This is a genomic window from Mesorhizobium sp. M2E.F.Ca.ET.209.01.1.1 (genome assembly GCF_004010375.2).
Taxonomy (GTDB): Bacteria; Pseudomonadota; Alphaproteobacteria; order Rhizobiales; family Rhizobiaceae; genus Mesorhizobium.
Genome location: NZ_SADP02000007.1, coordinates 158,708 through 266,914, shown reverse-complemented (window position 1 = coordinate 266,914; position 108,207 = coordinate 158,708). Strand labels below are relative to the sequence as shown.

General features: G+C 63.3%; 113 protein-coding genes and 2 tRNA genes (1 of these 115 running past the window's edge). 79 read left to right on the top strand and 36 right to left on the bottom strand.

All coding sequences use genetic code 11. The annotated features are described in order from the left end of the window. Positions 1-11 precede the first annotated feature (11 nt). The 3 genes from EN852_RS16055 (at position 12) to EN852_RS16045 (ending at position 4,372) form a co-directional block, all read left to right on the top strand. Complete coding sequence (locus EN852_RS16055) at positions 12-2,513, top strand: DUF5801 repeats-in-toxin domain-containing protein (protein WP_281407791.1); 2,502 nt, start codon at positions 12-14, stop codon at positions 2,511-2,513. A 75-nt stretch (positions 2,514-2,588) separates the two neighbouring features. After that, entirely contained in the window at positions 2,589-2,957 is a 369-nt protein-coding gene (locus tag EN852_RS16050) for a hypothetical protein (RefSeq protein WP_127875897.1), read from the top strand. 41 nt (positions 2,958-2,998) lie between these two features. Beyond that, the gene (locus EN852_RS16045; RefSeq protein WP_127876091.1) at positions 2,999-4,372 is read left to right on the top strand and encodes an ABC transporter substrate-binding protein; all 1,374 of its coding nucleotides are present in this window, start codon (positions 2,999-3,001) and stop codon (positions 4,370-4,372) included. Between the two features lie 228 nt (positions 4,373-4,600). On the opposite strand, the gene EN852_RS16040 is transcribed toward EN852_RS16045, so the two are convergent. Genes EN852_RS16040 through EN852_RS16010 form a run of 7 tightly spaced genes read right to left on the bottom strand, consistent with a single transcriptional unit; the run spans position 4,601 to position 11,122 of the window. Further along, positions 4,601-5,566, bottom strand: a complete 966-nt coding sequence (locus tag EN852_RS16040) for a phosphatase PAP2 family protein (RefSeq protein WP_189545993.1) — start codon at positions 5,564-5,566, stop codon at positions 4,601-4,603. A 37-nt stretch (positions 5,567-5,603) separates the two neighbouring features. Then, positions 5,604-6,599 (bottom strand): phosphatase PAP2 family protein, encoded by a 996-nt coding sequence (locus tag EN852_RS16035; protein ID WP_189545991.1) that lies wholly within the window; start codon positions 6,597-6,599, stop codon positions 5,604-5,606. A gap of 53 nt (positions 6,600-6,652) precedes the next feature. After that, positions 6,653-7,198 carry a prepilin peptidase gene (locus EN852_RS16030; RefSeq protein WP_348643442.1) on the bottom strand — a complete coding sequence of 182 codons (546 nt, stop codon included), beginning with the start codon at positions 7,196-7,198 and terminating at the stop codon, positions 6,653-6,655. Then, positions 7,195-7,746, bottom strand: coding sequence for a tetratricopeptide repeat protein (locus EN852_RS16025; protein ID WP_189545989.1), 552 nt, complete (start codon positions 7,744-7,746; stop codon positions 7,195-7,197). The genes EN852_RS16030 and EN852_RS16025 overlap by 4 nt, the downstream gene beginning before the upstream one ends. Before the next feature lie 54 nt (positions 7,747-7,800). Then, positions 7,801-8,757 (bottom strand): type II secretion system F family protein, encoded by a 957-nt coding sequence (locus tag EN852_RS16020; RefSeq protein WP_189545987.1) that lies wholly within the window; start codon positions 8,755-8,757, stop codon positions 7,801-7,803. Between the two features lie 8 nt (positions 8,758-8,765). Next, positions 8,766-9,737, bottom strand: a complete 972-nt coding sequence (locus EN852_RS16015; RefSeq protein ID WP_127875900.1) for a type II secretion system F family protein — start codon at positions 9,735-9,737, stop codon at positions 8,766-8,768. Beyond that, positions 9,737-11,122, bottom strand: a complete 1,386-nt coding sequence (locus EN852_RS16010; RefSeq protein WP_127875901.1) for a CpaF family protein — start codon at positions 11,120-11,122, stop codon at positions 9,737-9,739. Before EN852_RS16010 ends, EN852_RS16015 begins: the two co-directional genes overlap by 1 nt. A gap of 496 nt (positions 11,123-11,618) precedes the next feature. Here EN852_RS16010 and EN852_RS16005 point away from each other — a divergent pair, with 496 nt between their 5' ends. From EN852_RS16005 to EN852_RS15960, 10 genes are all read left to right on the top strand, one after another. Beyond that, the gene (locus EN852_RS16005; RefSeq protein WP_127875902.1) at positions 11,619-11,825 is read left to right on the top strand and encodes a Flp family type IVb pilin; all 207 of its coding nucleotides are present in this window, start codon (positions 11,619-11,621) and stop codon (positions 11,823-11,825) included. A 111-nt stretch (positions 11,826-11,936) separates the two neighbouring features. Beyond that, positions 11,937-12,953, top strand: a complete 1,017-nt coding sequence (gene cpaB, locus EN852_RS16000; protein ID WP_127875903.1) for a Flp pilus assembly protein CpaB — start codon at positions 11,937-11,939, stop codon at positions 12,951-12,953. Positions 12,954-13,005: 52 nt separating this feature from the next. Beyond that, a complete protein-coding gene (locus EN852_RS15995) occupies positions 13,006-14,451 on the top strand; it encodes a type II and III secretion system protein family protein (protein ID WP_127875904.1) in 1,446 nt (481 codons plus the stop codon). After that, complete coding sequence (locus EN852_RS15990; protein WP_127875905.1) at positions 14,438-14,740, top strand: hypothetical protein; 303 nt, start codon at positions 14,438-14,440, stop codon at positions 14,738-14,740. Before EN852_RS15995 ends, EN852_RS15990 begins: the two co-directional genes overlap by 14 nt. 59 nt (positions 14,741-14,799) lie before the next feature. Continuing rightward, positions 14,800-16,269: a pilus assembly protein TadG-related protein gene (locus EN852_RS15985; protein ID WP_189545985.1), complete on the top strand. Its 1,470-nt coding sequence runs from the start codon at positions 14,800-14,802 to the stop codon at positions 16,267-16,269. A 4-nt stretch (positions 16,270-16,273) separates the two neighbouring features. Then, on the top strand, positions 16,274-16,771 hold the full coding sequence (locus tag EN852_RS15980) for a TadE/TadG family type IV pilus assembly protein (RefSeq protein ID WP_127875907.1): 498 nt from the start codon (positions 16,274-16,276) through the stop codon (positions 16,769-16,771). Continuing rightward, positions 16,765-17,400 carry a TadE/TadG family type IV pilus assembly protein gene (locus EN852_RS15975; protein WP_127875908.1) on the top strand — a complete coding sequence of 212 codons (636 nt, stop codon included), beginning with the start codon at positions 16,765-16,767 and terminating at the stop codon, positions 17,398-17,400. The genes EN852_RS15980 and EN852_RS15975 overlap by 7 nt, the downstream gene beginning before the upstream one ends. After that, positions 17,397-18,560 (top strand): AAA family ATPase, encoded by a 1,164-nt coding sequence (locus EN852_RS15970; protein ID WP_127875909.1) that lies wholly within the window; start codon positions 17,397-17,399, stop codon positions 18,558-18,560. The genes EN852_RS15975 and EN852_RS15970 overlap by 4 nt, the downstream gene beginning before the upstream one ends. A 13-nt stretch (positions 18,561-18,573) precedes the next feature. Then, entirely contained in the window at positions 18,574-19,122 is a 549-nt protein-coding gene (locus tag EN852_RS15965; RefSeq protein WP_246694304.1) for a L,D-transpeptidase, read from the top strand. Continuing rightward, positions 19,119-19,679, top strand: coding sequence for a hypothetical protein (locus tag EN852_RS15960; RefSeq protein ID WP_127875911.1), 561 nt, complete (start codon positions 19,119-19,121; stop codon positions 19,677-19,679). Before EN852_RS15965 ends, EN852_RS15960 begins: the two co-directional genes overlap by 4 nt. A gap of 140 nt (positions 19,680-19,819) precedes the next feature. Here EN852_RS15960 and EN852_RS15955 read toward each other — a convergent pair whose 3' ends face one another. Further along, complete coding sequence (locus tag EN852_RS15955) at positions 19,820-20,356, bottom strand: hypothetical protein (protein ID WP_127875912.1); 537 nt, start codon at positions 20,354-20,356, stop codon at positions 19,820-19,822. Between the two features lie 205 nt (positions 20,357-20,561). Here EN852_RS15955 and EN852_RS15950 point away from each other — a divergent pair, with 205 nt between their 5' ends. Both EN852_RS15950 and EN852_RS15945 read left to right on the top strand, forming a co-directional pair. Continuing rightward, positions 20,562-21,272, top strand: coding sequence for a thermonuclease family protein (locus EN852_RS15950; RefSeq protein WP_246694303.1), 711 nt, complete (start codon positions 20,562-20,564; stop codon positions 21,270-21,272). Between the two features lie 270 nt (positions 21,273-21,542). Further along, positions 21,543-22,289 carry a GGDEF domain-containing protein gene (locus EN852_RS15945; RefSeq protein ID WP_246694302.1) on the top strand — a complete coding sequence of 249 codons (747 nt, stop codon included), beginning with the start codon at positions 21,543-21,545 and terminating at the stop codon, positions 22,287-22,289. Between the two features lie 124 nt (positions 22,290-22,413). On the opposite strand, the gene EN852_RS15940 is transcribed toward EN852_RS15945, so the two are convergent. Together EN852_RS15940 and EN852_RS15935 are read right to left on the bottom strand one after the other, a co-directional pair. After that, positions 22,414-23,655, bottom strand: a complete 1,242-nt coding sequence (locus EN852_RS15940) for an MFS transporter (protein ID WP_246694301.1) — start codon at positions 23,653-23,655, stop codon at positions 22,414-22,416. A gap of 10 nt (positions 23,656-23,665) precedes the next feature. Next, positions 23,666-24,328, bottom strand: a complete 663-nt coding sequence (locus EN852_RS15935) for a peroxiredoxin-like family protein (RefSeq protein ID WP_127867403.1) — start codon at positions 24,326-24,328, stop codon at positions 23,666-23,668. Positions 24,329-24,433: 105 nt separating this feature from the next. Between EN852_RS15935 and EN852_RS15930 the strand changes: the two genes are divergently transcribed. Both EN852_RS15930 and EN852_RS15925 read left to right on the top strand, forming a co-directional pair. Continuing rightward, a complete protein-coding gene (locus EN852_RS15930; protein WP_127875914.1) occupies positions 24,434-25,327 on the top strand; it encodes a LysR family transcriptional regulator in 894 nt (297 codons plus the stop codon). A 131-nt stretch (positions 25,328-25,458) separates the two neighbouring features. Continuing rightward, entirely contained in the window at positions 25,459-26,364 is a 906-nt protein-coding gene (locus tag EN852_RS15925) for a LysR family transcriptional regulator (protein WP_127875915.1), read from the top strand. Here EN852_RS15925 and EN852_RS15920 read toward each other — a convergent pair. From EN852_RS15920 to EN852_RS15900, 5 genes are all read right to left on the bottom strand, one after another. Then, positions 26,348-27,052, bottom strand: a complete 705-nt coding sequence (locus EN852_RS15920; protein ID WP_127875916.1) for a peroxiredoxin-like family protein — start codon at positions 27,050-27,052, stop codon at positions 26,348-26,350. The two genes, EN852_RS15925 and EN852_RS15920, sit on opposite strands and share 17 nt — an antisense overlap. Positions 27,053-27,193: 141 nt before the next feature. Further along, positions 27,194-28,540: an NAD(P)/FAD-dependent oxidoreductase gene (locus EN852_RS15915; protein ID WP_127875917.1), complete on the bottom strand. Its 1,347-nt coding sequence runs from the start codon at positions 28,538-28,540 to the stop codon at positions 27,194-27,196. Positions 28,541-28,559: 19 nt separating this feature from the next. After that, positions 28,560-29,954 carry an NAD(P)/FAD-dependent oxidoreductase gene (locus tag EN852_RS15910; protein ID WP_246694300.1) on the bottom strand — a complete coding sequence of 465 codons (1,395 nt, stop codon included), beginning with the start codon at positions 29,952-29,954 and terminating at the stop codon, positions 28,560-28,562. Positions 29,955-29,987: 33 nt separating this feature from the next. Further along, a complete protein-coding gene (locus EN852_RS15905; RefSeq protein WP_127875918.1) occupies positions 29,988-31,139 on the bottom strand; it encodes a patatin-like phospholipase family protein in 1,152 nt (383 codons plus the stop codon). A 22-nt stretch (positions 31,140-31,161) separates the two neighbouring features. Beyond that, entirely contained in the window at positions 31,162-31,944 is a 783-nt protein-coding gene (locus EN852_RS15900; RefSeq protein ID WP_127875919.1) for a 3-hydroxybutyrate dehydrogenase, read from the bottom strand. Between the two features lie 252 nt (positions 31,945-32,196). Here EN852_RS15900 and EN852_RS15895 point away from each other — a divergent pair, with 252 nt between their 5' ends. Continuing rightward, positions 32,197-33,108, top strand: a complete 912-nt coding sequence (locus tag EN852_RS15895) for a LysR family transcriptional regulator (protein ID WP_127875920.1) — start codon at positions 32,197-32,199, stop codon at positions 33,106-33,108. A gap of 59 nt (positions 33,109-33,167) precedes the next feature. Here the strand turns inward: EN852_RS15895 and EN852_RS15890 are convergent, their stop codons facing one another. The 4 genes from EN852_RS15890 to EN852_RS15875 form a co-directional block, all read right to left on the bottom strand. After that, positions 33,168-33,593, bottom strand: coding sequence for a DUF302 domain-containing protein (locus EN852_RS15890; RefSeq protein ID WP_246694310.1), 426 nt, complete (start codon positions 33,591-33,593; stop codon positions 33,168-33,170). A gap of 108 nt (positions 33,594-33,701) precedes the next feature. Then, the gene (locus tag EN852_RS15885) at positions 33,702-34,904 is read right to left on the bottom strand and encodes an MFS transporter (protein ID WP_127875922.1); all 1,203 of its coding nucleotides are present in this window, start codon (positions 34,902-34,904) and stop codon (positions 33,702-33,704) included. An 89-nt stretch (positions 34,905-34,993) separates the two neighbouring features. After that, entirely contained in the window at positions 34,994-35,494 is a 501-nt protein-coding gene (locus tag EN852_RS15880; RefSeq protein ID WP_127875923.1) for a cupin, read from the bottom strand. 188 nt (positions 35,495-35,682) lie between these two features. Then, positions 35,683-36,597 carry a LysR family transcriptional regulator gene (locus EN852_RS15875; protein ID WP_127875924.1) on the bottom strand — a complete coding sequence of 305 codons (915 nt, stop codon included), beginning with the start codon at positions 36,595-36,597 and terminating at the stop codon, positions 35,683-35,685. Positions 36,598-36,900: 303 nt separating this feature from the next. On the opposite strand from EN852_RS15875, the gene EN852_RS15870 reads away from it, so the two are divergent. The 6 genes from EN852_RS15870 (at position 36,901) to EN852_RS15845 (ending at position 41,332) form a co-directional block, all read left to right on the top strand. Then, positions 36,901-37,758, top strand: a complete 858-nt coding sequence (locus EN852_RS15870) for a hypothetical protein (RefSeq protein ID WP_127875925.1) — start codon at positions 36,901-36,903, stop codon at positions 37,756-37,758. A gap of 231 nt (positions 37,759-37,989) precedes the next feature. Next, positions 37,990-38,259 carry a DUF2282 domain-containing protein gene (locus EN852_RS15865; protein ID WP_127867415.1) on the top strand — a complete coding sequence of 90 codons (270 nt, stop codon included), beginning with the start codon at positions 37,990-37,992 and terminating at the stop codon, positions 38,257-38,259. A 43-nt stretch (positions 38,260-38,302) separates the two neighbouring features. After that, positions 38,303-39,337 (top strand): DUF692 domain-containing protein, encoded by a 1,035-nt coding sequence (locus EN852_RS15860; RefSeq protein ID WP_127875926.1) that lies wholly within the window; start codon positions 38,303-38,305, stop codon positions 39,335-39,337. Further along, entirely contained in the window at positions 39,324-40,109 is a 786-nt protein-coding gene (locus EN852_RS15855) for a DNA-binding domain-containing protein (RefSeq protein WP_127875927.1), read from the top strand. Before EN852_RS15860 ends, EN852_RS15855 begins: the two co-directional genes overlap by 14 nt. An 11-nt stretch (positions 40,110-40,120) precedes the next feature. Next, positions 40,121-40,597 carry a DoxX family protein gene (locus EN852_RS15850; RefSeq protein WP_127875928.1) on the top strand — a complete coding sequence of 159 codons (477 nt, stop codon included), beginning with the start codon at positions 40,121-40,123 and terminating at the stop codon, positions 40,595-40,597. 27 nt (positions 40,598-40,624) lie between these two features. Next, a complete protein-coding gene (locus EN852_RS15845; protein ID WP_127875929.1) occupies positions 40,625-41,332 on the top strand; it encodes an NAD(P)H-dependent oxidoreductase in 708 nt (235 codons plus the stop codon). Positions 41,333-41,389: 57 nt separating this feature from the next. Here the strand turns inward: EN852_RS15845 and EN852_RS15840 are convergent. After that, positions 41,390-41,464: transfer RNA gene (locus tag EN852_RS15840), tRNA-Thr, on the bottom strand. A gap of 225 nt (positions 41,465-41,689) precedes the next feature. Between EN852_RS15840 and EN852_RS15835 the strand changes: the two genes are divergently transcribed. From EN852_RS15835 to EN852_RS15745, 19 genes are all read left to right on the top strand, one after another. Further along, complete coding sequence (locus EN852_RS15835) at positions 41,690-41,890, top strand: hypothetical protein (RefSeq protein WP_127875930.1); 201 nt, start codon at positions 41,690-41,692, stop codon at positions 41,888-41,890. A 140-nt stretch (positions 41,891-42,030) separates the two neighbouring features. Continuing rightward, positions 42,031-43,323, top strand: coding sequence for a UDP-N-acetylglucosamine 1-carboxyvinyltransferase (gene murA, locus EN852_RS15830; RefSeq protein ID WP_127875931.1), 1,293 nt, complete (start codon positions 42,031-42,033; stop codon positions 43,321-43,323). Positions 43,324-43,519: 196 nt separating this feature from the next. Next, entirely contained in the window at positions 43,520-43,954 is a 435-nt protein-coding gene (locus EN852_RS15825) for a DUF2948 family protein (protein WP_127867422.1), read from the top strand. A gap of 2 nt (positions 43,955-43,956) precedes the next feature. Continuing rightward, positions 43,957-45,249, top strand: coding sequence for a histidinol dehydrogenase (gene hisD, locus EN852_RS15820; protein ID WP_127875932.1), 1,293 nt, complete (start codon positions 43,957-43,959; stop codon positions 45,247-45,249). Between the two features lie 2 nt (positions 45,250-45,251). Beyond that, positions 45,252-45,737: a UPF0262 family protein gene (locus tag EN852_RS15815; protein ID WP_127875933.1), complete on the top strand. Its 486-nt coding sequence runs from the start codon at positions 45,252-45,254 to the stop codon at positions 45,735-45,737. 103 nt (positions 45,738-45,840) lie between these two features. Then, on the top strand, positions 45,841-46,290 hold the full coding sequence (locus EN852_RS15810) for a low molecular weight phosphatase family protein (RefSeq protein ID WP_281407790.1): 450 nt from the start codon (positions 45,841-45,843) through the stop codon (positions 46,288-46,290). 87 nt (positions 46,291-46,377) lie between these two features. After that, positions 46,378-46,596, top strand: coding sequence for a translation initiation factor IF-1 (infA, locus tag EN852_RS15805; RefSeq protein ID WP_006200926.1), 219 nt, complete (start codon positions 46,378-46,380; stop codon positions 46,594-46,596). A 19-nt stretch (positions 46,597-46,615) separates the two neighbouring features. Then, complete coding sequence (locus EN852_RS15800) at positions 46,616-47,242, top strand: Maf-like protein (RefSeq protein ID WP_112131327.1); 627 nt, start codon at positions 46,616-46,618, stop codon at positions 47,240-47,242. Next, a complete protein-coding gene (gene yacG, locus EN852_RS15795) occupies positions 47,239-47,460 on the top strand; it encodes a DNA gyrase inhibitor YacG (protein ID WP_127875934.1) in 222 nt (73 codons plus the stop codon). Before EN852_RS15800 ends, yacG begins: the two co-directional genes overlap by 4 nt. Positions 47,461-47,691: 231 nt before the next feature. Next, a tRNA-Phe gene (locus tag EN852_RS15790) sits at positions 47,692-47,767 on the top strand. Between the two features lie 416 nt (positions 47,768-48,183). After that, positions 48,184-48,453, top strand: coding sequence for an acylphosphatase (locus EN852_RS15785; protein ID WP_127875935.1), 270 nt, complete (start codon positions 48,184-48,186; stop codon positions 48,451-48,453). Positions 48,454-48,612: 159 nt separating this feature from the next. After that, positions 48,613-49,263, top strand: coding sequence for a Rieske 2Fe-2S domain-containing protein (locus EN852_RS15780; RefSeq protein WP_127875936.1), 651 nt, complete (start codon positions 48,613-48,615; stop codon positions 49,261-49,263). Beyond that, positions 49,260-50,105: an aromatic ring-hydroxylating dioxygenase subunit alpha gene (locus tag EN852_RS15775; protein ID WP_127867430.1), complete on the top strand. Its 846-nt coding sequence runs from the start codon at positions 49,260-49,262 to the stop codon at positions 50,103-50,105. The genes EN852_RS15780 and EN852_RS15775 overlap by 4 nt, the downstream gene beginning before the upstream one ends. Beyond that, on the top strand, positions 50,102-50,761 hold the full coding sequence (locus EN852_RS15770; protein WP_127875937.1) for a glutathione S-transferase family protein: 660 nt from the start codon (positions 50,102-50,104) through the stop codon (positions 50,759-50,761). The genes EN852_RS15775 and EN852_RS15770 overlap by 4 nt, the downstream gene beginning before the upstream one ends. Before the next feature lies 1 nt (position 50,762). Beyond that, positions 50,763-52,142, top strand: a complete 1,380-nt coding sequence (locus EN852_RS15765) for an amidohydrolase (protein ID WP_127875938.1) — start codon at positions 50,763-50,765, stop codon at positions 52,140-52,142. Between the two features lie 33 nt (positions 52,143-52,175). Then, entirely contained in the window at positions 52,176-53,270 is a 1,095-nt protein-coding gene (locus EN852_RS15760; RefSeq protein WP_189546011.1) for a BMP family ABC transporter substrate-binding protein, read from the top strand. 2 nt (positions 53,271-53,272) lie between these two features. Beyond that, the gene (locus EN852_RS15755) at positions 53,273-54,796 is read left to right on the top strand and encodes an ABC transporter ATP-binding protein (RefSeq protein ID WP_127875940.1); all 1,524 of its coding nucleotides are present in this window, start codon (positions 53,273-53,275) and stop codon (positions 54,794-54,796) included. Further along, positions 54,793-55,893 carry an ABC transporter permease gene (locus tag EN852_RS15750; protein WP_127875941.1) on the top strand — a complete coding sequence of 367 codons (1,101 nt, stop codon included), beginning with the start codon at positions 54,793-54,795 and terminating at the stop codon, positions 55,891-55,893. Before EN852_RS15755 ends, EN852_RS15750 begins: the two co-directional genes overlap by 4 nt. Continuing rightward, a complete protein-coding gene (locus tag EN852_RS15745; protein WP_127875942.1) occupies positions 55,890-56,801 on the top strand; it encodes an ABC transporter permease in 912 nt (303 codons plus the stop codon). Before EN852_RS15750 ends, EN852_RS15745 begins: the two co-directional genes overlap by 4 nt. Positions 56,802-56,894: 93 nt before the next feature. Here EN852_RS15745 and EN852_RS15740 read toward each other — a convergent pair whose 3' ends face one another. Beyond that, positions 56,895-57,731: a universal stress protein gene (locus tag EN852_RS15740; protein WP_127875943.1), complete on the bottom strand. Its 837-nt coding sequence runs from the start codon at positions 57,729-57,731 to the stop codon at positions 56,895-56,897. Positions 57,732-57,896: 165 nt separating this feature from the next. On the opposite strand from EN852_RS15740, the gene EN852_RS15735 reads away from it, so the two are divergent. After that, positions 57,897-58,295 (top strand): c-type cytochrome, encoded by a 399-nt coding sequence (locus EN852_RS15735; protein WP_127875944.1) that lies wholly within the window; start codon positions 57,897-57,899, stop codon positions 58,293-58,295. 64 nt (positions 58,296-58,359) lie between these two features. Beyond that, positions 58,360-59,919 carry a bifunctional aminoglycoside phosphotransferase/ATP-binding protein gene (locus EN852_RS15730; protein ID WP_127875945.1) on the top strand — a complete coding sequence of 520 codons (1,560 nt, stop codon included), beginning with the start codon at positions 58,360-58,362 and terminating at the stop codon, positions 59,917-59,919. 13 nt (positions 59,920-59,932) lie between these two features. On the opposite strand, the gene EN852_RS15725 is transcribed toward EN852_RS15730, so the two are convergent. Further along, positions 59,933-62,614, bottom strand: coding sequence for a bifunctional acetate--CoA ligase family protein/GNAT family N-acetyltransferase (locus EN852_RS15725; RefSeq protein WP_127875946.1), 2,682 nt, complete (start codon positions 62,612-62,614; stop codon positions 59,933-59,935). A gap of 141 nt (positions 62,615-62,755) precedes the next feature. Here EN852_RS15725 and EN852_RS15720 point away from each other — a divergent pair, with 141 nt between their 5' ends. The 4 genes from EN852_RS15720 to EN852_RS15705 all read left to right on the top strand — a co-directional run bounded on the left by EN852_RS15720 (position 62,756) and on the right by EN852_RS15705 (position 65,940). Then, a complete protein-coding gene (locus EN852_RS15720; RefSeq protein ID WP_127875947.1) occupies positions 62,756-63,142 on the top strand; it encodes a DUF302 domain-containing protein in 387 nt (128 codons plus the stop codon). A gap of 8 nt (positions 63,143-63,150) precedes the next feature. Further along, positions 63,151-65,022, top strand: coding sequence for a heavy metal translocating P-type ATPase (locus EN852_RS15715; protein WP_127875948.1), 1,872 nt, complete (start codon positions 63,151-63,153; stop codon positions 65,020-65,022). Then, positions 65,019-65,468, top strand: a complete 450-nt coding sequence (gene trxC / locus EN852_RS15710) for a thioredoxin TrxC (RefSeq protein ID WP_127875949.1) — start codon at positions 65,019-65,021, stop codon at positions 65,466-65,468. The genes EN852_RS15715 and trxC overlap by 4 nt, the downstream gene beginning before the upstream one ends. 85 nt (positions 65,469-65,553) lie before the next feature. After that, a complete protein-coding gene (locus tag EN852_RS15705; protein WP_127875950.1) occupies positions 65,554-65,940 on the top strand; it encodes a hypothetical protein in 387 nt (128 codons plus the stop codon). Between the two features lie 149 nt (positions 65,941-66,089). Here the strand turns inward: EN852_RS15705 and EN852_RS15700 are convergent, their stop codons facing one another. After that, positions 66,090-67,073, bottom strand: a complete 984-nt coding sequence (locus EN852_RS15700) for a zinc-dependent alcohol dehydrogenase family protein (protein ID WP_127875951.1) — start codon at positions 67,071-67,073, stop codon at positions 66,090-66,092. Between the two features lie 471 nt (positions 67,074-67,544). Between EN852_RS15700 and EN852_RS15695 the strand changes: the two genes are divergently transcribed. Then, entirely contained in the window at positions 67,545-68,189 is a 645-nt protein-coding gene (locus EN852_RS15695) for a helix-turn-helix domain-containing protein (RefSeq protein WP_127875952.1), read from the top strand. Between the two features lie 45 nt (positions 68,190-68,234). Continuing rightward, positions 68,235-68,750, top strand: a complete 516-nt coding sequence (locus EN852_RS15690; protein WP_127875953.1) for a GNAT family N-acetyltransferase — start codon at positions 68,235-68,237, stop codon at positions 68,748-68,750. Positions 68,751-68,914: 164 nt separating this feature from the next. Here EN852_RS15690 and EN852_RS15685 read toward each other — a convergent pair whose 3' ends face one another. After that, positions 68,915-70,093 carry an acetate/propionate family kinase gene (locus EN852_RS15685; protein ID WP_127875954.1) on the bottom strand — a complete coding sequence of 393 codons (1,179 nt, stop codon included), beginning with the start codon at positions 70,091-70,093 and terminating at the stop codon, positions 68,915-68,917. Positions 70,094-70,155: 62 nt separating this feature from the next. Continuing rightward, positions 70,156-72,537 carry a phosphoketolase family protein gene (locus EN852_RS15680; protein WP_127875955.1) on the bottom strand — a complete coding sequence of 794 codons (2,382 nt, stop codon included), beginning with the start codon at positions 72,535-72,537 and terminating at the stop codon, positions 70,156-70,158. Positions 72,538-73,003: 466 nt separating this feature from the next. Between EN852_RS15680 and EN852_RS15675 the strand changes: the two genes are divergently transcribed. After that, positions 73,004-73,450 carry a pseudoazurin gene (locus EN852_RS15675; protein ID WP_127875956.1) on the top strand — a complete coding sequence of 149 codons (447 nt, stop codon included), beginning with the start codon at positions 73,004-73,006 and terminating at the stop codon, positions 73,448-73,450. Positions 73,451-73,667: 217 nt separating this feature from the next. Further along, positions 73,668-74,099: an ion channel gene (locus tag EN852_RS15670; RefSeq protein ID WP_127867450.1), complete on the top strand. Its 432-nt coding sequence runs from the start codon at positions 73,668-73,670 to the stop codon at positions 74,097-74,099. Positions 74,100-74,118: 19 nt separating this feature from the next. Here EN852_RS15670 and hemN read toward each other — a convergent pair whose 3' ends face one another. Continuing rightward, entirely contained in the window at positions 74,119-75,498 is a 1,380-nt protein-coding gene (gene hemN, locus EN852_RS15665; protein ID WP_127875957.1) for an oxygen-independent coproporphyrinogen III oxidase, read from the bottom strand. Between the two features lie 107 nt (positions 75,499-75,605). Between hemN and EN852_RS15660 the strand changes: the two genes are divergently transcribed. The 10 genes from EN852_RS15660 (at position 75,606) to EN852_RS15615 (ending at position 85,404) form a co-directional block, all read left to right on the top strand. Continuing rightward, complete coding sequence (locus tag EN852_RS15660) at positions 75,606-76,319, top strand: Crp/Fnr family transcriptional regulator (RefSeq protein WP_127876099.1); 714 nt, start codon at positions 75,606-75,608, stop codon at positions 76,317-76,319. 249 nt (positions 76,320-76,568) lie between these two features. Then, on the top strand, positions 76,569-78,179 hold the full coding sequence (ccoN, locus tag EN852_RS15655; RefSeq protein WP_127875958.1) for a cytochrome-c oxidase, cbb3-type subunit I: 1,611 nt from the start codon (positions 76,569-76,571) through the stop codon (positions 78,177-78,179). 10 nt (positions 78,180-78,189) lie between these two features. Next, positions 78,190-78,921, top strand: coding sequence for a cytochrome-c oxidase, cbb3-type subunit II (ccoO, locus tag EN852_RS15650; RefSeq protein ID WP_126079230.1), 732 nt, complete (start codon positions 78,190-78,192; stop codon positions 78,919-78,921). A gap of 12 nt (positions 78,922-78,933) precedes the next feature. Beyond that, on the top strand, positions 78,934-79,083 hold the full coding sequence (locus EN852_RS15645) for a CcoQ/FixQ family Cbb3-type cytochrome c oxidase assembly chaperone (RefSeq protein ID WP_042647191.1): 150 nt from the start codon (positions 78,934-78,936) through the stop codon (positions 79,081-79,083). A 2-nt stretch (positions 79,084-79,085) separates the two neighbouring features. Then, on the top strand, positions 79,086-79,949 hold the full coding sequence (ccoP, locus tag EN852_RS15640; RefSeq protein WP_127875959.1) for a cytochrome-c oxidase, cbb3-type subunit III: 864 nt from the start codon (positions 79,086-79,088) through the stop codon (positions 79,947-79,949). A 171-nt stretch (positions 79,950-80,120) separates the two neighbouring features. Continuing rightward, positions 80,121-81,680, top strand: coding sequence for a cytochrome c oxidase accessory protein CcoG (ccoG, locus tag EN852_RS15635; RefSeq protein WP_127875960.1), 1,560 nt, complete (start codon positions 80,121-80,123; stop codon positions 81,678-81,680). Beyond that, positions 81,677-82,192 carry a FixH family protein gene (locus tag EN852_RS15630; RefSeq protein WP_127875961.1) on the top strand — a complete coding sequence of 172 codons (516 nt, stop codon included), beginning with the start codon at positions 81,677-81,679 and terminating at the stop codon, positions 82,190-82,192. The genes ccoG and EN852_RS15630 overlap by 4 nt, the downstream gene beginning before the upstream one ends. Further along, positions 82,189-84,474, top strand: a complete 2,286-nt coding sequence (locus tag EN852_RS15625; RefSeq protein WP_127875962.1) for a cation-translocating P-type ATPase — start codon at positions 82,189-82,191, stop codon at positions 84,472-84,474. The genes EN852_RS15630 and EN852_RS15625 overlap by 4 nt, the downstream gene beginning before the upstream one ends. Next, complete coding sequence (ccoS, locus tag EN852_RS15620; protein ID WP_127875963.1) at positions 84,471-84,641, top strand: cbb3-type cytochrome oxidase assembly protein CcoS; 171 nt, start codon at positions 84,471-84,473, stop codon at positions 84,639-84,641. Before EN852_RS15625 ends, ccoS begins: the two co-directional genes overlap by 4 nt. A gap of 64 nt (positions 84,642-84,705) precedes the next feature. Further along, positions 84,706-85,404 carry a CBS domain-containing protein gene (locus EN852_RS15615; RefSeq protein WP_127875964.1) on the top strand — a complete coding sequence of 233 codons (699 nt, stop codon included), beginning with the start codon at positions 84,706-84,708 and terminating at the stop codon, positions 85,402-85,404. A 27-nt stretch (positions 85,405-85,431) separates the two neighbouring features. Here EN852_RS15615 and EN852_RS15610 read toward each other — a convergent pair whose 3' ends face one another. The 3 genes from EN852_RS15610 to EN852_RS15600 all read right to left on the bottom strand — a co-directional run bounded on the left by EN852_RS15610 (position 85,432) and on the right by EN852_RS15600 (position 87,187). Further along, positions 85,432-85,977, bottom strand: a complete 546-nt coding sequence (locus tag EN852_RS15610) for a hypothetical protein (RefSeq protein WP_127875965.1) — start codon at positions 85,975-85,977, stop codon at positions 85,432-85,434. 167 nt (positions 85,978-86,144) lie between these two features. Then, entirely contained in the window at positions 86,145-86,405 is a 261-nt protein-coding gene (locus EN852_RS15605; RefSeq protein WP_127875966.1) for a DUF6455 family protein, read from the bottom strand. An 86-nt stretch (positions 86,406-86,491) separates the two neighbouring features. Continuing rightward, complete coding sequence (locus EN852_RS15600; protein WP_127875967.1) at positions 86,492-87,187, bottom strand: VIT family protein; 696 nt, start codon at positions 87,185-87,187, stop codon at positions 86,492-86,494. 255 nt (positions 87,188-87,442) lie between these two features. Here EN852_RS15600 and EN852_RS15595 point away from each other — a divergent pair, with 255 nt between their 5' ends. From EN852_RS15595 to EN852_RS15585, 3 genes are read left to right on the top strand one after another with little or no spacing between them, the layout of a single operon-like run. After that, positions 87,443-88,231, top strand: coding sequence for an FMN-binding protein (locus tag EN852_RS15595; RefSeq protein WP_127875968.1), 789 nt, complete (start codon positions 87,443-87,445; stop codon positions 88,229-88,231). 4 nt (positions 88,232-88,235) lie between these two features. After that, positions 88,236-88,976, top strand: coding sequence for an FAD:protein FMN transferase (locus tag EN852_RS15590; protein WP_127875969.1), 741 nt, complete (start codon positions 88,236-88,238; stop codon positions 88,974-88,976). Beyond that, positions 88,973-90,484 carry an RnfABCDGE type electron transport complex subunit D gene (locus tag EN852_RS15585; RefSeq protein ID WP_127875970.1) on the top strand — a complete coding sequence of 504 codons (1,512 nt, stop codon included), beginning with the start codon at positions 88,973-88,975 and terminating at the stop codon, positions 90,482-90,484. The genes EN852_RS15590 and EN852_RS15585 overlap by 4 nt, the downstream gene beginning before the upstream one ends. A 4-nt stretch (positions 90,485-90,488) precedes the next feature. Here the strand turns inward: EN852_RS15585 and EN852_RS15580 are convergent, their stop codons facing one another. From EN852_RS15580 to EN852_RS15570, 3 genes are read right to left on the bottom strand one after another with little or no spacing between them, the layout of a single operon-like run. Further along, positions 90,489-91,829 carry a HAMP domain-containing sensor histidine kinase gene (locus EN852_RS15580; protein ID WP_127875971.1) on the bottom strand — a complete coding sequence of 447 codons (1,341 nt, stop codon included), beginning with the start codon at positions 91,827-91,829 and terminating at the stop codon, positions 90,489-90,491. Continuing rightward, complete coding sequence (locus EN852_RS15575; protein WP_042647167.1) at positions 91,829-92,494, bottom strand: response regulator transcription factor; 666 nt, start codon at positions 92,492-92,494, stop codon at positions 91,829-91,831. Before EN852_RS15575 ends, EN852_RS15580 begins: the two co-directional genes overlap by 1 nt. Beyond that, positions 92,491-92,817, bottom strand: coding sequence for a PepSY domain-containing protein (locus EN852_RS15570; protein WP_127875972.1), 327 nt, complete (start codon positions 92,815-92,817; stop codon positions 92,491-92,493). The genes EN852_RS15575 and EN852_RS15570 overlap by 4 nt, the downstream gene beginning before the upstream one ends. Before the next feature lie 127 nt (positions 92,818-92,944). Here EN852_RS15570 and EN852_RS15565 point away from each other — a divergent pair, with 127 nt between their 5' ends. Together EN852_RS15565 and EN852_RS15560 are read left to right on the top strand one after the other, a co-directional pair. Next, entirely contained in the window at positions 92,945-93,211 is a 267-nt protein-coding gene (locus EN852_RS15565) for a hypothetical protein (protein WP_127875973.1), read from the top strand. Between the two features lie 50 nt (positions 93,212-93,261). Continuing rightward, entirely contained in the window at positions 93,262-93,729 is a 468-nt protein-coding gene (locus tag EN852_RS15560) for a DUF2231 domain-containing protein (protein WP_127875974.1), read from the top strand. Positions 93,730-93,837: 108 nt separating this feature from the next. On the opposite strand, the gene mgtA is transcribed toward EN852_RS15560, so the two are convergent. Together mgtA and EN852_RS15550 are read right to left on the bottom strand one after the other, a co-directional pair. Next, a complete protein-coding gene (mgtA, locus tag EN852_RS15555) occupies positions 93,838-96,516 on the bottom strand; it encodes a magnesium-translocating P-type ATPase (protein ID WP_127875975.1) in 2,679 nt (892 codons plus the stop codon). A 10-nt stretch (positions 96,517-96,526) separates the two neighbouring features. Continuing rightward, a complete protein-coding gene (locus EN852_RS15550) occupies positions 96,527-97,336 on the bottom strand; it encodes a universal stress protein (RefSeq protein ID WP_127875976.1) in 810 nt (269 codons plus the stop codon). Between the two features lie 256 nt (positions 97,337-97,592). Between EN852_RS15550 and EN852_RS15545 the strand changes: the two genes are divergently transcribed. Beyond that, a complete protein-coding gene (locus EN852_RS15545) occupies positions 97,593-99,080 on the top strand; it encodes a PAS domain-containing sensor histidine kinase (protein ID WP_127876100.1) in 1,488 nt (495 codons plus the stop codon). Continuing rightward, on the top strand, positions 99,070-99,681 hold the full coding sequence (fixJ, locus tag EN852_RS15540; RefSeq protein ID WP_127875977.1) for a response regulator FixJ: 612 nt from the start codon (positions 99,070-99,072) through the stop codon (positions 99,679-99,681). Before EN852_RS15545 ends, fixJ begins: the two co-directional genes overlap by 11 nt. A 38-nt stretch (positions 99,682-99,719) precedes the next feature. Here the strand turns inward: fixJ and EN852_RS43330 are convergent, their stop codons facing one another. Then, the gene (locus EN852_RS43330) at positions 99,720-100,331 is read right to left on the bottom strand and encodes a hypothetical protein (protein WP_348643440.1); all 612 of its coding nucleotides are present in this window, start codon (positions 100,329-100,331) and stop codon (positions 99,720-99,722) included. Between EN852_RS43330 and EN852_RS15530 the strand changes: the two genes are divergently transcribed. After that, the gene (locus tag EN852_RS15530) at positions 100,330-100,866 is read left to right on the top strand and encodes an Hsp20/alpha crystallin family protein (RefSeq protein ID WP_127875978.1); all 537 of its coding nucleotides are present in this window, start codon (positions 100,330-100,332) and stop codon (positions 100,864-100,866) included. The genes EN852_RS43330 and EN852_RS15530 overlap by 2 nt on opposite strands. Before the next feature lie 60 nt (positions 100,867-100,926). Here the strand turns inward: EN852_RS15530 and EN852_RS40860 are convergent, their stop codons facing one another. After that, positions 100,927-101,103, bottom strand: a complete 177-nt coding sequence (locus EN852_RS40860) for a hypothetical protein (RefSeq protein WP_189545983.1) — start codon at positions 101,101-101,103, stop codon at positions 100,927-100,929. A gap of 223 nt (positions 101,104-101,326) precedes the next feature. Here EN852_RS40860 and hemA point away from each other — a divergent pair, with 223 nt between their 5' ends. From hemA to arcC, 8 genes are all read left to right on the top strand, one after another. Continuing rightward, complete coding sequence (gene hemA, locus EN852_RS15525; protein ID WP_135879547.1) at positions 101,327-102,604, top strand: 5-aminolevulinate synthase; 1,278 nt, start codon at positions 101,327-101,329, stop codon at positions 102,602-102,604. Positions 102,605-102,669: 65 nt separating this feature from the next. After that, complete coding sequence (locus EN852_RS15520; protein ID WP_127875980.1) at positions 102,670-102,933, top strand: hypothetical protein; 264 nt, start codon at positions 102,670-102,672, stop codon at positions 102,931-102,933. Positions 102,934-102,935: 2 nt separating this feature from the next. Next, complete coding sequence (locus EN852_RS15515; RefSeq protein WP_127875981.1) at positions 102,936-103,637, top strand: phosphoribosyltransferase; 702 nt, start codon at positions 102,936-102,938, stop codon at positions 103,635-103,637. 11 nt (positions 103,638-103,648) lie between these two features. Next, a complete protein-coding gene (locus tag EN852_RS15510; protein WP_127868584.1) occupies positions 103,649-104,092 on the top strand; it encodes a pyridoxamine 5'-phosphate oxidase family protein in 444 nt (147 codons plus the stop codon). A 185-nt stretch (positions 104,093-104,277) separates the two neighbouring features. After that, entirely contained in the window at positions 104,278-105,747 is a 1,470-nt protein-coding gene (gene arcD / locus EN852_RS15505; RefSeq protein WP_127875982.1) for an arginine-ornithine antiporter, read from the top strand. An 11-nt stretch (positions 105,748-105,758) separates the two neighbouring features. Further along, complete coding sequence (locus tag EN852_RS15500; RefSeq protein ID WP_127875983.1) at positions 105,759-106,973, top strand: arginine deiminase; 1,215 nt, start codon at positions 105,759-105,761, stop codon at positions 106,971-106,973. Between the two features lie 11 nt (positions 106,974-106,984). Continuing rightward, positions 106,985-107,986, top strand: coding sequence for an ornithine carbamoyltransferase (gene argF / locus EN852_RS15495; RefSeq protein WP_127875984.1), 1,002 nt, complete (start codon positions 106,985-106,987; stop codon positions 107,984-107,986). Between the two features lies 1 nt (position 107,987). Beyond that, on the top strand, positions 107,988-108,207 hold the 5' portion of the coding sequence (gene arcC, locus EN852_RS15490; RefSeq protein WP_127875985.1) for a carbamate kinase. It continues 707 nt past the right edge of the window; the window shows 220 of its 927 coding nt (coding positions 1-220); its start codon is at positions 107,988-107,990; its stop codon lies beyond the right edge, outside the window.

The following is a 108,207-nucleotide window of genomic DNA, read 5'->3' as shown; positions in this document are numbered from 1 at the left end:
CGCCCTCGATCGTGGCGAGCGGAACGAGCGTGTCACTGACGGTCGACGAGACGACCTTGGCCACCAATGCGACGGCGAGCTTCGCCGGAGCCTTCACGCCGAACTTCGGCGCCGATGGTCCGCTGGACGCCGACCACAATGGCGTGGCGGATGCCGGTGCGGTGACCTATGCGCTGGGCTTCAACGCCGGCTCGACCGGATTGGTCGATACGGCGACCGGCCAGGCGGTGGTGCTGAGCCTGGAGGGCGGCCAGGTGGTCGGCCGGGCCGGCGCGGGCGGCGCGATCGTGTTCACGGTCTCCACCGATGCCTCGGGCAACGTCACGCTCGACCAGCAGCGCGCCGTGGTGCACTCCGATCCCAACAACCCCAATGACAATGCAACGCTATCGGCCGCCAACCTGGTGACGCTGACGGCGACGGTGACCGACGGCGACGGCGATCATGCCTCGCAGACGATCAACATCGGCACCTCGCTCAACTTCCACGACGACGCGCCCTCGATCGTGGCGAGCGGAACGAGCGTGTCACTGACGGTCGACGAGACGACCTTGGCCACCAATGCGACGGCGAGCTTCGCCGGAGCCTTCACGCCGAACTTCGGCGCCGATGGTCCGCTGGACGCCGACCACAATGGCGTGGCGGATGCCGGTGCGGTGACCTATGCGCTGGGCTTCAACGCCGGCTCGACCGGATTGGTCGATACGGCGACCGGCCAGGCGGTGGTGCTGAGCCTGGAGGGCGGCCAGGTGGTCGGCCGGGCCGGCGCGGGCGGCGCGATCGTGTTCACGGTCTCCACCGATGCCTCGGGCAACGTCACGCTCGACCAGCAGCGCGCCGTGGTGCATTCCGATCCCAACAACCCCAATGACAATGCAACGCTATCGGCCGCCAACCTGGTGACGCTGACGGCGACGGTGACCGACGGCGACGGCGATCATGCCTCGCAGACGATCAACATCGGCACCTCGCTCAACTTCCACGACGACGGCCCGACTCTCGGCTCCTTCACCTCGGGCACGATCCCGAATGAGGTCGGAGCCGTCAGCGGTCTGTTCTCAATTTCGGCAGGAGCCGACGGCCTCGATCACTTCAACATAACTGGTCCCGTGATCGCCGGCATCACTTACACGGCGTCACACACGGCGGACGGTACAACCGTCCTCCACGCGATGTCGGGTGCAACCGAGGTCTTCGACCTTACGGTTAGGCCGGATGGCACGTATGAGTTCGACCTCATCACGCCCCAAGCGGTAACGAGCGTCACACAAACCTTGACGGGGTTGAGCGCGGGTGGTCCGACTCCGTTCCTCGAGACACCTGACGGCCTGGTGGAATTTACCGGTAGCGGAAGCGGCGTCAATTCTTCCACACAAGGCTTCGGCGTGAGCGACCAGTTCGTCGAAAGCGGTGAAAATTTCACAATGGAGTTTCACACCTCCGGAACACCCGGAAATGACGCTCCCACGCTCAATCCCCGTTATGTCAGCGCTCTGGATTTCACTGCCAGCAGCAACAGCTCCGGATCGGTGCATTGGACGGCGACGAATACGGGGACGGGACAGACGGAAAATGGCACGGCAACGCTCACGAATGGCCACCTCATCATCGACCCATCAATCGACTTCAACGTGATTTCGATCACTGGCGATCCGAGCTCAAAGCTGCGTCTTGAAAGCGTTGGCATCTCCCAGACGATCCTGCCGAGCGACTCGAACTACCATTTCCAGGTGAGCGCAGTCGACAAGGATGGCGACGTGAGCGCTATCCAAGGGTTGGACATCCATCAGGTGGCTGCGGGTTCGGGCGGCAACTACACCCTCAACGGCTTCGCTGGGGCCGTCAACGATGTCATCGCCGGCAGCACGCATGTCGATACGATCGCGGGCGGCGCCGGAACCGACATTGCCGACTACACCGGAAGCACGTCGGCGGTATCCATCCATCTGGCCGACGACGGCCATGCGTCCGGAGCGCCGGTGACGTTCGGCAACCCTGAAATCGGCACGATAGGCGGCGGCGACGCAACCGGAGACAGCCTAACCGGCATAGAAGGGCTTATCGGCGGCGTCGGCAACGACTTCCTGTTCGGCAATGCGGGAGACAACTATCTCGCAGGCGGCGCGGGCAACGACACGATCAATGGCGGGGGCGGCAATGACATCCTCGTCGGCGGCCTGGGACAGGATACGCTGACGGGTGGCGCGGGTGCCGATACGTTCAAGCTCGACCATATCGACATCAAGGATCTGATTACCGACTACAATGGCGCCCAGGGTGACGTGATCGACCTGACATCGCTGTTCAAGACCGGGTCGGAGAACATTGGCGACTACGTGAACTATGACCAGGCGACAGGCACGTTGAGCGTCGACGTGGACGGCGCGGCGGGCGGAGCCAGTTTTGTCCCAGTCGCTCAGTTGACCAATCCGGTACTGCCGGCGGCCAACACGATTACCCTACTTTACGACGACGGTGCGCATACGCATACGACAACGGCAAACGTGGTTTAAACGGCGTGGCGCAATGCCACGCTTCCATGCTATGCATTAGCGAACCGCGAATTCGCAATTCTGAGAGGGGCTTACATGAAACATTCCGCAAGATTGCTGGCTTCGGCCGCGGCGCTGCTGCTGGCCGGGTCGACGGGCTTTGCCGCCGATATCATCGGCGAGTCGGCGGTGAATTATTGCCGCACCGTGGGCACCTCGGACCTGGTGCTGACCGACAACATGGTCGAGCTCAAGGATCATGTCGTGAAGCTGATGGACGAGTCGGTCGCCGTCGCCAACAGTCCGGAATGGATCAACTCGTCGCGTCCCGCCTTCGTCTGGGCTTCGGAAGCCAAGGTCGCCTGCGGCATGGCCTATGGCTACCTCAAGACGAACTACAAGGACGAAGACACGCTCAACAAATGCGAATGCTTCCACGACCGTATGGTCGAGTACATGCACTGAGCTGACGGGCGAGCGAACACCGGCTGGCTGCGATGATGGCCATGAAAGCCCGGGCGGAGGCGGATGCCTCCGCGGCGCCGGCTGCCCGCGTGGCGCCGCAAGCTGATTTCCGACACGAGCGCTGGCGAGCCCTGGCGCTCGCCTTTGTGGTCGCCGCGGCCGCCTCCGGCTGCCAGTCGAAAAGCGGCGCGTCGGATGTGCTCGACCCATCGGCGATCGCGGCACCCGCCGGCCAGGCGGGCAGCGCGGCGACGCAGCAGGCAAGCAGCGCGACCCAGGGCAGCCAGACCCAGACCCTCGCGGCCCAAGTCCCAGCGGCTCAAGGCGCCGGAACCGCGAGCAGCGCGACGTCGAGCGGCCCGACCTCGGCCACCGCCGCCAAGGCCAATCTGACGCTCGGCACGGGGCCGACCAAGGTGACCATGCTGCTGCCGCTTTCGGCGCCCGGAAGCACGGGCGAGAACGGCCGAAAGATGTATGACGGCGCGCGGCTCGCAATGGCCGATCTCGGCGACAAGCTTCTGACGCTGACGATCCAGGACACGCGCGGCGACAGCGGCTACGCCAAGGACCTCGCGGTGAAGGCGATCACCTCGGGCACGGCCAAGGTCGTGGTCGGCCCGTCGGAGCTTGCGGCCGCGCAGCACCTTGCCAAGCTCTCCGGCTCCAAGCGGCCGCCGGTGCTGGCCCTGGCCGACAATTTCGCCGGTGGGCCCGGCGTCTATTCCGTGCGGCTGAGCGAAGCCGACAGCGCGGCGGCGGGCGCGGCGGCAATCGCCGGCAAGGGCGCCAGGAAATTCGTGCTGATGGTGCCGGCGGGCGCAGATTCAAGCGCCGTCGAATCCCGGGTCGCCAACGCGCTCAGCATCTACGGCGCCACGCTTGCGGTGACGCTGCCCTATTCGCCGACGGACGGCGGCGCCAAGGTGGTGTCCGACATGAGCTCGCTGGTCGAGGCGCCGGATGCCGTCGTCGTCGCCTGCGGCGACGGCAGCCCGGCCGCGGTGCTTGCGGCGCTGAAGGCCAAGGGCATTCCTGGCAAGACAGTGACGCTGATCGGCACCGACCGCTGGCTCGAGCGCCCGATGGATCCGCTCTATGAGGGCGCCTATATCGCGACGCTCGACCAGAGCGAGACCGGGCCGATCGCCGACCGCTTCAAGGCGACCTACAACTACCAGCCGGACGTCAACGTGGCCTATGCCTACGACATGGTGGCGCTGAGCGCGGGCATAGCGAGCTCGGCCGGCCCCGACGGCTTCAACAAGCAGGTGCTGGAGAACGCGACCGGCTTCCGCGGCTCGACCGGCCTGTTCCGCTTCCGCAGCGACGGCTCGAGTCAAAGGTCGATGCCGTTCTTCAAGGTGGAGAAGGGCCAGCTGAAGCTGGTGGAGAAGCAGACGGCGGGGTTTTAGGATCGGGCTCTGGGGGGTCTCGTTTTGGGTTCTGTTAGAAAGCTTCTCGTTCTAGCTGCATTTGCCGCGGCCGTGGGAGGTGCGGTGGCCGTCGTCCAACGCTTGGTGTTTGTCTCGCCAGAGCCGGCCGTGTCGAGCAAACCGCCACAGAAGAAGCCGGTGCCGCAACGACGGTGGCGCCTGACCTAATTGGATGGCGGAGCCTTCCAGTTTCCCACTAATTCGAGATCACGCTGACTTCAGTTCTCTCAAAGTGCCGGCTTCCCTGCCAACCCAACGGATCAGGCTGATCGAGACGACGGCTATGATGGCTCCGACAACGACGTCCATGAAATGGTGACCACCTTCTGGAACGGTGGCGGCAATCATTGCAACATTGACCAGCACTGCCGGCCAGAAAAGGAATGTGCGTCGAAGGGCAAAGACAACCAGAATGCCGAGAGACGTGTGAAATGACGGGAAGGAAACCAGCCCGATCACCTTGCGCATGGTGAATTCGTAAGGGGCCAGCGAGCGAAGCTGGTGAAGGGTGTCCAAGTGCGCAAATCCGCCGATCGCCGTGAAATGGCTATATGACGACGCCTGCAGCTGATAATAGGAATAGGCTCCGGCAGTCGGGACCAGCATCGATATCGTGGTGGTCATGAATAGGTCCATGACCAACGTGGCGGCAAATTCGAAGAACCTTGCCCGGCCGCTCGTCGAGGCATGGAATATCAGCACCAGCGGCACCTGGTAGAGGACAGAGGCATAGGTGGCCACAAGAACCGAGGCCAGCAGCGGCGATGAATTTGCCGCCTCGACCACGGCCGGCCAGTTGAAGCCAATCGACCGATCCATTGCAGCCATGGCTCCGTCCATCAGCGGATGCTGCGTAGCGGCGGCGAGAAACATGTACAGAGCGTTGGCAGGCGAAAAGACGAAGAACAGCATCAAGAAGATGCCGACGCTCTCCAACCCCTCCGACACCCTGGCCGATGCATCTCCAAGCGCACCGGTCGCGCGGCGCATGCCCAGGTAGAGCAGCTTCGACAGGCCGAAGAACATCGCGCCAAAGGCGATGCCACGGACCGCGTCCGCCACTATTGCGGGTGTCAGGTAAATAGCGGATCGTTGCAGCAGGACGGCATCTGAAAGCGCTAACAGACCGATGGTGGCGACTATCACCATCAAGTATCGATTATATGCGCTCATCAGGAACGCTCCGGCGCGCCCGAGCAATCCGTCCGCATCACTTTGCACCGTCAAATGGCGCGGCTGAGTTGGAAACCGCGGACTGTCTGATTTCGGCCTGTGGCTCGGCGCTAACGGCGCGCAGCATGGCGGCAATCGAAACCAAAGCAACCGTCGCCCCAGCGAGCACATCGGCAAAATGGTGACCACCCTCCGGGACTGTAGCGAGGATCATAATCGCATTGATCGCGGCCACCGGCCAAAACAGGATCGCGCGCCGCAAATTGTAGGTGATGATGATGCCCAGCGCGGTGTGAAAAGAAGGAAAGCTGGTAAGCCCTATCGTGTTGCCGATCACGAATGTGAATGGCGTCGAACCACGCAGTTGCGCGAGGGTCGAAAGATGGGCGAGACCTCCGACACCAGTGAAATGGCTGAAGACACCGCGATCGGGCGCATGGAAGGAATATGCGCCCGCGGCGGGCACTGCCAGCATCAGGACACCTGTCATAAGGCCTGAGATCGCAATCAGGGCGACCAATTCCAGCATTCGCTCACGTCCACCCCCGATCGAATGCACCAGGAAGACTAGTGGAACCTCGTAGGCAAGCGCGGCATAGCAGAAGACCATCACGGTCGCCACCGATGGGACCATGTTGGCGAACTCGACAGCTCGGATCCAGTTGAAGCCGATCGCGGCATCAAACGAGGCCAGGTAGGCGTCCATCAGCGGACGCGTGGTGTTCGCCGCGAGATACATAAACAGGAAACTCGCCACCGAAAGCGGGATGAAGAGCATAAGAAAGGTAGCGATGTTCTCCATGGAACCGACAGCGCGCGCCAAAAAGGCTTGCATGGCGTCGGGGAACCTGGGCCGCCGCATTTCCACGATCCGTGCGGCTGCGAAGAAGAATGCCACCAGAGGCACGGCTTTCAGCAGATAGATCCAGTTGGACGGGCTGAATGTCACATCCGATCGTGGGAGCATAACGAGATCGGCCGCCACGAACATCGCCGTCACGAAAACAATGACTGCCGCGTAGCGATGGGACACTGACCGTTTCATCCCGATTTACCGTTTGGCCCGTGTCGCCGACTTAGGCAGAGTTAATTGAGCTGCTCCAGAATCCCTGAACTGGTTGCCACCACAATTGCGTGGTACATTTGCAGGGCTAACGCGCAGATAGCGGCTGCGGATATCGGCACGCCGAACGGCACGACGCCCTTGCGATCCATGTGCTGCACATAGTGGCGGAATATGCCGGCCGGCATCAGGAAGGGATTCTTGACCAAGGCGGCCGTGCCGACCGCGAAAACCAGCAGCAATACGGCAAACACCAGAAGGTTGCTTCCGCCAATCAGAAGCGGCGTAACGCTCATCAGCTTGACGTCGCCGGCGCCGATTTTGTGCAAGAGCCAGAATGGAAAAAGTGCGAGAAACAGTGCGGCGCCGCCAAAGGCGCTGATACCCATTTCCAGCCATGAATGCGTTTGCAAGGCCTGGAACTGCAAAGCTCCGAGGCCGAGGCAGAGCAACAGTAGCACGTCGCGGTTCGATATGCGCTGCGTGGAAAAATCTGTCCAGGCGATACGTCCAAGCAGCAAGATCGCCAACCCCTTGAATACGAGCGAAGCGGTCAGCAAAATGGTCATGACCGTTCTATGTTCCGGACGCTGGACGATAGCAGCTTGAGATTGTTGGCGACGGTCGGATCGTTAGGAGCCAGCTCATAGGCTTTGAGGAAGTTGGTGCGCGCCTGCTGCAGCTTGCCGCGCAGGAGGTAGGAATAGCCGAGATTGTTGTAATATTCCGGCGTTGCGCCGAGCAGGCGGTAGGCCCGGCCATAGGCCATGTCGGCCAGATCGAAGCGCCGGATGCGGTCGCAGGAAGCGGCGAGACCTAGCCAGGCGACGCCGTCATTCGGTGCGAGCCTGGTCGCCTTGTAGAACAACGCGCCGGCATTGCCGTAATTTTCGGAGCGGAACTGTGTCTTGGCCTCTGCTACCGCCTGATCCGAGGCGTAGTAATCGACATCACTGATCGTTTTCAGTCCATCGAAGGTATCGCCAAAGGCGGTGTAATCGCCTTTGGCTGGCTCGTTGGTGCGAACGACACCGCCCGTAGCGTCGGTCGACTGGCAACCGGCAAGCATGACCAGCAGCATGCTGGCTGCGGCGGCGAGGCGCATCGGACCTGTCATTTTGTGCCCCAAGGAGCCCTCCGACTCAATTTTAGAAGATAATCATATGGCGGATCAGAAGAAAATGCCCTTCATGCGAATGATCACCGGCAGCATAATGATCATCAGCACCACTGGGAAGATGCACAGGCCCAGCGGGATCGTCATCTTGACGGGCAAGGAGTTGGCACGTTCCTCCGCCCGCAGGATCCGCTGATCGCGCATCTCGGCGCTGTAAACGCGCAGGGCGTCCGTGAGACTGGTTCCTAGTTCCTCCGATTGCCTGAACAACACCGCCAAGGCCTTCGCTTCGTCCAGTCCGATGCGATCGGCAAGCTCGCGCAAGGCCTCTCGCAACGGTTTGCCCGCTCGCAATTGCAGGTTCATGATCGTAAGCTGGATCCCCAGCCATTTGTGTGTGCCCGCCAGTTCCTGGCTCACCCGTTCGACCGCCGCCTCGAGGCTCATGCCAGCATCGGCGCAGGTAATCATCATATCCATGAAATCAGGGAAGGCGCGACGATAGATCTGCTTCTGCTTATTCTCGAAGCGATCGAGCATGATGCTCGGGATAACGATACAGCCAAGGCCGATCAGAGCCGCGCCTGCAAAGGCGAAGATACCAGGCAATCGCGCCGGCATTACCCTCGACAGCAAGGCGTACATAAGCAGAAAGCCGATGGCGACGGCTCCCAGCCGGCAAAGCGTGTAGATGAGCGGCGCGCTCGCGCCATAAAAACCGGCGCGAAAAAGCTTGGCTTCGAGAGCGTCAGGCTCGTTGCGCTCCTTTTCCATCGATCTGAAGTAGGCCTCGACCGGCTTTTGCGCCGCGGCCCGGACGAGATGGTCCTGCCCCAGGATCGAGCGGCGATCCACATGCCCATCGCCGACGAGACTGTCCGCCACCAGCCTGCGCGTCTGCATCGCGGGAAGGAAAACCAGCGCGGCGAACAGGAACAGGGTCACCGCTGCCACGAAAACGGCGAGTGAGACCAGAAAGGTCAGGTCGTTCGTGTTCGAAAGCAGGCTCATGGTCGCTCCTAGAAATCGAAAGTGACCATGCGGTACATGATGTAGACGCCGAGCAACGCCCAGGCCCCGAACGACATGAATGCCGGAAGTATCAACGGACTGCCCCAGACCCTACCATAGTAAGAGGGCGCCACGATCATCAGGATCAAAAACATAAAGAGAGGGAACAGCGAGATGATCCATGCCGATACACGGCCCTCGGCCGAGAGCGCCCTGATCTTCAATCCCAGTTTCCGCCTTTCGCGCAGAACGGACGACAGGTTCGCGAGAATTTCAGTAAGGTTGCCGCCTGTCTTGGCCTGGATCGAAAGGGACACCGACAGCAGGTGCAGACCCTCGAAGCCGACGCGCTCCGACAATTTCCGCACCGCCTGCTCGATGCTGAGCCCGAAGGTGATCTCGTCGGCGACGATGCCGAATTCCGTACCCAACGGATCGGGCATCTCGCGCGCGACGAGACCAATCGCGACCGAGGCCGGGTGGCCGGCGCGGAGCGAACGGACGATCATGTCGAGCGCATCGGGCAATTGGCCCGCGAACTTCGCTATCCGCTTTTTGCCGGCCCGGCGCAGGATAAGCAGCGGCAATGCGAACCCTACGCCCAGGAAGATCAGGAAAGCCGCCGGCGCCGAGAGACCAATGAGGAACCAGAGAAGCAACGCCAGTCCTAAGCCGGCGAGAACAAACGACATCGCGAAGGTCATCGGATTTCCGGTTATGCCGGACTGGGTGTACAGCCGGTTCAACCAGATAAAGTTGGACGCGAAGTCTCCTGAACCAGTCAGGCCACGCTCGCGCAGCAGGCTTTGCAGGGTCTGCTCCGCCGGCGCCTCGTCGGCTAGGCGGCGAAGCCGGTGGTTGACCGCGAGCAGGTGCGAACGCCGACGCGTGAGGGAGAGGTAGAATGCTTCGCCGGCAAGGATGATGGAGGCAGCCGCGACCACGTAGATGAAATAGAGCAGCGTCTGTCCGGTCAGCATTACATGGGTACCTGCGGATTGAAGGCGTCCTTGGCGAAATGGAGGCCGAGCGTCGCTGCCTCGGAGGCGAAACGGGGTCGAACGCCGGTGGCGCGAAAATCGCCGATGATCGTGCCGTCGGCGGCAACGTCGCGCCTGACATAGTGATAGATTTCCTGAAGCTGGACGACATTGCCTTCCATGCCTGTGATCTCCGAAATCGAGATCACGCGCCGGCCGCCATCGGAAAGACGCTGCGTTTGCACGATGATGTCGATGGCGGAAGCGATCTGCGCGCGAATGGAATCATGCGACATCGGCATGCCCGCCATGCCGACCATCTGTTCCAGGCGCGATATGGCATCGCGCGGCGTGTTCGCGTGGATCGTGGTCATCGAGCCTTCGTGGCCGGTGTTCATGGCCTGCAGCATGTCGAAGGCTTCCTCGCCGCGCACTTCGCCGACGATGATGCGGTCGGGGCGCATGCGCAGCGCGTTCTTCACCAGCTCGCGCTGACGGATCTCACCCCTGCCCTCGACATTGGGCGGGCGCGTTTCCAGCCGGCCGACATGCGGCTGCTGCAACTGCAGTTCCGCCGCGTCCTCGATGGTGACCAGACGCTCCTTCACCGGAATGTAGCTCGACAGGGCGTTAAGCAGTGTGGTCTTCCCGCTGCCGGTGCCGCCCGAAACCAGGATCGACTTGCGCGCCTGGACGGCTATTCTGAGCATGTCGATCATTGGCTGGCGGATCGAGTTGAACGCCATCAGGCGCTCCAGCGAATAAGGGTTCTTGGAAAATTTGCGGATCGACACCAGCGGGCCATCGATCGAAACCGGCCGCACGGCAATGTTGACGCGCGAGCCGTCATCGAGGCGCGCATCCGCCATCGGCGATGACTCGTCGACCCGGCGGCCGATATTGGAGACGATCTTGTTGATGATCCGAAGCAGATGCGCCTCGTCGCGGAAACGTATCGAGGTCTGCTCGATGATGCCGCGACGCTCTATAAAGACGCGCTCATGCGTGTTGATCATGATGTCGGTGATCGAGTCGTCCTTGAGAAGCGGTTCGATTGGACCAAGACCCAGCATCTCGTCGGCCGTGTCGCTGGTCAGCTGATCCAGCTCGCGCGCGTTCAAAGGCACGTTCCGGCCACGCACGAATTCGCGCACGATCGGCCGGATCTCATTCAGGATTTCGTCCTTTGAGGCGCTTTCCAGTGCCGTCAGATTAAAGCGATCGATGAGATGGCGATGCAGCTCGACCTTGAGGGTCAGGAAATCGTCGCCCTGCGGCTCTACTTCCGCCACGGGAGTGGCGGCAGCTCCGTTCGGTGCAGCGATCACAACCGGCGCCAGCGGCGTCTTCTGTTCGTTCGGCCCTTTGATGAAGCGACCCAGCATGCCGCTTACCCCCTTATATGTTCCCCTTGGTCGAAACTAAGCGTTAACCACGAGGGGCACAAGCGGCTTGGAGGACACACTGAAGGTATTACTTGCGACATAGTTAAGAAATCAAGATTTGATAAATCGTTTTATTTTCCAGCTGCCTCCCGCGCACCGACTAAAGTCCTAAGACGTTTGGCGCCGCCCGCGAAATCACCCCGCTAACCCTCCTAATATAAAAGGATATGCCATACCTCTAATGTGGCATCCTCCGGCCGCGGGTGTGGCCGAATTGTGAATGAATGGTTAAGATCGCTTGAAAATCGAAGCGAATCAAGCTGTTGTGGAAGCTGAGAAAACTCAAAATCGAGTATTGGAAGGTTAAAGGACTGTTAATCCGTTTGACCGGTTTTTTCGTGCGACCTAGGATTGAACGTGACGGGGGATGCTTGGGTATGGGGTTCATCCTTGGCTCTGTCTCGTCGGGTTCAAACCTCCAAAGGGAGAAATTGGCATGAAGAAGCTCATGACGATGGCCCGGCAGTTCCGCGATGATGAAAACGGCGCTGCTATGGTCGAATATTCGATTCTGATCGGCATCATCACCGCGGCGGTGATCACGTTCATCATTGCGGTCGGCGTCTATGTCACCAACGCGTGGAGCACGCTGTGCACCAATCTGTTGACCGACACCGCCAACAGCACGGGCATGACCTGCTAAACTAGATATGGCCAGGCCCGGGGACGACCCTTGGGCCTGGCCGAACTGATATTGCAATCTCGGGCTGAGCCCGAGTTGCAAGCGCCAAGGCGGGTCCAAGGGGTTTGGGAAATGCGCGCCAATACACTCATCATGATTGTGCTTGCCGGTATATTCGGCGTTCTGGCGGTCGTGCTCGTCAACATCTGGCTGGCGGGTCAGCGTAACGCAATGGCCAGTGGTGCGCAGGCCAGCACGGTGGTGGTCGCGGCGGTGCCGTTGAAGTTCGGCGATGCGCTGAGCGCCGACAAATTACGCGAAATTGCATGGCCGGCGGGAGCGGTGCCGACAGGCGCCTTCAAGACGGTCAAGGAAGCGATGGCCGGCAATGGCGCGCGCCAGGCGCTGCAGTCGATCAGCGCCAATGAACCGGTTCTCGCCACCAAGATAACCGGCCCGGGCCAGCGCGCCACGCTTTCGGCCGTGCTCGACGAGGGCATGAAGGCCGTTTCCATCAGGGTCAATGATGTGCTCGGCGTGGCCGGCTTCGTCTTCCCCGGCGACAGGGTCGACGTGCTTCTGACCCGGAACGTTCGCGACAACGAAGGCGCTGATAAGAGCTTCGTCGATGTATTGCTGCAGAGCGTCAAGGTGCTTGCCGTCGACCAGGTCGCGGATGCGACCAAGGACAACCCGACCGTCGTCAAGGCGGTGACTGTCGAGGTGAGCACGAAAGACGCGCAGAAGCTCACGCTGGCCGCAGGTGCCGGCCAATTGTCCCTGGCGTTGCGCCAGGCTGCCGGCAACAAGGGCGAGATGAACGAGAGGGTGACGCTGGCTGACCTGACCGGCGACACGCCGGAGGATGTCGCCAAGCGTCAGGCCGAGCTTGACAGGCAGGCCGCCGAGGAAGCGGCGCGCAAGCAGGCCGACGAGAAGATCGATGGCCTTGCCAAGGCGGTGGAACGGGTCGGCAGCCAGATCGATCAGATGAGCAAGGTGAAGCCCACTGTGGCGCCCACGCCACAACCGCAAGAAGTTGTAAAGGAAGTGGTCAAATATGTGCAGCCGGAGCCGCCGAAACAGGCCACAATCGGAGTGTTCCGGGGCGTGAAGCTCGAAACATATGATGTGCCGCGCCAACGCTAGAAAGCGAGCGGCACACGAGGGGCTGCCGGGTAGGCAGCAGTGGGAGACGAGGATGAAGGGGTTTTGGTTGAGGATAGCGGCGGCCGCGCTGTCCCTAGTAGGCGTATCGGCGATCTCCGGCGCTCCGGCAGTCGCGGCTGACCGCTTCATCGATGTGTCGAGCCCGTCGCTGCACCGCGTCTTCGTGCCCGTTTCCCAATCCGCCACGATCCAGGTGAACGCCACTTTGGGCGACATCGTGGTCGGCGACGAGAGGATCGCCGATGCGCAGCCGATGACCGACAAGACGCTCTACATCATCGGCAAAGCCGTCGGCACCACCACCGTCAACCTGTTTTCCGAAGACAAGCGTTCGCTCGGCGCCATCCAGATCGAGGTGGGCCAGGATGTCAGCGACATGGCGGTCGCCATTCGCCAGGTGGCACCTAAGGCGCGCATCGAGATCGGCTCGATCAACGGTAAGGTCCGCCTGAGCGGCCACGTCAAGGACGCCGCGACGCTGGCATCCATCGTCGAAGTCACCCAGCAATATGGCCCGGATGCCATCATCAATGCCGTGACCATCGACGACAGCGAGCAGGTCAATCTTTCGGTCCGCATCCTCGAGGCCAAGCGCAATGCCGGCCGCGATCTCGGCGTGTCGATCAGGAGCACGAATAGCCGCGGCACGACTCGAACCGGTACGGGCGATGCGGCAGTCGATAAGGACAATGTGGTGCTCGGCCCAGGAGATATCCTCTCCGGCCTTTTGTCGAACACCAGCCCATTTGCAGCGCTGATAACGAGGGTAATCGACAACAACCTCAAGGTTGATCTGATCATCGAGGCGTTGGAGGCAAAGGGCGTCGTGCGCACGCTGGCCGAACCGAACCTCACCACGGTTTCCGGCGAGACGGCCAGCTTCAATGCGGGCGGCGAGGTGCCGGTGCGCAGTGTCAATGCCCAAGGCGAAGTCGAGATTGTCTTCAAGCAGTTCGGCGTCAATCTGAACTTCACGCCGGTGGTATTGGACGACGGTAAGATTCACATGAAGTTGGCGCCGGAGGTCAGCGACCTGACCGGCTTCACCGCCGCCGGCGACCCGATCTTCACCAACCGCAAGCTGTCGACGGTGGTCGACCTGCGTGACGGTCAGAGCTTCGCGGTCGGCGGCCTGCTCTCCAGCAAGAACACCATACAGCAAGAGCAGGTACCGTGGCTCGGCCAGGTGCCGATCGTCGGTGTGCTGTTCCGCAATTCGAGCACGCAGAAGGAAGAGACCGAGCTCGTCGTCATCGTCACGCCGCATCTCGTGCGGCCGGTGAGGCCGGGCGAGCAACTTACGACGCCTTTCGACAAGACGAAGCCGGCCAACGATCCGGAGCTCATGCTGCTCGGCCAGCTCGAAGTCAACAAGGACATGATCCGCATGTACGAGCATGGCGAGGGAGTCACCGGCCCCTATGGCCACATGCTGGATGTGAAATCGAAGGACAAGCTGCTCTATGTCAAAAAGTAAGCTCCTGCTCGTTCTACTCGGCAGCAGCCTGCTTGCGGGCTGCGCCGCCGACTATCTGCACAATTACGATACGATGACGCTGGCATCGGGCGACTCGCAGAAAGCCAACCAATTGCTGCAGACGGTCGATCCGTACAACCCGGCTTCCAACAACACGAAGATCGAGGGCGATGGCGCACGTTCCGTCGGCGTCGTCCAGAAATACAAGCTGCCTCCAGGCGGGTCCGCGCCGACAACGAACATGACAGTCAATGTCGGGCCGTCGAGCGCGACGAGCGGGGCGAACTAAGAGAAGGATGCAGCGCGTCGGGCGCACGAGGATACCCGACACGAATGGAGAGTAGGGCCATGTTGGGGACCATTCGTGAATTCTGGAACGATCAGCGCGGCATAGCGATGATCCTCGTTTCCATCATGCTGCCGGTTCTGGTCGGCTTCGCGCTGCTCGCGATCGACATGAGCCGCGCCAACGGACTGCATGCCGATCTGCAGAAGGGCGTCGACGCGCTGGCGCTTGCCGCCGCAGCGGAACTCGATGGCAATACGGACGCCATCATACGCGCCAATCGGGCCTTCACCACCCTTCTGGCCAACGAGACACTGTTTTCGACGGCAGGCGAGCATCCAATCGCGACGGCTGACGTGACCATCGCCTACCTGACTGGAATACCGGCGAGCGACGACATCAAGTTGACCGCCGCCGGCGTCGATTCCAACGGTGTCAATTGGGCAAGTACGGACCCCAAGCTCGTAAAGTTCGCCGAAGTCACGGTGAACGCCTCCAGCACGACGGCGGACGGAGCCGGTGCCTTCGCCACGATCTTCCCGGCGAGCTTCATCGGCGGCGGCGACAGGATGGATCTGCGGCCACAGGCAGTGGCCGGCTTCACCAATGCGCTGTGCCAGTTCACGCCGATGTTCATCTGCAATCCTTACGCATCGCTCGGTGCCCTGCAAACAGCGGTGTCGGGAACAAGCAAGCCGATGATCTGGCTCAAGGAGCAGACCGGCGGCAACAATGCTCAATATGGGCCTGGCAATTATGGGTTCCTGTCGTCGCCGGAGGGTGACAAATCTGCCCAGAAACTCACCGAGATGTTCGCGGTCACGAACCCGCCAGCCTGCTATAGTCAGAGCGGAGTGAAGACACGTCCTGGCAATGTCACCCCCGTCAACGATGGCATCAACACGCGCTTCGACATTTATCCAAACGGCAATAGCGGCAAGCTCGTACCGTCAAGTGCTCCCCCGGCCCCCAATGTCCGGAAGGGCATGGTTGTCAAGAAGACTGGCGGCAGTTGCAGTTATGATCTGCCCGGCAGCGGTCAGACAAATAACTATAAGGCACTGCCGAGAGACAACTGCTTCTACTCGGGGACCTGCACGCAGGCCGGGGTTCTCGGCAACGGCGCATGGGATTTTGCCGGTTATTGGAGCGTCAACCATGGCAACGCCAGTACCTCAGGAGTGCTAACTGCGTGCGGCGCAAGTCCCAGCCGATACTGCGTCTATAAATATGAAATCAACAATCCAACCTTGAAGAGCGGGCAAGAAAAGACTCCACCTCAGTGCAACACGACGACTCAGCTGGCGGACCGCCGACTTGTCTACGTTGCTATTATCGATTGCGCGGCCAACAACGTGCAGGGCGGCGGCCAAACCCTGCCGGTACAGGCTTTTGCGAGTGTTTTTGTGACAGAAACGGCTGGCGGTCCGCCCAACGCCGATATCTATGGTGAGATACAGGACATCAGCACCTCTGTCGGCCAAGGCACGCTGAAGAAGCTTCAGCGCAACGAAGCCCAGCTTTACCGGTAGAGCCATGATAGCTTCGCTCAGGCATATCATCCGGCATTTCAGGCGCGACGAAGACGGCGCCACCTTCGTCGAGATGGCGCTGCTCACGCCCTTCATGCTGCTGTTGTCGGCCGGGGTGTTCGAGTTCTCGAACATCCTGAACACGCGCATGCTTCTCGACGCCGGCGTCAGGGATGCCGCCCGCTATATGGCGCGCTGCAGCAGCGACTGGGACACTTGCTCGGCACTGGCAAAAAACCTTGCGGTGAAAGGCGCCGTGACCGGCGGCAGCGACAGGGTCACGGGCTGGACCGTTGGCGAGGTTACCATCAACAAGCCAAGATCCTTTCAGGCGGTCGATACCGTGACCGGTACCGAACTCTATCTCAGCGCCACCGCTAACGTCGATGTCGTTAGGGTCAGCACATCTTATCCATACCAGGATCTCGGACTCTGGTTCTATCTCGGTTTTCCTCAGCTCCACCTGTCGGTATTCCATGAGGAGCGCGTGCTCGGATGGTGATGCGGCGGCGCAGGTTCTGGGCAAGCGAATGCGGCGCGACGATGGTCGAAGCCGCCATAGCCATGCCGCTGCTGCTGACCCTTCTGCTCGGTTTCGTCGACTTCGGCTACGCCTTCTACCAATGGAACGCTGCCGACAAAGCCGTTCAGGCCGGAGCCAGGCTGGCGCAGATTTCCAGCCCCGTCGCCAGCGGGCTGGCCCTCGAGGCGAAGACGCCCAGCAACTCGCTGGACGTCGGCGCCGCCGTCCCGGCCAACACCTACAATTACATCTGCACCGCCAGTGCGGCGGGAGTTGCTTCCTGCACGTGTGGAACGGGCGCGACATGCCAGGATCTCACTGCAAGTCAGGCGGCCTTTGACTTCATTTACAGCGGCAGCAGCACCCGGGCCGGCATGCATTCATTCCTGCCGATGCTGACGAAGTCCCAGGTCCAGATACAGTATCAGGCTTCCGGCCTTGGCTACTGGACCCGGCCGAACGGTCCTGTGCCGACCATCACGGTCAGCATCGTCAATCATCAATTCCAGTTCTTTTTCCTGGGGGGATTGCTCGGGTTCTCCAACATCACCATGCCCTCGATGCTGAGCACGGTCACGGGCGAAGATATAAAGAGCACGTTCCCATGAACGCGATCGACACCAGAGTTCTTCCGACCAAGCGAAAGCAGGTGGCGCTGTTCTCGTCCGACCCGAATTTCAGGCACGATGTGACGACACGGCTCGACGCGCTTGCGATCTATGACGTCAGAATTTCGGAAACAGCCGAATTCCTCAACGGGCCGCCAGCCGACACGCGACCAGGCATCGTCATCCTCGACCTCGGCAATGGCGAGATACTCGGCCAGCCCGGGGTCGTCGAAGCGCGGTCAAAGTGGGCGTCGGTGCCGCTGATCGCGATTTCCGACGAGCTCACCTCCGAGCAGACGCGCGTCCTGGTGCGCATGAACGCTTCCGACTGGCTGCACAAGCCGCTCGACGCCAAGGAGCTGCTCAACGCCGTCACCTTCCACGACACCGGCAACCAGGGCACCAAGAGCCGCATCATCACCTTCATTGCCGCAAGCGGCGGCGCCGGCGCCACCACGCTGGCGATCTCGGCGGCGGAGCACCTGGCCTCGAAGTCGGCCGAGCGGGCGGCGGCGACCTGCCTCGTCGACCTCGACTTCCAGAGCGCCAATTGCGGCGCCTACCTCAACCAGTTCAATCAGTTCGACCTGACCGGCATCATCGGCCAGCCGGACCGGCTCGATGTCGAGCTGATGGACGTCATCAAGCTGTCGCGGCCGTCCGGCCTCACGCTCTATTCCTTCGAGCGGCCGCAGCTGCCGTTCGAGCCGCACGGTTCGGACTTCGTGTTCCGGCTGCTAGACCTGGTCGCCTACCGCTTCGACGACATCGTCATCGACCTGCCCAACATCGAGACGCCGTGGCACGATTCGGTGCTGCGCACGAGCGACGAGATCTTCATCGTCTTCGAGCTCAACGTCGCTTCGCTGAGACAAGGCAAGCGGCTCTACAAGAAGATCCGCGAGTTGCGCGGCAACAAGGTCAGCATCACGCTGGTCGCCAACAAGCACAAGCGCAAATGGTTCGGCAACCACTTCTCGCGCAGCGAGCTGGAGAAGATCTTCAAGGCGCCGCACATCAAGTCGCTGGCGCTGGACAACGCGCTCTTGGCCGACGCGCTGAATCGCGCCATTCTGCCCTCCGAGGTGGACGGACGCGCGCGCTTCAACAAGGACCTCAAGCGCATGTTCAAGGAACGGCTGGACAATGCCCAGCGCTAGGCGCTTCGCTGCAATGCATCTAGCCGGCGCGTGCCTCGCCGGGCTGATGCTCGCGTCGAGCTGTGGTTTGGCCGAAGCCGGGTCAGGCCTGCCGCCGCTGCCCGCCATGGGTCCCAGCCTGCGCAAGGCGGTCGCCTTCCAGACGAGCGAACAGCCGGGCTCGATCATCATCCGCAAAAACGAGAAGGCGCTTTATCTGGTGACCGGCCAGGGCCAGGCGCTGCGCTACCAGATCAGCGTCGGCCGCGACGGTTTCGGCTGGACCGGAACGGTCAAGATCGCCTCCAAGACCGAATGGCCGGAATGGCGCCCGCCCAAGGAGATGCGCGCGCGCCAGCCGGAACTGCCGGCGATGGTGCCGGCCGGTCCCTACAATCCGCTCGGCGCCAGGGCGCTTTATCTTTCGCGCGACGGGCGCGACACGCTCTATCGCATCCATGGCACCAACGATCCCAAGGGCGTCGGTTTCGACGGCACGTCCGGGTGCTTCCGGCTGACGAACACCGATGTGATCGATCTCTTCAAACGCGTCGCGGTGGGCGCAAAGGTGGTGGTTGAATGACGATGATCAGCGAGCCGGACGTTCCGGCAATCGAACTCGGTCAGCGGGAAGCCGCTCCGGGAAAGCCCAGCCGCGCCAGGCTGATTGGCGTCATCACGGTCGGCGCGATGCTTGTCACCGCCGTCAACGTGACGGCCGCGGTCTATCTCTATCGCGGCGTCAACGACCTCAAGACGATGGAGGCGCGGCTGGATCAGCTCGGCCAGTTCGAGCAGCGCATCGGCGCCCGCATCGACACCGTCAACAACGGTTTCCAGAGCCGGTTCGAGACGCTTGACCGCCAGCTGCAGGCGAATTTCGGCCAGATCAACGGCAGTATTGCCAGGCTGGAGCAAGGCCAGCCAGTCGCAACCAGCGGGCCGGCGCCCGGCGCGCCCGAGCCGACCATGACAGACAACACCATGGTGGCGGATGCGTCCGCGGCCGACGAAGGCGGCGCCGCTCCCGCCGACGCGCAGCCTTCGTTCAAGCGCAAGGTCGCGCCTCCAGGCCCGAATCCGTCCTACCAGCGCATCCAGCAGCCCGACGGCAAGGTCTACTACAAGAAGATCAACTGAGCGCGGCGGCTGTTCCGCCGCCCTGGAGCAATTCCAGGAAAAGTGTGAGCGGTTTTCCGTCCGGAATTGCGTCAAAAGAACGGGATAGAGCGGTTCGCCGTTTCCTTGAAACGGTGAAATGCTATAGCCGGACCGGCCGGTTACAGATCACGCTGCAGCGCAAGCATGCGGACCGCGCGGGCTTCGGCGCGCGCTCTGGCCTCGCGCAGGAAAGCGACGTGAGTGTAAGCGCAGGCCGCCAGGCCCAGGCACAGCACCAGGCTGTTCTTCAAGCTGAAGTCGAGCATAAGCGAAAAGCGCAAGCCGTTCGGTATGGCGAAAGCGGCAATGGTACTTGCCGTTTCCGCATTGCTGCTTAACGCCATCATCTTGCCGGCAAAGATCAGGGCAGCGTGATTGGCCAGAAAGAAGCCGGCCGATCTCTTTGCCTGGCAAATCATCCAGCAGGCGCCCGCCGCGAAAACAAGGATAGCGGCGTCGACGGCCATCGATCCGCCGAGATAGAGGTGCGCCTGCTGCCAGAACATGGTCGAGAACGGCCGCAACTCCAGCCAGGCGTGCCACACGGCGGGGCTGGCCGGATAAAAGCCGAGAAGCAGCGCCGCCATCCGCTCCGCCGCCAGCAGAAGCAGCATCAGGGCGGGAAAGGCAAAGAGCAGTATCGGCTTGCGCATCATGTCATCCCCTCGACATCCGGTGGCCGATTCTAGGCCGCATTGGTTGCGCGAGACTTAACGCAACGCCTTGCTTTTCAAGGAATGTCGCGCACGTCTAATGTGTGGACGGGTTCAACGGTCGGGATGGCGCCGTGTCGACAGGAGCTAACGGGCTGGGCTCGAGCAGCATCATCGGCTGCCGGCGCGATCCCGCGGAGGCCCTCGCGTGAGCCGGGCGCGACCGCCCAGCCGCCCGCTGCTAGCGCCGATGCTCGGTGGTCTCGGGCTGCTCGCCGGCATGCTGCTGATCGCCGAGGGCAGGCGCTGGCTGCCGCCCGACCCGCCTCCGGTCACGCCGGCCCAAGATGCCGGCGACCTCAAGCCGGCCTCGCAGGCCCCGGTTCAAGACACGCGGCCAGGCGAGCCTGCACGCAAGATCGCCGAGGATCTCATTGCGCCGCCGCCGCTCGACCCATCCGGGATCGAGCGCATCGAGCCGCGCCCTCCGCTCGGCGAACTCGGGCTCGCGCCGCGACCGAAAACGCCGATGCCGCGGGATTGGCGCGAGACGCTGCTTTTTCGCCCGGTCGCGACATCCTCGACGGTCTTCGAGGCCATGGGACGCACGGTCGCCATCAGCGCGACGGTCGACATAGACCCCGACAGGACCTGCACGTTCGACAACACCGCCTGGCCGTGCGGCCAGCGGGCACGGGCCGCCTTCAACGCCTGGCTGCGCGGCCGGGCGCTGAAATGCCTGCTGCCGCCGGATGCCGACCGCTTCGCCATCGCCGCGCCCTGCTCGCTCGGCAAGCAGGATGTCGGCGCGTGGCTGGTCTCCAACGGCTGGGCGACGGCCGCACCCACCGGCATTTACGGCAAGGCGGAAGCGGTGGCGAGAGAATCCAGGATGGGCATTTTCGGTCCGCCGCAATAGCGCAATCGCGGGAAAGCCCACGACCGGTTCCGTCATGGAATTGCGTGAAAGCAGAATGGTCAGAGCGATTGAGCGATTCTAGAAAACCGTGGGCTGCTCCGGCCGGGCAGGTCATCAAGCGCGCAAGCCGCGGGCCACGGCCACGTGCTTGGGCCGGATCAATCGCTTCCCATGGAGAAGAAGCCGACTTTGCATCAAATTGTACGCTTCCGTGAAACCGAAATTGCAACGGACTCCTGTAAGCCAATGCGACGAACAGGAGATTGGCCCTTGACCGCGAAAACACCGACCGCGCCGGCTCAAACGTGGAAGCATCTCATCTTGCTGGCCGTGCTTGGCACCGCCGGCTGCGTCGCCCTTTCGCTCGCGCTGAACTATCTGATGCTTTTCAGCGACAGCCTGACGCCGTTCGCCCGGGGGGCCGTCACGGCCATCATCGTGCCGATCGCCATCGGTCTGCCGCTATTTGCCATGCTCGGCTGGCAACAGATTGAGATCCGCCGTTACCGGCAGGAACTTACCAAATCCGGCACCTACGACCAGCTGACCGGCTGCCTGAACGGCAAAGTGTTCACATCGATGGTCGACAGGAGAGCAGCGAGACCGGCCGGTCCGCGCTCCGGCGCCTTTCTGGTCATCCATCCGGAGCATCTGGCGTCGATCAACCTGCGCTTTGGTCTGGAATGGGGCGACGAGGCCTTGCGGCTGATCGCATCGGCCATCCGGTCCGCGGTGCGCAAGGACGATTTGATCGGCCGGCTCGGAACCTCGATGTTCGGCGTCTTCCTGCCGGGCGCGAGCGAAGAGGATGCCAAGGACATCGGCGAACGCGTTCGCGGCGCGGTCGGCGAGATCTATTTCGCGCCGAAAGGCGACAAGGACGTGCTTGCGATCAAAGTCTGCGGCGTCATTTTCGAGCGCGAGCTGGATTTCGAGGACATGTTCCGCTTCGCGGAGGAAGGCATGGCCGAGGCCCCGGACGAAGCCGGCCTGCGGCTGTCGCACGTCACCAACTGAGCCGGCGCGATCGGTCTGCTTCTTGGCCGCACCGATAAACACGGCTGGCTGCGGTGGCGCCGGGACTGGAGCTCCCAGAATACCAGGCCGGCACCACATTCAAGGCCAGCATCCATTGAAACCTCTATCTCAGCCCATGCGCTATTAGTCGCGCGGTCGGCATGCGCCGAAGCACTATCATCGCGACAACACCAAGCAGTGGGCCGGGCGCCAGGACCAGGAAGCTCCAGCGCCAACCTACAATCTGCGCCATGAATGACACCAGATGGATGGAGCAAAAAGTGAGTGCGATGCCGACGCTTAGCTGCAGGGAAAGCGCCGTGCCCACGTAGCGTTGATCGCTCAGTTCGGTTGCCATGGCCGAGAACTGCGCGGAATCGCCGATGACGGTCGCTCCCCACAGGATGGCAACGACGGCGAACAACCAGAACGGACCGGCGAAGGTCAGGCCGATCGTTAGTGCGCAGAAGCCGGATACAAGCATCATTGCAGCCGCCGTAGCGGTGCGGCCGAAGCGGTCCGCTACGATGCCGCCGGCAATCGAGCCGATCCCGCCCGACGCCACGACGAAGAACGCCAGCAAGGAGGCGGCGCCCGGATCCCCAGTGCCCAGGCCGGGGCCTCCTGCCCTGATGTAGGCCAGTATCCAGCCCCACATGGCGTAGAGCTCCCACATGTGACCGAGATAGCCAAGATTGGCGAGCATCAGCGCGCGGTTGCGCACCAGCGTTTTTACGTGGCGAGGGTCGAATGCCGGCCTCGCGAAGGGATGAGGCCCCTCCTCGCCCAGCCAGAGGATCAACAAAGCGCCAGCCAGTGCTGCGAGAGAGGTGGCCACGATGACGCTTTGCCAAGCCAATTCGTCAACTCGGGCTGATACCAGATGAGGAAAGGCGGAACCAAGCGTCAGCGCAGCGAGGAGGACGCCGAGCGCCGTTCCCCGTCCGCGACTAAACCATGTCGATACCAGTTTCACCGCTGGTGGATACACGCCCGCCAGGGCCAGGCCGGTGACAAAACGGGCGACCAGCAGCACGCCGACGGAGGGTGCGAACAAGAGACAGAGGTTGGCAGCCGCCGCCGTCAAGGCGCTGACGCCGATCAGCTTGCGAAGCGAAAACACATCCGGAAGGCCGGCCATGCTGGAGGCCAACGCGCCTATGGCAAAGCCGATCTGCACGGCACCGGTTATCCACGCGCCCTGCGCCGGAGAAAGGTCCCACAGCCGGGTCAGCTGCGGCGCAATCGCCGTTGCGGAAAACCATGTCGTCATCGACAGGAAGGCGCCTACTGAGACCACGCTTAGCATCAACCAGCGCCGCGCGGCGCTGGTTGCGGTGACATTCGCGGCTGTCATGTGGTCCATGTCCGTCGGCTCAGGCCGCGATGGAGCCCTGCAATCGTTTGAGCACCGGAAGAAGGTCGGCCGGGTCGGGTCTGCGCGTGTAGTCCGGGCTGACCTCGGCATAGGCGATGATGCCGTCTTGCCCGACCACGAAACGAGCCGGCATCGGCAAGGTCCAGGAACGATCCTCATTGATAAGCGGCAGGTCGACGCCGAAGCCGCGATACAAGTCGATCAGATCGTCGGGCAGGCGAAACCGCAGGCCGAAGGCATCGGCGACCCTACCGCCGGCGTCGCTCAGCATCGGGAATGCTATCTGCTTGTCGAGCTTGGCCTTGCGGCCGTTCGCCAGCGACTGCGGGGATATGGAAACCAGTTGTGCCCCGGTCGCCTGGATTGCTGGCCAAGCTTCCTGCAAGGCGGCAAGCTCGATGTTGCAGTAGGGGCACCAGACTCCGCGATAAAAACTGAGCACCAAGGGACCCCGGGTAAGCAGATCGCTGGATGCGACAGACCCGCCATCAGCCTCCGGCAATGTGAATGCCGGCGCAACGGCGCCTGCCTTTAGGGCCTGGGCGGCCTGACCCGACGCTATGAGTTCGGCGGTCGCACGGCGCATGACCTCGACCGCTTGCTTGGGAGCCTTGCTTTCAAAGTCGGCTTTGAAGGCATCGAGCTTTTCCTGAAGAGACATGAAACACTCCAAATCTTGACCGCACGGCTTGCGGCGCAATGTCCTCGCCTATTTCCAGAAAGGGGGGTAGCTTGCCAAAGAGCATAGCAATCATCCGGAAAACGAATGGCCGACAGACTGCAAGAACTTGAGGTTTTCGTGCGGGTGGCCGAACGGGCAAATCTTTCCCAAGTCGCACGTGAGATCGGTCTGTCGCAGCCGTCGGTGTCGCGGATTCTGAACGATCTGGAGGCGCGCATTGGTGCCCGCCTACCCATCCGCACCAGTCGCAAAGTCGGGCTGACCGAGGCCGGGCAAGTCTACCTCGACCAGATCCGGCCGCTGCTGGCGGATCTTGGGGCAGCGGCCGACACCGCAGCAGGCAATGAGGAGTTACGGGGCGTTCTGCGCGTCGAGCTGTCAGTCACATTCGGGGTGCGCGCGGTCATTCCTCGCTTGCCCAGCCTTCTCGCCGAGCATCCCGATCTCTCTGTCGAGTTGATGATGGACGATCGCCGGCGCAGTCTCGCTGAGGAGGGCGCCGATGTCGCGATACGGCTTGGCCTGCTCGACAATTCCAGCATGATGGCGCGCAAGGTCGGGCAGACGCCTCGGTTGCTCGTTGCCGCGCCGGAATACATTGCCCGGCACGGTCAGCCGAGCAGCCCTGCGGATCTGGCGAAGCACCAGGTGATCTTCGGGCCTTCTGATAGTTCCGGCGCGACGTTTCAGGAGCTGGCGGATCCGCAGGACCGGTTTGTGCTGCCCGAAAGTCCTCGCATCAGGGTCTCGAGCTCGGCCGGCGTTACAGCGTGTGTTGTGGCTGGGCTTGGCGTAGCATTCGGTTCGGGATGGATGTTCGACGCCGAGCTGAAGGACGGCCGTCTGTGTCGGCTGCTGCCGGATTTTGCGCTGCCGACCATACCTATCCATGCTCTGTTCCCGGCCGGGCGTCAGCCGAGCAAGCGGGCCAGAGGATTTGCCGACTGGTTAAGCAAGTCACTTGGCTCGTCACAATAAGTCGGTGCCGCCGCCCGGCGGTATCACACATAGTCCGTAATGGGCGCCACTTTGCCCAACGCTATCAATTGGGTTAGTCTCGCAATATGCGCCATCGCTGATAGACCATTTCGCTGAGGGGGCGAGATTTCATGGAGATGCAGCAGGTCCGCTATTTTTTGGCCCTGTCTAACACGTTGAATTTCACCAGGGCGGCCGAGGAATGCAACGTCACTCAGCCGGCTCTTACGCGCGCGATCAAGACGCTTGAAGAGGAACTTGGCGGGGAGCTCCTGCGGCGCGAGCGTCAGCACTCGCATCTCACGGAACTCGGGCGCCGCATGCTGCCGTTGCTGCAACAGTGCTATGATGCGGCCACTTCCGCCAAGTCATTGGCCAAAGCCGTGCAAAGCAGTGACGTGGCACCCCTCAACGTCACCATATCCAACAGCATCAACATAGCGCTGCTGGTTTCGCCCTTGACGGAGCTTTTCCGGGCCTATCCCGGCGCCCACCTCAAGATCAATCGTGGCTCGCCCGCTGCTGTCGTCGACGCGTTGAAGAGTGGCGACGTCGAGCTGGCAATTGCCGGCCCCCTGGGACAGGCCTGGGACCGCCTGGACGTATGGCCGCTGTTTCGGGAAGAGATTGAACTCGCTGTAAATGCCGATCATCCGCTGGCCCGGCGCAACGAGGCGGACGTTGCGTTAGCTCAGCTTGCCGCCGAACCCGTGCTCAGTCGGATCGATTGGGAGACGGGCGAGGAGCTATCGCGCTCCCTGTCCGCCAGGGGTCTCACGCCTCGAACCGCGCATGAAGTCGAGACCGATCAGGACCTACTGGCATTGCTCGAGGCCAATGCCGGAGTAGGTTTTGTCTCGCTTACGGCTCCACGATCCCCGACCACCCGCCGGCTCAAGCTTCGCGATCTGGACGTTTCTCGGATCGTTTCCGTCTATGCGGTAGCCGGCAGGCATCGCTCGCCTGTCGCGACAACGCTGCTCAACCTGCTGAGGGCCGCCGACTGGTCATCCTTCGGCGTCAGCGAGCCCGCCTGAGCGCCGCGATCAGGTCGTCGATGTCCATGCGACGGCGGTAGTCCGGATCGACGAAGCGATCCGTAATGATCCCGTCCGTTCCGACGATGAAGGTGGCTGGAATAGGCATGAACCAGCTGCTGTTACCCTGATAGTTAGGGATATCGAACCCCAGACCCATGAGCCGCTCCATTTCGGCGCCGACCCAGATCGCGAGGTTGAGCGACAACGCATATCCATTGTCCATGTCGATCAGAAACGGGAATTGCGCGCCGACCAGAGCCTTCATGGCCTTCGCGAATTTGCGCCGCTCCGGCATGATCGCAATTACCTGTCCGCCCAATTCCTCGATCTCGCGCTGCACCTCGACAATCCCGATGGCGTTCAAGCGGCAATAAGGGCACCAGTGACCGCGTTGAAAGGTGATGACGGCTGGCCCCTTGGCCAGGATTTCGGCGAGGCTGACGAGCCTGCCATCGTCATCAGGCAACAGGAAACCGGGCATGGCTTCGCCCGGAACCGGCGCCATTGTGCCGGCACCTTGCCTCTCAAGGCGGTCCACCAGTCGCTCGACGGCGTCGGCGAATTCCGCGTTCAGACGGCGAACCGCCGCGGCAATCACGGCCAGCCGTTCATTGAGGGGCGCATCAAGTTCGATGGCTGCCTGGACGGACTGCTCGAATGTCATTGCCTGGTCGTCGGCGGCCATGTCTGCACTTTCACGCGTCCCGCACAGCCTACCACCGTAACCCCTCGGCAATCGCCATGTTTTTCCTGCATGGTTTTGATGCCCTGCGTGCATCGACGCATGCCGGGCCTCCGCTCTACTTCGCCGGCCTGGGCCGACGCGTTACATCATGTTCCTGATATCCGCTGTGAAGGTCGGGAAAGCGCAGACCATCTCAGACAGCTCTCGAGCCGTGATGCCGTGCTTCATCGCGAGCGCAAAGGTGTGGATCAGTTCTTCCCCGGCATGGCCGACCAGATGGGCTCCAAGGATCCTGCCTGTCGTTTCCTCGACTATGATCTTCGACCACGCGACCGGCTCCGCGTAAGTCCTGGCGGAGAGCCAGCCTTGCATGTCGTTCAGGTGGACGTTGACGATGAAGCCACATTCCCTCGCCTGGGTCTCGGTCAAACCGACGGCAGCCACGGCCGGAATGCTATAGAGGGACGCAGGTATGTGACTGTAGTCGGGCCGATGCTTCGGGCCGTCGACGATGTTTCGGCCGACGATCCCGCCTTCATAGGTCGCTACCGGCGAAAGTTGCGGAGAGTTCCACACCGCATCGCCGCAGACATAGACGTCTGGATTGGAACGCGAGCGCAGATGCTGGTCGATCTCGATGCGGCCTTCGCGATGCACGATGACACCCGCCCCAAGATCGAGCCCTTCGACATTGGCCACGCGCCCCGCGCAATTGACGGCCCGATCCGCGTTGACCGAGCATTCGGCGCCATCCTTCGCGAAGCTCACCCGCAGCCGCCCGTCGGTCGTTTCGATCTTCTTGACCCAAGCCTTGGTATGGATCCTGATGCCCAGCCGCTCGCTCTCGGCACGGATTTGGGCGACGGCATCCTCGTCGAAGCCTCCGAGGAGTTGCGGCAGTGCCTCGAGGATGGTGACCTCGACGCCGGCGCGCGCATAAACGTGACCCAGTTCCAAGGCGATAACGCCACCGCCGATGAACACCACGGCGCGAGGCAACACAGGATCGCTCAGCACATCGTCGGATGTGGTCAGAAATTCCGACCCGGGGACCGATAGCGGGCGAGGCTTCGAGCCGGTGGCAATGACGATGTTCCTGGCCTCGAGCTCTCGGGTGCCGACGCGGATGGCATTGCTGGCGACAAATGCGGCTTCGCCGTGGATGACATCGACGCCTCGCTTGGCCATCAATGCGGACAGCCTGGCCGGGATATCCGCGATGATGTCCTTTTCCCGCTCGATCAGGGCTCGCCAATCGAGCCTCGGCGGTTCGATCTTGATTGCATGGGTGCCGGCTCTCGCGATCTCGTCGAGGGCGTGGGCCGCCGCAACCAGCACCTTCTTCGGCGTGCATCCGCGATTGGGACAGGTTCCACCGAGGTCGCGAGCCTCGATCATGGCGACCGAAAGTCCGGCGGCGCGCGTCGCGACCGTGGCGCCCATGCCGGCATTGCCGCCGCCCAGGATCACGACGTCATACTTTTCCATCGCACCGCCTCCGCCGCGCTCAATGAAGCTTGATCCGCGGTCTGGCGCGCCTGACGATCATCTCGCCGATCGAAGCCAGCATGGTCTTCGCCAGTCCGTGCACCGCCTTGAGATGCATCTTGTGCAGCGAGCGATAGGCGAGCCTCGCAACGAGACCTTCGATCTTCAGCCCTCCAATCAGGCTGCCGAACGCACCGTAGTCGGCCAGCGAAACCAGGGAACCATAGTCGCGGTAGCGATACGCCGGCGCGGCGTGCCCCGCGAGACGTGCTGCAATCACCTTGGCCATGTGGTCTGCCTGCTGATGGGCCGTCTGGGCTCGCGGCGGCAAGGCGCTTTCTTCGCCCGGCAGCACGCAGTTCGCGCAGTCGCCAATCGCGAACACATTCTCGTCGCCGACCACCCGCAAGGTTTCGTCGACGATAAGGCGGTTGATGCGGTCGGTTTCGAGACCATCGAGGCCCTTCAGGAACTCCGGCGCCTTGATACCGGCCGCCCAGACGACCAATTCGGCAGGCACAAAGAGCTTTTCGCCAAGCCGGATGCCGTCTTCGGTCACTTCGGTGACCTTGATGCCGCAACGTATCTGGACGCCCAGCTTGATCAGCAAGCGCGCTGTTGCGCGGGCCATGTGCTCGGGCAGCGCGGGCAGAATGCGAGGCCCTGCTTCGACGATGGTGATGCGGATCAGCCTTTCGAAATCGATGTTGTCGAGATTATGCGACGCAATTTCCCGCATCGACTTGTGCAGTTCCGCCGCCAGTTCGACGCCGGTGGCGCCGGCGCCGACGATGACGCAATGAAGCTGACTAGGCGAAAGCTGCTCGTATTGCGCGTTGGCGCGCAGGCATGCGTCGATCATCCGCTTGTTGAACCGGGCCGCCTGCTCGGCGTTGTCTAGCGCAATGGCGTGGCGCGCGGCACCCGGGGTGCCAAAGTCATTGCTGACGCTGCCGACGGCCATGACCAGCGTGTCGTAGCCCAGGACACGCGGCGGGATGACCTGGCGACCGTCATCGTCGAAGCTGGGCGCGACGAAGACCCGGCGCTTGGCGCGATCGATGCCGACGACCTCGCCAACGCGGTATCGGTAGCCATGGCGGCTGGCATGGGCGATGTATTCAACCGCGTCGTGCGACGCGCTCAAGGCGCCGGATGCCACCTCATGCAACAGCGGCTTCCAGATATGGGTGCGGTTTCGGTCGACGAGCGTGACGGAAAGCCGACGGTTGCCGAATTTGCGGCCGAGGCGCGCCGCCAGCTCCAGTCCACCCGCGCCGCCGCCCACAATCACCACGCGATGCAGTGACTTGTCCCCGTGCGAGGGAGTCTCCGCAATCGTGCGGAACAGCGCAGCATCGTTGGCAAGCACGGCTTCCGGGATCAACCGCATGCCGGGGGTGATGATTTGCATCGGTGGTCTCCGTATCTTTCTCGGCGCGGCGCATCACTCTTGGGATTCGTGGATCACGATGCCCTGAAGCATGTCGACCTCGCATTCCCAAGGCTTGTCGGTGAGGACGCGCTGCCCATGCTCGTATCCTGCCTGCCAGCGGGTGCGGATGCCCGAGCGGGTGAAGTCGATGTCCTTGGTATGGTCCTCACCGTCCAGTCGCGGCGACAGCAGGCGGACGAGGTGCATGACCGACGGGCAGCCATAGGAGGCGAGTTCCTTGAACATCGGATCCTCGCGAAGCTCCTCGGGCACGAGCTTTCCCATTTCGCGCACGACATGCCGAAGCCGATGCAACTGCTCCTGCCGTGCAACGTGGCTCCGGCCGCGGCTGGCGTATTGAAGGTCCTTCTGCCGCCCCATGACCTGCCAGATCGATTTGGGTTCGGTAGCGCGGGGCTGCCACATGTTGACGGCAAAGATCAGCGCGTCTCGCCTGGGTCGCGCATCGAGCACCACCTCGATCGGCGTGTTAGAATAGATGCCGCCGTCCCAATAGGGCTCGCCGTCGATGCACACCGCGGGAAACGCCGGCGGCAAGGCGCCCGACGCCATGATGTGCGCCGCCGACAGGATCATCTCGCGCGTATCGAAGTATTTGAGCTCGCTGGTGTTGACGTTGACCGCGCCGACCGTCAGCCGCGTGTGGCGGCCGTTGAGGTAGTCGAAGTCGACCAGATTGTTCAGCGTCCTTTTGAGCGGATCGGTCGTGTAGTAGGAGGCATTCTCGACACCGACCTCGCGGTTCACGCCAAACATGGCGCTCGGGTTCGGTTCGAAGAATCCCGGGATGCCGCGCATCACGGTGCCCATATTGGCAAAGATGTTGCTCGGAACCATCATCCGGAAAAACTCGTCGAATGGACTGCTCCGGCCGACGCCATCCCAGAATTCCTGAAGCCTGGGCAGACGATCGCCGGGCTGGTTTCCGGCAATCAGCGCGGCGTTGATGGCGCCGATGGACGTGCCTATGACCCAATCCGGTTCGATGCCGCCCTCGACCAGCGCCTGGTAGACGCCGGCCTGATAGGCGCCGAGCGCGCCGCCGCCTTGAAGGACAACGACGGTCTGACGTTTGACGTCGCTCTGGTGTCCAGTCGCCGGTTCTGCTTCCGGAACGGACAGGTTTTGCGCGATCTTGTTCATGGCCTTCGCTCCCTATGCAGGTCTAGTGGGCGGTCCAACCGCCTTCGATCGGCATCACGGCGCCGGTGATCGAGGCCGCCTCGTCCGACGCCAGGAACAGACACAGCGCGGCAACCTGCTCGACCGTGACAAACTGCTTGGTGGGCTGCGCGGCCAACAGAACATCCTTGATCACCTGCTGCTCGGTGATCCCGCGGGCCTTGGCCGTGTCGGGTATCTGCTTCTCGACAAGCGGCGTGAGCACGTAGCCGGGGCAAACGGCGTTGACCGTGATACCCAGTTCGGCAACTTCCAGCGCGACGGTCTTGGTCAGGCCGGCGACGCCGTGCTTGGCCGCGACATAGGCGGACTTGTAGGGCGATGCGACGAGCGCGTGCGCCGAGGCCACATTGATGATGCGACCCCATTTGCGCACCTTCATCGCCTGCAGGGCGCGCCGGATCGTATAGAACGAGGACATCAGATCGATCGCCACGACCGCCTCCCATTTCTCGATCGGGAAGTCGTCGATCGGCGCGACATGCTGAATGCCGGCATTGTTGACCAATATGTCGACGACGCCGAACTCGGCAATGGCCTTGTCCATCATCGAGGTGATCGCGTCGCCCTTGCTCATGTCGGCATTGTCGTAGCGGACGGCGACCTTATGATAGGCGGCGAGCTTTGCCCGCAGGCGTTCGATCTCGGCGGCGTCGCCAAAGCCGTTCAGAACGATGTTGCAGCCCTTGGCCGCGAAGGCTTCGGCAATACCTTGCCCGATGCCGCTGGTCGAACCGGTGATGAGCGCTGTCTTGCCTTTGAGCATCGTCTTGTCCTTCTGATTGCGCGGCTACGAGCCACGGCGCGGGCCGGCTCTGGATCTGAGGATTAGTATGGTGAACCGCCGCAAGCTGCGGAAATGCCGTTGAGACATGGATTCGATAGCTGACGGTCAGATCGTTGGCTCCAAGCCCGGGACCTCGATCGACCGGTCGGGTTGTTTGACGTAACGGCAGCTAGTAAGATTGCGTGGCTACGCGGGTCATGCCGTATGCGCGTCCAGTGAGGGGAGCGTGCAGTGGAGATCAGCCAAGTCCGATACTTCTTGGCCGTCGCCAAGGAGTTGAATTTCACCAGAGCGGCCGAGCAGTGCAACGTCACGCAGCCGGCGCTGTCGCGTGCGATCAAGCTGCTGGAGGATGAATTCGGCGGGCCCCTCTTCCACCGCGAGCGGCGTTTCACTCACCTCACCGAGCTCGGCCGCATGGTCGAGACCTATCTCGAGGGAGTCTTCGAGAACTCTCGCCAGGCAAAGCAGATCGCCGAGCAATATGTGACCCTGAAGAAGATGCCGCTCAAGGTCGGCATCATGAGCACCATCGCTCCGGACGAGATCATCGAGCTGATCGCAGCCATCCGCGGGCATCATCCTGGCGTGGAGCTTCACCTTTGCGATTCAGACGCCGTGAATCTTCGCAAGAGACTGCTCGAAGGGGATCTTGAAGCCGCCATCTATGCGCTGCCGTCGGACGTTCCCGACGAGGAGGTTCACTCACTGCCGCTGTTTCGCGAGCAGATGGTGATGGCGGTTCACCTGTCGCACCGGCTGGCGAACCAGCAGGTCGTGCGGGTCAAAGACATGAGCAATGAAAGCTACATTCACCGCAACAACTGCGAATTTGCCGGTTATGCGGATGCCATCCTTGCGCAACAAGGCGTTACCGTCAGTCCGGTCTACTGGAGCGATCGCGACGACTGGACGCTTGCCATGATCGCTGCCGGCCTCGGTTTCGGATTCATGCCCGAGCACACCGCCAAGCACCCAGGTGTGGCGGCATTGCCGATTACGGAGCCGGAATTCTGGCGTGACGTCAATCTGGTCACGGTGCGCGGCCGCAGGCATTCGCCCGCGGTCGGCGCATTGGTGCGAGAGGCCACGCAGAAGAAATGGTTCGGCGAGCGGGTGAAGGCGTTGTCCGCCGCGGAATGATCTGTCTGTGCGAGGCTTACAGGCTCGGAGAGCCTAAGCATTTCGGCGTTTCGCGCCGATCAGTTCTTCCGGACCGACGATGTGACGGACTGGATCACCTCTGTCGCCATCTTGAACTGTGCCTGCCGGTCGGTGATGCCGTGCCGCTTCGCAATCCAGTCGAAGTCGCTGTAGGCTGCGTAAACTGTGCCATCTCCGGTTTGGTAAACCAGCACGCGCACCGGCCAGTCCAGGCCGGCCTCGGGATTTGAGGTGATGAACGTCGTGCCGAGCGCCGGATTGCCAAACATGACGAGCCGCGACGGCCGGACGTCGTTGCCGGCCTTGTTGCCGAGCTTCGCCTGGTCGATCACGCCAAAGAACATGAGGCCCTTCTTGAGCACATCCTTCTTGATGCGGGCGACGGTCTCGGCGACCGAGTAGTCGCTCTTCACGGTGACGACGCCGTCCGAGGCGGCGGCCGGAAGGATGACCGTCATCAACATGGCGGCCCCGGTGATCAGGGTTTTCAGGTAGGCTCTCATCGCATTCTCCTTGGTTGCTGGGTTCTCTATGGATTGAGTTTCTTGGGGTGATCTTGCCGGCGCAAACGGTCACGCGGCTGGCGTCCTCAGCGTTCGGGCAACCGCGATCGCTACCGCGAGAACCGCGACCAGCGCGGCCACGCAGGCCGTCCAGCCGACACGGTCGTAGATCTGTCCGATGAGGAAGCTGCCGGCGAGCCCGCCCGCATAGTAGGACGCGAGATAGATGCCGCTCGCAGCAGCACGATCGCGCGACGCGGTCCTGCTGACATGTCCCGTGGCTATCGCCTGAGCCAGGAATGTGCCGACGGCAATGAGCGCCATCCCGGCGAGAACGATCGGAAGACTGGGTGCGAGCAGCAGAAGCAAACCGATGATTGCCAGCGCAAGCGTCGCTCCGATCCCTCCCCTCGGGCCAAGGCTCGCTGCGACTCGGCCGGCAAGCGGGGTCGTCAGCATCGATGGCAGGAAGACGAAATAGACGGCGCCGAGGGCCATCGGGGTCAGCGACAACGGCACCGCGACAAGCTGGAAATTCACGTAGGTGAACGTGCCGATAAAGACGAACAGGATCAGGAAGCCGATCGCGAAACAGGCCCGCAGCTCGACGTTCCGCAACGGCGCTTTCCAGGCGGCGCGGGCAGGCTGGCCTTCCAGTTCGGCGCGCATCATCGCCGAGGTCTTCTGCAGCGTGAACCAGACAAGAGCGGCGCCGAGCAGATTAAGCGCGGCGAAGGTCAGGAAGTTGGTGGAGATGCCGAACATGTCGGCGACAGCGGCCGACATCAGCCGGCCGAAAAAGTTGCTGGCAACATTGCCGGTCACATAGGCCGCAAGCGCGCTCGTAGTCTGCCGGGCGGAAAAATGCTCCGCCAGGTAGGCCATGGTGAGCGTGAATGCAGTCGACATGCAAAGGCCTTGCGCTACGCGCAGCAGGGCGAAGACCACAATATTGTCCGTCTGCGAAAGCAGCGTCGTCGGGATCGCCAGGATGGCCAGACTGATCCAGATGCCGTTGCGGCGATCGATGCCGCGCCCGAAAAGCGCGACGGCGATCCCGGCCACCGCCATGCCGAAGGTGCTCGCGTTGACGGCGAAGCCCATGGTGGCGCGGCTGACACCGAATTTCACCACCAGCGAAGGCAGTATGGCCTGGGTGGCGAACAGGTCGACGAGCGTCAGGAACGCGATCAGGGCGATCAGCCCGAAGCGCCAGCTGTCCGCGGCAACCATGCGAAGCCGCGTCGGTTCGGAATGTTCACTGGTCGTCATCACAAGCTCCTGGCATGCGTCCTCAGGCGATCGCCCGAGGACGCGCTGTTGGTTGCTGCTGCTGGGATCCGCTGGCCGCGACGAGCGGCTCACATCATGTGGTCGTTGTGCATCGCCGGCGGCAGAACGTCGGCTGAGTAGAGCACCGCCGGGACCTTGCCGTTGTTCTTCCACCAATGGGCGAGCTGGCCGAACTCGGCCGTCACGTCGCCGGCCGGATGTTCGATGCCGACCTTGCAGGTGCTGGCGTATTCGGTGATGGAGCCTTCGACGACGATAATGTTGGCGGGGCGAGCCGTGTGCTCATGCCACGGCACCACGCCGCCCGGCTGAACGACAAGCTTGCGCAGACGCAGCATATTGCCCTTCCAGGCTTCGCCCTTCGGGCTGAGATCGATCGCCGAAAGAACCGTGTCCGTCACGCCGACGGGCTTGCTGGGATGCTCCTGGATGTCGGTCGTGGCGGCCTGGCCGGCAGGGCAGTCGCCGGCGAAAACCGGGGCCACCGAAAACGCGACGGTCGCGGTGAGAAGTCCGAGTGTCAACGCCAGCTTCAGCGGCACCCGCAATGCAATAGTCTTGGAAGCCATGTCTATTTCTCCTTTGTCGGTGCCCAATCGCGGAAGCGGGGCATGAGAGGAGAGTGACGGCAGCCTCGAAAAAAGAGAAATGCTGACTGGCTCTTAATTCGATACCTGAAAACTATGGTGGATGACAGCGCCAGCGCAACTATGCCGCTACGACATTCAATCGCGGCGTTAGACTTCATTTCGAAATGCTATGCAGCGTTCTTCCTGACCGACAGGTCGATGCCGCTTTCCGGCCAGCTATGCGCCTTGACGCTGTTCACGAAGGTCGATGTTGCCGGCGAGAAGCGGCGCCCCGCTACCACTACGAGCGAGACTTCGCGCCAAACTTCGGGATCGACGACTGGCCTGATCTGTAATCCCGGAATGACGGCGCTGAATTCCGGGATGAAGCAGATTCCCAGCCCGCCTGAGACCATGTTTTGAATCCAGTCTTCGCGTTCGCTGGCGTAGGAGATCCTGAGCTTCACGCCGCGTTCGCTGCAGAGGCCGGCGAGGTAATCGCGATACTCGCAGTTCAGCCGTCTGAGATAGTTCTCGCCGTCGAGTTCCGAGATGGCGACATTGTCGTTGCGGGCCAGCCGATGGCCGTTGGGAAAGGCAAGCACGAACCGTTCGCGATAGAGCGGCGTGACATCGAAGCGCTCCGGGAAACTGTTGCTCGATGCCATGATGGCCACATCGATCTCACCGGCTTCCAAGAGTTGCGAAAGGGAGGCCGGAACGCCCTCCACCAGCTGCAGCTGGATGCCTTGCTGGCGCCTGTTGAACTCCGTCAACAGACCGGTAAATCGCCGCGGACCGATTGTGCACATCACTCCAACCTTGAGATTTGCATTCTCGAGGCAGAGGAATTTCGACGCTTCCTGACGCACGCCGCTCACCTCATCGAGAATTTGCTGGAACCGCGGGCGCAACAAGGCACCGAGATCCGTGAGATGGGTCAGATTCCGCTCGCGGCGAAACAACAGGCCGCCGACCTCATCCTCGAGCTGCTGGATCGCGCGCGACAGCGCCGGCTGGGTGACATTGCACTTCTCGCCGGCGCGCGTGAAATTCCGGGTCTCGCAAACGGCCAGGAAGTAGCGGATGTGATGGATGTCCATGCGTATCGTCCCTCAGCTGCATAGATGCATTTGCATGCTCGAAGACTGCCGCAATGGACCGGATCACGCCAATGCGCGGGGGCTATAAAGTCGATAGCGTTTCGTAATGCGACAACGCTGAGGGGTATCAGCTGTGCCAAAGCAGCTGCCTAGTCGGATAAAAAGTGCGGCGCGCGACGACCGGCAGCCAATGCAATCTGCCTATGGACTTCATGCCACCTTGGCATTTCGGCTGCACAATAAGATGCGGCAGTCTCTCTCCAAATCGCCCTTGCTGGCGACCTTGGGGATGGAGACCAAACCATGCTTGCCCAGTCCGCAGTGAGAACAGCCGAAGCCGCCACGCCAGTGGCGCATCTTGGTGTCGAAGGCCGGACGATCGACATCATGCTGGCGAATGACGCGCATGGCGCCTTCGTCTGGGGTGTGCTCGATCGGCTGCTGGACGAGGCTAACTGCAACGTGAGCGGCGTTACCGCGTCGGGCTTTGCAGCAATGCAGGCGGCGGTCTTTGTCTACGGCTTAAGCGTCGGCGGCAGGCGCGGTGCGCGCACGGCACTCGCCAATTTCTGGCGGCGCGTCAGCCATGCCTCCATGTTCGCCATCGACAGAACGAGCCTGCTGCGATCGATGCTGGATCAGTCGATCGACCTCAAGCAGATCAATAACGAAGACTGCCCGGTGAAGCTGGGCGTCCTGGCCGTCAATGCCCGCACCGACGCTGTGAAGATATTTTCCGGTGAGCAGCTGTCGATCAACGCGATCGTGGCGGCAGCCATCGTCCCGTTCCTCTCCCCGCCTGTGGAAATCGACGGTGATAGCTATTGGGGGGACGGCGACATCTCGCAATTCCCGTCTGCTCGATCACCGAAAACGAGCCACCGCCTGATCATCGCAGGCAGGCCTTCGCTGTTCACGACGCTATGTCCGGACCGCAGCTTTTCCTCCACCCATTGCGCGACCAAATGCGCGCCGGTTCACACCATCTTCGACGGTCAATACCGAGCAGGGGCTGCACTCTTCGTCAGACCCTGGATCGACTGGGGCGAACTGACCGACATGCGTGACAGAGGTCGACAATGTGCCGAAGGCTGGCTTGCGACTGATCTTTTCAGCACCGACGAACGTCCGGCCATCGGCTGTCGAACCCAATACATCTAGGCGTCTCCCTCCCGCCTAGCCGCGCCTGCATCGCATACTCCCGAACGCAGGTGCCAAGCCCTCCGGTGCCCCGCCGGAGGGCTTTTTCGCGCCGAGCTCCTGAACATAGTGGCCGCGTATCAATTCCATGCCGAGACAGCATTTCAGCTCGGCGCCACGATCGGAGAGACTGATCTGCAGACGGGCCTAAGGCCGGTCTTTCCCTCGAAACGCCAACCAGGAGACAAGCCTGTGATCAACACCAAGACCCTTATCGGATCGGCCCTCGCGGCTGCCACCACGCTCGCCGCGACGGCGGCATACAGCGGCCCGGCCGCCAAGCCCGGCTTCGCCTTCGAGAAGTGCTACGGCGTCGTCAAGGCCGGCCAGAACGACTGCCAGACCGCGACGCATTCCTGCGCCGGCACCGCGACCGCCGACAACCAGCCGGATTCCTGGCTCTACGTGCCCGCCGGCAGCTGCGCCAAGATCACCGGCGGCAGCGACAAGCCGAAAGCCTAGCAACTTCCACCTCGAGCCAACCAGACCAGAATGGAGGAGACCGATGTCCAGCATGTTTTCACCTCTTGCAATCCCCGCATCGGCGGGCATCGGTCTTCGCTCGCCTCACATCGCGGAGATGCTGACGCGGCGCCCTTCCGCAGGCTGGCTCGAGGTCCACGCCGAGAACTACATGGGTGACGGCGCCGGCGTCGAGGCGCTGGAAAAACTGCGTGGGATCTATCCCCTTTCGGTGCATGGCGTCGGCTTGTCGCTCGGCAGCGCGCGAGGCCTGGATCGCGATCATCTGGAGCGACTACGCAAGGTCTGTGAGCGCTTCCAGCCCGATCTCGTTTCCGAGCATCTGGCCTGGAGCGTCGCCGACGGCGCCTATCTCAACGATCTCTTACCCCTGCGCTACGACGAAGAAGCGCTGGCGATCGTCGCGCGCAACGTCGAGACCGTCCAGGAAACGCTGAAGCGGCAGGTGCTGATCGAGAATCTGTCTGCTTACGTCGCCTTTGCGGACTCCTCGATGACCGAGGCCGAATTCCTCGCAGAGCTCGTGGCTCGGACCGGCTGCGGTTTGTTGCTCGACGTAAACAACGTCCAGGTCTCGGCACACAATCTGCAATACGACCCCAAGGCCTTCATCGACGCGCTGCCGGCGGAGGCGATCGGCGAGATCCACCTTGCCGGCCACGCGACCAACAACGTCGGCGCCGACACTGTGCTCATCGACGATCATGGCTCGCGCGTGCCTCCCGTCGTCTGGGCGCTCTATCAGCATGCCATAGACCGGCTCGGGCCGCGCCCAACCTTGATCGAGTGGGACACCGACGTTCCCATCCTCGACGTGCTGCTTGGCGAAGCGATGTGGGCCGACATGCTGACCGCGTCGATCATGTTCAACCGCAAGCAAGCTGCGCGGCGCGAGCAAACGACCAAAACGCGAGCGACGCCGATCCATCTTTCTGTCCAAAGCGAAACGACGACCGGCATGCCCGTCCTTGCGGCGTTTGCCGCTGCCAGGTGCGCCAGGCCGTGCATGTCCGCGGCGCTTGTCTCAATCGAGGAGGAATACCATGCTGCCGCTTGAACACTTGCAGACCACCATGGCGCGGTCGGTGCTGGCCATGGAGCCGGTGGTCGCCGCAAATATGCTGACCGCCGGCAAGGCAGATCCGCTGGCGCGCCTGCGGATTTACCAGAACAACACGCGCAGTTCCCTCACCGCAGCGCTGATGGCGGTGTTTCCCGTGACCGTCCGCCTCGTCGACGAACGCTTCTTCCGCTTTGCGGCTAGCGAATTCATTCGGCGGCATCCGCCAGTGGAGTCGCGGCTGGCACGTTACGGCGCCGGCTTTCCACGCTTCCTGAAAACGATCGACACGCTGTCCGACATGCCGATCGTCGCCGAGACGGCGCGTCTCGAATGGGCCATAGCGGAGGCGCTCGACACGGCGTCGCTGCCGCCTCGCAGCCTGGCAGAATATGACCACACCGATCTTGGACTGTCGCCGGATATCCAGCTCCAGCCCTCGCTGCGGTTGATCGTCTCGCACTGGTCGATCCTGTCGGTATGGATGGCGCATCAACAGGAGGCAACGGTCGACGAAAACATCACCTGGACAAGGCGCCCCGAACGCGTGGCGTTGTGGCGATCGGGCAACTACGTGCGGCTTTTTCTGCTCGACCGCGCGAGCTTCGCCTTCTGGCATTCACTGAAGCACGGTTTCGGCCTCGAGCATGCCACCGGCCGCGCCTTGGCGCTCGACCCAGCCTTCGACCTGGTTTCGGCCCTTGTGCGTCTGTTCCGCGACAGGCTCGTCACCGACGTGCGGGTCGCCGCGAATTCCCCCTCAAACTGACGGAGACGGTCATGACCGCAATATCGGAGCAATCCTCGTCCAACCCGGCCGGCTTTGTCGGCCTCTACAAGCGTATCATCAAGCTGCCCGAACACATTCCTTTTTCGCTGGTCCAACTCGCCGCGCGCGTGGCGGTGGCACATGTCTTCTGGCAATCGGCCCAGAGCAAGCTGGCATCCTGGCCAGTGACGCTGCAGTTGTTCGCCAACGAATACAATCTGCCGTTCATCGACCCTTCGATCGCGGCGCCGCTTGCGACGACCGCGGAGCTGACCGGCTCCGTGCTGGTCTTCTTCGGGCTGTTTTCGCGGCTGGCCGCGCTGATGCTGCTCGGCGTCGTCGCCGTCATCCAGTTCTTCGTCTATCCGGAAAACTGGGCCGAGCATTTGCTGTGGGGCTCGTTGCTGCTTCTCGTGCTGACACGCGGCGCCGGCGTCCTTTCGCTCGACCAGGTCGCCGCGCGAATCCTTTCGGCACCCAGAAAATAGACATTCCGGCCAGGTGGGAAACGCACGGTGCGCGTCTTCATCGTTCACGCTCACCCCGAGCCCAACAGCTTCAACGGCGCCCTGACCCGCATGGCGCAGGGTGCCTTGTCCGCGGCGGGACACGAGGTCGTGATCTCCGACCTTTATGCGATGGGCTTCAATCCGGTGTCAGACCGCCGCAACTTCACGACCGTGCTCGATGCGAACTACTATCGCCAGCAGGCTGAGGAGGCGAATGCTGCGGCCCAGGACGGATTTGCTCCCGACATCCAGGCGGAGATGGACAAGCTCTTCTGGTGCGACGTCCTGATCCTGCAATTTCCGCTCTGGTGGTTCGGGCTGCCGGCGATCCTCAAAGGCTGGGTTGACCGGGTCTTCGCATCGGGTGGCCGAATCTATGGCGGCGGCAAATGGTATGATCGCGGCGTCTTCTCAGGAAAGCGCGCGATGTGCTCCGTCACGATCGGCGGACCGCCGCCGATCTATTCAGACCGAGGACTGAACGGCCCGATCTCTGAGATCCTGTTCCCGATCAACCATGGGATGCTCTATTTCGTCGGCTTCACGGTGATCGAGCCTTTCCTCGTGCACGCGCCGGCGCGCATCAGCGACGGTGAGCGCCAGCTGTTCCTCGATCGTTACCGGGATCGCGTCCTCAGCCTCGCACACGCTCCTACGATCGCATATCCGAAGCTGGCGGACTTCGACGACACCCATGTTCTGAAGTCGGCTTGAACAAATGAGCGCCGGCCTTCGCCTGCCAAAAGCGTCAGCGCGTTCAAAGGGAAGTGCTGGTGCTGCGAGAGAGGATTGAACTCTCGACCTCTCCCTTACCAAGGGAGTGCTCTACCACTGAGCTACCGCAGCCTGCGATGGCGGCGCTTCTGCCATATCGAACCGGCAAGCGCAAGGCCAAGAAAAACCCAAAGCGTCGCATGCGATTCTTGCCAACAATTATGCGGCTCGAAGCGGCATGCGCAGCCAACCCACGGCGCGAAACCCACCCGGCCGCCCGCTTTCATGACATCGCCGGGCCAAAATGCTACCCATTGCGGAATCGCAGCCGGCTGACGATCGGTCAGGGATTGGACGATGGGCGAGAAGACAAATCCACCGAAAAAGGGCGAAGCCGCTCGCAAGGAACGGTTGGCCGAGGCGCTGCGCGCCAACCTGCAGAAGCGCAAGGCGCAGACGCGTTCCCGGCGCGCGGGCGACGCTGACAAGCAGCGCGACCGCGATGCCGATCAACGGTCTGAAGGCTTGCCGGCTGCTGGAAAAATGCACAAGGACTGACCAAATCAGCCATACTGCCCGGCCATAGTCGGTCCGGTTTTAGGAAAATCCTATTTCTTGAACCAAGCCGGCCAATGGTCTAAGCCGGGCACACTCAACCGATTGAAGCGGCCTGTTCCGGGCCGAGGGGACGTTTTCTTATGGATCGCATCAGAATTGTCGGCGGCAATGAGCTTGCCGGCACCATTCCGATCTCGGGCGCCAAGAACGCGGCACTGCCGCTGATGATCGCCTCGCTGCTCACCGACGACACGCTGACGCTCGAAAACGTGCCGCATCTGGCCGATGTCGAGCAGTTGATCCGCATCCTCGGCAATCACGGCGTCGACTATTCCGTCAATGGCCGCCGCGAGAGCCAGCAGAAGGGCTATTCGCGCACCATAAATTTTTCCGCCCGCAACATCGTCGACACCACCGCGCCTTACGAGCTGGTGTCGAAGATGCGCGCCTCCTTCTGGGTGATCGGCCCGCTGCTTGCCCGCATGGGCGAGGCCAAGGTGTCGCTGCCCGGCGGCTGCGCCATCGGCACGCGCCCGGTCGATCTGTTCCTCGAAGGCCTGCAGGCGCTGGACGCCGAGCTCGACGTCGACAATGGCTATGTCGTGGCCAAGACCAGGAACGGCCGTCTCCACGGCAATCGCTACGTGTTCCCGAAAGTGTCGGTCGGCGCCACCCATGTGCTGATGATGGCGGCCTCGCTCGCCAAGGGCGAGACGGTGCTCGAAAACGCCGCCTGCGAGCCGGAAATCGTCAATCTCGCTGAATGCCTGATCGCCATGGGCGCCAAGATTTACGGCGCCGGCACCTCCACCATCACCATCCAGGGCGTCGAGGCGCTGTCCGGCGCCCGTGTCCGCGTCATCCCCGACCGCATCGAGACCGGCACCTATGCCATGGCGGTGGCGATGACCGGCGGCGATGTGATGCTGGAAGGCGCGCGGCCAGACCTGTTGCAGACGGCGCTCGACGTTCTCGTCGAGACCGGCGCCGAGATCACGCCCACCAACGAGGGCATCCGCGTCAAGCGCAACGGCGCCGGCATTGCGCCCGTCGACGTGACCACCGCGCCCTTCCCCGCCTTCCCGACCGACTTGCAGGCGCAGTTCATGGGTCTAATGACGATGGCCAAGGGCAAGTCGCGCATCACCGAGACGATCTTCGAGAACCGTTTCATGCATGTGCAGGAGCTCGCGCGCCTCGGCGCTCACATCACGCTTTCCGGCCAGACGGCGATCGTCGACGGCGTCGCCAAGCTCAAGGGCGCTCCCGTCATGGCGACCGACCTGCGCGCCTCGGTGTCGCTGGTGATCGCCGGCCTTGCCGCCGAAGGCGAGACCACGGTCAACCGCGTCTACCACCTCGACCGGGGCTTCGAGCGGCTGGAAGAGAAGCTCTCGGGCTGCGGCGCGGTGATCGAGCGCATTTCGGGCTGACGTTCCGCGGCATTCTTTCCGGGCGGTTGCGCCGAGCGGAAAGACCCACTAGAGCGTGGTTGAACTCGACCTAGCCGAGTTCAACCACGCTCTCGCTTTTTGTGTGAGCATGATCCTTACCGAAAACCGGTTTCCACTTTTCGGGATCATGCTCTAACAGAACGCTGAATTATCAACGTTCAGGTGCGCATCCCGCATGGCAGCCCTCAAGCTCATCGCATTCGACGACCAGGATCTGAGCATCGTCTCGGCGCATGTCCAGGACGCCGTGATGAAGGTCTCCGACCTGGAGTACCTGCCGGCGGCCAAGCGCTTCGTGCTGACCATGAACCGCTTCGTCTGGGAAGCGAAATCGGGCCTGTTTCGCCAGCACAATGAACGGCGGCAGAGCGTTCTGCATTTCGACCGCGTGCTCGGCGTCAAGACCAGCGGCATTCAACGCGACAAGCCCGCCGAAGTGCTGTCGCTGCTGGCGATCAGCTTCATTGCCATCAGCAAGCCGGCCGGCATCGTCGAATTGGTGTTTTCGGGCGGCGGCACCATCATGCTCGACGTCGAATGCATCGAGGCGAGGCTTGCCGATGTCGGCGGCTCCTGGGAAGCCGCCTCGCGACCTGTGCACAGAGGCTGACGATGGCCATCACGCTCCGCCAGTCCGATACCGATTTCGAACAGCGTTTTTCGGCCTTCCTCACCACCAAGCGGGAAGTGTCGGCCGACGTCGAGGCCGTGGTGCGCGACATCATCGCCCGCGTGCGCGCTGAAGGCGACAAGGCGCTGATCGACTACACGCTGAAGTTCGATAGAGCCGATCTCGGCGCGCTCGGCATCGCCGTCTCGAGAAGCGACATCGCCAAGGCCTATGAAGCGGCCGACCCGGCGACCGTCGAGGCGCTCAAATTCGCGCGCGACCGTATCCGTTCGCATCACGAGCGGCAGAAGCCGAAGGACGACCGCTACACGGATGCCGCCGGCGTAGAGCTCGGCTCGCGCTGGACGGCGATCGAGGCCGTCGGCCTTTATGTGCCCGGCGGCACGGCGAGCTACCCGAGCTCGGTGTTGATGAATGCCGTGCCGGCCAAGGTCGCCGGCGTCGAGCGCATCGTCATCGTCGTACCGGCGTCGGGCGGCGTCATCAATCCGCTGGTGCTGGTGGCGGCCGACCTTGCCGGCGTTTCGGAGATCTACCGCGTCGGCGGCGCGCAGGCCGTTGCAGCACTTGCCTATGGCACCGAGACGATCAGGCCCGTTGCCAAGATCGTCGGGCCGGGCAATGCCTATGTCGCGGCGGCCAAGCGCCAGGTGTTCGGCACGGTCGGCATCGACATGATCGCCGGGCCGTCGGAAGTGCTGGTCGTGGCCGATGCCGACAACGATCCGGACTGGATTGCGGCCGACCTGCTGGCGCAGGCCGAGCATGATGTCTCGGCGCAATCGATCCTGATCACCGACAATGCCGAATTCAGCAAGGCGGTCGAGCAGGCTGTCGAACGCCAGCTGAAGGTTCTGCCGCGCGCCGAGACGGCGGCTGCGAGCTGGCGCGACTTCGGCGCGGTGATCCTAGTGCCGACGCTGGAGGCCTCGCTGCCACTGGTCGACAGGATCGCGGCCGAGCATGTCGAACTCGCTTTCGACGATGCCGAGGGCTTCCTTTCCAGAATGCGCAACGCCGGCGCCGTATTCATCGGCCGGCATACGCCGGAGGTCATCGGTGACTATGTCGGCGGCTCCAACCACGTCTTGCCGACAGCACGGTCGGCGCGTTTCTCGTCGGGTCTGTCGGTGCTCGATTTCGTCAAGCGCAGCTCGATCCTCAAGCTCGGGCCGGAGCAGCTCAAGGCGCTGGCGCCCGCCGCGATCGCGCTTGCCAAGGCGGAAGGGCTCGATGCGCATGCCCGCTCCGTCGCGATCAGGCTGAACATGTAGCGATGTCGGGCCATGACCAAACCCGCAACAGGCTGATCGACGTCGAGCTCGACGAAACGATCGGACGTTCGACGCCCGACGTCGAGCACGAGCGGGCGGTGGCGATCTTCGACTTGATCGAGGAAAACAGTTTCAAGCCGGTCAACGACGACGGCGCCGGTCCCTACAAGCTCAAGCTGTCCCTGGCTGAGTCGCGCCTGGTCTTTGCCGTCAGCCGCGAGAACGGCGCCGAGGTGGTCACCCACATCCTGTCGCTGACGCCGCTCAGGCGCATCGTCAAGGACTATTATCTGATCTGCGAAAGCTATTACGAGGCCATCCGCTCCTCGACGCCCAGTCATATCGAGGCGATCGACATGGGCCGGCGCGGCCTGCACAATGAGGGCTCGCAGACGCTGATGGACCGGCTCGCCGGCAAGATCGAGATCGATTTCGACACGGCGCGCCGGCTGTTCACGCTGGTCTGCGTGCTGCACTGGCGGGGCTAGATCGGGATGATGTTTCGTTGAAACAACACCGTCCTGATCCAGCTCTTCGTAGGGGCATGATCTTTTCCAAAAACCGGGTCCCACTTTTTGGGATCATGCTCTAGTGCCCGCCCTGCCCCACTCGATCCTGTTTTTGTGCGGCATGAACGCCGTACGCTCGCCGATCGCGGAGCAACTGGCGCGCCGCATGCTGCCCGCCACCACCTTCGTCGCTTCTGCCGGCGTGCGCGCCGGCGAGCGCGACCCGTTCGTCGACTCGGTGCTTGCCGAGGACGGCCTGTCGCTCGGCGAGCGGCAGCCCCGGACGCTGGAGGATCTGGAGGATGATTATTTCGATCTGATCGTGACGCTGGCGCCGGAGGCACACCACGCCGCGCTCGAGCTCACCCGCTCGCTCGCCGTCGAGGTCGAATACTGGCCGATGCCCGACCCGACCGACACTGGCGGCACCCGCGAGCACATCATGGCGGCCTATCGCGATGTGCGCGAGCGGCTGAAGGCGCGCATAAGCCGACGTTTCCTGCTTTCAGAGGTTAAAAACGCGACGGATTAAGCGTGTTCACAAGCGGACGATTATCATATAGGTTCCGCCGCAATTTCCAGCCGAGTCCTGGAACGCCCATCCAAGCAAAGGTATCGAATGCCGAAGGAAGAAGTCCTCGAGTTTCCAGGTGTGGTCACCGAACTGCTGCCCAATGCGATGTTCCGCGTGAAGCTCGAAAACGAACATGAAATCATCGCCCACACGGCCGGCCGCATGCGCAAGAACCGCATTCGCGTGCTGACCGGTGACAAGGTCCTGGTCGAGATGACGCCTTACGACCTGACCAAGGGCCGCATCACCTACCGTTTCAAGTAGCAAATCGGCGTCAAGCGCGATGAGCATCCTGCAGAAGCTCGTGCTTGCCTCGGGTTCGCCGCGCCGCATCGAACTCTTGCAACAGGCCGGCATTGAGCCGGACCGGGTGCTGCCCGCCGATGTCGACGAGACGCCGCAGCGCGCCGAGCATCCGCGTTCGCTGGCCAAGCGCCTGTCCAAGGACAAGGCCGAGAAGGCGCTGGCCTCGCTGAAAAGCGAGGAGGATTACGCGCCCGCCTTCATCCTCGCCGCCGACACGGTGGTGGCGGTGGGGCGGCGCATCCTGCCCAAGGCCGAGACGATCGACGACGCCATCAATTGCCTCGGCCTGCTCTCCGGCCGCTCGCACCGCGTCTATTCCGGCGTCTGCCTGATCACGCCGGGCGGCAAGCTGCGCCAGCGACTGGTGGAAACCAGGGTGCGCTTCAAGCGGCTGCCGCGCGAGGAGATCGACGCCTATGTCGCCTCCGGCGAATGGCGCGGCAAGGCCGGCGGCTATGCCGTGCAAGGCCTGGCCGGCTCCTTCGTCGTCAAGCTGGTCGGCTCCTACACCAATGTGGTCGGCCTTCCGCTTTATGAAAGTGTCGCGTTGCTTTCGGGCGAAGGGTTCAAGGCGCACCAGAACTGGCACGCCTCACGCTCATGAGCCCGGACGACAAGGTGACACCGCTTCGGCCGAAGCGGCCCTGCCCCGAATGCGGAAAACCTTCCTCGCGCGAGCACTATCCGTTCTGCTCCGCGCGCTGCAAGGACATCGACCTCAATCGCTGGCTGAAGGGTGCCTATGTCATTCCCGGTCGTGACGGCGAAGAGGAAGATGAGGACAGCCCGGAGCCGGGAACCGCGCCCAAGGACGAGGGTTGAATGCGGGCCGCAAGCCGCCGTTCCACGGCGGTTGCGGGCAATCAGATCCCGGCTTTGCCGGCAAGCGCGATTGCTTCGCTCGAACCTCATCACGCGCCTGCGACAATTGCCCCGGAAAATCGCCCCTTAGGCGCTGGACAGCCAAGATTCCCGTGCTATAACCCACGCGCTTTCAGGGGCGCTGCGGCGCTTCCTTGAAATCCGGCGGGCGGTTCCCGCTAGCCGGCGCAGGCCCAGATAGCTCAGTTGGTAGAGCAGCGGACTGAAAATCCGCGTGTCGGTGGTTCGAATCCGCCTCTGGGCACCATCACCTCCTCTCCCGTCATTTCTTTTCGCGGAGGCCTCTACGCTTCAGCTCCGCAAACGGCTGAGTTTGCTGAGTTTTTCGGCGCGCAAGTCGTGGCTGGGGAAATTTTATCGCGTTTCGGCAAACTTCGTCCAACGGGCCGAAGTGTTGGTATTTTTGTTGGTATCTGAGACTTTGTTGGTATCGAAGCGCCAGACAGGAGGTCCCGCATGGCTCTCTCCGACGTGAAAGGTATCAACCAGATATAGCGGTCATTCCATCTTCGACTTCTCCAATGATACTTCCGTTGGCGAATGTCATAGAGGATTGAGGATCACAAGCCACGCACCACGGCCTGTTCATAGCGCTTGGTCAGGTGCTTCAGCGATTGAGCATAATGCAGATAGATGGATATCTGTTTCATTGCCGAGGTTTCGATGAGCGAGCAAAATCACCGTTCCCGGCGGGAGCGCATGACGATCCTCGGCGATGTCAAGGCGGCATCCTTCCTTCCGTGGATCGAGCGGCATGCCGCCAAGCTCGGGCTCGCGCAGGCCATATGCGTTGCCGATCCCGACCGCATCGAACTCGACATTGCCGGTCCGGTCGAGCTCATCGACATGATGGAGATGGGGTGCTCTCTTGGACCAATCGATGTCTGGGTCGAAGCCATCCGGCGGGCGCCGATAGAGGCCGAATCGGGCTAGGTTTTTCAGTCGCTGGTCTCCCTACCAGGGTGCCATGCACCTTTTTTGGGCATTATTGCCAGTGAGGAAATGTTGTGCAAACGTGACCGGGTCTTTTAGCATGTCCTTGACCGCTAAGCCGCGCCCGGGAACATGCTGGTGTCGTTTGAAAGTTGATGTATGCCACCCTATCCGACCGGCTCTTGGATGCCTGTTGCCCTCTCCGCGGACTTGCCGGCGGGAACCGTGATGCCAGCGCAATCCCCAGCGGGGTCGATTGCCCTTTGGCGAAGCCGCTCCGGCCGCGTGGCGGCCTTTGCCGACAGATGCCCTCATCGCGGCATGCGCCTCTCCCACGGCTTCGTGCGCGGTGAGACCCTGTCCTGCATCTATCACGGCTGGAGCTATGCCCAGGCGGGAAACTGCCTGCGCATTCCGGCCCATCCGGCGCTGACGCCGCCTGACACGATCCGTGTCGCGACGCAGCCCGTCGAGGATGGCGGCGGCATCATCTGGATTCCGGTTGGCGAACCCGCCGCCGGGCCGCCACGGTTTGACGGCGTTATCCCCCTGCGCTCAATGGTGGTGGAGGCCGACATCGGCGCGCTGGAGTCGGCCGCAGAGACGAAGGCCGGCGAAGGCCTGCTTGACTACACGCATGATGGTCGGACCGTACGGCTGCTGCTTGCTTCCGAAGGGAAAGCGCGGACGCTGATGCATGTTCTGGTGGACGAGGACAGCAATCCGAGCGAGCGTATCGCCGCGTCGAGGGCCGCCGAGGGGCTGCGGCGGGCGGCTGAGCATGTTGCGGCCAGCGGGACCGCCCGATGACCCGTAACGCGATGATCGACGAATGGTATCCGGTCGGCCTTGCCAGCCAGCGCGATGCGGATGGACGCAAGACCGCCCTCATGGGCGAGCCGATCGAGGTGAGGCTCGGCGAGGACGGGAATGCCAAGGTCACCGGCGGCAACGGACGTGTTCTGCCGGCCTGTATCCGCTATGGCCATGTCTGGGCGTCGCTCGGTGATCCGCAAAAGCCGCTGTTTGCGATCCCCGAGGCCGACCAGCCCGGCCGGCGGCTCGTCGATGTCGGGGTGGTGCGCGTGCGCTGCTCGCCGCTGCGCGCGGTGGAGAACTTCCTGGATATCGCGCATTTTCCGTTCGTCCATACCGACATATTGGGAGCCGAGCCGCACACGGAGGTGCAGAACTACAAGGTCGAGATCCGCGAGGACGACGACGAGGTATGGGCGACCCAGGTGCAGTTCTACCAGCCGCAGGCCGCCAAGTCGGCGCAAGGCGGCATCACTACGCAATATATGTATCGCGTGCCCGCGCCGACCTGCTCGATCCTCTACAAGACCTGCCCGCCGCGCCCGGGTGAATGGGATGTCATCACCCTTTTCGTGCAGCCGCTTGCCGAAGACCTATGCGACGTCTGGCCATGGATGGCGCTGTTCGACGACGAAACGCCGATGACCGACCTGATCCATTTCCAGCAGACGATCTTCGTCCAGGACCGGTCGATCCTTGAGAACCAGATCCCGGGGCTGCTGCCACTCGACCCCGGCATGGAGATTCCCACGCGGGCCGACCTGACCTCGGTTGCCTACAGGCGCTGGCTGAAACGCCACGGCTACACCTACGGCGCGCAACTGGTGGCGCAATGAAGCTCTACGACTACGTGCTGTCACCGAGCTGCTACAAGGTGCGCCTGATGGCGGCGCTGACCGGTGTGGCGCTCGACATCCGCCCCGTCGATTTCCATCCCGGCGCCGAGCATCGCAGCCCCGAGCTCCTGGCGCTCAACCCGGCGGGCTCGATCCCGATCCTGGAGGATGGCGACCTCGTGCTGACCGAATCCTCGGCCATGCTGGTCTACCTGGCCGCGCAGGCGGCGCCGCAATGGCTGGGCAATGATGCGGCCGGGCAGGCGGCGAGCGTCCAGCAATGGCTTTCCTTCTCGCATCGGCTGACCGCCAGCCTGGGAGCGGCGCGCCTGCACGAGATGCTGCTGCGTCCGGGCGATATCGATGCGCTTCGCCGGCAAGGCACGGCGGCCCTGCGGGAACTGGAAGCCGGCCTCGTCGAACAGCGCATCCGCGGTCAGCGCTTCCTTGCATCGGACCGGCCGACGGTCGCCGATATCGCCTGCTTTCCCTATGTCGCGCTGGCGCCGGACGGCGGCGTTTCGCTCGATCCCTATCCGGCGATCCGGCTATGGTCGCGGGCGATCCGCGCCATCGACGGCTTCATCGAGATGCCCGGCATCCACCGGCTGCACGAGCTCAAACCCGAGCCCGTCCCTGAAGGCGGCGAAGCCTGACATGGCGGGTTATCTGTTGAAGAATTGCGCTGCGGTCATCGTCGACGATGGCCACGGTCCGCGCGTCCGTCGCAATGTCGATGTCTTGACCGACGGCCCGGCGATACGGGCCATCGGCGAAGGCCTCGACAAGGGGGGGCTGCCTGTCGGCACCGTCGCGCAGGACGCCGCCGGCTGGTTCGTCTATCCAGGGCTCGTCAACACCCATCATCACTTCTTTCAATGCTTCGTGCGCAACCGCGCCGATCTGGACTGGACGAAGCTGTCGGTCATCGAATGGCTCGACCGCATCTACCCCATTTTCTCGCGGCTGACCGAGGAATGCTTCTACCACGCGTCGGTCACGGCGATGGCGGAGTTGATAAAGCACGGCTGCACGACGGCTTTTGACCATCAATACTGCTTTCCGCGGCACGCCGGCAAACGGCTGATCGACCGGCAGTTCGAAGCGGCCGAACTGCTCGGCATGCGCTTCCATGCCGGACGGGGCGGCAACACGCTGCCGAAATCGGAAGGCTCGACCATCCCCGACGCCATGCTGGAAACGACGGACGAGTTCATCGCCGACTGCGCCCGGCTGATCGACGCCTATCATGATGCCGGTCGCTTCGGCATGCGCCAGGTCGTCGTCGCGCCCTGCCAGCCGGTCAACTGCTATCGCGACACATTCGTGGAATCGGTGGCGCTGGCGCGCGACCGCAACGTGCGCATGCACACTCATGTCGGCGAGGGCGAAAGCCCGGTCATGCAGGCCCGTCACGGCCTGCGCACGGTCGACTATTGCGCCGAGATCGGCTTCTGCGGGCCGGACGCCTTCTATGCCCATTGCTGGGAGCTGACCCACGACGAGCTGCGCAAGATGGCGGCGAGCGGCACCGGCGTCTCGCATTGCCCCGAGCCGGTCTATCTCGTCGGCGCCGAGATCACCGACATACCGGCGATGTCGGCTCTCGGGCTCAGTGTCGGACTGGGCTGCGATGGCGCCGCCTCGAACGACAATTCCAACCTGATGCACTGCATCCATTCCGCCTACATGCTGCAATGTCTGGCGGCCTCGACGCGCGATCATCCGGTACCGCCGCCGGCCGATTTCCTCGGCTATGCGACGACGGGAGGCGCGGCGCTGCTCGGGCGCGGCGACATCGGCAGGCTGGCGCCCGGCATGGCCGCCGACCTCTTCGCCATCGACACCCGGCGCATGGACTATGTCGGCACCAGGCATGATCCGCTGACCCTGCTGGCCAAGGTGGGCATCGGCGCGCCGACCGACATGACCATGATCAACGGCCGTGTCGTTTGGGCCAAGGGAGAATTCCCGGGGCTCGACGAGGCAAGGCTGTTCGCGCAAGCCGAGGCGGCGCTGGCGACCGTGCAATTCTAGCAACCAAAACCAAAAGCAAGGGGAACCGACATGCTGATAAATCTTAGCCGCAGAACATTGATGAAGGGCGCCGCCGCTTCCGGCCTCGTTGCCGCGGTGGGCAGCCGCGCGCTTGCCGCCGACGAGCCGCTGGGCATCGCGCTGGTGGTCCCGTCGCCGGTCGGCGATGTCGGCTGGGGCCGCGCGCTCGCCGACGGGCTCGAGCCGGTCAAGGCAGCCTATGGCGACAAGGTGAAGGTCACCATCATCGAGAACATACAGGAGGGACCCGACGCCGACCGCATCATGAACAAGGCGGTCGCAGACGGGAACAAGTTCCTCATCGCCGGCTCCTTCGGATACCAGAACGGCGCCCTGCAGATCGCGAGGCGCAATCCCGACGTCACCGTGCTGCATGCTTCCGGTTTCCAGGTGGCGCCGAACTTCTCGCCCTTCGCGGCCCAATATTCGCAGGGCACCTATCTGATGGGCATGGCCGCAGCCGCGCTTTCGAAGACCGGCAAGCTCGGTTCCGTCTCCGCCTTCGCCATTCCCGAGCTGATCACCTCCATCAACGCCTTCACCTTGGGCGCGCAGGCGGTTAGGCCCGATGTCGAGGTTTCGGTCGTATGGGTCAATTCCTGGTTCGACCCGGCCAAGGAGCAGGAAGCCGCCAAGGCGCTGCTGGCGCAGAAATGCGACGTCATCTTCTCCAACGCGCAGGACACGCCATCCGTCGTTTCGGCCTGCGAGGAGGCCGGCATCCCCGCCTTCAACCTCAACTCGTCGATGAAGAAATACGCACCCAAGACCTATCTCGGCTGCGTGGCGACCGACTGGTCGCCCTTCTTCAAGGCCTCGGTCGACGCCCACCTCGCCGGCACCTTCAAGGGCGGCAACGCTTTCCTGGGCGTCGGCGACAAGGTTGTCGAGGTCGTTGACTGGAACCCGGGCATCCCGACTGACATGATGGTCAAGATCAAGGCGGTTGAAGCCAAGATCGCCGACGGCAGCTTCTCGCCCTTTACCGGTCCGATCGCCAAGGCCGACGGCAGCGAGGGCGTCCCCGCCGGCAAGACGATGACCGAGGCCGAGATCGTCGCCATGGACTGGCACGTCAAGGGTGTCACCACGCCGCTGCCCAAGTAACCATGACCGCCCCGCTTCTGTCGCTGCGCGGCATCTCCAAGAGCTACGGCCAGATCCATGCCAATCGGGACATCGATCTGGACGTGGCTCCGCGCTCGATCCATGCGATCCTCGGAGAGAACGGGGCGGGCAAGTCGACGCTGATGAAGCTGATCTACGGCGTCGAGCAGCCCGACGCGGGATCGGCGACCTGGAAAGGAGAATCCCTGGCCCTCGCGTCCCCTGCGGATGCGAGGCGCAGGGGGATCGGCATGGTCTTCCAGCATTTCTCCTTGTTCGAGACGCTGACGGTCGTAGAGAACATCCGGCTGGTCGTGCCAGGGGCCAAATCGGATCTTGCGCAAGGCATCCGCAAGCTCGGCCGCGACTTCGGCCTGGAGGTCGATCCGCTCGCCCATGTGCATGCGCTTTCGGTTGGTGAGCGGCAGCGGGTGGAAATTATCCGCTGCCTGATGACCCGACCGGAGCTCCTGATCCTTGACGAGCCGACTTCCGTCCTGCCGCCGCAATCCGTGGACAAGCTGTTCGAGACGTTGCGGCGGCTGCGCGACGGCGGCGTCTCAATCCTGTTCATCTCGCACAAGCTCGAGGAGATCCGCGCGGTCTGCGATCGTGCGACCATCCTGCGCAGCGGGCGCATCACCGGCCACGTGGATCCGCGCGACCACGACGCGCACGACCTCGCCCGCCTGATGATCGGCCGCGACATGCCGCAGCCCATGCCGGCGGTTGCCCATTCCGGCGGAGAGAAGCGCCTTGAAATCGTCGGCCTCGACCATCGGCCCGAAGATCCCTTCGCCGTGACGCTTTCCGACGTCAGCCTGACGGTCCGGGCAGGCGAGATCCTCGGTATCGCCGGCATATCGGGCAACGGCCAGAGCGAACTCGCGGCGCTGATCTCGGGCGAGACAGTGCTGCCGCGGGAAAAGTCCCAGCGTATCTTCATGATGGGCAAGGACGTCGGCGTGCTCGATGCGGCCGCCCGCCGCCGGCTGGGTTTCGCCTTCGTTCCCGAGGAACGGCTGGGCCGCGGCGCGGTGCCGGAAATGTCGCTCGTCCTCAACAGCCTTCTGACCGCCCACCCTTCCGGCCTCCTGAAACGCGGCCTGGTCGACACGCCCCGGGCGAAAGCTTTCACCGAAGACTGCATCCGGGAGTATGACGTGCGCACGCCGGGCCCCGAAACGGAGGCCGGGGCGCTTTCGGGCGGCAATCTGCAAAAGTTCATCGTCGGCCGCGAGATCATGCTGTCGCCGAAATTGCTGTTCGTGGCGCAGCCCACCTGGGGCGTGGACGTCGGCGCCGCGGCCGCCATCCGCCGGCGCCTCGTCGCCCTGCGCAACGAAGGCATGGGCATCCTCGTCATCTCGGAGGAACTGGAGGAACTGTTCGAGCTCTGCGATTCCATCCAGGTGATCCATCAGGGCCGGCTCAGTCCGCCGCTGGTGACGCGCGACACCAGACCCGAGGAGATCGGCCGCTATATGATCGGTGCGCATACGGCCGCCCAAAAGGTCCCCGCATGAGCGCTCTGTCCCTGCGGTTCCTTCCCGTTCTGGTTCGCCGCGAACATGCCTCGCTTGCAATCAAGCTGCTCGCCCCACCGGTGGCGCTGGGCCTTGCGACACTGCTCAATCTCGGGCTCTACCTGCTCATGGGCCGCGATCCGGCAGCCGTTTTCCACGCGATGCTGCTCGAACCTTTCCTGTCCTGGGCTTCGTTCTCGGAGGTCCTGCTGAAGATGGGGCCGCTGCTGCTCATCGCGCAGGGACTTGCGATCGGCTTTCGCGCCAAGGTCTTCAACATCGGCGCCGAGGGCCAATTCATCCTCGGCGCGATCTTCGCGTCGGCCATTCCCATCTGGCTCCCGCAGGCGACGGGGCAGTGGATCTGGCCCTCCATGCTCGTCCTTGGCGCGCTGGGCGGCGCGCTTTGGGCTTCGCTCACGGCGTTCTGGCGCGTGCGGCTCAACGCGAACGAGATACTCGTATCGCTGATGCTGGCGCTCGTTGCCGCGCAACTGCTCAACTACCTGCTTCTCGGCCCCTGGAAGGATCCCGCCGGGTTCAACTTCCCGCAGTCGGTCATGTTCCAGTACGACGCGATGGTGCCGATCCTGATCCCCGGCACCCGCGTCAACGTCTCGCTGCTTATCGCCTGCGCGCTGTCCTTCGCGGCCTGGCTGTTCATGCAGAGGAGTTTCGCGGGCTACAAACTGCAGGTCGGCGGGCTCGCGCCGCGGGCGGCCGGATACGCCGGCTTCAACGAAGGCCGCGCAATCTGGATTTCCCTCCTCATCGGCGGCTTCGCGGCCGGCCTCGCCGGGGCGGCCGAGGTGGCCGGGCCGCTCGGCCAGTTGCAGCGCTCCATCTCGACCGGCTACGGCTATGCGGCCATCATCGTTGCTTATCTCGGTGGCCTTCACCCGATAGGCATCGTTTTTTCCGCGCTGCTCATGGCGGCCCTCTATATCGGCGGCGACAACGCCATGGTGTCGGCAAATCTGCCGGTCGCCGCGGTCCGGGTCTTCCAGGGCAGCCTGCTGCTCGCCTATCTCGTCGCCATCGCCTTCGTCCGCTACAGGCTTGAATGGCGCCATGCCGCCCAAGGAAGCGCTCCATGAATGCCTTCGAGTTCATCGTCGCCGGAATGCTGGCGGCGGCCACGCCGTTCCTTTTGGCGGCGCTCGGCGAAATGGTGGCCGAGCGGGCCGGCGTCCTCAATCTCGGCGTGGAGGGACTGATGGCCCTGGGGGCGGTCATCGCGTTCATCATCGTCTATCACGGCGGTGGCCACCTCCTGGGTTTCCTCGCCGCGGGCCTCGCAAGTGCTGCTCTTTCCCTTGTCTTTGCCGTCATCGCGCTGGGGTTCCGCGCGAACCAGGTCGCGGTGGGACTCGCCATAGGCATACTCGGCCAGGGCCTCTCGGCCCTGTTCGGCAAGACCTATGAGAGCCTCACGGTCAAAGGCCTTCCGAAGCTGCCATTGCCCTGGCTTTCAGATATCCCGGTCATCGGCGGCCTGTTCGCTCAGGACGTCGTCGTGTGGCTCTCGCTGGCAGCGACCGTCGCCATCTGGGCAATATTCGCCTACACCAAGACCGGCCTTGTCGTTCGCGCCGTCGGCGAGAATCCCAAGGCGGCCCATGCGCTCGGCTATCCGGTGATCGCCGTGCGCTTCGCCGCTGTCGCCTTCGGCGGCGTGTTGGCAGGTTTCGCCGGCGCCTACGCGGCCGTGGTCTACACGCCGCTCTGGGCCGATGGCATGATTGCCGGGCGCGGCTGGATCGCGATCGCGCTCGTCGTCTTCGGCACCTGGCTCACCAGCCGTATCTTTCTCGGCGCCTGCCTCTTCGGCGCCGTCTCCCTGGCAAGCCTGGCGGCCCAGGCGACGGGACTGGACGTCTCTTCGCAACTTCTATCGAGCCTGCCCTATATCGTGACAATCGTCGTGCTGGGCATCATTTCTTCGAACCGGCGTCTGCTCAAGCTCAACGGCGTGGCTTCGCTCGGAGAGCCTTTCGAACAATAGTGTCGCCCGCCGCCCAAGCGCGTCATAACCCGACAAGCAGCTCTGTCAGGCGAGGCTTGCGGGTTCGATCCGGCCTTTCGGCGAACGCGCCTTTCAACGAGCCATAAGAACCGCCAGCCCCGGGTCCTCGATCATAGACTTGGTCACGCCGCCGAAAATCCGCTCGCGCAGCCGGGAATGACCGTAAGCCCCCATGACCACGAACTCGGCGCCGGTGTCGGTCGCATGCTGGCGAAGAACGTCGGCGACAGAATGGCCCGAGCTCGGCAGGCGATCCACCGCGACCTTCACGCCATGTCGAGAGAGATAGGCCGCCACATCCGCTCCCGGCTCCGCGCCATGATGCCGTTCGTCTTCGATCGGATCGATCATGGCGATGCGGACCTCATCGGCGGATGACAGGATGTCGAGCGCCTCCCGCACGGCGCGCGAGGCTTCCAGGCTGGCGTCCCAGGCGACAAGGACGCGTTTCGGTTTCAATGTCGCGCGCGCTCGCGCCGGGACCAGCAGGATAGGCTTCCCGGACGAGAACAGGCTGCCCGCAAGGACCTTATCCTTGAGCAAGCCGCTTGCGAGCATCTCCGGTCCGACGATGGTTAGGTCGGCATAGCGGGCTCGCCGACCGATGATCTCATCCGTCCAGGACTGCTCCGGATATTCGCTGCTGAGGTCGGCCGATACGGAGCTTTCCGACAGCATCTTGGATACAACCGAGCTGCGCTTCTCCAGGGTTTCCATTTCGGCTTCGCGCTCTGCAAGCCAGGCGGGCGAGACCACCGCTGCGTATTCTCCGCCTGACGGAGGCGCCGCGATGAGCACGACAAGCACGGAGAGATGCGCGTCGATTTCCTCGCACAGGCCGGCCGCGAGCCTCAGATCCCCGTCTCCGTGATCGGGCCCTGTAACCGTGAGCAACGTCTTGAATGGCATGGCGGCCGCTCCTTGGTCGGAAGGTTCACACGGAATGCAGCCTTAGCGAGCCGGTTGGAATCCTTCCTTGCGCTAAATCAAATCGCCCCCTCGCAGGATTGATCCCGGTCAACGTGCGCGCGCATCGCATGGCTTAGCCTGACATCGATGGCTGGAGGCTGATCAATGAGATTCCGGACGACGATTGGTCTTTTCGCGCTGACGCTGAGCGCCGCGGCGGCGCAGGAGATGAGCAATGGACAGCAGGAATATCTGAATTCCTGCGCGGTCTGCCACGGCGTGGAAGGCAAGGGCGACGGGCCAATGGCCGATGAGCTGCGCAAGCGCCCCGCCGATCTGACGACGCTGACGAAGCGCAATGGCGGGGAATTTCCCTACTGGCGGGTCTACGCCACGATCGACGGTCGCGGTCTCGTCCCGGCGCATGGCGAGCGCGACATGCCGGTGTGGGGCAACCAGTTCCTGCCTGACGACGTGAAGAAGTACGGTCCGTACGGCGGGGAGGCCGTCACCACGGAACGCATCCATAACCTCACCGGTTACGTTCAGACGCTTCAGCGTTAGCGAATCCCGCGAGACTTCGGTCGGCGGGGCCGAACGATGTGCAACCAGGCCAAGGACATACCCAATGATCACCGATAACCAGGATGTCGTGGTCGAGATGTTGAAGAACCCTGCCAGCTATGGCGAGGTTGATCCGGTCGAGACGATCGAAACGCACATTTCCCGGATCTTCCTCGTCGGGCGGCGCGCATTCAAGATGAAGCGGGCGGTCAAGCTGCCCTATGTCGATTTTTCGACGCCGGCGTTGCGGCTCGCCGCGTGCGAGAGGGAAGTGGAGCTGAACTCCAGAACAGCGCCCGGCCTCTATCTCGATGTCCACCGCATCACGCGCACGGGAACCCGGCTTGCCCTGGATGAGGCGGGGGAACTGGTCGACGCCGTCATCGAGATGGTCCGCTTCGACCAGTCGAAGCTCCTCGATCGCATGGCCGCGGCGGGGGAGCTGACATCCGCGCTGATGACAGGCGTGGCCCGCATGATCGCGCACTATCACCGCGGCGCCGAAGCGATCCATGCCGGCAGCGGGTCGGCGAATATCGGCGGCGTTCTCGAAATCAATGCGGCCGGATTTGCGACAAGCCATGTGTTCGACGGAAAGGAGATCGAAACGCTCAACGCGGCGCTTCGCGACGCCCTCGCCCGCCATGCCGGCCTGCTCGACCGGCGCGAGGCGGCAGGCCGCGTCCGCCGCTGCCATGGCGACCTGCATCTGCGCAACATCTGCGTCTTCGATGGCGAGCCTCGCCTGTTCGACTGCATCGAGTTCAACGATCAGATCGCCACCGTCGATGTCCTCTACGATCTCGCGTTCCTGCTGATGGATCTGTGGCATCGGGGGTTTCCGCAATTCGCCAATCTGGTGATGAACCGCTATCTCGACTACGCCGATGACGAAGACGGCTTCATTCTCCTGCCTTTCTTCATGGCGGTGCGGGCGGCGGTGCGCGCGCACGTCACCGCGACGCAGGTCGAGGAGGGCAGCCAGGATTCGACAAAGCTGATTGCCGAAGCGCGGTCTTATTTCCAACTCGCGCAAGCCCTGCTTGCCGAAACGCCGCCTCGGCTCGTGGCAATCGGCGGCTTGAGCGGCTCGGGCAAGACGACGGTCGCCGAGGCGCTCGCCGCTCGGATCGGCGCGCCGCCCGGCGCCCGGATCGTCGAGAGCGACCGCATCCGCAAGGCCATGCATGGCGTGGCGGCCGAAACGAGGCTGCCGGACAAGGCCTACCGGCCCGGCGTATCGGAACGCGTCTACCGCCAGATAGCCTGGCTCGCGGAGCTTGTCCTTGCCGAAGGCGGCTGCGTCGTCGCCGACGCGGTCTTCGACAGGCCGGAGGATCGAGACAGGGTGGAGCGCGCCGCGAGCGGGACAAACGTCCCGTTTTCCGGTTTTTGGCTGGCGGCAGATCCGTCTGTGCTTTGGCGCCGGGTCAGCGAGCGCAAGGGCAGCCCTTCCGATGCCACGGTCGACATCCTTTCGCGGCAATTGCAGCGCGATGCCGGTCCGATGACCTGGCGCAAGATCGAGGCCAACCGCGAGGTGGCCGAAATCACGGCCGAGATGGTGGCATCGATCGAGGGCGCTGTTTCATCCTCGGCCGGCTTCAGGAAAACCGGGTCGTAAAGCTGACCGGCGCTTAACTGATCTCAAGGATCGCCAGGGACAGGCCGGGCTCGCTCGGGTGGTGCGCGACCGAGAATCCGAACTCCCGGCACATCGTGAGCATCTTGCTGTTTTCGTTGAGGATCGTGCCCTCGATGCGGCTTATGCGTTCGGCCATCGCATAATCGATGACCTGTTTCAGCAGATCCCATCCGAGGCCATGGCCTTGCAGGTCCGACCGCACGAGCAGCGCATATTCACCGCTCCTGTGATCGGGGTCGCAGGAAAGCCGGCCGATTCCCGCCAGCGCTCCCGTGTCCTTTTCAAGCGCTACGAAGGCGATGTCGCGGTCGTAGTCGAGCTGCGTAAGCCGCTTCAGCATCTGGTCGGGGAAGTTCTTCCGCAGCGACAGGAAACGCAGTCTGAGGTCGTCGGGGGAAATCCTCGCCAGAAACGCGGGATAAAGCGCCACGTCCGCCGGCATGATCGGCCGGATGTGAAAGGTCATGCCGTCCGACTGGAAATCGCGGCTCCATCCCGACGGATAGGGCCTTATGGCAAGTGCCGGGTTCGGCGCCGGTTCATCCACCCGTCGCGGGTCGATCTCGATACGGGCATCAAGCGCAACCACGCCTTCGGCATCAGCCAGCAGCGGGTTGATGTCGAGGGAGACAAGGCAGGGGAAGTCGACGATCATTTGCGACAGGCCGTTCAGCGCGGCGATGATCGCGCCCCGGTTGGCCGGCTTGCGATCGCGATAGCCGGCAAGCAGGCGGCCCATCCTGGTCGCGTCGATCGCGTCTGCGGCCAGCACGTCGTCAAGCGGTGGCAGGGCGATCGCGGTATCGTCCACGACCTCGACCGCCGTGCCGCCGGCGCCAAACAGAATGACCGGACCGAACATCGGGTCCAGGTTCATGCCCAGGATGAGCTCCTGCGCATGCTTGCGCGCGACCATGGCTTGCACCGTGTAGCCGTCCGCCTTCACCTGCGGCGACCGCGCGCGCAGGCGTGTCTCGATCGACCGGGCGGCCTCCGCGGCCTTGTCGGCGGTCGTGATATCGAGGACCACGCCGCCGACATCCGACTTGTGCGAGACCACCTTCGACAGCAATTTGACCACCACTGCCTGCGAGCCTTCGAGAAGCTCGCCAGCCGCCTGCGCCACTTCCGCAACGGATCCGGCGACGATGGTTCGCGGCACCGGGATGCCGTAGGCTTCTATCGCCGCTTTTGCTTCCGGCTCCGTCAGCATGCGCCGCCCTTCGGCGGCCACCTGCCTAAAGATGGCGTGCGCCGATGCCTTGCCATCGGCCTGGTCGCCGCCCTGGCTCGAGGGAGTCCGCAGAAGCGCCCGCTGGGCTCGCGACCATTCGCCGAGATAGGACGCCGCGATCGCCGCGTCCTCCGGCGTCTCGAAGCTCGCGATGCCGGCTTGCGTCAGGACGCGCCGGCCTTCGCGCGCGGTATGCTCGCCGAGCCAGCACGCGAGAAGCGGTTTTCCGCCGATCTCGCCGTCGTCGCCAAGCTCGGCGACCTTCCTGGCCGCGTCCGGCGAAGAACCGAGCCCGGTGGGGCAATTCATGACCAGGATAACGTCCGTCCCCGGATCCGCCGCCAGGGCTTCGAGCGCCGCCCCGTAGCGCTCCGGCGCGGCGTCACCGACGATGTCGATCGGATTCGCATGCGACCAGGTCGGCGGCAGCGCACGGTCGAGCCGCTCGACCGTCGAGGGCGCAAGTTCAGCCAGCTCGCCTCCACGGTCGACGATCTTGTCGACGGCAAGCACGCCGGCCCCGCCGCTGTTGGTGACGATGCCGACCCGTGCCCGCTCGAGGGGAGCGTGACGGGCGACCGTCTCGGCGGCATCGAGCAATTCGGCGAGATCATCCACACGCAGCACCCCTGCCCTGCGCAAGGCGGCGTCGACCACCCTGTCGGCGCCCGAAAGCGCGCCGGTATGAGTCGCGGCCGCCTTGGCCGCCTGCTCATGCCGGCCGGGCTTGATCGCTATAACCGGCTTGAGGCGCGCCGCCGCCCGCGCGGCCGACATGAACTTGCGCGGGTTGGGTATGGTTTCGAGATACATCACGATGGCGCGCGTATGGAAATCGCCCGCCAGCATGTCGAGGCAGTCGCCGACGTCGACGTCTGCCATGTCGCCGAGGGAGATGATCCGGGAAAAGCCGACATTGTTCTCGGCTGCCCAGTCGATCAGCGATGTGGCGATGGCGCCGGACTGCGAGACCAGCGCAATGTTCCCGGGCCTCGCCGCCATATGGGCGAAACTGGCGTTGAGCTTCGCCGGGGGAACCATCAGCCCGACGGTGTTCGGTCCAATGATGCGCATGAGCGAGGGCTTGGCCGCATCGAGCATCGCCTGGCGCAGCCCATTGGCGTGATTGAGCCCCGCGGTGATGACGACGGCGGCGCGCGTCCCCTTTTCGCCCAGTTCCCGCACGATGCCGGGCACAGTCTCGGGAGGGGTCACGATCACGGCAAGATCGGGAACCCTTGGCAGATCGGCAACCCTGCCGTAGCAGCGGTGGCCGGCCACCTGCGCATGTTTGGGATTGACCGGCCAGATCTCCCCCTCGAAACCGCCGCCGACGATGTTGTCGAAGACAACACGGCCGACCGAGCCAACGCGCTCGGTCGCGCCGACGACAACGACGGATTTCGGTGAGACTGCGTATTCAAGATTTCGAATTGTCATTCTGGAGAACTCCTTGCCGCCACATTCACCGAAGGCGCCTGGCATTCATTGCGCTGGATCAAAGCGTCATCCGACCCCCACGGCTAGCTACTGCTCTCAAGCTGTCCCTGCTGGCGAAGATCGCCATGGAAAGAGAATCCGATGAGCTATTATTTCAGCAAGAGCCTCGACATGCCGTTCGCCGTGGCGATCGAACACGTCACCAAAAAGCTTGCCGGCAAGGGCTTCGGCATCCTGACGAGGATCGATGTCCAGCACACGATGAAGGTCAAGCTGGGGGTCGACTTCAAGCCATACATGATCCTCGGCGCCTGCAATCCGCATTTCGCATGGCGCGCGCTGCAGGCCGAGGACAAGATCGGCGCGATGCTGCCCTGCAACGTGACCGTGACCGAGACCGCCCCCGGCAAGGCCGAGGTAGCGGCGGTCGATCCGATGGTCGCGATGGGAGCGATCGACAACCCGCAACTTGCCGCGACGGCAAAGGATGTCCGGCTGCTGCTGCGGGAAATGATCGAGGAACTTTGACGACCGTCATGAACGAATCCGCATTGCGGCGTGCGCTGCTGATCATCGCCGTTCTCGGTCTGGCGCTCGGGCTGGGCGTCTGGCGATATGGCATCGACATCGCCTCGCCCGATACGATCTGGACTGCGGCAACGCTGCCCGTCGTGGCGGCGCTTGCCATCTCGATCTTGCGGGATTTCTGGATCGGCCGGATCGGCGTCGATGCCATCGCGCTGGTTTCGATGTCGGCGGCGCTGTTGCTTGGGCAGGCCTTGGCGGCGGTGGTCGTCGCCATCATGTATGCCGGCGGCACAGTGCTCGAAGATCTGGCGCGCGGCCGGGCGGAGCGGAATCTCAGGGCTCTGACCGACAGGGCGCCGCGTGTGGCACACCGGAAATCCGCACATGGCACCGAGACCGTCGCGGTCGACCAGGTGGCGGTCGGCGACGAGCTTCTGGTGCGCGCCGGCGAATTGCTGCCCGTGGACGGCATCCTGATCGACGCCTCGGCCCTGCTCGATGAGTCGACCGTCACCGGAGAGCCCCTGCCGGAGCGGCGCGGCGCCGGCGACGCATTGCGCAGCGGCACCGTCAATGCTGGCGAGGCCTTTGTCATGCGAGCCTCCGCCGTCGCCGACAAAAGCACCTACGCCGCGATCGTGCGCATGGTCGCCGCCGCGCAAACCGCCAAGGCGCCGTTCATACGCATTGCAGACCGTTTTGCCCTGCTCTTGCTTCCCGCCACGCTGCTGATTGCCGGCATCGCCTGGTATCTTTCCGATGATCCGATCCGCGCCCTCGCCGTCCTGGTGGTCGCGACGCCCTGCCCGCTGATCCTCGCGGCGCCCGTTGCATTCATCGGCGGCGTGTCGCGCGCCGCCCGCGCCGGCATCCTCATGAAGGGCAGCGCGGCGCTGGAGGCGCTCGCCCAGATACGCACCGCGATCTTCGACAAGACGGGGACCCTGACGCTCGGCGGGGCCGAGCTGATCGAGATCGACGTCGCTCCGGGCCAGGGAACCGATGGACCGCTGCGGCTGCTCGCCTCGCTTGAACAGGCTTCGCATCACGTCCTTGCGGATTCGATTGTTCGCATTGCCCGCCATGGGAACCTTTTGCTTTCCCAACCCTGTGACGTCCGCGAGCATCGGGGAGAAGGCCTTGAAGGTCAGGTGGACGGGATATCTGTCGTGGCCGGGTCGAGGCCGCTTGTTCTTGGAAACGGGCCGTTGCCCAACTGGGCGGAGAGCGGAGAGAGCCGGTACCGCGACACGCAGGTGCTCAGGGTGTTTGTGACCATCGATGGCCGGCTTGCCGCTGTTTTCACATTCGGAGACGCCATACGCGAGGATGCTCTCGGCACTGTCGAGGCTTTGCGTTCGGCCGGCATCACCCGGATAGTCATGCTGACCGGCGATGACGGCGCGGCGGCCGAAAAGGTCTCCGCTTCGCTCCATCTCGATGCCGTCTTTGCCGACGCCACGCCGGCCGACAAGGTTGGAACAGTCGAGGCCGAGAAGGCGACGGCGCCGACGATGATGGTCGGCGACGGCATCAACGATGCCCCTGCCCTTGCCGCGGCGACCGTAGGCGTTGCCATGGGAGCCCGCGGCGGGACAGCCTCGTCGGAGGCAGCGGACGTGGTTGTGCTGACCGACAGGCTGCAACCTGTCGCCGAAGCATTGCGTATCGCCAGGCGCACGCGCGGGATCGCCCTGCAGAGCATCATCGTCGGGCTGGCGCTCTCGGGCGCGGCGATGATCGCGGCCGCCATGGGGCATATAACGCCGGTGGCGGGAGCACTGCTGCAAGAGGGCATAGATGTCGCCGTCATCGTCAATGCGCTGCGTGCCCTTGGCGACGGGCGTCTCGAGCACAGTCCAACCGGGAGGAGGTCATGACGCAGGAGAACCTGGTGGTTTGCACCAAATGCGGCGTGGTCAACCGCCTGCCGCCGAACCGAAACAGCGCCGAAGCGCAATGCGGAAAATGCGGCGCCCGGCTGTTTTCCGGAGTTCCACAGGACATCGACGCTGCGAACTTCGACCGTCAGATCGGCCGCGGCAGCTTGCCCGTCCTCGTCGACGTCTGGGCTCCATGGTGCGGTCCCTGCAAGATGATGGCGCCAGCCTATGAGGCTGCCGCCAAGGCGCTGGAGCCGCACATCCGTCTGGTCAAGCTCAATTCCGACAAGGAGCAGGCCGTCGCGGCGAGGCTGGGCATTCGCGGCATTCCAACCATGGTCCTGTTTCACCGCCAGCGGGAAATCGCGCGCGTATCGGGGGCGATGAGCACCGGCCAGATCGTCAATTGGGTTCGCGAACACCTGCCGGCAGGCACCAGTTGAGCCTCCCGACGAACCAGGTCCCGTTTGACCTTGATCAAGGTGACATCCGGCCGCCGCGATAGGAATGGCCTCGAAGGAGTTCGCCATGACCAGCTTGCACGACCTCACCCCCAGTTTCAGGAGCATCCGCCTGCTTCTCGCACGCGAAAAAGGTCATCCCGAGGGTGACCGCGAGGAAGGTTACGATGTGCTGGCGCCGCTCACCGACGAAGGACGGCTGGATGCGGAGGAGTGGAAATCGCACAAGGGCTTCTGTCGCGTCCGCCGCTTCCGCACCGGCGAGGACGATCTTGTCGGCCGCTTGCGGCGCAAGCCAGGCGGCCAATGGTATTTCGACTACGCCGAGGGCGATCGTGACGACGAGGTCGGTTTTCATCTCGGCGAGGAGCGCTTCGTCACCGGCGAGTACGTCTCGATCAAGCGCAATGGGGCCATGCACACCTACCAGGTGGCCCGCGTCGAGCAGCCATAGCGCCGCTCGGCAAGCCGTCCGGGAGAAGAAGTCGCGCTGCGTGCCTGTCCTCATCGGCCATCCCGACCCGCCCCTGACCGACTCTGCCGGCCAGGGACGAACTGGCCAAAGCAGATGCGACGGCTGTGCGAACGCGCGCTCCAGGACCGTCACGGCCTAAGGACGGCGGCGCCACTCAGCCTGCCCATGCGCAAATCATCCAGCGCCTGGTTTGCCTGCTCCAGCGGATAGACTTTGGTATGCGTGCGCACCCGGGCCTGCTTCGCTATCGGGAAGAATTCCTCGGCGTCACGGCGGGTCAGGTTGGCGACCGACACCAATTCTCTTTCTTCCCACAGAAGCTTGTAGGGCATCGATGGAATGTCGCTCATGTGGATGCCGCCGCAGACCACCCGGCCGCCCTTGCGGACAGCCCGCAACGCCGCCGGCACCAGGTCGCCGACCGGTGCGAAAATGATCGCGGCGTCAAGCTCGGCCGGAGGCAATTCGTCGGACGCGCCTGCCCAGGCGACGCCCAAGGAGCGCGCGAATTCCTGTGCCTGGACGTCGCCAAGCCGGGTGAACGCAAAGATCTCACGTCCCTGCCAGATCGCGACCTGCGTGATGATGTGCGCGGCGGCGCCGAAACCATAGATGCCCAGGCGCCGGCCGTTGCCGGCCTTCTTGAGGCAGCGCCAGCCGATCAGACCAGCGCACAGGAGCGGTGCCAGCGACACCGGATCGGCGGCGGCATCGAGCTCGAAGGCGAAATGCTGGTCGGCAACGACATGACTGGCGAAGCCGCCGTCGCGCGTGTAGCCGGTGAAGAGCGGCTGGTCGCAGAGATTCTCGGCGCCGGCGTTGCAATAGGGGCAATGTCCGCACGTGTGCCCCAGCCACGGAACGCCTACCCTCTGCCCAAGCCGGGCTCGCGATACGCCTTCACCGACAAGATCGACGATGCCTACGATTTCGTGGCCCGGCACGAGCGGCAGCTTTGGCGATGGCAAGTCACCGTCCACGACGTGCAGGTCAGTGCGGCATACCGCGCATGCCTCCACCTTGAGCCTGATCTCGCCCGCCGCCGGCAAGGGATCCGGGCGGTCAACGAGGTTCAAAAGCGTGCCGGGCTTTTCCAGCACCATTGCCTTCATCACGCTTCCCCAGGTTTCTCAAAAGATAGAAGGAGAACAGACAGGCTTCCGTTCCGCACCAAGAATGGAAACGCGCCGGATTGGCCCTCTGATCCTTACCGGGTACGCCGGGCACGACCATGCCTTGCCGGGACGCGCTTCCTGGCACGGAGCATTTCGAAATAAAGGCCCGCGGCGGCAAGATAGGCAAGGCCGAGTATCCCGGTCCAGATTTCAATCATATCGGAGGTCATGGCTGGGCTCCCCTGGCTGGCTCCGACCGGATAATGCCGGGACACGTCATGCCGGCCTTGATCGCGGTCAATCGCACGGCTCCAATTGACGCAGGGACCAGGCGGCCTGCTCGACATGCCCGGCCCGACCAGGTGATTTCGGGTCGCACTAAGTAGTTTCCCGTAGGGACATAACCGAATTTCGGCATGGCGGGATTTGGGCGATTGCTGTTGTCACAAATTCACTGGGACCACAGCCATGTACGCTCAAGCCTCCGCCAAGATCGAACTGCCGTCCTACCTTCCCCATCAGAGCCCCGCGCCTGTCTTCGAAGGGCCGGCGACGCCGGTAAACTTCTTCACGGCGGGCGCCGAAATCTATGCTCAGGGCGAGAAGGCCGGCGCCCTCTATCAGGTCGAATTCGGCGCGGTCCGCATCTACCGCCTGCTCGCCGATGGTCGCAGGCAGATCAGCGCGTTCCACCTGGCGGGAGAAACCTTCGGTTTCGAGGCCGACGCCACCCACCACTTCTTCGCTGAGGCGATCAACGCGACTGGTGTCCGGGTCTTCCGCGCTCCGTCGGGCACCGACATGTCGCGCCAGCTCCTGCCTCTGGCGCTCAAAGGCCTGACCCGGGCACAGGAGCATCTCCTGGTGCTCGGCCGCCAGAACGCGATCGAGCGCGTCGCGGCGTTCCTCGTCGAAATGTCGGAGCGTCAGGGTGGGTTGCGGCAGGTGGAGTTGCCAATGTCGCGCAACGACATCGGCGACTATCTGGGCCTCACCATCGAAACCGTGTCGCGCGTCTTCACCCGCCTGAAAGAGAAGGGCGTGATCCGCCTGCTCAGCCTGCGCAGCATTGAAATCCTGAAACGCGACACGCTGCTGGCAATGGGTGAATGAGGCCATTGCGCCAATCCGCGCATCAATCCTGAAAAGGAGTTGAAAATGAAAACCATGCTTACGACCCACACCGGATTTCGCTTCGAAGTGCGTCGGGCGCGTCCCGACGATGAGCCGATCGTCGCTGAGTTCTTCACCCATGTGACACCGGAGGATCTGCGTTTCCGCTTCCTCGGAGCGGTGAAGGAAGTTTCGCACGAGCGGCTGGTTGCGATGACCCGCTCCGACGATCCGCATGTCCATAATTTTCTCGCCTTCTCCACCGACGGAATGCTGATCGCGGTGGCGACCCTCGCCGCGGATCCGGCCGATCGGCGTGGCGAAGTCGCCATCTGCATCCGCGAGGATCGCAAGCACCTCGGAGTCAGCTGGGAATTTCTCGGTTATGTCGCGCGTTATGCCGACGATCATGGCGTAGAGACGATCGAGTCGATCGAGAGCCGCGAAAACCGCGCTGCGATCGAACTCGAGCGCGAGATGGGCTTCATCGTCACGACGGATCCCGACGACCCGACGCTCGTCCTGGTTCAGCGGAAGCTCGGCGCCGCGTTGCCGGGCTAGGGCAATTCCAGGAAAAGTGCGCAACGGTTTTCCGTCCGGAATTGCGTAAAAACAAGAGGCTGGATCAGTTCAGCGGCCCTATAAACGCAGAACTGCTCCAAGGCGCCTCGCCTTTGTTTTGATGATATCGCCCGGAAACGCCGCCCGCTTCCGGGCGAAATCATTTAGTCTTTGCCTTCGAAGCCGAGCAACTCAGCGGCCACCGCACGCTCCTCGTCGGCGGGAATGACAAGCACGTCGACCAGGGAATCCGGGGCGCTGACCAGTTCCTCGCCCTGCGCGTTCAACTCCTTGTCGAGCGAGACGTCGAGCCATCCCGCGGCTTCGCAGATGCCCTGCCGGATCGCGGGCGCATGCTCGCCGATGCCCGCCGTGAACACCAGGGTGTCGAGCCCGCCTATCGCCGCGGCAAGCGATCCAATCTCGCGCCCGACACGATAGACGAAAAGATCGACGGCGCGCATCGCCGCAGGGTCTTTCGATGCAAGCAGCGTCTGCATGTTTCCCGAGATGCCGGATACGCCCAGCAGACCGGATCGCTGATAGAGCAGCTCGGCAAGTTCGTCCGACGACAGCTTCCGGTCCTGCAGAAGGTGCAGGAGGATACCGGGATCGATCGCGCCGCAACGCGTGCTCATGACAAGGCCGTCAAGCGTCGAGAAGCCCATCGTGGTGGCGTGGCTTACGCCTGCCTTCATCGCGCACAGGCTTGCGCCGCTGCCGAGATGGGCAACGATCGTCCGGCCGCCGGCGGCGGTGCCGTAACGGTTGTGCAGCTCGCTGGCGATATGGCTGTAGGAGAGCCCATGGAAACCGTAGGAGACGATGCCTTGCTCCGCCATCTCGTGCGGCAGCGCATAAAGCCTTGCATGCTCGGGCCGCGCCGCGTGGAAGGCAGTATCGAAGCAGCCGACCTGCATGGTGCCAGGCAGGAGGCGGCTGGCCAGGTCGACGAGCTCCAGGTTGATCGCCTGATGAATCGGGGCGAGCGGCTCGAGCCTGCGCAAGGCACCCAGCGTGCGCTCGTCGAGCGGCGTCGCGCGGGCAAACTCCCGGCCGCCATGCACGATGCGATGCCCGACCCGGCGCACCCGGCGAAGGAGGCCGCGGTCCGCAAGATAGGACGCAACGGCTTCGAACGCCGTGCCGATGGAGATCGGCTGTTCGCCAAGGCTCCTGTCGAATGGCGGCGTCATTGCCGTGGGCGCGACATGGAGCCGGGGCCGCTCGCCGATCGACGAGACGCTGCCCCGCACCAGCAGATGGAGGTCGTCGCGCCATTGGAAGACGGCGAACTTCAGGCTTGATGAGCCGCCATTGAGGACGAGAATTGCATCGGTCATGACCGGCCGGTCCCGACCGCTTGTGCAAGCCCGATCCTCTCAACCCGGCGCCTCGTCATCGACTACCGCTCCCACTTCCAGCCGAGTATCTCGGGCATGTCCTGCCCGTGCTTGCGGATATAGGCTCCGTGCTCGATCAGCTTGCCTTCCATGGCCTGCGTCAGCTGGATGTGCGCGCCGGCCGGCTCGGGAATGCGGTCGAGCACGCTCAGCACAAGATGATAGCGGTCGAGCCCGTTCAGCACGGTCATGTCGAACGGCGTCGTCGTCGTCCCTTCCTCATTGTAGCCGCGCACATGGATGTTGTCGTGATTGGTCCGCCGGTAGGTGAGGCGATGGATGGTCCACGGATAGCCGTGATAGGCGAAGATGACAGGCTTGTCCCTGGTGAACAACGCGTCGAACTCGCGGTCCGACAGCCCGTGCGGGTGATGTTCCTTCGGCTGCAGCGTCATCAGATCGACAATGTTCACCACACGGACCTTGAGGTCGGGAATGTGGCGCCTCAAGATCTGAACGGCGGCCAGCGTTTCGAGCGTCGGCACGTCGCCGGCGCAGGCCATCACCACATCCGGCTCGGCCCCGCCGTCGGTCGATGCCCATTCCCATATGCCGATGCCGGCGCCGCAGTGGACTTTCGCCTCGTCGATGGACAGCCACTGCCAGGAATTGGCCTTGCCGGCGACGATGACGTTGATGCGGTTCCATGTCTTAAGCACATGGTCGGTCACGCAAAGCAGGCTGTTGGCGTCCGCCGGCAGGTAGACGCGCACGACATCCGCCTTCTTGTTCAGCGCCACGTCGATGAAGCCTGGATCCTGATGGCTGAAGCCATTGTGCTCCTGCTGCCAGACATGGCTGGACAACAGATAGTTCAGCGAAGCAACCGGCCGCCGCCAGGCGAGCTTGCGGCAGGCGTCCAGCCATTTCGCATGCTGGTTGAACATGGAATCGACTATGTGCGTGAAGGCCTCGTAGCAGGAGAAGAAGCCGTGGCGCCCGGTCAGCAGGTAACCTTCCAGCCAACCCTGGCACGTATGCTCGGATAGAATCTCCATAACCCTGCCCTCCCGCGCCAGATGGACATCCTCGGGAAGGATCTTTTCCATCCAGGCGCGCTCCGTCACCTCGAAGACATCCTGCCACCGGTTCGAGGCCGTCTCGTCGGGGCCGACGATGCGGAAGTTCCTGGCAGCCCGGTTCAAAGTCATGACGTCGCGCAGGAAACCGCCCATGACACGGGTCGACTCTGCCTTGACGCCGCCGGGCCGCTCGACCGGGACGGCGTGCTCGTCCAGGCCAGGCAGTTCGAGAGACCGCCGCAGCAGGCCGCCATTGGCATGCGGATTGGCGCTCATGCGCCTGTCGCCTTGCGGCGCGGTGGCGCGGATCGCGGCCACGGGCGCGCCGGCGGCATCGAAAAGCTCTTCGGGCCGGTAGCTTCTCATCCACTCCTCGAGCATCCTCAGATGCTCGGGGTTTTCGGCGAGGCCGGAGAGCGGGACCTGGTGGGCGCGCCAGAATCCCTCGGTCTTGAGCCCGTCGACCTCCTTGGGACCGGTCCAGCCCTTCGGGCTTCGCAGCACGATCATCGGCCATTTCGGCCGCGGCTGCGCGGTCTTCGCGCCGCTGCGGGCCGCATCCTGGATCGCCTTGATGCGGTCCAAAGCATCGTCGAGCACGACCGCCATCCGCTCATGCATCAACGCTGGATCGTCACCTTCGACGAACAGCGGCTCGTAACCGTAGCCGATGAACAGCGCACGCAGCTCTTCCTCGGGGATGCGAGCCAGAATGGTGGGATTGGCGATCTTGTAGCCGTTGAGGTGGAGGATCGGCAGCACCGCGCCGTCAAGCGCCGGGTTGAGGAACTTGTTGGAATGCCAGGAGGTGGCGAGCGGCCCGGTTTCCGCCTCGCCGTCGCCAACGACGCAAGCGACGACAAGGTCCGGGTTGTCGAAGGCCGCGCCATAAGCGTGCGAGAGCGCGTAGCCGAGCTCGCCGCCTTCATGGATCGAGCCGGGCACATCAGGCGCCGCATGGCTTGGGATGCCGCCAGGAAACGAGAACTGGCGGAAGAGCTTCTTCATTCCCGCCTCGCCCAGCGCGATGTCCGGATTGGTCTCGCTGTAGGTGCCTTCGAGATAGGTGTTCGCCACCATCGCCGGCCCGCCATGGCCGGGACCGCAGACATAGATGACATTGGCATCGCGCTGCCTGATGGCGCGGTTGAGATGCGCATAGATGAAGCTGAGACCCGGCGAGGTCCCCCAGTGGCCGAGCAGCCTTGGCTTGACATGCTCCAGCCGAAGGGGTTCGCGAAGCAGCGGATTGTCGAGCAGGTAGATCTGCCCGATGGTCAGGTAGTTGGCGGCACGCCAGTAGGCATCGATGTCTTGCAGTTCCTGCGCGGACAAGCGATTGGTGCTGGGATGCTCGGTCATTTCTCATTCCTTCGCTGGTTCCATGCCGACGCCGGCTGAAGCACAACGCATTGATGCTGCCACCGGTTCACGACGGCCCGGTGTCAAGACCGGCCATTCATCGATCTATCGGGCGAAGAACGATCGAGCTTTGATCCATCGCAAATACCGGCCAGGATGAGGGAAACTCCGGAACGGCTTCAGCGATCCCCTCGGAAATGGACAGGCCGGCAATCGACGGTCGATCAAGACCTGCCAACGGCCTTCCTGACTTCAAAAGCGCAACGCGCCCATGCCCCTACGGGACTTAGTCCCGGAGGACCTGCCACCGGCAGCTGAACCGATCCGCATCATCCCCTGCGGTTCGCCGTCCATCGGTCGATCTTTTCCTCCTGCAATTTGCGCCAGCGCAAATCGCCGAGGCGTCCGACGAACTAGAAGGGCGCAACGGTCGATGCCGTGGTCAACCAAAGAAAGGACTATTCCGATGAAACTGCCCCTCATTGCCGCGGCGGTCGCGTTGCTTTCAATTGCAGGCGCTGCAAATGCCGAAGAACATGTCGTCCAGATGCTGAACAAGGGTGACAAGGGCGCGATGGTCTTCCAGCCCAACTTCGTGCGGGCGGCGCCCGGCGACACGATCAAGTTCGTGCCGACCGACAAGACCCACAATGCCGAGATCATCAATGGAATGCTCCCGGACGGCGCCGAGCCCTTCAAGGGCAAGCCGAGCGAGGAGATCACGGTCACCCTCACCAAGGAAGGTGTCTATGGCGTGAGATGCGCTCCCCACTACGGCATGGGCATGGTGGCGCTGATCGTCGTCGGCAAGCCGGTCAACCTGGCGGCGGCGGAAGCCGTCAAGCAGGTCGGCAAGGCAAAGCCCGTCTTTGCCGAACTGTTCGCAGAGGCGACCAAAACCGCTTCGAACTGATCCGACAGCACATGGGACTGCCTCCGGCGGTGGCGAGCCGGGGAGCACTGGCCGGGCGGACCTTGGGAGAGGTCTGACCCGGCCATTTTTCGTCTTGAGACTGGGCACGTCGCTACAAGCGCGCTCGAGCGGCCAGTAAGCGCATCTCACGGACAGCCGGACCGGGAGGTTTGATCTGGCGCAAGGAACAGGGTGCTTCGGGCCGTAGTGTCTTCGAATGATCCTCAATCTTTTCGTCGGCACGATCGTCATCAGCCTGACGGTCCTGATCCACACTTTCGGCCTTATCGCGATCACTTACGTGATGTCCCGACTCGTTGCGCTGTTCCGGATGCACGGGAGGCGCAGCCGGATCATCGCCATGATCACGGTCGTGATGGGACTTTTTGCGGTTATGACGGCGGAAGTCTGGCTATGGGCCGGGATCTACCGGCTGCTCGGAATCTTCAGCGATTTCGAGACCGCGCTCTACTTCTCGACCATCACCTTCTCGACGGTCGGATATGGCGATGTCGTGCCAGCTCATGGCTGGCGCGTGCTGGCGGCCCTGGAAGGCATCAACGGCTTTCTGCTGATCGGCTGGTCGACCGCCTATCTGATCGCGGCCGGCACCCGTGTCGGGCCGTTCAGGGTGGGCGAGCATTTCTGACCCGCGGCCTCAAGCCCATTCAAACTGCTACCGAATGCCTGCCGGTTCCATTGCTGAGGTATTTGTCGAATTTCGCCGCCACCGTGCGGACGAGCGGACGGCTCGCCGGCGGCACGACGAAGTTGTCGCCTTCCAGCCGAAGAAGCTGGCCCGCGCCGCTGATGGCCAGTCGGCTCGCTTCGCAAAGCAGCCTTTGGCCGACATTTCCAAAGCGTTCGACAAGCTCTACCGCCGAGAAGGCGAAGCTGCACATCAGGCGCTCGATGACCCAGCCGCGCGCCTCATCTTCGACGCTGAATTCTATGCCGCGGGCTATCGCCAGCTCTCCCGAATCCACGGCTTTCTGGTATTCGCCAGTCGCAACGATGTTTTGTGCATGACCCTGGCGATACCGGCTGATCGACGAAGGGCCGAGACCGATCAGGGTTTCGCACTGGTCCTCTGTGTAGCCCTGGAAATTGCGCCGGATCTTGCCGGCGCGGGCGGCAACCGCCAGCGTGTCGCCCGGCTTTGCGAAATGGTCCAATCCCAATGCCTCGTAGCCGGCATCGACAATCAGCTGCGCGGCGAGCCGCGACTGCGCCAGGCGCGCGACGGAGTCGGGCAGCCAGGCTTCGTCGATCATCGTCTGATGCTTCTTGAACCACGGCACATGCGCGTAGCCGAACAGCGCAAGCCTGTCCGGCGCCAATGTCAGCGCCTGGGCAACGGTCGCCGCGACGCTCTTGCCGGTCTGATGCGGCAGGCCGTAGAGCAGGTCCAGGTTGACGGATGTGACGCCCCGCGCCCGCACCGCATCGACGATGCTCTTGGTCAGCGCGAAACTCTGCTCGCGATTGATCGCCTTCTGCACCTTGGGATCGAAATCCTGGACACCGAGACTCGCCCTTGTCATGCCGATCGCGGCAAACGCATCCAGCCGACCCTCATCCATATCGTTGGGGTCGATCTCGACACTGAGGCTGGCATCGTCGAGGAAGTCGAATTGATCCCGCAACGCCTTTCCGAGCGTGAGGATGTCGTCGGGCTTCAGCATTGTCGGGGAGCCGCCACCGAAATGAACGGCGCGGACCCTGCCACGGCCGCTCACAAGGCCGCCGACCGTTTCAATCTCCTGGTGGAGCGAGCGCAGGAAGGTGGCCACGGGTGCATAGTGGCGTGTCTGCTTGGTGTGGCAGGCGCAGAACCAGCACAGCCGGTCGCAATAGGGAATATGGAGATACAGCGATATCTCGTCATCGCCTTCGAGCGCGTCCATCCACCCGCGAACCGTGACCGCGTCAACGCCCGGATGAAAATGCGGCGCCGTGGGATAGCTCGTGTAACGCGGCACGTTGTCGCCAGGGCTCACGGTCGGAGCTGGGCGCGGCGGATCGATGGAGGCGGCGGGCGGGGTCATGACGATCAAACTGCCCGAACGACGCCGGCAAAACCTTGATCTCGATCAAGGCGACTCAGGTCAAAACCCGGGCAGATTGCCGCTCCTATTTGACCACGGGCGTCGCAATGACCGCCAGACAGGATGTTCAACAGGCCGACGTCCCCGCAATTTGCAAATCCTGCGAAGCGCGGCAGGATGGATTATGCGGCGCCTTCAACGCCCGCCAACTCGCCGAGTTGGCCAAAGCCTCGTCCAGGCATGAGGTTCCGGCAGGCACGGAACTGCCCGACGACGGAACCTACTCCAACCTTCTGTCCGGCGTGGTCAAGCTCACGAGAAATCTCTCGGATGGTCGTCAGCAGATTGTCGGGTTCCATTTCGCGCCCGATTTCCTGGGCCGACCGTTCGAGGCAAAAAAGCCGATCAGGGCAGAAGCCTTGACGAATGTGGCACTGTGCTCGTTTCCCAAGGTGATCATCGACCGGATGGCAAACGAGATGCCGGAGCTTGGACGTCTGCTGCTGAAACATACGCTGAACGAGCTTGACGAAGCACGCGACTGGATGGCGGCGCTGGGGCGCAAGACCGCGTCGGAGAAGGTCGCAAGCTTCCTCCTCATGGTCGCCAGAAACACCGATCCCGCGCACCATCCGGCAAGCCCGATAAGCTTCGACCTGCCGCTGACGCGCACCGATATCGCCGATTTTCTTGGGCTGACCATCGAGACGGTCAGCCGGGAATTGTCCAGATTGCGGTCCGACGGCACGATCCGGATCGTAAACAAGCGGCAGATCAGCCTCGCAAGCATGGCTCAGATCGAGGAACGCTGCGGGGACTGAGCGGCGACGATCCTCCTGCGAGCCTTCGCTTGCTTGATCTCACCACCGTCGCAAGGTTCGGCCTTGCAGGTCGTTTCGCCGGCGTCCTTGCCTGAAGCGGACCAGTTTCCAGCGCCCGGCGCGGATGCTCTCCAAAGAAAAGCAGTGCGCGTTTGACCTGGATCAAGGCCGGGGGGCCGGGAAATCTCGAAAAGGTGCCTCGGGCGGGTATTTCCGCCGGAACTTTCGAGACGAGATCGGGGACTTGCGATGAAATTTGGCACGGAGATCGTCCTTCTAAGCCTGTTCGCCTTTGGCGCCCTCGTAGCCGCCGGCTTCGGGGTGGATGAACCTTTTCGCCAGCACATGTGGGTTTTGTTCTTCGCCGTGGCTGGATTCACCGTGGTCCTGCTGCGCACTACGGATTTCAAGCCCGCGGCGCCGATCGACCCATCAGCCTACATGGATGGTCCGATCCGCTACGGCGCCATTGCGACGGTGTTCTGGGGCGTCGTCGGCATGCTGGTCGGCTTGATCATCGCGCTGGAGCTTGCATACCCTCAGCTTAACATCGGGCCCTGGTTCAATTTCGGCCGGCTGCGGCCGCTTCATACCTCCGGTGTGATCTTCGCCTTTGGCGGCAACGCCCTTCTGTGCACATCCATGTATGTCGTGCAGCGCACGTCCCGCGCGAGGCTGTTCGGCGGCAATCTCGCCTGGTTCGTCTTCTGGGGCTACCAGCTGTTCATCGTCATGGCCGCGACCGGCTATCTGCTGGGCATCACCGAAGGCCGCGAATATGCCGAGCCGGAATGGTATGTCGACCTCTGGCTGACGATCGTCTGGGTCGCGTATCTGATCCTTTTCCTCGGCACCATTCTGAAGCGCAAGGAACCGCATATCTACGTCGCCAACTGGTTCTACCTGTCCTTCATCGTCACCATCGCGATGCTGCATGTCGTCAACAACCTGTCGATGCCGGTCTCGTTCCTCGGCTCGAAGAGCTACTCGGCATTCTCGGGTGTTCAGGACGCGCTGACGCAGTGGTGGTACGGCCATAATGCGGTCGGGTTCTTCCTGACGGCGGGCTTCCTCGGCATGATGTACTACTTCGTGCCCAAGCAGGTGAACCGTCCGGTCTATTCCTACCGGCTGTCGATCATCCACTTCTGGGCGCTGATCTTCCTCTATATCTGGGCCGGACCGCATCACCTCCATTACACCGCCCTGCCCGACTGGGCGCAGACGCTCGGCATGGTGTTCTCGATCATGCTGTGGATGCCCTCCTGGGGCGGCATGATCAACGGCCTCATGACCCTCTCCGGCGCATGGGACAAGATCCGCACCGACCCGATCGTCCGCATGATGGTGGCGGCCATCGCCTTCTACGGCATGTCGACCTTCGAAGGGCCGATGATGTCGATCAAGACGGTCAACTCGCTGTCGCACTATACGGACTGGACAATCGGCCACGTCCATTCGGGCGCGCTCGGCTGGGTCGGCCTGATCAGCTTCGGCGCGATCTACTACATGGTGCCCAAGCTCTGGAACCGCGAGCGGCTCTATTCGATGCGCCTCGTCACCTGGCACTTCTGGCTGGCGACGCTCGGCATCGTCGTCTACGCGGCGGTGATGTGGGTCTCGGGCATCATGCAGGGGCTCATGTGGCGCGAATACGACGAGCAGGGTTTCCTCGTCTATTCCTTCGCCGAGACGGTCGCCGCGATGCATCCCTACTATGTCATGCGCGCCGCGGGCGGCGCCATGTACCTGGCCGGCATGCTGATCATGGCCTGGAACATCACCATGACCATCCGTGGCTACCAGCGCAAAGAGCAGCCTTTGCCGGGTTCCGCCCCCGCCCTCCAGCCTGCCGAATAAGGAGCCAGACATGGGCCTGATAGACAAACACGCGCTGATCGAGAAGAACGCGACGCTTCTTCTCGTCGGATCCCTGCTGGTCGTGACCGTTGGCGGTATCGTCGAGATCGCGCCGCTCTTCTATCTCGACAACACGATCGAGAAGGTCGAGGGCATGCGCCCCTACACCCCGCTGGAGCTCGCCGGACGCAACATCTATGTGCGCGAGGGATGCTATCTCTGCCACAGCCAGATGATTCGGCCGTTCCGCGACGAGGTGGAACGCTACGGCCATTACAGCCTGGCGGCCGAGTCTATGTACGACCACCCCTTCCAGTGGGGATCCAAGCGAACCGGCCCCGACCTTGCGCGCGTCGGCGATCGCTACTCCAACAGCTGGCAAGTTCAGCATCTTGCCGACCCGCGTTCCGTGGTGCCGGAATCGGTCATGCCGAACTACGCCTTCTTGAAAGACACGCCGATCGAGGTGAAGGATTTCTCGACGCATCTGGTTGCGAACAGGCGCGTCGGGGTGCCCTACTCCGACGACATGGTCGCCAACGCCAACGCCGACCTCACGGCGCAGGCCGATCCCAATGCCGACACGACCGGCCTGGAGAAACGCTACCCCAAGGCCAAGATCGGCGACTTCGACGGCAACCCGCAACAGGTCACCGAGATGGATGCTCTCGTAGCCTATCTCCAGATGCTCGGCACCCTGGTCGATTTCAAGAACTACGACGAAGCAGCCGGCTACCGCTGAGGAGGGCAACCGATGGAATACAACTTGATGCGGGAGTTCGCCGACAGTTGGGGCCTGCTTGCCATGGCTTTGTTCTTTGTCGGCTGCATTGTCTTCGCGCTGCGTCCGGGTGGCAGAAAGCATGCCGACGACGCCGCTAAAATTCCTCTCCAGGACGATTGATCATGAGCAACGAGCATATCGACGAAATCTCGGGCATCACGACGACCGGCCATGAATGGGACGGTATCAAGGAGCTCAACAATCCTCTGCCGCGCTGGTGGGTGATCACCTTCTACATCACCGTGGCCTGGGCGCTCGCTTACACGATTGCCTATCCCGCCTGGCCGATGCTGAGTTCCGCCACCAGGGGCGTCCTGGGCTTCTCCAGCCGCAACGACGTCAAGAACGAGATGGCCGCGGCCGACGCCGCCAAGGCCAAATACGTCACGGCGATACAGTCGAAGACCGTTTCGGAAATCGCCGCTGACGACACGTTGCGCGAGTTCGCCGTCGCCGCCGGCGGCGCGGCATTCAAGGTGAATTGCGTGCAGTGCCACGGCTCAGGCGCGCAAGGATCGACAGGGTTTCCGAACCTCAACGACGACGATTGGCTCTGGGGCGGCAAGGCGGAGGAGATCCAGCAGACGATCACGCACGGCATCCGCTTCGCAGCGGACCCCGACACCCGTCAGTCCGAGATGACCCCTTTTGCCGACGTGCTCAAGCCGGAACAGATCGCTCAGGTCAGCGCCTATGTGGCGAGCCTTTCCGGACCGGTGCAGGACAAAAGCCTGATCGAGCCCGGCGCCAAGGTTTTCGCTGACAATTGCGCCGCCTGCCATGGCGAGAACGCGAAGGGCAACCGCGACCTCGGAGCACCTAATCTGACGGATGCCATCTGGCTCCACGGCTCCGGCGAGGCCGCGATTGCTGCCCAGGTGCGAGCCCCGAAGAACGGGGTGATGCCTGCCTGGGTCGGCCGCCTCGGCGAGACGACGGTCAAGGAACTGGCTGTCTATGTCCATTCGCTTGGCGGCGGAGAATAGGAACGGGGCCTATTCTCGGCCCTCAGCCGTTCAAGCGACGAGGCCCGGCCGTGCCGGGCCTCGACTTGCTTTTTGGTGGCTCAATTTGACCTGCATCAACGCGGCCCGCCCGTGGGATTGCGAGATTGCCGGAAACGAGGCGGCATCATTTCGCCGCGATTGGAGATCGTCGTGCTGGATCAGTCGCAGGTAGAACGGCTCGAGGCCGAAGCGGTCAACTCCGCGAAGACGCGACAGCCGCTCTACGCCGCGCGCAAGAAGATCTTTCCGAAACGGGCCTCCGGCCGTTTCCGCCAGTTCAAATGGCTGGTGATGGCGATCACGCTCGGCATCTATTACCTGACCCCCTGGCTGCGCTGGGATCGCGGGCCCTTCGCTCCCGACCAGGCCGTTCTCATCGACCTGGCGAACCGCCGTTTCTACTTCTTCTTCATCGAGATCTGGCCGCAGGAATTCTACTATGTCGCCGGCCTTCTGATGATGGCGGGCGTCGGTCTTTTCCTGATCACATCGACGGTCGGGCGAGCCTGGTGCGGCTATACCTGCCCGCAGACCGTCTGGGTCGACCTGTTCCTTGTGGTGGAACGGGCGATCGAAGGCGATCGCAATGCCCGCATGAAGCTGGATGCCGCTCCCTGGAGCGCCCGCAAGCTCTTCCTGCGCGTATCCAAGCACGCCATCTGGCTTGTCATCGCAGTGGCCACGGGCGGCGCCTGGATCTTCTACTTCGCCGATGCGCCGAAGCTGCTCAGCGAAGTCGTCACCGGCACGGCGGCGCCCATCGCCTATGCCACGATCGCGGTGCTCACCGGCACCACCTATGTGTTAGGCGGGCTGATGCGCGAGCAGGTCTGCACCTATATGTGCCCGTGGCCGCGCATCCAAGCGGCCATGCTGGACGAAAACTCGCTGACGGTGACGTATAACGACTGGCGCGGCGAGCCGCGATCGCGCCACGCCAAGAAGGCCTCGGCGGCCGGGCAATCGGTCGGCGACTGCGTCGACTGCAACGCCTGTGTCGCCGTGTGCCCCATGGGAATCGACATCCGCGACGGCCAGCAGCTGGAATGCATCACCTGCGCGCTGTGCATCGACGCCTGCGACAGCATCATGGACAAGCTCGGCCGGGAACGCGGGCTGATCTCCTACGCAACGCTGGCGGACTACAACGCCAACATGGCGATGGCCACTTCCGGTGGCACCGGCCCGGTCAATCCGACCCTGGTGAGGACGCCGAGCGGCAGCTTCGCCGACGGCCTGGCACATTTCCATCTGGGCAAGATCTTCCGGTTGCGCACCTACATCTATCTCGGTGTGTGGTCGGCGATCGGCCTGGTGCTCGTCTATTCGCTGCTGACGCGCGAACGGCTGGAGCTGAATGTCCTGCATGATCGCAATCCGCAGTTCGTGACGCTCTCGGATGGCTCGATCCGGAACGGCTACACAGTCAAGCTGCTCAACATGATACCCGAGCCGAGGACGGTCGAGATCTCGCTGCACGATCTCGACGGCGGTGAGATGAGCATCGTCGGCATCGACCAGCCCGCAAGCCGCTCATTCTCCATCCCGGTCGAACCCGACCGGCTGAAGATGCTGAAGGTCTTCGTGCGGCAACCGGTCGAGCAGATCAGGAAGCCGGCACAGAGCTTCGAATTCCGCATCGACGACACGGCAAGTTCCGAAACCGCCGAATACACCGCCACCTTTAACGCCCCGGAGAACAGCAGATGAGCGCCGAAATGCCGAAGCCGCGCGAGTTCACCGGCAAGCACATGCTGGTCTCCATTCTGGCGTTCTTCGCGGTGGTGATCGGGGTCAACGTCACCATGGCCACGCTCGCCCAGAAGAGTTGGACCGGGCTCGTCGTCGAGAACACCTATGTCGCCAGCCAGCAGTTCAACGAAGAAGCGAGGAAAGGAAGGGCGCAGGCGGCGCTGGGCTGGACAGGCAAGCTGACCGTCGCTTCCGGCGAGGTCCGTTACAGCCTTGTCGACAGCCAGGGCAAACCGGTGCCGCTGCGCGGCGTCAAGGTGCTGTTCCGCCACCCAGCCTACGAGGCCGAGGACGAAGCCCTGACACTTGCCGCGGTGCCCGGCGGCACTCCCGGAAACGCGGACGCGTTTGCCGTGCGGCACACGCCCAGGAATGGCGTCTGGATCGTGGAGATCGATGCGGATGCCGGGCTGACGTCGCCGTTCCGCGATGTCCGCCGCGTCATGATCTCGAATGGAGCCCTGCAATGAGCTGCTGCGCGCCGGGGGCTGAAATGGCGTTGGAGGTCACCGGCGCGGCGTCCGCATCGCCGTCGAGCGAGGAGATCAAGCTGGCCAGCCGCTCCCTGGGGAGCGACATCCACCAGACCGACCTGTCGGTGCCAACGGTTCACTGCGGGGCCTGCATCCAGGCGATCGAGGCGGCGCTCGGCACGGTCGAGAACGTCGAGTCCGCTCGCGTCAACCTGTCGACGAAGCGTGTGTCGGTCCGCTGGCGCGGGGACATCGTCCCGCCATTCTTTGCCGTGCTCGGCCGGCTCGGCTATCAGGCGCACCTGTTCGACCCGGAAATTCACGAGAAGGACAGGACGCTCTCGGAGCTGATCCGCGCCGTTGCCGTGGCGGGCTTCGCGGCCGGCAATATCATGCTGCTCTCAGTATCGGTCTGGTCCGGCGCGGAAGGCCCGACACGCGATCTGTTCCATTGGCTGTCCGCGCTGATCGCCATCCCGGCGCTCGCCTTCGCCGGCGGTATCTACTTCCGCTCCGCTGCGAATGCGCTGCGCCATGGCCGCATGAACATGGACGTGCCGATCGCGGTGGGCGTTTCGCTCGCCTACGCGATGAGCCTCTACGAGACCATCAATCACGGCGAGCACGCCTATTTCGACGCCTCGGTGTCGCTGCTTTTCTTTCTGCTGATCGGGCGCACGCTGGATCACGTGATGCGCGAGCGGGCGCGAACCGCGGTCAATGGCCTGTCGCGGCTTGCCGCGCGAGGGGCCGTGGTCCTGCGCAACGACGGAATACGCGAATACGTGCCCGTCGCCGAACTCGCGACGGGAATGCGCCTCCTCATTGCGGCTGGAGAGCGGATACCGGTCGACGGCGATATCGTCAGCGGGAATTCCGACCTCGATTGCTCGATCGTCTCCGGCGAGAGCGCGCCGAAAGCCGTGAGCGCCGGCACGCACGTCCAGGCCGGCACGCTGAACCTGACAGGTCCGCTGACGATGCAGGCAACCGCCGCGGCCATGGATTCCTTCCTGGCGGAAATGGTCCGCCTGATGGAAGCCGCCGAGGGTGGCCGCTCGCGCTACAGGCGGATCGCCGACCGCGTATCGGCGCTCTACGCGCCCGTGGTCCATCTGGCGGCCTTTGCCACCTTCCTTGGCTGGATGGTTGCGTCCGGTGATTGGCACCGCGCCATGACCATCGCCATCGCCGTGCTCATCATCACTTGCCCGTGCGCGCTCGGCCTCGCGGTCCCGATCGTCCAGGTGGTGGCGGCCCGGCGCCTGTTCGAGGCCGGCGTCATGGTCAAGGACGGTTCGGCGATGGAGCGTCTCGCGGCGATCGACGCGGCTGTGTTCGACAAGACCGGGACGCTCACTCTGGGGCTGCCCAGGCTCGTCAACGCGGCGTCGATCGATCCGGCCATGCTGGCGATCGCGGCCGACCTGGCGGCGCATTCCCGGCACCCGTTCTCAAAGGCGCTGGCGCCCTATGGCAGCGTTCGCGGTCGAACCCAATTCGACCGCGTGCAGGAGGAGCCGGGCTTCGGTATCGAAGCGTCCGCCGGCGGCGACATCTGGCGCCTAGGCCGGCGCGGCTGGGCCGGATGGAAGGCTCGTACCGGCGGCGAGGGGCGATATGGCGGCCTTGGCGGCACGGTTCTCGCGAAGAATGGCAGGATCGTCGCATGCTTCGCCTTCGAGGATGCCACGCGCGCCGATGCCAAGGCAGCGGTGGAAAGGTTGAGGGACGCCGGCATCTCGGTCGAGATGCTTTCCGGCGACACCGCGAGAGCCTGCAGCGAGGTGGCGGGAACCTTGGGCATCGAGAATTTCGTGCCGGCCCTGCTGCCGTCGGGCAAGGTGGAGAGGATCGAGACGCTGGCCCGCGCCGGTCACAAGCTGCTGATGGTGGGCGACGGCCTCAACGACACGCCGGCGCTCGGCGCCGCGCATGTCTCGATGGCTCCGGCGACCGCGGCCGATATCGGCCGCCAGGCCGCGGACTTCGTCTTCCTGCGCGAGAGCCTGCTGGCGGTGCCGCTCGCCCTGGATGTCTCGCGCAGGGCCGGCCGGCTCATCCGCCAGAACATCGCAATCGCGATCATCTACAATGCATTCGCCGTACCGATCGCCATCCTCGGACATGTGACGCCGCTGATCGCGGCGATCGCGATGAGCGCTTCCTCGCTGATCGTGATCGCAAATGCGATGCGGCTTCAGACGACGGCGAAAGCGGCTCCTGAAGCCGCTCCCGCCAGACGCCGCACCGACGTCATCGGAGCGGCCCACCCATGACCACGCTCGTCTATCTCATTCCCGTGGCCCTGTTCCTCGGCGCGCTCGGTCTTTCCGGCTTCCTGTGGGCCTTGCGCAGCGGCCAGTACGAGGATCTCGATGGAGCCGCCGAGCGGATATTGATCGAACCTGATCAGCGAGAGGGCGACAGCCGGCGATCAAACTGACGTAGATCAAGGTCGCGTTGCTCCCGACGCCTGAGAATAAGGCTTACGAAAGCAGGAGATTTCGATGCAGGCTCGGGACATCATGACGACGCCGGTGGTCACAATCGCCACCTCTGCCTCGGTCGCCGAAGCGGCCGAACTGATGCTGACCAGGAACATTCGCTGCCTGCCAGTCGTGGGAGACGATGGGTCATTGGCTGGCATCATCAGCGAAGGCGATTTCCTGCGCCGAGGCGAACTTGGCACCAGGCGAGCGCGGCCTCGCTGGCTGGAGTTTCTTGTCGGTCCGGGCAAGCTCGCCGACGAATATGTCCGTTCGAGCGGCCGCCGCGTGGCCGAGGTTATGACTGCCGGCGTCGTATCGGCAGCGCCCAGCGCTTTGCTTGCCGAGATCGTCGAACTGATGGCGACTCACGACATCAAGAACGTGCCCATCCTTGACGCGGGCAAGATCGTCGGCATCGTCAGCCGCTCCGATCTGATGCGCATCCTGCTTCGCACTCTGCCCAAGTCAGGCTCCGCGACTGTCGACGACGAGGTCATCCGCAGGAACATACTTGCCGAGCTGCACGGACAGTCCTGGAGCGGCGGCGACCTTATCGGCGTCACCGTCGACAAGGGAAACGTTGAGCTGAGCGGCGCCATCTTCGACGAACGTCAGCGAAAGGCTGCCGTCGTTGCGGCCGAGAACGTTGCCGGGGTCAAGAAGGTCACGGATAAGCTCTTTTGCGCCGGGCCGTTCTCGGTGGTGCTTGTCTCTTGAAGACCGGCGCGCTCCCAGCGGACGCGCTCAAATCGCGGACAAGGGTATCAGGGGGCGAACCAACAGCAGCGCAAAGGCAATGAGCGCCGCGCCGGAGATTGCATCGGCCATCCTCTTGCCGCCGCTCAGCCGCCCGCCGAGCAGCAGCCACATCGATCCGGTCACTGCCGTGATCACGAGCAGCGTCATCCAGGCGATGCCCAGCGCGGCCGTCTCGATGTCCATCGGCACGATGGCCACGCAATAGATGAACGCTTTAGGATTGAGGGCGGTGGTTGCCAGGATGGAGATGCCGCCGTTTTCGATTGCCTCGGCGCGCCTGGCTGCCAGCAGCCGAAATCCAAGGATCACCAGCCACGCGGCGGCAACCAGTTGAACCATCTGGACAGTGGCAGGCGGCACCAGGGAACGCAGCGAAAGCCAGAAGGCCGCCGCGATCCCGTATCCGCATGCTTGCGCGGCAAGGAGCGTGGTGGCGTTCTGCCGCTTGACGGCGCCTGCCGCCAGAAGAGCGTTGGTCGGCCCTGGCGCGGCAAAAAGCAGAAATGCTTCCAGAAGATACAGATTGTCCAAACTGCCTGCCTCGCGCACGAACCTGTCGACTGCGGAAGTCCCATCGGCGCCGACTGCCGTCAACGCTTCCCGTATTCGTCACAGGGGGCGAAGCCGCCTGTTCTCGGCTGGGGTAGCCCGGGCGGCTCACAGCGGCAACCTATCAAGACCGCGGCGTCGTTGCTCGATCAACGGATAGACTGCAGACGCGCAATCAAGTCGCCATTGCGGCAATAGGCCGGCGGATGATCGGCATGCTCGGTCTCGTCGAGCCAGACCGCGCATTCATCCTGGTGGCCGCAGGAGCGGCACCGGTCCACGGCGCGATTGGTGACGGCGACGTGGTCCGCCACGACTCGGAGCTGCCTGTCGACGCCCATTTTCTGCATCATGCGTCCCATCAAGGCGGTTCGGGCGTCAGCGCCCATCAGATATTCGAGAAAGCTCATGCCAGCACACTCCTCAGCGGCAAATCATTGCCATGCCAGGCAGCGCGCGGCATTGATCTCGATCAACCCGGATGAAACCCGCCGGCCTAGCCCGTGGTACCGAACATCGCGCCAATGCCGGCCGTCAGGGCCATCGCCAGCGCTCCCCAAAAGGTGACGCGAGCTGTCGCCTTCCACACATTGGCGCCACCGGCCCTCGCGCCGATTGCGCCCAACACCGCCAGGAACAGCAACGATGCGACCGAGACTACGGCAACAAGTCTCGAGGGCGGCGAAATCAGCACCATAGCGAGGGGCATGACCGCACCGATTGAAAACGCCGCCGCGGAAGCCAGCGCGGCCACGATGGGCCGTGCGGCGGTTGCCTCGGAAATACCAAGCTCGTCACGCGCATGGGCGCCGAGCGCGTCCTTGGCCATCAACTGGTCAGCCACCTGCAACGCTAGGCGAGGCTCCACGCCGCGATCGATATAGATCTGCGCAAGCTCCTGTCTCTCGAATTCCGGCTGGGTCGCCAGTTCATCCCGCTCACGGGAAAGATCCGCCTTCTCAGTGTCGGCTTGGGAACTGACGGATACATATTCGCCGGCGGCCATCGACATTGCGCCAGCCACAAGGCCGGCGACACCCGCCACGAGGACACTGGTCGTGGTGGCGTTGGCGGCCGCAACCCCGATGATCAGGCTGGCCGTCGAAACGATGCCGTCATTGGCTCCGAGCACGGCGGCCCGCAGCCAGCCAATGCGCGACACAAGGTGATTTTCGGCGTGAAGGCGGCTCATGATCGCAGCGATGAACAGTTGAATATTGCCATTGTATTGTCTCCACCTCGACAAGCGCAGGAATGCAGCTTCATTGCTTCGTGATCGGAGCAAATGCCCTGATCCAAGTCAAACCGCTGCATGGATTTGCCGGTGCGGCACTTTTCGCGGGCCAGCCGCGCTGACAGCCAGCTGTCAGCTAACTCGTGAGATAGTGCGGTGAGAAGGCATGCGACGGTCCGGCCGTGCGCGCCCTGAAGCCGGGATGCAATGCTTATGAAACAGATCGCCTTATCGCTCTTCGTGATCGCGTCGTCGGGCGCCTATGTCTGGGATCAGGCCGGCACGCCACCGGCCAACGACCTGGTCGACATGGATGGCGCCGCCAATGCCCCAACGCAGGACACCTCGCAGCCATTCGTCCCATCGGCGTCGGCCGATCCGGTGATGGCGCCGGCGAAGTCCCAGCGCAAAATTCCCCAAGAGGCGCAGCGCGAGCCGACCCCACAGAGGCCGGTCGAAGTCAAAGCGGACAACACGGCGTCGATCGCAACCGCTCCAAGGCCGGCGCCGGCCATCGTCAGTCCGCCGCAAGCCGCGAAGCTGGCGCCTCCGCCGACGAAACAAGATCCCGCGCCGCCGGCCGCGAGCGCACCCACGCCCAATGTGCCGACATTCGCGGTGACACCCGCGGTGTATATCCCGATCCCGCAGCCACGACCGGCATATCCGCAAGCCACCGCGCGCGTCATTCATACCGGCATGAAGCTCGCGGCCCACGGCTATGCCGACGGGGTCTATACCGGCCCCGCGGCCGACGCCTATTACGGCATCATCCAAATCCAGGCGCTCGTCCAAGGCGGCCGCCTGACGGCGCTCAAGGTCCTGAAATATCCCAATGACCGCCGCACTTCAGTCAGCATCAACCGACAGGCGTTGCCCATGCTGCGCGACGAGGCGATCAGCGCGCAAAGCGCCGATGTCGACATCATCTCGGGCGCCACGCTGACGAGCAAGGCCTTTATCCAATCGCTGGGCGGCGCCCTGAAAAAGGCGTCATCGTAGTTCCATGCGCGAGACGCGGATCATGATGGGCATGCCCATCACCGTCGACCTCGGCGGCGCGGCCGGCGACCTCGTCGCGAGGATCTTCGACTATTTCGACGATGTCGACCGGCGTTTCAGCACCTACCGCCCGGACAGCGAGATCTCCGCCATAAACCGGGGCGACATTCCGGTCCGCGACTGGAGCGGCCAGATGATCGAGGTGATGCGGATCGCCGAGCAGACCAGAAGGGAAACCGCCGGCTATTTCGATATCCACAGGCCTGATGGCGCGCTCGACCCCTCCGGCATCGTCAAGGGCTGGGCTATCCGCAACGCGGCCGAAATCGTGCGTCGGGCGGATGTCGGCGACTTCTTCATCGAGGCGGGCGGCGACATCCAATCCTGCGGCAGGAACGCTTCCGGCCGAGACTGGAGCGTCGGCATCCGCAATCCCTTCCACACAGACGAGATCGTCAAGGTGGTCTACCCGCACGGACATGGCGTGGCCACTTCCGGCACCTATGCGCGCGGGCAACATATCTACAATCCCCGCGCGGTTCATGACCCTATCAGCGACATCGTCAGCCTGACGGTCATCGGCTCCAATGTGCTTGAGGCCGACCGCTTCGCCACCGCCGCCTTTGCGATGGGCCGGGACGGCATCCTCTTTATCGAGCAGACGCCGGGGCTCGAGGGATATCTCATCGACAGCAACTGCCGTGCCACGCCGACGAGCGGCTTCGGAGCCTTTTGCCAGTCATGATCAAGACCCTCGACCGTCTTCTCGACCACCTTACAATGTACCGGCTGGTGCTCTACTATCTGGCGGCCCTGCTGATCGCCGCCTTCGTCTTCAGCTTCCTGAAGCTTGTGCCGCATGATCCAACAGCGCTGGCCTTCACGACCGCCCTGGTGCTGGCCACATGCTGGATCACCAACAAGGTTTTTGCGCGCATCTTCGGGGTTCCGGCCAACGGTGAGTCTGTCTACATCACCGCGTTGATCCTGGCGCTCATTCTCGATCCGATTGCCCCCACCGATGCCAAGGCCATTGGCGCCGTGGCGTTCGCCTCGGTCTGGGCGATCTCGTCGAAATACATCCTGGCCATCGGCGGGAAGCACCTGTTCAATCCGGCCGCCCTTGGCGTCGCGCTGACAGCGCTCCTGCTCGATCATCCCGCCACATGGTGGGTGGGCGGCAATATCTGGCTCTTCCCCCTGGTGCTTGGGGGCGGCGCTCTTGTGGTGCGCAAGCTGCGCCGGCTCGATCTCGTGGCAACGTTCCTCGCAGTGGCGCTGGCGACGATACTGGCGACCACCGACCCATCCCAATATGGCGCCGCGCTCGCGGAGACGTTCAGCTCGTCGCCGCTGCTGTTCTTCGCCTTCGTGATGCTGACCGAGCCGCTGACGGCTCCGACGACACGCTGGCCGCGCATCGCCTTTGCCGCCATCGTCGGCTTTCTCTTCGCGCCTAACATCCATATCGGCTCGTTCTACTTCACACCCGAGCTCGCTCTCCTGACGGGTAACCTCTTCGCCTACGCCGTGAGCCCCAAGGGCCGGTTCGTGCTGACTTTGGAACGCATCGAGCAAACCGCCGTCGACAGCTACGACTTCGTCTTCAAGTCGCAGCGAAAACTCGCCTTCCAGGCGGGCCAGTACCTTGAATGGACACTTGGCCTCGACCGTCCCGACAATCGCGGCAACCGCCGCTACTTCACGGTCGCCTCATCGCCGACCGAGCAATCGGTGCGGCTGGGCGTCAAGTTCTATCCACGGTCGAGCGCCTTCAAGCAGGCGCTTGGCGGCATGAAACCCGGCGCCACGATCCACGCGTCGCAACTGGCCGGCGATTTCACGCTTCCATCCGATCCGAACACCAAGATCGCTTTCCTGGCCGGCGGCATCGGCATCACGCCATTCCGTTCGATGCTGCAATATCTAATCGACCGCCAGGAAGCGCGGCCTGTCGTTGTCCTCTACGGCACGGAGGGACAAGACGACATCGCCTATCGAGACGTGCTCGGCCGGGCAAGACGCGAACTGGGAATAAAGACGTTCCATGCGGTAGCCAAGGGCGCTGAGCGCGGGCAGTACCCGGGCTATATCGACGCTCGCCTGGTGCGCCTCACTATGCCCGACTACCTCGAACGCACCTTCTACATCTCTGGCCCGCAGATCATGGTCAAGGCGCTGCGCGGGAAGCTGCTGGCAATGGGCGTTCAGCGTTCCCGGATCAAGGTCGATTACTTCCCCGGATTTGCCTGAACGCTCAACCATGCCGACGCAGGTGAATGGTCACCGCCAGACCGGAATTGGCATTGGCCATTTCGAGACGGCCGCCATAGGCTTCGACGATATCCGAAACGATCGCCAGGCCGAGGCCGTTGCCGCCGCCCTTGCTGTCAAGCTGAACGCCACGCACCAGAGCGGCGTTCAGGGCGGCCTCGGGAATGCCCGGCCCATCATCGACGACCTCGATGATCACCTCGCCGGCGCTTGCCGATGCGCTCACATGAACCACGGAGCTCGCGAAACGCGTCGCGTTCTCCACCAGATTGCCGAGAATCTCGGATAGATCGCCCTCGTCGACCGGCGCCATGAGATCCTCGGCGGCATCGATGACGAAGGAGAGCTGCTTGCCCCTCGGCGTGCGCTTGACGACCGCAACCACACCGCTCGCCACCTCCCGGACAAGGCAGGCGGCATCGCCGGAAACGCCGGGCGCCAGACGAGCGCGTGCCAGCTCCCGCTCGACGTGACGGCGAATCGCGCTCGCGCTCTTCTCGATTTCGTCGGCAAGCTCGCTTTCGCCTTTCTTGCGCAGGGTCCGGATGTCGGCGGACAGGACCTGCAGCGGCGTCTTGAGGCCGTGCGCAAGGTCCGTGGCGCGGGAGCGTGCGCGGGCAAGTGCTTTCTCCTGGGCGTCGAGCAGGCGGTTGATCTCGTCGGCGAGCGGCTGCACTTCGCTCGGCGCGGCCACATACAGCCGTGCCGTTCGCTGCGCGATCACGTTCTTGACGGCGATCCTCAGGCTCTCCAGCGGCGCCAGGCCGACGGTGATCTGGATGAAGAAAGCTCCCATCAGGGCGGAGGCCAGCACAATGAGGGCCGGCGCAAGGTCACGGACATACTCGCCAACGGAAACTTCCACGTTGCGATGGTCTTCCGCCACCACGGCACGAAAGGCCCGCCCGTCGGTATCGGTGATCGTGCGAAAGACGGCGACGGTCAACTCGCCGCCCGGCCCTTTGAGCTCTTCCTTCCGCAACTCGCCATTGCCGGCTTGTTTGGGCAGGGCCAGCGCCGCGTCCCACAGCGAGCGCGATCGAACAAGGTTGTGGGTGGCCAGGTCTTCCACTTGCCAGTAATGGCCGGACAGCGGACTGGCGAAGCGTTGGTCGGCCAGCGTGGACGCCACCAACAGACGGCCATCGGCCGTGAAGCTCGTCGCGGCGATCAGTTCATTGAGATCGTCCGTCAGCTCACTGACAACACGCCTCTCGACGTTCAGTTCAAACAGATAGCGAAGACCGACACCGGCGATGGCAAGGGCGATGACGATCGATATCGCCGCAGCCGACCAGAGCCTGAAACGGATCGAATTGCGCATCAATCCGGCCCGTCGGGGACAAAGTAACCGAAACCGCGCCGCGTCTCGATGATCTTGCTGCCAAGCTTGCGCCGCAGACGCGCGACGATGACCTCGATCGTGTTGGGATCGCGTTCGTTGTCGGAACTGTACAGATGCTCGGCGAGCTCGGTTGACGCAACCACACGGCCGGCATGATGCATCAGGAACGCGAGAAGCCGATATTCCAGCGGCGAGAGCGCCACCGGAACGCCACGAAGCGAGATGCGCATCTGGCGCGTGTCGAGCAGCAAAGGGCCTGATTTCAACACCGGTGCGGCCTGCCCGCTCGAACGGCGCAGGATGGCTCGCAGCCGCGCCAGCAGTTCCTCCATTTCAAAAGGCTTCGGAAGATAGTCGTCGGCGCCGGCGTTGATGCCTTCCACGCGCTCGGTCCACAGCCCCCTCGCCGTCAGGATGAGGACGGGAAAGCGGCGGCCATTGGCGCGCCAGCGCTTCAGCACCGTGAGGCCGTCGAGCTTCGGCAGGCCGAGGTCGAGAATCGCCGCGTCGTAGTTCTCGACATCGCCCGCGAACCAGGCCGCTTCACCATTGTCCACGATGTCGACGGCCATGCCCGAGGCCTTCAGGACCGCCGCGATGTCGGCCGCGATGCGCGGTTCGTCTTCAGCCACGAGGATCTTCATCTGTGGCCGCCTTCATCGCCCAAGACACCGCCCGCGCCGGCATCGACGTCAACGATCCGGCGCCGGCCGTCGGCGGCGACCACCTGGAACCGATAGATCCACTTGTCTCCGGCGCGAATGAGATCGACCGAAACAATCTCGCCGGGAGCCTTGGTGCGCACGATGGCCATGATATCGGCAAGGCCCTCGATTTCGCCGCGCTCATGGAGATCGCGCGCCCGATCATGATCATCGTCGTCATCTTGCGCTCTGACGGCAGACGGCAAGGCCATCACAAGTGCAGCCAAGCCCAGAGCTGCCAGGCTCATCGATACGGTTTTCATGGAAGGGAGCTGTCGCATGCGGAAGCTGTCAAACCGCTGTCAATCATCGTCAGCCGGCGGCAAGGGCCACATCTCTATCAAGGGCCATCGCGCCCGATGACGGGTGTGCGGAGAAGGATACGAAACCATGCGCAATCTTCCTGTCTTGCTTGTCGCCCTTGGCGGCCTGGCCGCCTTTGTCATACCCGCCGCCGCGGAATCCGACCATGGATCATGCCGAGCCGCACCCGCCGCTTCTTCCGCAACAATCGACCTCGAGTCCATCCCCATGATGAGCGTCACCGGGCCCAAGTCGGTCAAAGGTGTCGGTGACGACGAATGCGGCGACGACAAGCCCGTATCCGGCGCGCGCAGCGATCGGGAAGACGCGGAATTCGGGGACAGCGACGACTGACTGCCGCTCGAACGTCCAACCACCATCAACCTCCCTGGAGAATATCCGCGATGCCTGAAATTCAGCATATCCATCCCATGCTCGTGCATTTTCCGATCGTGCTCATGTACGTGCTCGTCATCGTCGACCTTGCTGCTCTCGCCAATCGCAACGCCGTGACGACGCGCTCGGGCATAGGGACGATTTCCACCTTTGCCGCCGTCGGCGCAGGGCTGTTTGCCGTCTGCACCTGGTACTTCGGCGGCATGGCCCTCGACCACGCGGAGGCCGCCGGCTTCAGCAGCGAGATAGCGGAAATCCATGAGGGCCTTGGCGGGATCAGCGCCCTGACCTTTCTGGGCTGGGGCCTGCTGCGGCTTGTCCTGTGGGTGCGAAATCGAGAGCTGAGCACGCTGGCCCCGGCCATTCCCGCAATCGAAATTGCCGGCGCGGCGCTGGTCACCGTGACGGGTTATTATGGCGGGCAGCTGGTCTACGACCTTGGCGTGAACGTCACCAAAGCCGCGGTTGGGGGATGACTTTTCAATGTTCGGCCTCGGTCCGCCGCCATACAGGAAGCGCGCCATTCCACTTCTAGACCGGTGCGAGTGGCGCCCAGCGGTGGTCATCGAGCTGCCTCCCCCGGCTTAACCCGCAATGCGGCCCGGTCTGGTCGTGGCTCGATCCAGATGCGGGCCGGTCGCTTTTCGTCTGCGCTTGCCGCGGCTGCCATGGGCGAAGAGCCAGCTCTTGGTGACCTCCGACACAAGCACGTACAGCGCGGTGATCGCGAGCAACCCGGCCAGCACCGGTCCTGCCAGAGGCACAAATCCGAACCAGCTGGCGAACGGGGCAAAGGGGATGGCGATGGAGATGATGCCGACGCCGAGGGTCAGGCCCGCGAGCAAATGGCTGGGACGGCTGCGCCACAGCCTTTTGTGGGTTCGCACGACGAGCACGATGGCAAGCTCGGTGAGTACGGATTCCACGAACCACGCGGTCTGAAACGTGGCTGCCGTGGCATGAACGGCCAGTAGAAGGAACGCGAAGGTCGCGAAGTCGAACAGGGAACTCACCAGCCCGAAGCTGACCATGAAACGCCTGACGAAACGGATGTCCCAGTGACGCGGCCTGCGCACCTGCTCGGCATCGACATTGTCACCCGCGATCGCCAGAGCCGGGATGTCGGAGAGGAAATTGTTCAGCAGGATCTGCTTTGCCAGCAGCGGCAGGAAGGACAGATAGAGCGAGGCTGCGGCCATGCTGATCATGTTGCCGAAATTGGCGCTGGTCGTGATGGAGATGTATTTCATCGTGTTGGCGAAGGTCTTTCGGCCGTCATCGACGCCCCGCACCAAAACACCCAGGTCGCGCTTCAGCAAGATGATGTCCGCGGCCTCGCGCGCGACATCCACGGCGGTGTCGACCGAAATGCCGATGTCGGCTTCATGAAGCGCCGGCGCGTCGTTGATGCCGTCGCCAAGATAGCCGACGACATGGCCGCTCCGGCGCAGCGCCTCGACAATTCGCTCCTTCTGGTTCGGATCGATCTCCACGAAGAGATCGGTGTGGCGCACACTGGCGAGAAGCCCATTCTTCGTCAGTTTCGACAGGTCTTCGCCGGTCATGATTCTGTCGGACCGGAGACCCACAGCCTCGGCCAGGTGCGCGGCGACATAGCGGTTGTCGCCGGAAATGACCTTCACGCCAATGCCGCGCTCGGTAAGCGCCGACAGTGTTTTCCGCACCCCCTCTTTCGGGGGGTCGAGAAAGAGCAGGAATCCCGCGAAGGCCATTCCGGTTTCGTCGTCACGGCTGAAGCCCGCCTTGTCCTGAAATCTCCGGATCGCCAGGCCGAGAACGCGATATCCTTGCGCGCTCCAGCGCCTGAACTTGTCGTCGATCGCCTGGCGCTCCGCCGCGCCCAGGGGTGCCAAGCCTTGCGGACCCTGAACGGAGCCACAGGCCTCGACGACGTTCTGGACGGCTCCCTTGGTGATGAGGATCTGTTCGCGCGAGCTGTCCCGCGCGGCGACGGACAACCGCTTGCGGACAAAGTCGTAAGGGATCTCGTCGATCTTGGTAAAACCGGACAGATCCTCCTGGTCATGCGGAGCACTTGCAATTGCCTCGTCCAGGGGATTCTTCAGCCCTGTCTGCAGGGTCGCGTTCAGCCGCGCCCAAATAAGGACGTCCTTCGAAGCGGTGCCTTCGACATCGAACGATCCATCGAGGTGAATGACGCCCTCTGTCAGTGTTCCGGTCTTGTCGGTGCAGAGCAGGTCCATGCTGCCCAGGTTCTCGATCGCATCGAGGCGGCGCACGATGACGCCGCTGGCGGCCATGGTCCGCGCGCCTTTGGCCAGGGTGACGCTGATGATAGCGGGAAGCAGTTCAGGCGTCAGGCCGACAGCGAGGGCGAGCGAAAACAAAAGGGATTCGATCAGCGGCCGGTTGAGCATCACATTGGCGAAGAACACCATGATGACGATCGCGAGCATGATCTCGGTCATCAGAAAACCGAACATTCTGATGCCTCGGGCGAACTCGGTTTCCGGGATCCGCCGCTCCAGAGCCTCGGCGATCGACGCGAACTCGGTCCGTGCTCCCGTGGCGACAGCAAGCACCTTCGCCGTTCCGCTGCGAACCGAGGTGCCGGTGAACACGGCATTGGTCCGCTGAGCGATGCCGGCTTCGGGCGCGGAGCGGCCGGCGGATTTCACGACGGGAAAGGTTTCGCCGGTCAGGACGGATTCGCTGACGTTGAAATCCCGCGACTCCAGGACGACGCCATCGACGGGGATTAGATTTCCCGCCGATAAGCAGACGACGTCGCCAGGGACAATGTTCTCGACATCGACGGTCCGTTCGAAGCTGTCCCGAAGCACGGTGGCCTTGCGGGAGATGCGCTGCTGCAGCGCCTCCATGGCGCGAGAGGCCCCATATTCCTGGGTGAAGCTGAGGATACAGCTGGCAAGCACAATCGCGCCGATGATTGCTGCTTCATGACCTTCGCCGACGAACACCGAAACGGCGGCGGCAAAGACCAGGATGAGGACCAGCGGGCTGCGAAACTGGCGCGCGAATACTGCCAATGCCGATCGGTTCGACCGAGGCGCCAGGGCGTTTCGTCCGAATTTGGCAAGCCGGGCCGCTGCATCCGCGCTCAGCAGTCCGGAAGCGGAGGTCTCCAGTTGTCCGACCAGCCGATCTGCTTCAAGCGACCAGTAGGCCTGCTTGGCGATGTCGGGCGCAGAGCCGGCCGACTGCGGTTCGGCGGGCCGGACCGCCGCCCGTTCCGTCGAATCGGCTCCACCGGTCACCATGGCCGACCGATCAGTTCGACAACAGGCGATTGATATTGCTCTCGCCGATGAGCGTGCGCGTAACCCCGCCGAAGGCCCATTCCCGCAGCCGGCTGTGACCATAGGCGCCGGAGACGATCAGATCGGCGTGGATGGAGCGCGCAAACGCCGCCAGCCTGTTGCCATCCGCGTCGCCGGCGATCACTTCGGTTCGCGCGATGACGCCGTGTTGCTCCAGAAAGACCGCGACGTCGGCGAGGCTGTTTCGCACATCCTCCCCGGACTCGGTCTCCATCGTGGCGACGACGACCTCGTTGGCCTTGGCCAGAAACGGCAGGGAATCGGACAGGGCCCTTCGCGCTTCCCGGCTGTCCTTCCAGGCGACAAGGACGGTCTTGCCCAGGAGATGCTCGGCATTGCCCGCGGTGACCAGCACGGGGCGACCGGCGCCGAGCACGAGGCTTCCGACGTCGACGGCGCGGAAGACATCCTCCCCGCCCTCGGCGGTCACGATGAGATCGGCCGAGCGGGCCGAAAGGCCGAGGGCGCGGGTCGGTCCGCAAATATATTGCGTCCATTCGCTGCTGACCGAGCCCGGGACGAGCTTCTCGAAGATGTCGCGCAATTCGGCAAGGCGCTTCTCGATCTCGGCGCGCTCGACCTGCATGACCTCGCCTTCGTAGACCAGGCCCTCTCCCGTGGACACCAAAGGCGGGACGTCCGCCGCGGCAAAGCCGATGAGGTGAGCTTCGAAGCGCTGCGCCAGTTCCGCCGCCAGCTTCACGACCGGCGCGGGGTTTGCATCAACGGCCAGATTGACGATTATCGTTTTATAGGACATGCAGGCACCTCGCTCGGAACGCGGAATGCCTTGTCACTTGCATTGTGCGAGCCTGTGGCGCCTTGATACAGATCAAATCGTCGCGGCGGCTCGGCTGTTTAGCGGGCGGAATGATGCGTGCTAAATCGGCGGCCGCTGCTGTTTCTCGATCCGGAGACCGCTCGTGAGCAAGACGGAACAAGGCCGGCCAGAAGCAGCCAAGCCATCGCCGCTGGCCGCCCTCGATATCTTGCCGGAACACGATCTTCTCGCCCTGATGTTCGACCAGGCTCCGGGATTCATAGCCTTGCTCAGCGAGCCGGACCACGTCTTTCAGCTGACCAATGCCGCGTTTCAGCACTTGATCGGCCAGCGGCAGGTTATCGGCAAGTCGGCTCGCGAGGCCTTGCCCGAGCTGGAGGGCCAGGGATTCTTCGAATTGCTCGATCGCGTCTGCGAAACCGGCGAGCCCTATGTCGGTCGCAGCGCCAAGATCATCCTGCGCAACGATGAAACCGGCCTTGCGGAGGAGCGCATCCTCGATTTCGTCTACCAGCCCGTCAGGGCAAAGGATGGCCGGATCACCGCAATCTTCATTCAGGGCACCGACGTCAGCGATCTGTCATTCGCCAACGCCGCGCTGCAGCTGCGTGAGGACCACCTGCGTTCGATCCTGGCGACAGTACCCGATGCGATGATCGTCATCGACGAAGGCGCCAACATCCAATCCTTCAGCACGGCGGCCGAGATATTGTTTGGCTACAAGGCCGGCGAGGTCATCGGACGAAACGTCAAGATGCTGATGCCCTCGCCGTATCGGGAGGAGCACGACACATACCTGCAGCGTTACCTGACAACGGGAGAACGCCGCATTATCGGGCTCGGCCGAACGGTGACCGGGATGCGCAAGGACGGATCGACCTTTCCAATGGAGCTCTCCGTCGGCGAAATGCATCCGGGAACGGGCCGTTTCTTCACCGGCTTCTGCCGCGACCTCACCGAGCGCCACATGACGGAAGCCAGGATGCAGGAGCAACAGCAGGAACTGCTGCACATGGCCCGTTTCACCGCGCTTGGCGAAATGGCCTCCACATTGGCGCATGAGATAAACCAGCCTCTGACGGCGATCACGAACTATCTCAAAGGCAGCCGCCGTCTCCTCGAGAAGAGCAGGGACGAGAATGCCGCAATGTTGCGGGAAGCCGTCGAGAGGGCCGCCGAACAGGCGTTACGCGCCGGCGACGTCATCCGCCGTCTCAGGGACTTTGTCGCCAGGGGCGAAAGCGAGCGCCAGGTGGAACGCCTGTCGGGGCTCATCGAGGACGCTTCATCGCTGGCTCTGGTCGGCGCCAGAGAAGCGGATGTACGCGTCAGCTACGATCTCGATCCGACGGCCGAGCTGGTCTTGACCGACCGGATTCAGATTGAGCAGGTATTGCTGAACCTGATGAGAAACGCGGTGGAGGCCATGCAAGGCGCACCGCGCCGCGAATTGCGTGTCGTTACCAAGGCACGACACGATGCAATGATAGAGATCGGCGTGATCGACACCGGCCCAGGGTTGGCGCCCGAGGTTTCAGCCCAGCTTTTCCAGCCTTTCGTCACCACCAAGAAGCAGGGAATGGGAGTGGGCCTGTCCATTTGTCGCACTATCGTCGAGTCGCATGGTGGTCATATTTGGGCCGAGTCGATGCCCGGCGGAGGAACGGCATTTCGGTTCACCTTGCGTGCGGTAGAAAAGGACGAGGTTGCCCGTGGCCAATGATGTCGTTCATGTCGTCGATGATGACGTCGATGTCCGCAAGTCGCTGGGTTTCCTTCTCGCGACAGCCGACTTTGCGGTGCGCCTGCATGAATCGGCGACCGCATTCCTGGCACCAGAGCCGAAGGAGATCGACGGCTGCATCGTCACCGATGTGCGTATGCCCGGCATTGACGGCATCGAGTTCCTGCGGCAGTTGAGGGCACGCGGCCTGAAAGCACCGGTGATTGTGATGACAGGTCATGCCGACGTCGCGCTCGCCGTGCAGGCGATGAAGGAGGGCGCTGCGGATTTCATCGAGAAGCCATTCGACGACCAGGTGCTCATCGATGCCATTCGTTCCGCCCTGGACCACCGCAGTCAGCCCGTTGCGGCGCATCCGCAATCAGCCGAGATTCGGAAGAATCTTGCGACGCTGTCGGAGCGGGAGCGCCAGGTGCTCGACGGCCTTGTTTCGGGGCTGCCGAACAAGACGATTGCCTATGATCTCGGAATCAGCCCGCGAACCGTGGAAATCCATCGCGCCAATGTCATGAGCAAGATGGGCGCCAGCAGCCTCTCGCATCTGGTGCGCATGGCCTTGATCGCCGATCCGAAGAGCTGAAGCGCGTCGCGCTGAAAATGCGTGCCGCCCAGCGTGCATCAGTGCGGATTCAGCAGGGAGCCTAGCTGGTGATCCTCCGGATTCCAGACACGCCAGTGGGTCGGACGAATGTTGACCCGCGCTCCGGTTGCGACATCCTTCCAGCCCACCGGCGCCTTCTCGCAGGGGAACACAAGCGCGTGCACGCCATCGTCGTCGATGACGGCCAGTTCGAGGTTGCGGCCGGATGGCGCGCTTGCGATCGGATTCCACATTGGGCCAGTGTGATCGAAGATTCGGCTCGCGCTTTGATTTGAGTCACATTTTTCCGGCCAGGAGGCCCCTTGGCGCGAACCGGCGCCCCTTGAACGAGCGTGGTTCGGACTCTTTGATACCAATCGTTCCTTCTTGCGGCTTGTTTGACGCGGATCAACGATGGCCGCCCATACCGGTGCTTTGATGCTGGCCTCGACAGGTCGCGCATGAATTGCAATGCGGTCGCGATCGGCCCGTATCAAACGCGGACGTCGCGAAGCAGATGGGTCAGTTCGGCGAGGATGGCTGTCGAGCAGGTCCGCCGACCTCTCTCTGGCGCGTGCTGGAATACCTGCGGCGAAAGAGCGGAGGCGGCGGCACTTGTTGCCCAATCCAGCTTTAAGGAGAAAAGCCATGGCTGAAGCTGCTACCAAACTGCCCGTGAGAACCGAAAAGAACGCTCCCGCCCGTTCGGACAACTGGGTGGGACCTTTCGAGAGCCTGCGACGCGAAATCGATCGGCTTTTCGACGACTTTCATCCCTTCGATTTCCATCTGCCCGCCACCCGTTCGCTCTTCGGCAGGGACTTCCCCGCGAAGTTGCGCGGTGAGTGGCCGGTGGCGCCGGCAATGGACCTGGTGGAAAAGGCCGATGCGTATGAGATCACGGCCGAACTGCCGGGCATTGACGAAAAGAACGTCGACATCAAGCTCGCCAACAACGTGCTGACCATCAAGGGCGAGAAGAAGGAGGAAAAAGAGGAAAAGGAGAAGGACTACTACCTCTCGGAGCGCCGTTACGGCTCCTTCCAGCGCTCGTTCCGGTTGCCCGAAGGCGTAAACGCCGACAAGATCGACGCCAGCTTCACCAAGGGCATTTTGACTGTGAAGCTGCCCAAGACGGCCGAAGCGCAGAAGGCCGAGAAGAAGATCACCGTCAAGGCTGCCTGAAGCCACGGATATCATTCCTCAGTGCATCGGGCCGGTGCACTGAGGAGCCTTTCCCACGCCTCAATTGATTGGGTCCGAAGGTTTCCCTGTTGCCTCGGATTGATGCTCCGCGATTTCCAGTTTCTGCCTCTCACGCGCAAGCAGGTTCTCGATCACCTTCCGCTTCTGCGGGTCGGTTTCTGCGGCAAGCAAGTCTTCGAAATGGGCAATATTAGCCCGTGCAATGAACCGGTCCACGACTACCCTCAATGCAGGCTGTTCATCATTCCTACTCCAAATATCGCGGTCATTTCATTTTTTTGTGAAACATGAGCCCGTTGGGCGAAGCCGCTTTCATTCACATTATCTCGATCCCCAGAATTGACATAGCTCAAAGTGCAGTTCTCGCCTGCCTCGTATGGTGCCGGCCAGGTAGGTCAACGCGCTAACCCAAAGCGAATTCGCGGCACAGGAGTTCGACATGAATTACCAGCGGTTCTTCGAGGATGCGATCGACCAGCTCCACGCGGAGCGGCGCTACCGCGTCTTCGCCGACCTCGAGCGCATTGTGGGCAAGTTCCCGCGCGCCATCTGGCGTTCCAACGGCCGCGCCCAGGAAATCACCGTATGGTGCTCCAACGACTATCTCGGCATGGGCCAGAACGAGGATGTGATCGCCGCCTTCCAGACCGCTGCCGGCAAGATGGGCTCGGGCGCCGGCGGCACCCGCAACATCTCCGGCACCTCCAACCCGCTGGTCGAGCTCGAGCAGGAGCTTGCCGACCTGCATGACAAGGAGGCAGGCCTCGTCTTCACCTCCGGCTTCGTCTCCAACGAGGCCTCGATCTCGACCATCGCCAGGCTTTTGCCCAACTGCCTGGTGCTCTCCGACGAGCTCAACCATGCCTCGATGATCGAGGGCGTGCGCCGCTCGGGCGCGGAAAAGAAGATTTTTCGCCATAACGACGTCGCGCATCTGGAAAGCTTGCTTCAGGCTGCGGGCCGCGAGCGCGCCAAGCTGATCGTGTTCGGGAGCGTCTATTCGATGGACGGCGACATCGCGGCGATCAGGCAGATCGTCGAGCTGGCCGAGCGCTACAGCGCCATGACCTATATCGACGAGGTGCATGCGGTGGGCATGTACGGACCGCGCGGCGGCGGCATCACCGAACGCGAGGGCCTGGCCGACCGCGTCGACATCATCCAGGGCACGCTGGCCAAGGCCTTCGGCACGCTCGGCGGCTACATCACCGGCACAAGTGCCGTGATCGACGCGGTGCGCTCCTACGCGCCGGGTTTCATCTTCACCACCGCGCTGCCGCCGGCGATCGCCGCCGCCACCACCGCCTCGATCCGTCATCTCAAGCGCTCGCAGGCCGAGCGCGACGCGCAGCAGCGCCAGGCGGCGCGCACCAAGCAGGTGCTTGCCGCCGCGGGCCTGCCGGTGATGGAATCGGCCACCCATATCGTGCCGGTGCTGGTCGGCGACCCCGAACTCTGCAAGATGGCGAGCGACCGGCTGCTTGGCGTGCACGGCATCTATATCCAGCCGATCAACTATCCGACGGTGCCGCGCGGCACCGAGCGGCTGCGCATCACGCCCACGCCGTTCCATTCGGACGCGCTGATTGCCGAATTGCAGGACGCGCTGGTCGAGACCTGGGATGCGCTCGGCATCCCCTATGCCGGCTCAGGCCGTCCCGCCGTCGCCAAGACCGACCGCATCATTCCGCTGCTGGTGAACAAGGCAGGCGGCTGAAATCCAGGGTATTGGCCTTGCATGCGCGGCTCCCAGGGGAGAACGACAGTCGAGGGATAACGAGGATGACACACGCTGTTTCACACACTTCGATCACCCATGCCGCCGGGCACCCGCAGCAACGGGTGAACGAACCGGCATGGGAACGCAAAAAGAGCGACTTCGTCATTTGCGTCCGCAACAGCTTTGGCTACGAGCCGCAAATCGACACCGACAAGGCGATCGGAGCGGTGTTCAGACTCCTCGACCGGCCTATTTCCCACGGTGAGATCGTCCAGGTTCGGAACTCGATGAAGAAGTCGCTGCGCCAACTGTGGCCGGAGGAATGACGATGTTTCGCGATCGCCAGGAGGCGGGGCAGAAGCTCGGCGCATCGCTGGACCTGCTTCAGCCGAAGGACCCGATTGTGCTCGCCTTGCCACGAGGCGGCATCCCTGTGGCTGCAGAGGTGGCCAAGGCCCTCAAGGCGCCGCTGGACTTGATGATCGTTCGAAAGGTCGGAGCGCCGGGCAATCCGGAACTGGCGGTGGCCGCCATCGTGGACGGAGACCCTCCCGACGTCGTTCTCAACCGGGAGATCGTGGAGGCATACGCCCTCGATGACAGCACGCTTCGCGTGCTGATCGCGCAGGAGCGCCCCGAACTGGAACGACGGCGGGCGGTATATCGTGGGAAAGACTCGCCCTTGTCGGTGGCGGGCAAAACGGTGATCGTCGTTGACGACGGGGCGGCGACCGGAACGACGATGAAGGTCGCCATTCGCGCGTTGAAGCGACGTTCGCCGCGGAAGATCATCGTCGCGCTTCCCGTGGCGCCGGCGGACACCGCGGACGAACTCGCGCAGGAAGCGGATCTGATCTGCCTCAATCAGCCTGCACGTTTTCGGGCGCTGAGCTATTACTACGGCAACTTCCCGCAGCTCTCCGACAACGAGGTTCTGGACATCATGGCCCTCGCCCGCGGGAATGCCGACGACAGGAGACGCTCCGGCCAGCACACCGCGAAAAGATCGCGGCGCGACACCGGCACTTAGGAGTCTTGCCGATGCAGATCCGCCCACTGTCCACCCTGGAATGCACCAAACTGCTGACGGCCAATCGCGTCGGCCGCCTGGCCTGCGCGAGGGACGGGCGACCCTATATGGTTCCGTTCCATTACGCGCATGCGGACAACCACCTCTATGCCTTCTCGATGCCGGGCAAGAAGATCGACTGGATGCGCGCCAATCCGCTCGTGTCCGTGCAGGTCGACGCACCCGGCACGGGTCACGGCTGGAAAAGCGTCATCGTCACCGGCCGTTATGAGGAACTTCCCGATCGGATCGGAGCGCAGTGTGACCATGCATGGTTCGTGCTTAGCAAGCACTTCGACTGGTGGGAGCCAGGCGCGCTCAAGCCGGCCAGCACCTCGGACGCGGAGCATCTTCCCCACGTGTTCTTCAGGATCTCCATCGCGGGCGTTTCGGGCCGCGAAGCGTTGGAGAGCTAGCCTTACATGGCGAGGCCATGCGGAAGCCGCGCCAACCGGCCGCGGGTCGAAGCGGCTGGGGGGCGTATGCAGCCACATCGGGGCCTCGCCGCCAGCACCGGGGACCGGGATTTGACCGGTGTCAAAGCTGCCAGTCCCCTTTCCTGTTGAATTGCCCCCCATCGTTGCAAAGGTGGGAGGGCCTCATGGCCACAACAGACATCAATGTCCCTATCCGGGAAGAAACCGCGACCCCGGCTTCGGCGAAGCTCCGGCTGGGGTCGCTGACCGCGCTTGTCATCGGCTCCATGGTGGGCTCGGGCGTCTTCAGCCTGCCCCAGAACATGGCGGCCGGCGCCGGTCCGCTCGCGATCCTGATCGGTTGGGCCATCACGGCGGTCGGCATGCTTGCGCTGGTGTTTGTCTACCAGTCGCTGGCGGTGCGCCGGCCCGACCTCGACGCCGGCCCCTATGCCTATGCCAAGGCCGGCTTCGGTCCGTTCGTAGGCTTCAACAGTGCCTGGGGCTATTGGATCAGCGCATGGGTCGGCAACGTCTCCTACGCGGTGATCGTCTTCAGCGCGTTGTCCTATTTCTTCCCCGCCTTCGGTGACGGAAACACGTGGCAGGCGGTGCTCGGGGCATCGATCTTGCTGTGGCTTATCCACTTTCTGGTCCTCGCGGGCATCCGTCAGGCGGCGGTCGTCAACACTATCGTGACCATCGCTAAGATTGCTCCTGTCGTCCTCTTTGTCGGCGTCGTCGCGGTAGCCTTCAAGCTCAATGTCTGGACACTCGACTTCACCGGGCTCGGCAACGCCTCGCTCGGCACCATCGTCGCCCAGGTCAAGAGCACGATGCTGGTGACGCTGTGGGTGTTCATCGGCATCGAAGGCGCCAGCGTCTTCTCCGCCCGGGCGGAGCGCCGCAAGGACATCGCGACCGCGACGGTGCTCGGCTTCTTCACCTGCCTCGCGCTCTATGCGCTGGTCTCGCTGCTTTCGCTCGGCATCCTGAGCCAGCCTGACCTTGCCGCCCTGAAGAACCCGTCGATGGCGGGCGTGCTGGAGGCGGTTGTCGGGCCCTGGGGTGCCATCCTCATCAATCTCGCGCTCGTCATCTCGGTCGTCGGCGCCTTCCTGAGCTGGACGCTGCTTGCGGCGGAGGTTCCGCATGTCGCCGGAAAGGACGGGACCATGCCGAAGTTCTTCGGCCGGGAAAGCGAGCGCGGCGTTCCCTCGACGTCGCTGCTGATCACCAACCTGCTTGTCCAGGCCTTCCTGGTGATCACGCTCTTCGCCCAGAGCACCTACCAGGCACTCTTCTACATCGCCTCGGCCGCCATCCTGGTGCCTTACATCTTCTCCGGAGCCTTCGCCGCGAAACTGGCATTGACCGGCGAAAGCTACCAAAGCGGCGAGCGGCGCACCGGACCGCTCCTCGCCGGCGTGCTGGCAACGATCTACGGGCTGTGGCTCGTCTATGCGGCGGGGCCTGCGTACCTGTTCATGTGCGCGATCCTCTATGCCCCGGGCATCATCTTCTACGTCTGGGCTCGCCGCGAGGGCAACCAGCGTGTCTTCCACCCGGTGGAAGCCATCATCGCCGTCGCGCTCGTCGCGGTCGCAATCCTTGCCGTCTACGAGATGTGGACCGGCGCCGTCAGCGCGCTTTGAGAGGCCATGCGATGACAAGTCTGGGAGTGCATTCGGAAGTCGGCCGCCTGCGCGAGGTCATGGTCCACAGACCGGACCTCAGCTTGCGCAGGCTAACGCCGGACAACTGCAAGTCGCTGCTGTTCGACGACGTGCTTTGGGTGAAGCGGGCGCGCCAGGAACACGACGTCTTCGTCGACGCGTTGCGCGAGCGCGGCGTGGTGGTGCATTCGTTCGGCGAGCTGCTTGCCGAGACCATGGGGATCGGCAAGGCCCGCGACTGGCTTCTCGACCGCCGGGTGCATGCCGGCGTGGTCGGCCTCGACATGGTCGACGAGATGCGCGGCTGGCTGAACGAAATGTCGGCCGGCCTGCTGGCAACCTGTCTCGTCGGCGGCATTGCGCGTGCCGAACTACCGTTCGAGCCCAGGGGGCTGACCGGGAGGACGCTCGCGCCGCAGGACTTCGTGCTGCCGCCGCTGCCCAACCAACTGTTCACCCGTGACAGCTCCTGCTGGATCTACCGCTCCGTGTCGGCCAACCCGATGTATTGGGCCGCCAGGCGGCCCGAGGCAGCCAATGTCGAAGCTGTCTATCGCTTCCATCCAAGGTTCCGCGACAGCGGCATCCCGTTCGTCTCGCCCCAGGCCGGAACGGGCGTCAGCCTCGAAGGCGGCGACGTCATGCCGGTCGGCGGAGGCGTCGTTCTGGTCGGCATGGGCGAGCGCACCACGCCGCAAGCGGTCGGCGATCTTGCGCGAAGCCTGTTCGCCGCCGGAGAAGCCACACGCGTGATCGCGGCTCTGATGCCGCGCGACCGTTCCTTCATGCATCTCGACACCGTCTTCACCTTCTGCGACCGGGACCTTGCCACCATGTATCCGCCCGTGGTCGAAAGGCTGCGCACCTTCTCGATCCGGCCCGGCGACGGCGATGCGGCGGTCGAGGTCAGGGAGGAGAAGGAGCCCTTCATATCAGTGGTCGCGGAGGCTCTCGGGCTTAAATCGCTGCGGATCATCGCCACTGGCGGCGACCGCTACGAGGCCGAACGCGAGCAGTGGGACGATGGCAACAACGTCGTCGCGGTCGAGCCGGGCGTCGTCATCGGCTACGACCGCAACGTCTACACCAACACGCTTCTGCGCCGCGCGGGGATCGAGGTGATCACCGTCGAGGGTGCCGAGCTCAGCCGCGGCCGCGGCGGCGGCCATTGCATGACCTGCCCCATCGCCCGAGACCCGCTCTGAAAGGACCCCCAATGTCGATCAACCTTCATGGACGCTCGGTGCTCTCGCTGGACGACCTTTCGGCGGACGAGATCCGCTTCCTGCTGAAGCTGGCCGCCGACCTGAAGGCAGCCAAGCAGGCCGGGCACGAGATACCGCGCCTCGTCCGCAAGAACATCGCGCTCATCTTCGAGAAGGACTCGACCCGCACGCGGACGGGATTCGAAGTGGCCGCCTACGATCAGGGCGCCCACGTCACCTATTTCGGCCCCAGCGGCAGCCATATCGGGCACAAGGAGTCCATGAAGGACACCGCGCGCGTGCTCGGCCGCATGTATGATGCGATCGAATATCGCGGCTTTGCGCAACATCAGGCCGAACTGCTTGCCACGCATGCCGGCGTGCCCGTCTACAACGGCCTGACCAATGAAGCGCACCCGACGCAGATCCTCGCCGATTTCATGACCATGCGCGAATTCACGCACAAGCATTTGTCCGACATGACGGTCGCCTTCGTCGGAGAGGGTCGGGACAATGTCGCGCTATCCCTGGCCGTGGGCGCCGCCAAGGTCGGCATCGACATGCGCATCGCTTCGCCCAAGGAGCTTTGGCCGGACGACGAGTTCTGCGCGCATGTCAGAACCCTGGCGGAGCGCAGCGGCGGCCGCTTCAGGCTGGACGAGGATGTGAAGAGCTGCGTCGAAGGCGCCGACTTCATCTACACGGATGTCTGGCTGTCCATGGGTGAGGCCAAGTCGGCGTGGCCTGAGCGTATCCGCCTGCTGACGCCCTATCGGGTGACGAGCGAGGTGATGTCGGCCAGCGGCAATCCGCACGTGAAATTCATGCATTGCCTGCCGGCGTTCCACGATACCGAGACCGAGGTCGGCGCCTCGGTCGCGCGCGAATTCGGCATCGACTGCATGGAGGTTACGGATCAGGTGTTCGAATCGGGCGCGTCGATCGTGTTCGACCAGGCGGAGAACCGCATGCATACGATCAAGGCGCTGCTCGTCGCCACGATCGGCAACTGAGATGCTGATCGTCGTTGCTCTCGGCGGGAACGCGCTGTTGCGGCGCGGCGAGCCCATGACCGCCGAAAATCAGCGCGCCAATGTCAAGCGTGCGGCATCCGCTCTGGCCGCGCTTATCGACCAGGGCCATTCGCTCGTCGTCACGCATGGGAACGGCCCGCAGGTCGGCCTGCTGGCGCTGCAGTCGGCGGCCTCGACCGATGGCGCTTTCCCGCTCGACG

Bases quoted from the DNA above. Each gene is read 5' to 3' on its own strand.
- EN852_RS15600 (WP_127875967.1), bottom strand. From the start codon at position 87,187: ATGAGCCGCCTTCACGCCGAAAATCACCTTGTGTCGCGCATTGGCTGG.
- EN852_RS15925 (WP_127875915.1), top strand. From the start codon at position 25,459: ATGGAGATGCAGCAGGTCCGCTATTTTTTGGCCCTGTCTAACACGTTG.
- EN852_RS15775 (WP_127867430.1), top strand. From the start codon at position 49,260: ATGACCCGTAACGCGATGATCGACGAATGGTATCCGGTCGGCCTTGCC.
- EN852_RS15870 (WP_127875925.1), top strand. From the start codon at position 36,901: ATGCTTGCCCAGTCCGCAGTGAGAACAGCCGAAGCCGCCACGCCAGTG.
- EN852_RS15630 (WP_127875961.1), top strand. From the start codon at position 81,677: ATGAGCGCCGAAATGCCGAAGCCGCGCGAGTTCACCGGCAAGCACATG.
- EN852_RS16045 (WP_127876091.1), top strand. From the start codon at position 2,999: ATGAAAGCCCGGGCGGAGGCGGATGCCTCCGCGGCGCCGGCTGCCCGC.
- EN852_RS15680 (WP_127875955.1), bottom strand. From the start codon at position 72,537: ATGACCGAGCATCCCAGCACCAATCGCTTGTCCGCGCAGGAACTGCAA.
- cpaB (WP_127875903.1), top strand. From the start codon at position 11,937: ATGCGCGCCAATACACTCATCATGATTGTGCTTGCCGGTATATTCGGC.
- EN852_RS15580 (WP_127875971.1), bottom strand. From the start codon at position 91,829: ATGCGCAATTCGATCCGTTTCAGGCTCTGGTCGGCTGCGGCGATATCG.
- EN852_RS15780 (WP_127875936.1), top strand. From the start codon at position 48,613: ATGCCACCCTATCCGACCGGCTCTTGGATGCCTGTTGCCCTCTCCGCG.
- hemA (WP_135879547.1), top strand. From the start codon at position 101,327: ATGAATTACCAGCGGTTCTTCGAGGATGCGATCGACCAGCTCCACGCG.
- EN852_RS15725 (WP_127875946.1), bottom strand. From the start codon at position 62,614: ATGACAATTCGAAATCTTGAATACGCAGTCTCACCGAAATCCGTCGTT.
- EN852_RS15670 (WP_127867450.1), top strand. From the start codon at position 73,668: ATGATCCTCAATCTTTTCGTCGGCACGATCGTCATCAGCCTGACGGTC.
- trxC (WP_127875949.1), top strand. From the start codon at position 65,019: ATGACGCAGGAGAACCTGGTGGTTTGCACCAAATGCGGCGTGGTCAAC.
- EN852_RS16040 (WP_189545993.1), bottom strand. From the start codon at position 5,566: ATGAGCGCATATAATCGATACTTGATGGTGATAGTCGCCACCATCGGT.
- EN852_RS43330 (WP_348643440.1), bottom strand. From the start codon at position 100,331: ATGGCTTTTCTCCTTAAAGCTGGATTGGGCAACAAGTGCCGCCGCCTC.
- hisD (WP_127875932.1), top strand. From the start codon at position 43,957: ATGGCCATCACGCTCCGCCAGTCCGATACCGATTTCGAACAGCGTTTT.
- murA (WP_127875931.1), top strand. From the start codon at position 42,031: ATGGATCGCATCAGAATTGTCGGCGGCAATGAGCTTGCCGGCACCATT.
- EN852_RS15730 (WP_127875945.1), top strand. From the start codon at position 58,360: ATGATCACCGATAACCAGGATGTCGTGGTCGAGATGTTGAAGAACCCT.
- EN852_RS15645 (WP_042647191.1), top strand. From the start codon at position 78,934: ATGGAATACAACTTGATGCGGGAGTTCGCCGACAGTTGGGGCCTGCTT.
- EN852_RS15960 (WP_127875911.1), top strand. From the start codon at position 19,119: ATGACGATGATCAGCGAGCCGGACGTTCCGGCAATCGAACTCGGTCAG.
- infA (WP_006200926.1), top strand. From the start codon at position 46,378: ATGCCGAAGGAAGAAGTCCTCGAGTTTCCAGGTGTGGTCACCGAACTG.
- EN852_RS15705 (WP_127875950.1), top strand. From the start codon at position 65,554: ATGACCAGCTTGCACGACCTCACCCCCAGTTTCAGGAGCATCCGCCTG.
- EN852_RS15915 (WP_127875917.1), bottom strand. From the start codon at position 28,540: ATGGAAAAGTATGACGTCGTGATCCTGGGCGGCGGCAATGCCGGCATG.
- EN852_RS15875 (WP_127875924.1), bottom strand. From the start codon at position 36,597: ATGGACATCCATCACATCCGCTACTTCCTGGCCGTTTGCGAGACCCGG.
- EN852_RS15785 (WP_127875935.1), top strand. From the start codon at position 48,184: ATGAGCGAGCAAAATCACCGTTCCCGGCGGGAGCGCATGACGATCCTC.
- EN852_RS15695 (WP_127875952.1), top strand. From the start codon at position 67,545: ATGTACGCTCAAGCCTCCGCCAAGATCGAACTGCCGTCCTACCTTCCC.
- EN852_RS15585 (WP_127875970.1), top strand. From the start codon at position 88,973: ATGATCAAGACCCTCGACCGTCTTCTCGACCACCTTACAATGTACCGG.
- EN852_RS15515 (WP_127875981.1), top strand. From the start codon at position 102,936: ATGTTTCGCGATCGCCAGGAGGCGGGGCAGAAGCTCGGCGCATCGCTG.
- EN852_RS15590 (WP_127875969.1), top strand. From the start codon at position 88,236: ATGCGCGAGACGCGGATCATGATGGGCATGCCCATCACCGTCGACCTC.
- EN852_RS16015 (WP_127875900.1), bottom strand. From the start codon at position 9,737: ATGCTGACCGGACAGACGCTGCTCTATTTCATCTACGTGGTCGCGGCT.
- EN852_RS15825 (WP_127867422.1), top strand. From the start codon at position 43,520: ATGGCAGCCCTCAAGCTCATCGCATTCGACGACCAGGATCTGAGCATC.
- EN852_RS15800 (WP_112131327.1), top strand. From the start codon at position 46,616: ATGAGCATCCTGCAGAAGCTCGTGCTTGCCTCGGGTTCGCCGCGCCGC.
- EN852_RS15755 (WP_127875940.1), top strand. From the start codon at position 53,273: ATGACCGCCCCGCTTCTGTCGCTGCGCGGCATCTCCAAGAGCTACGGC.
- EN852_RS15885 (WP_127875922.1), bottom strand. From the start codon at position 34,904: ATGACGACCAGTGAACATTCCGAACCGACGCGGCTTCGCATGGTTGCC.
- EN852_RS15880 (WP_127875923.1), bottom strand. From the start codon at position 35,494: ATGGCTTCCAAGACTATTGCATTGCGGGTGCCGCTGAAGCTGGCGTTG.
- EN852_RS15520 (WP_127875980.1), top strand. From the start codon at position 102,670: ATGACACACGCTGTTTCACACACTTCGATCACCCATGCCGCCGGGCAC.
- ccoS (WP_127875963.1), top strand. From the start codon at position 84,471: ATGACCACGCTCGTCTATCTCATTCCCGTGGCCCTGTTCCTCGGCGCG.
- EN852_RS15955 (WP_127875912.1), bottom strand. From the start codon at position 20,356: ATGATGCGCAAGCCGATACTGCTCTTTGCCTTTCCCGCCCTGATGCTG.
- EN852_RS15570 (WP_127875972.1), bottom strand. From the start codon at position 92,817: ATGAAAACCGTATCGATGAGCCTGGCAGCTCTGGGCTTGGCTGCACTT.
- EN852_RS15510 (WP_127868584.1), top strand. From the start codon at position 103,649: ATGCAGATCCGCCCACTGTCCACCCTGGAATGCACCAAACTGCTGACG.
- EN852_RS15990 (WP_127875905.1), top strand. From the start codon at position 14,438: ATGTCAAAAAGTAAGCTCCTGCTCGTTCTACTCGGCAGCAGCCTGCTT.
- EN852_RS15815 (WP_127875933.1), top strand. From the start codon at position 45,252: ATGTCGGGCCATGACCAAACCCGCAACAGGCTGATCGACGTCGAGCTC.
- EN852_RS15965 (WP_246694304.1), top strand. From the start codon at position 18,574: ATGCATCTAGCCGGCGCGTGCCTCGCCGGGCTGATGCTCGCGTCGAGC.
- EN852_RS15900 (WP_127875919.1), bottom strand. From the start codon at position 31,944: ATGCTCAAAGGCAAGACAGCGCTCATCACCGGTTCGACCAGCGGCATC.
- hemN (WP_127875957.1), bottom strand. From the start codon at position 75,498: ATGACCCCGCCCGCCGCCTCCATCGATCCGCCGCGCCCAGCTCCGACC.
- EN852_RS15985 (WP_189545985.1), top strand. From the start codon at position 14,800: ATGTTGGGGACCATTCGTGAATTCTGGAACGATCAGCGCGGCATAGCG.
- EN852_RS15595 (WP_127875968.1), top strand. From the start codon at position 87,443: ATGAAACAGATCGCCTTATCGCTCTTCGTGATCGCGTCGTCGGGCGCC.
- EN852_RS15745 (WP_127875942.1), top strand. From the start codon at position 55,890: ATGAATGCCTTCGAGTTCATCGTCGCCGGAATGCTGGCGGCGGCCACG.
- EN852_RS15720 (WP_127875947.1), top strand. From the start codon at position 62,756: ATGAGCTATTATTTCAGCAAGAGCCTCGACATGCCGTTCGCCGTGGCG.
- EN852_RS15920 (WP_127875916.1), bottom strand. From the start codon at position 27,052: ATGGCCGCCGACGACCAGGCAATGACATTCGAGCAGTCCGTCCAGGCA.
- EN852_RS15660 (WP_127876099.1), top strand. From the start codon at position 75,606: ATGACCGCCAGACAGGATGTTCAACAGGCCGACGTCCCCGCAATTTGC.
- EN852_RS15530 (WP_127875978.1), top strand. From the start codon at position 100,330: ATGGCTGAAGCTGCTACCAAACTGCCCGTGAGAACCGAAAAGAACGCT.
- EN852_RS15765 (WP_127875938.1), top strand. From the start codon at position 50,763: ATGGCGGGTTATCTGTTGAAGAATTGCGCTGCGGTCATCGTCGACGAT.
- EN852_RS15850 (WP_127875928.1), top strand. From the start codon at position 40,121: ATGACCGCAATATCGGAGCAATCCTCGTCCAACCCGGCCGGCTTTGTC.
- argF (WP_127875984.1), top strand. From the start codon at position 106,985: ATGTCGATCAACCTTCATGGACGCTCGGTGCTCTCGCTGGACGACCTT.
- EN852_RS15750 (WP_127875941.1), top strand. From the start codon at position 54,793: ATGAGCGCTCTGTCCCTGCGGTTCCTTCCCGTTCTGGTTCGCCGCGAA.
- EN852_RS15685 (WP_127875954.1), bottom strand. From the start codon at position 70,093: ATGACCGATGCAATTCTCGTCCTCAATGGCGGCTCATCAAGCCTGAAG.
- EN852_RS15625 (WP_127875962.1), top strand. From the start codon at position 82,189: ATGAGCTGCTGCGCGCCGGGGGCTGAAATGGCGTTGGAGGTCACCGGC.
- EN852_RS16025 (WP_189545989.1), bottom strand. From the start codon at position 7,746: ATGACAGGTCCGATGCGCCTCGCCGCCGCAGCCAGCATGCTGCTGGTC.
- yacG (WP_127875934.1), top strand. From the start codon at position 47,239: ATGAGCCCGGACGACAAGGTGACACCGCTTCGGCCGAAGCGGCCCTGC.
- EN852_RS15935 (WP_127867403.1), bottom strand. From the start codon at position 24,328: ATGTCTCTTCAGGAAAAGCTCGATGCCTTCAAAGCCGACTTTGAAAGC.
- EN852_RS15550 (WP_127875976.1), bottom strand. From the start codon at position 97,336: ATGTCCTATAAAACGATAATCGTCAATCTGGCCGTTGATGCAAACCCC.
- EN852_RS15545 (WP_127876100.1), top strand. From the start codon at position 97,593: ATGTTCGACCAGGCTCCGGGATTCATAGCCTTGCTCAGCGAGCCGGAC.
- EN852_RS15855 (WP_127875927.1), top strand. From the start codon at position 39,324: ATGCTGCCGCTTGAACACTTGCAGACCACCATGGCGCGGTCGGTGCTG.
- EN852_RS16030 (WP_348643442.1), bottom strand. From the start codon at position 7,198: ATGACCATTTTGCTGACCGCTTCGCTCGTATTCAAGGGGTTGGCGATC.
- mgtA (WP_127875975.1), bottom strand. From the start codon at position 96,516: ATGGTGACCGGTGGAGCCGATTCGACGGAACGGGCGGCGGTCCGGCCC.
- EN852_RS15560 (WP_127875974.1), top strand. From the start codon at position 93,262: ATGCCTGAAATTCAGCATATCCATCCCATGCTCGTGCATTTTCCGATC.
- EN852_RS15735 (WP_127875944.1), top strand. From the start codon at position 57,897: ATGAGATTCCGGACGACGATTGGTCTTTTCGCGCTGACGCTGAGCGCC.
- EN852_RS15910 (WP_246694300.1), bottom strand. From the start codon at position 29,954: ATGCAAATCATCACCCCCGGCATGCGGTTGATCCCGGAAGCCGTGCTT.
- EN852_RS15715 (WP_127875948.1), top strand. From the start codon at position 63,151: ATGAACGAATCCGCATTGCGGCGTGCGCTGCTGATCATCGCCGTTCTC.
- ccoN (WP_127875958.1), top strand. From the start codon at position 76,569: ATGAAATTTGGCACGGAGATCGTCCTTCTAAGCCTGTTCGCCTTTGGC.
- EN852_RS15835 (WP_127875930.1), top strand. From the start codon at position 41,690: ATGGGCGAGAAGACAAATCCACCGAAAAAGGGCGAAGCCGCTCGCAAG.
- EN852_RS15690 (WP_127875953.1), top strand. From the start codon at position 68,235: ATGAAAACCATGCTTACGACCCACACCGGATTTCGCTTCGAAGTGCGT.
- arcD (WP_127875982.1), top strand. From the start codon at position 104,278: ATGGCCACAACAGACATCAATGTCCCTATCCGGGAAGAAACCGCGACC.
- EN852_RS15975 (WP_127875908.1), top strand. From the start codon at position 16,765: ATGGTGATGCGGCGGCGCAGGTTCTGGGCAAGCGAATGCGGCGCGACG.
- EN852_RS15905 (WP_127875918.1), bottom strand. From the start codon at position 31,139: ATGAACAAGATCGCGCAAAACCTGTCCGTTCCGGAAGCAGAACCGGCG.
- EN852_RS15565 (WP_127875973.1), top strand. From the start codon at position 92,945: ATGCGCAATCTTCCTGTCTTGCTTGTCGCCCTTGGCGGCCTGGCCGCC.
- EN852_RS15700 (WP_127875951.1), bottom strand. From the start codon at position 67,073: ATGAAGGCAATGGTGCTGGAAAAGCCCGGCACGCTTTTGAACCTCGTT.
- EN852_RS15860 (WP_127875926.1), top strand. From the start codon at position 38,303: ATGTCCAGCATGTTTTCACCTCTTGCAATCCCCGCATCGGCGGGCATC.
- EN852_RS16010 (WP_127875901.1), bottom strand. From the start codon at position 11,122: ATGCTGGGTCGCTTCATCAAAGGGCCGAACGAACAGAAGACGCCGCTG.
- ccoO (WP_126079230.1), top strand. From the start codon at position 78,190: ATGGGCCTGATAGACAAACACGCGCTGATCGAGAAGAACGCGACGCTT.
- EN852_RS15970 (WP_127875909.1), top strand. From the start codon at position 17,397: ATGAACGCGATCGACACCAGAGTTCTTCCGACCAAGCGAAAGCAGGTG.
- EN852_RS15930 (WP_127875914.1), top strand. From the start codon at position 24,434: ATGGCCGACAGACTGCAAGAACTTGAGGTTTTCGTGCGGGTGGCCGAA.
- EN852_RS15770 (WP_127875937.1), top strand. From the start codon at position 50,102: ATGAAGCTCTACGACTACGTGCTGTCACCGAGCTGCTACAAGGTGCGC.
- EN852_RS16050 (WP_127875897.1), top strand. From the start codon at position 2,589: ATGAAACATTCCGCAAGATTGCTGGCTTCGGCCGCGGCGCTGCTGCTG.
- EN852_RS15605 (WP_127875966.1), bottom strand. From the start codon at position 86,405: ATGAGCTTTCTCGAATATCTGATGGGCGCTGACGCCCGAACCGCCTTG.
- EN852_RS15890 (WP_246694310.1), bottom strand. From the start codon at position 33,593: ATGTTGATGACGGTCATCCTTCCGGCCGCCGCCTCGGACGGCGTCGTC.
- EN852_RS15575 (WP_042647167.1), bottom strand. From the start codon at position 92,494: ATGAAGATCCTCGTGGCTGAAGACGAACCGCGCATCGCGGCCGACATC.
- EN852_RS15500 (WP_127875983.1), top strand. From the start codon at position 105,759: ATGACAAGTCTGGGAGTGCATTCGGAAGTCGGCCGCCTGCGCGAGGTC.
- EN852_RS15995 (WP_127875904.1), top strand. From the start codon at position 13,006: ATGAAGGGGTTTTGGTTGAGGATAGCGGCGGCCGCGCTGTCCCTAGTA.
- EN852_RS15675 (WP_127875956.1), top strand. From the start codon at position 73,004: ATGAAACTGCCCCTCATTGCCGCGGCGGTCGCGTTGCTTTCAATTGCA.
- EN852_RS15740 (WP_127875943.1), bottom strand. From the start codon at position 57,731: ATGCCATTCAAGACGTTGCTCACGGTTACAGGGCCCGATCACGGAGAC.
- ccoP (WP_127875959.1), top strand. From the start codon at position 79,086: ATGAGCAACGAGCATATCGACGAAATCTCGGGCATCACGACGACCGGC.
- EN852_RS15940 (WP_246694301.1), bottom strand. From the start codon at position 23,655: ATGGACCACATGACAGCCGCGAATGTCACCGCAACCAGCGCCGCGCGG.
- EN852_RS15615 (WP_127875964.1), top strand. From the start codon at position 84,706: ATGCAGGCTCGGGACATCATGACGACGCCGGTGGTCACAATCGCCACC.
- EN852_RS16020 (WP_189545987.1), bottom strand. From the start codon at position 8,757: ATGAGCCTGCTTTCGAACACGAACGACCTGACCTTTCTGGTCTCACTC.
- EN852_RS15980 (WP_127875907.1), top strand. From the start codon at position 16,274: ATGATAGCTTCGCTCAGGCATATCATCCGGCATTTCAGGCGCGACGAA.
- EN852_RS16005 (WP_127875902.1), top strand. From the start codon at position 11,619: ATGAAGAAGCTCATGACGATGGCCCGGCAGTTCCGCGATGATGAAAAC.